The 115,343-nt window shown below is 45.5% G+C and carries 105 protein-coding genes, 1 tRNA gene and 1 pseudogene (2 of these 107 running past the window's edge); 38 read left to right on the top strand and 69 right to left on the bottom strand.

Annotated elements, in window-relative coordinates:
* The 5 genes from mutL to KCV26_06625 all read right to left on the bottom strand — a co-directional run.
* Positions 1-670, bottom strand: the 5' end (the start) of a protein-coding gene (gene mutL / locus KCV26_06645) for a DNA mismatch repair endonuclease MutL (GenBank protein ID WZX38045.1). 1,142 nt of this gene lie to the left of the window's left edge; the window shows 670 of its 1,812 coding nt (coding positions 1-670); the start codon lies at positions 668-670; the stop codon falls past the left edge of the window.
* Positions 671-686: 16 nt separating this feature from the next.
* Positions 687-1,025, bottom strand: coding sequence for a hypothetical protein (locus KCV26_06640; protein ID WZX38044.1), 339 nt, complete (start codon positions 1,023-1,025; stop codon positions 687-689).
* 59 nt (positions 1,026-1,084) lie between these two features.
* Positions 1,085-2,707 (bottom strand): hypothetical protein, encoded by a 1,623-nt coding sequence (locus KCV26_06635; GenBank protein WZX38043.1) that lies wholly within the window; start codon positions 2,705-2,707, stop codon positions 1,085-1,087.
* Between the two features lie 60 nt (positions 2,708-2,767).
* The gene (locus KCV26_06630) at positions 2,768-4,138 is read right to left on the bottom strand and encodes a peptidylprolyl isomerase (protein WZX38042.1); all 1,371 of its coding nucleotides are present in this window, start codon (positions 4,136-4,138) and stop codon (positions 2,768-2,770) included.
* Between the two features lie 184 nt (positions 4,139-4,322).
* Positions 4,323-5,336, bottom strand: coding sequence for an amidohydrolase family protein (locus KCV26_06625; GenBank protein WZX38041.1), 1,014 nt, complete (start codon positions 5,334-5,336; stop codon positions 4,323-4,325).
* A 192-nt stretch (positions 5,337-5,528) separates the two neighbouring features.
* Between KCV26_06625 and KCV26_06620 the strand changes: the two genes are divergently transcribed.
* A complete protein-coding gene (locus tag KCV26_06620) occupies positions 5,529-5,867 on the top strand; it encodes a QacE family quaternary ammonium compound efflux SMR transporter (protein ID WZX38340.1) in 339 nt (112 codons plus the stop codon).
* 53 nt (positions 5,868-5,920) lie between these two features.
* Here the strand turns inward: KCV26_06620 and KCV26_06615 are convergent, their stop codons facing one another.
* The 6 genes from KCV26_06615 to guaB form a co-directional block, all read right to left on the bottom strand.
* Complete coding sequence (locus KCV26_06615; protein ID WZX38040.1) at positions 5,921-8,638, bottom strand: pyruvate, phosphate dikinase; 2,718 nt, start codon at positions 8,636-8,638, stop codon at positions 5,921-5,923.
* Positions 8,639-8,742: 104 nt separating this feature from the next.
* Positions 8,743-9,582, bottom strand: coding sequence for a DUF4296 domain-containing protein (locus tag KCV26_06610; GenBank protein ID WZX38039.1), 840 nt, complete (start codon positions 9,580-9,582; stop codon positions 8,743-8,745).
* Positions 9,572-10,258, bottom strand: a complete 687-nt coding sequence (locus KCV26_06605) for a lipoprotein signal peptidase (protein WZX38038.1) — start codon at positions 10,256-10,258, stop codon at positions 9,572-9,574. The genes KCV26_06610 and KCV26_06605 overlap by 11 nt, the downstream gene beginning before the upstream one ends.
* 96 nt (positions 10,259-10,354) lie before the next feature.
* Complete coding sequence (locus tag KCV26_06600) at positions 10,355-10,735, bottom strand: TraR/DksA C4-type zinc finger protein (GenBank protein WZX38037.1); 381 nt, start codon at positions 10,733-10,735, stop codon at positions 10,355-10,357.
* 173 nt (positions 10,736-10,908) lie between these two features.
* Positions 10,909-14,322 carry an isoleucine--tRNA ligase gene (locus tag KCV26_06595; GenBank protein WZX38036.1) on the bottom strand — a complete coding sequence of 1,138 codons (3,414 nt, stop codon included), beginning with the start codon at positions 14,320-14,322 and terminating at the stop codon, positions 10,909-10,911.
* Positions 14,323-14,480: 158 nt separating this feature from the next.
* On the bottom strand, positions 14,481-15,959 hold the full coding sequence (guaB, locus tag KCV26_06590; protein WZX38035.1) for an IMP dehydrogenase: 1,479 nt from the start codon (positions 15,957-15,959) through the stop codon (positions 14,481-14,483).
* A 224-nt stretch (positions 15,960-16,183) separates the two neighbouring features.
* Between guaB and KCV26_06585 the strand changes: the two genes are divergently transcribed.
* Complete coding sequence (locus KCV26_06585; protein WZX38034.1) at positions 16,184-16,816, top strand: peroxiredoxin; 633 nt, start codon at positions 16,184-16,186, stop codon at positions 16,814-16,816.
* 271 nt (positions 16,817-17,087) lie between these two features.
* The gene (locus KCV26_06580; GenBank protein ID WZX38033.1) at positions 17,088-18,281 is read left to right on the top strand and encodes a pyridoxal phosphate-dependent aminotransferase; all 1,194 of its coding nucleotides are present in this window, start codon (positions 17,088-17,090) and stop codon (positions 18,279-18,281) included.
* 81 nt (positions 18,282-18,362) lie between these two features.
* On the opposite strand, the gene KCV26_06575 is transcribed toward KCV26_06580, so the two are convergent.
* Positions 18,363-19,214, bottom strand: coding sequence for an endonuclease/exonuclease/phosphatase family protein (locus KCV26_06575; GenBank protein WZX38032.1), 852 nt, complete (start codon positions 19,212-19,214; stop codon positions 18,363-18,365).
* A gap of 427 nt (positions 19,215-19,641) precedes the next feature.
* Here KCV26_06575 and KCV26_06570 point away from each other — a divergent pair, with 427 nt between their 5' ends.
* The 5 genes from KCV26_06570 to priA all read left to right on the top strand — a co-directional run bounded on the left by KCV26_06570 (position 19,642) and on the right by priA (position 26,187).
* Entirely contained in the window at positions 19,642-20,328 is a 687-nt protein-coding gene (locus tag KCV26_06570) for a succinate dehydrogenase cytochrome b subunit (protein WZX38031.1), read from the top strand.
* A gap of 90 nt (positions 20,329-20,418) precedes the next feature.
* On the top strand, positions 20,419-22,359 hold the full coding sequence (locus KCV26_06565) for a fumarate reductase/succinate dehydrogenase flavoprotein subunit (GenBank protein WZX38339.1): 1,941 nt from the start codon (positions 20,419-20,421) through the stop codon (positions 22,357-22,359).
* A 20-nt stretch (positions 22,360-22,379) separates the two neighbouring features.
* Positions 22,380-23,135 carry a succinate dehydrogenase/fumarate reductase iron-sulfur subunit gene (locus KCV26_06560; protein WZX38030.1) on the top strand — a complete coding sequence of 252 codons (756 nt, stop codon included), beginning with the start codon at positions 22,380-22,382 and terminating at the stop codon, positions 23,133-23,135.
* A gap of 183 nt (positions 23,136-23,318) precedes the next feature.
* Entirely contained in the window at positions 23,319-23,942 is a 624-nt protein-coding gene (locus KCV26_06555; GenBank protein WZX38029.1) for a PorT family protein, read from the top strand.
* A gap of 7 nt (positions 23,943-23,949) precedes the next feature.
* A complete protein-coding gene (priA, locus tag KCV26_06550; GenBank protein WZX38028.1) occupies positions 23,950-26,187 on the top strand; it encodes a primosomal protein N' in 2,238 nt (745 codons plus the stop codon).
* A 62-nt stretch (positions 26,188-26,249) separates the two neighbouring features.
* Here priA and KCV26_06545 read toward each other — a convergent pair whose 3' ends face one another.
* Together KCV26_06545 and KCV26_06540 are read right to left on the bottom strand one after the other, a co-directional pair.
* Complete coding sequence (locus KCV26_06545; protein ID WZX38027.1) at positions 26,250-27,818, bottom strand: Rne/Rng family ribonuclease; 1,569 nt, start codon at positions 27,816-27,818, stop codon at positions 26,250-26,252.
* Positions 27,819-28,115: 297 nt separating this feature from the next.
* The gene (locus tag KCV26_06540; protein WZX38026.1) at positions 28,116-28,403 is read right to left on the bottom strand and encodes an integration host factor subunit beta; all 288 of its coding nucleotides are present in this window, start codon (positions 28,401-28,403) and stop codon (positions 28,116-28,118) included.
* Positions 28,404-28,577: 174 nt separating this feature from the next.
* On the opposite strand from KCV26_06540, the gene mutY reads away from it, so the two are divergent.
* From mutY to KCV26_06520, 4 genes are all read left to right on the top strand, one after another.
* The gene (mutY, locus tag KCV26_06535; GenBank protein WZX38025.1) at positions 28,578-29,654 is read left to right on the top strand and encodes an A/G-specific adenine glycosylase; all 1,077 of its coding nucleotides are present in this window, start codon (positions 28,578-28,580) and stop codon (positions 29,652-29,654) included.
* Between the two features lie 72 nt (positions 29,655-29,726).
* Positions 29,727-30,167, top strand: coding sequence for a single-stranded DNA-binding protein (ssb, locus tag KCV26_06530; GenBank protein WZX38024.1), 441 nt, complete (start codon positions 29,727-29,729; stop codon positions 30,165-30,167).
* An 85-nt stretch (positions 30,168-30,252) separates the two neighbouring features.
* On the top strand, positions 30,253-31,581 hold the full coding sequence (gene gldE, locus KCV26_06525; protein WZX38023.1) for a gliding motility-associated protein GldE: 1,329 nt from the start codon (positions 30,253-30,255) through the stop codon (positions 31,579-31,581).
* A 4-nt stretch (positions 31,582-31,585) separates the two neighbouring features.
* Positions 31,586-32,218, top strand: a complete 633-nt coding sequence (locus tag KCV26_06520; GenBank protein WZX38022.1) for a 4'-phosphopantetheinyl transferase superfamily protein — start codon at positions 31,586-31,588, stop codon at positions 32,216-32,218.
* Here KCV26_06520 and KCV26_06515 read toward each other — a convergent pair.
* The 3 genes from KCV26_06515 to KCV26_06505 form a co-directional block, all read right to left on the bottom strand.
* Positions 32,195-34,117: a RecQ family ATP-dependent DNA helicase gene (locus tag KCV26_06515; GenBank protein WZX38021.1), complete on the bottom strand. Its 1,923-nt coding sequence runs from the start codon at positions 34,115-34,117 to the stop codon at positions 32,195-32,197. The two genes, KCV26_06520 and KCV26_06515, sit on opposite strands and share 24 nt — an antisense overlap.
* Positions 34,118-34,144: 27 nt before the next feature.
* Positions 34,145-35,860 (bottom strand): single-stranded-DNA-specific exonuclease RecJ, encoded by a 1,716-nt coding sequence (gene recJ, locus KCV26_06510; protein ID WZX38020.1) that lies wholly within the window; start codon positions 35,858-35,860, stop codon positions 34,145-34,147.
* 198 nt (positions 35,861-36,058) lie between these two features.
* Positions 36,059-37,597, bottom strand: a complete 1,539-nt coding sequence (locus KCV26_06505) for a peptide MFS transporter (protein WZX38019.1) — start codon at positions 37,595-37,597, stop codon at positions 36,059-36,061.
* 102 nt (positions 37,598-37,699) lie between these two features.
* Here KCV26_06505 and mnmA point away from each other — a divergent pair, with 102 nt between their 5' ends.
* The 5 genes and pseudogenes from mnmA (at position 37,700) to KCV26_06480 (ending at position 41,572) form a co-directional block, all read left to right on the top strand.
* On the top strand, positions 37,700-38,764 hold the full coding sequence (gene mnmA / locus KCV26_06500; GenBank protein WZX38018.1) for a tRNA 2-thiouridine(34) synthase MnmA: 1,065 nt from the start codon (positions 37,700-37,702) through the stop codon (positions 38,762-38,764).
* Positions 38,764-39,399 carry a trimeric intracellular cation channel family protein gene (locus KCV26_06495; protein WZX38017.1) on the top strand — a complete coding sequence of 212 codons (636 nt, stop codon included), beginning with the start codon at positions 38,764-38,766 and terminating at the stop codon, positions 39,397-39,399. The genes mnmA and KCV26_06495 overlap by 1 nt, the downstream gene beginning before the upstream one ends.
* 12 nt (positions 39,400-39,411) lie before the next feature.
* Complete coding sequence (locus KCV26_06490; protein ID WZX38016.1) at positions 39,412-39,912, top strand: outer membrane beta-barrel protein; 501 nt, start codon at positions 39,412-39,414, stop codon at positions 39,910-39,912.
* 37 nt (positions 39,913-39,949) lie between these two features.
* Positions 39,950-41,182 carry a GTPase HflX gene (gene hflX, locus KCV26_06485; GenBank protein ID WZX38015.1) on the top strand — a complete coding sequence of 411 codons (1,233 nt, stop codon included), beginning with the start codon at positions 39,950-39,952 and terminating at the stop codon, positions 41,180-41,182.
* A gap of 75 nt (positions 41,183-41,257) precedes the next feature.
* Positions 41,258-41,572, top strand: a pseudogene (locus KCV26_06480) (tyrosine phenol-lyase).
* Here KCV26_06480 and creD read toward each other — a convergent pair.
* The 7 genes from creD to KCV26_06445 all read right to left on the bottom strand — a co-directional run bounded on the left by creD (position 41,564) and on the right by KCV26_06445 (position 52,413).
* A complete protein-coding gene (gene creD, locus KCV26_06475) occupies positions 41,564-42,946 on the bottom strand; it encodes a cell envelope integrity protein CreD (protein WZX38014.1) in 1,383 nt (460 codons plus the stop codon). The pseudogene KCV26_06480 and the gene creD sit on opposite strands and share 9 nt — an antisense overlap.
* A gap of 28 nt (positions 42,947-42,974) precedes the next feature.
* The gene (locus tag KCV26_06470; GenBank protein WZX38013.1) at positions 42,975-43,277 is read right to left on the bottom strand and encodes a transcriptional regulator; all 303 of its coding nucleotides are present in this window, start codon (positions 43,275-43,277) and stop codon (positions 42,975-42,977) included.
* A complete protein-coding gene (locus tag KCV26_06465) occupies positions 43,274-43,906 on the bottom strand; it encodes a hypothetical protein (GenBank protein WZX38012.1) in 633 nt (210 codons plus the stop codon). Before KCV26_06465 ends, KCV26_06470 begins: the two co-directional genes overlap by 4 nt.
* Before the next feature lie 77 nt (positions 43,907-43,983).
* Positions 43,984-47,259, bottom strand: a complete 3,276-nt coding sequence (locus tag KCV26_06460; protein WZX38011.1) for a hypothetical protein — start codon at positions 47,257-47,259, stop codon at positions 43,984-43,986.
* An 89-nt stretch (positions 47,260-47,348) separates the two neighbouring features.
* Positions 47,349-48,983 carry a RagB/SusD family nutrient uptake outer membrane protein gene (locus KCV26_06455; GenBank protein WZX38010.1) on the bottom strand — a complete coding sequence of 545 codons (1,635 nt, stop codon included), beginning with the start codon at positions 48,981-48,983 and terminating at the stop codon, positions 47,349-47,351.
* Positions 48,984-48,995: 12 nt separating this feature from the next.
* On the bottom strand, positions 48,996-52,040 hold the full coding sequence (locus KCV26_06450; protein WZX38009.1) for a TonB-dependent receptor: 3,045 nt from the start codon (positions 52,038-52,040) through the stop codon (positions 48,996-48,998).
* Between the two features lie 142 nt (positions 52,041-52,182).
* Positions 52,183-52,413, bottom strand: coding sequence for a hypothetical protein (locus tag KCV26_06445; protein WZX38008.1), 231 nt, complete (start codon positions 52,411-52,413; stop codon positions 52,183-52,185).
* A 414-nt stretch (positions 52,414-52,827) separates the two neighbouring features.
* Here KCV26_06445 and KCV26_06440 point away from each other — a divergent pair, with 414 nt between their 5' ends.
* Positions 52,828-53,256, top strand: a complete 429-nt coding sequence (locus tag KCV26_06440; protein WZX38007.1) for a helix-turn-helix transcriptional regulator — start codon at positions 52,828-52,830, stop codon at positions 53,254-53,256.
* A gap of 71 nt (positions 53,257-53,327) precedes the next feature.
* Here the strand turns inward: KCV26_06440 and KCV26_06435 are convergent, their stop codons facing one another.
* The gene (locus KCV26_06435; GenBank protein WZX38006.1) at positions 53,328-54,710 is read right to left on the bottom strand and encodes an aspartate kinase; all 1,383 of its coding nucleotides are present in this window, start codon (positions 54,708-54,710) and stop codon (positions 53,328-53,330) included.
* Between the two features lie 116 nt (positions 54,711-54,826).
* Here KCV26_06435 and KCV26_06430 point away from each other — a divergent pair, with 116 nt between their 5' ends.
* Positions 54,827-55,054 (top strand): DUF433 domain-containing protein, encoded by a 228-nt coding sequence (locus KCV26_06430; protein ID WZX38005.1) that lies wholly within the window; start codon positions 54,827-54,829, stop codon positions 55,052-55,054.
* Positions 55,055-55,259: 205 nt separating this feature from the next.
* Here the strand turns inward: KCV26_06430 and maf are convergent, their stop codons facing one another.
* Positions 55,260-55,853 (bottom strand): septum formation protein Maf, encoded by a 594-nt coding sequence (gene maf, locus KCV26_06425; GenBank protein ID WZX38004.1) that lies wholly within the window; start codon positions 55,851-55,853, stop codon positions 55,260-55,262.
* 69 nt (positions 55,854-55,922) lie between these two features.
* On the opposite strand from maf, the gene KCV26_06420 reads away from it, so the two are divergent.
* Positions 55,923-56,639: a 2-phosphosulfolactate phosphatase gene (locus tag KCV26_06420; GenBank protein ID WZX38003.1), complete on the top strand. Its 717-nt coding sequence runs from the start codon at positions 55,923-55,925 to the stop codon at positions 56,637-56,639.
* A 3-nt stretch (positions 56,640-56,642) separates the two neighbouring features.
* On the opposite strand, the gene KCV26_06415 is transcribed toward KCV26_06420, so the two are convergent.
* From KCV26_06415 to KCV26_06400, 4 genes are all read right to left on the bottom strand, one after another.
* Positions 56,643-57,047, bottom strand: a complete 405-nt coding sequence (locus KCV26_06415) for an RNA-binding S4 domain-containing protein (protein ID WZX38002.1) — start codon at positions 57,045-57,047, stop codon at positions 56,643-56,645.
* Between the two features lie 20 nt (positions 57,048-57,067).
* Positions 57,068-57,631 (bottom strand): aminoacyl-tRNA hydrolase, encoded by a 564-nt coding sequence (gene pth / locus KCV26_06410; protein ID WZX38001.1) that lies wholly within the window; start codon positions 57,629-57,631, stop codon positions 57,068-57,070.
* A gap of 20 nt (positions 57,632-57,651) precedes the next feature.
* Positions 57,652-58,230 (bottom strand): 50S ribosomal protein L25/general stress protein Ctc, encoded by a 579-nt coding sequence (locus KCV26_06405; GenBank protein WZX38000.1) that lies wholly within the window; start codon positions 58,228-58,230, stop codon positions 57,652-57,654.
* Between the two features lie 124 nt (positions 58,231-58,354).
* Complete coding sequence (locus tag KCV26_06400) at positions 58,355-60,259, bottom strand: family 20 glycosylhydrolase (protein ID WZX37999.1); 1,905 nt, start codon at positions 60,257-60,259, stop codon at positions 58,355-58,357.
* Positions 60,260-60,420: 161 nt separating this feature from the next.
* Here KCV26_06400 and trpS point away from each other — a divergent pair, with 161 nt between their 5' ends.
* From trpS to KCV26_06385, 3 genes are all read left to right on the top strand, one after another.
* Positions 60,421-61,410 (top strand): tryptophan--tRNA ligase, encoded by a 990-nt coding sequence (trpS, locus tag KCV26_06395; protein WZX37998.1) that lies wholly within the window; start codon positions 60,421-60,423, stop codon positions 61,408-61,410.
* Between the two features lie 107 nt (positions 61,411-61,517).
* Positions 61,518-62,417: a DUF2156 domain-containing protein gene (locus KCV26_06390; GenBank protein WZX37997.1), complete on the top strand. Its 900-nt coding sequence runs from the start codon at positions 61,518-61,520 to the stop codon at positions 62,415-62,417.
* Positions 62,418-62,422: 5 nt separating this feature from the next.
* The gene (locus tag KCV26_06385) at positions 62,423-63,292 is read left to right on the top strand and encodes a GNAT family N-acetyltransferase (protein WZX37996.1); all 870 of its coding nucleotides are present in this window, start codon (positions 62,423-62,425) and stop codon (positions 63,290-63,292) included.
* 278 nt (positions 63,293-63,570) lie between these two features.
* On the opposite strand, the gene rpsO is transcribed toward KCV26_06385, so the two are convergent.
* Positions 63,571-63,840, bottom strand: a complete 270-nt coding sequence (gene rpsO / locus KCV26_06380) for a 30S ribosomal protein S15 (protein WZX37995.1) — start codon at positions 63,838-63,840, stop codon at positions 63,571-63,573.
* An 87-nt stretch (positions 63,841-63,927) separates the two neighbouring features.
* The gene (locus tag KCV26_06375) at positions 63,928-65,193 is read right to left on the bottom strand and encodes a carboxypeptidase-like regulatory domain-containing protein (GenBank protein ID WZX37994.1); all 1,266 of its coding nucleotides are present in this window, start codon (positions 65,191-65,193) and stop codon (positions 63,928-63,930) included.
* A 245-nt stretch (positions 65,194-65,438) separates the two neighbouring features.
* Here KCV26_06375 and nadB point away from each other — a divergent pair, with 245 nt between their 5' ends.
* Genes nadB through KCV26_06350 form a run of 5 tightly spaced genes read left to right on the top strand, consistent with a single transcriptional unit; the run spans position 65,439 to position 70,040 of the window.
* Entirely contained in the window at positions 65,439-67,019 is a 1,581-nt protein-coding gene (nadB, locus tag KCV26_06370) for an L-aspartate oxidase (GenBank protein WZX37993.1), read from the top strand.
* 21 nt (positions 67,020-67,040) lie between these two features.
* Positions 67,041-67,874: a dihydropteroate synthase gene (gene folP, locus KCV26_06365; protein ID WZX37992.1), complete on the top strand. Its 834-nt coding sequence runs from the start codon at positions 67,041-67,043 to the stop codon at positions 67,872-67,874.
* A gap of 6 nt (positions 67,875-67,880) precedes the next feature.
* Positions 67,881-68,642 carry a diadenylate cyclase CdaA gene (cdaA, locus tag KCV26_06360; GenBank protein WZX37991.1) on the top strand — a complete coding sequence of 254 codons (762 nt, stop codon included), beginning with the start codon at positions 67,881-67,883 and terminating at the stop codon, positions 68,640-68,642.
* A 5-nt stretch (positions 68,643-68,647) separates the two neighbouring features.
* Positions 68,648-69,754 (top strand): DNA replication/repair protein RecF, encoded by a 1,107-nt coding sequence (locus tag KCV26_06355; protein WZX37990.1) that lies wholly within the window; start codon positions 68,648-68,650, stop codon positions 69,752-69,754.
* A complete protein-coding gene (locus tag KCV26_06350) occupies positions 69,747-70,040 on the top strand; it encodes a DUF721 domain-containing protein (GenBank protein WZX37989.1) in 294 nt (97 codons plus the stop codon). Before KCV26_06355 ends, KCV26_06350 begins: the two co-directional genes overlap by 8 nt.
* Here the strand turns inward: KCV26_06350 and KCV26_06345 are convergent.
* The 22 genes from KCV26_06345 to KCV26_06240 all read right to left on the bottom strand — a co-directional run bounded on the left by KCV26_06345 (position 70,037) and on the right by KCV26_06240 (position 90,229).
* Positions 70,037-70,693, bottom strand: a complete 657-nt coding sequence (locus KCV26_06345; protein ID WZX37988.1) for a hypothetical protein — start codon at positions 70,691-70,693, stop codon at positions 70,037-70,039. The two genes, KCV26_06350 and KCV26_06345, sit on opposite strands and share 4 nt — an antisense overlap.
* Before the next feature lie 13 nt (positions 70,694-70,706).
* Positions 70,707-71,438: a YggS family pyridoxal phosphate-dependent enzyme gene (locus KCV26_06340; protein ID WZX37987.1), complete on the bottom strand. Its 732-nt coding sequence runs from the start codon at positions 71,436-71,438 to the stop codon at positions 70,707-70,709.
* Positions 71,439-71,511: 73 nt separating this feature from the next.
* Positions 71,512-72,072, bottom strand: coding sequence for a Fe-S-containing hydro-lyase (locus KCV26_06335; protein WZX38338.1), 561 nt, complete (start codon positions 72,070-72,072; stop codon positions 71,512-71,514).
* A 20-nt stretch (positions 72,073-72,092) separates the two neighbouring features.
* The gene (locus KCV26_06330) at positions 72,093-72,938 is read right to left on the bottom strand and encodes a fumarate hydratase (protein ID WZX37986.1); all 846 of its coding nucleotides are present in this window, start codon (positions 72,936-72,938) and stop codon (positions 72,093-72,095) included.
* A 1-nt stretch (position 72,939) separates the two neighbouring features.
* Positions 72,940-73,899: an alanine-tRNA synthetase second additional domain-containing protein gene (locus KCV26_06325; protein WZX37985.1), complete on the bottom strand. Its 960-nt coding sequence runs from the start codon at positions 73,897-73,899 to the stop codon at positions 72,940-72,942.
* Complete coding sequence (locus KCV26_06320) at positions 73,896-74,213, bottom strand: DUF4387 domain-containing protein (GenBank protein WZX37984.1); 318 nt, start codon at positions 74,211-74,213, stop codon at positions 73,896-73,898. Before KCV26_06320 ends, KCV26_06325 begins: the two co-directional genes overlap by 4 nt.
* A 101-nt stretch (positions 74,214-74,314) precedes the next feature.
* Positions 74,315-75,673, bottom strand: a complete 1,359-nt coding sequence (locus KCV26_06315) for an acyclic terpene utilization AtuA family protein (GenBank protein WZX37983.1) — start codon at positions 75,671-75,673, stop codon at positions 74,315-74,317.
* A gap of 30 nt (positions 75,674-75,703) precedes the next feature.
* A complete protein-coding gene (locus tag KCV26_06310) occupies positions 75,704-76,921 on the bottom strand; it encodes a methylaspartate ammonia-lyase (GenBank protein WZX37982.1) in 1,218 nt (405 codons plus the stop codon).
* Between the two features lie 27 nt (positions 76,922-76,948).
* Positions 76,949-78,400 (bottom strand): methylaspartate mutase subunit E, encoded by a 1,452-nt coding sequence (locus KCV26_06305; protein ID WZX37981.1) that lies wholly within the window; start codon positions 78,398-78,400, stop codon positions 76,949-76,951.
* Positions 78,384-79,787 carry a glutamate mutase L gene (locus KCV26_06300; GenBank protein WZX37980.1) on the bottom strand — a complete coding sequence of 468 codons (1,404 nt, stop codon included), beginning with the start codon at positions 79,785-79,787 and terminating at the stop codon, positions 78,384-78,386. The genes KCV26_06305 and KCV26_06300 overlap by 17 nt, the downstream gene beginning before the upstream one ends.
* Positions 79,788-79,852: 65 nt before the next feature.
* Positions 79,853-80,263: a methylaspartate mutase subunit S gene (locus KCV26_06295; protein ID WZX37979.1), complete on the bottom strand. Its 411-nt coding sequence runs from the start codon at positions 80,261-80,263 to the stop codon at positions 79,853-79,855.
* Between the two features lie 158 nt (positions 80,264-80,421).
* Complete coding sequence (gene secG, locus KCV26_06290) at positions 80,422-80,775, bottom strand: preprotein translocase subunit SecG (protein WZX37978.1); 354 nt, start codon at positions 80,773-80,775, stop codon at positions 80,422-80,424.
* Positions 80,776-80,777: 2 nt separating this feature from the next.
* Complete coding sequence (locus KCV26_06285) at positions 80,778-81,515, bottom strand: hypothetical protein (GenBank protein ID WZX37977.1); 738 nt, start codon at positions 81,513-81,515, stop codon at positions 80,778-80,780.
* Position 81,516: 1 nt separating this feature from the next.
* A complete protein-coding gene (locus tag KCV26_06280) occupies positions 81,517-82,020 on the bottom strand; it encodes an LptE family protein (protein WZX37976.1) in 504 nt (167 codons plus the stop codon).
* Positions 82,017-83,282 (bottom strand): sigma-54-dependent Fis family transcriptional regulator, encoded by a 1,266-nt coding sequence (locus KCV26_06275; protein ID WZX38337.1) that lies wholly within the window; start codon positions 83,280-83,282, stop codon positions 82,017-82,019. The genes KCV26_06280 and KCV26_06275 overlap by 4 nt, the downstream gene beginning before the upstream one ends.
* A 16-nt stretch (positions 83,283-83,298) precedes the next feature.
* On the bottom strand, positions 83,299-84,132 hold the full coding sequence (locus KCV26_06270) for a 1-acyl-sn-glycerol-3-phosphate acyltransferase (GenBank protein ID WZX37975.1): 834 nt from the start codon (positions 84,130-84,132) through the stop codon (positions 83,299-83,301).
* 92 nt (positions 84,133-84,224) lie between these two features.
* Positions 84,225-85,607 carry a phosphoglucosamine mutase gene (gene glmM / locus KCV26_06265; GenBank protein ID WZX37974.1) on the bottom strand — a complete coding sequence of 461 codons (1,383 nt, stop codon included), beginning with the start codon at positions 85,605-85,607 and terminating at the stop codon, positions 84,225-84,227.
* Between the two features lie 6 nt (positions 85,608-85,613).
* A complete protein-coding gene (locus tag KCV26_06260) occupies positions 85,614-86,192 on the bottom strand; it encodes a DUF4827 family protein (protein WZX37973.1) in 579 nt (192 codons plus the stop codon).
* Positions 86,193-86,306: 114 nt separating this feature from the next.
* The gene (locus tag KCV26_06255; protein ID WZX37972.1) at positions 86,307-87,359 is read right to left on the bottom strand and encodes a DHH family phosphoesterase; all 1,053 of its coding nucleotides are present in this window, start codon (positions 87,357-87,359) and stop codon (positions 86,307-86,309) included.
* A gap of 24 nt (positions 87,360-87,383) precedes the next feature.
* Complete coding sequence (locus KCV26_06250; GenBank protein WZX37971.1) at positions 87,384-89,345, bottom strand: ComEC family competence protein; 1,962 nt, start codon at positions 89,343-89,345, stop codon at positions 87,384-87,386.
* Between the two features lie 36 nt (positions 89,346-89,381).
* On the bottom strand, positions 89,382-90,032 hold the full coding sequence (locus tag KCV26_06245; protein WZX37970.1) for a ribulose-phosphate 3-epimerase: 651 nt from the start codon (positions 90,030-90,032) through the stop codon (positions 89,382-89,384).
* Positions 90,033-90,070: 38 nt separating this feature from the next.
* On the bottom strand, positions 90,071-90,229 hold the full coding sequence (locus KCV26_06240) for a hypothetical protein (GenBank protein ID WZX37969.1): 159 nt from the start codon (positions 90,227-90,229) through the stop codon (positions 90,071-90,073).
* A 131-nt stretch (positions 90,230-90,360) separates the two neighbouring features.
* Here KCV26_06240 and KCV26_06235 point away from each other — a divergent pair, with 131 nt between their 5' ends.
* The 7 genes from KCV26_06235 to KCV26_06205 all read left to right on the top strand — a co-directional run bounded on the left by KCV26_06235 (position 90,361) and on the right by KCV26_06205 (position 98,172).
* A complete protein-coding gene (locus tag KCV26_06235) occupies positions 90,361-91,476 on the top strand; it encodes an AhpC/TSA family protein (protein ID WZX37968.1) in 1,116 nt (371 codons plus the stop codon).
* A gap of 138 nt (positions 91,477-91,614) precedes the next feature.
* On the top strand, positions 91,615-92,709 hold the full coding sequence (locus KCV26_06230; GenBank protein WZX37967.1) for an N-acetylmuramoyl-L-alanine amidase: 1,095 nt from the start codon (positions 91,615-91,617) through the stop codon (positions 92,707-92,709).
* 9 nt (positions 92,710-92,718) lie between these two features.
* Positions 92,719-93,621: an MCE family protein gene (locus tag KCV26_06225; GenBank protein ID WZX37966.1), complete on the top strand. Its 903-nt coding sequence runs from the start codon at positions 92,719-92,721 to the stop codon at positions 93,619-93,621.
* A gap of 383 nt (positions 93,622-94,004) precedes the next feature.
* On the top strand, positions 94,005-95,405 hold the full coding sequence (gene dnaA / locus KCV26_06220; protein WZX37965.1) for a chromosomal replication initiator protein DnaA: 1,401 nt from the start codon (positions 94,005-94,007) through the stop codon (positions 95,403-95,405).
* Between the two features lie 29 nt (positions 95,406-95,434).
* Positions 95,435-96,298: an endonuclease gene (locus KCV26_06215; GenBank protein ID WZX37964.1), complete on the top strand. Its 864-nt coding sequence runs from the start codon at positions 95,435-95,437 to the stop codon at positions 96,296-96,298.
* 9 nt (positions 96,299-96,307) lie between these two features.
* On the top strand, positions 96,308-97,561 hold the full coding sequence (locus tag KCV26_06210; protein WZX37963.1) for a metallophosphoesterase: 1,254 nt from the start codon (positions 96,308-96,310) through the stop codon (positions 97,559-97,561).
* Positions 97,558-98,172 (top strand): ribonuclease HII, encoded by a 615-nt coding sequence (locus KCV26_06205; GenBank protein WZX37962.1) that lies wholly within the window; start codon positions 97,558-97,560, stop codon positions 98,170-98,172. Before KCV26_06210 ends, KCV26_06205 begins: the two co-directional genes overlap by 4 nt.
* A gap of 12 nt (positions 98,173-98,184) precedes the next feature.
* Here the strand turns inward: KCV26_06205 and KCV26_06200 are convergent, their stop codons facing one another.
* Both KCV26_06200 and KCV26_06195 read right to left on the bottom strand, forming a co-directional pair.
* Positions 98,185-98,841, bottom strand: a complete 657-nt coding sequence (locus KCV26_06200; protein WZX37961.1) for a carbonic anhydrase — start codon at positions 98,839-98,841, stop codon at positions 98,185-98,187.
* Positions 98,842-98,923: 82 nt separating this feature from the next.
* Positions 98,924-101,053 (bottom strand): RNA-binding transcriptional accessory protein, encoded by a 2,130-nt coding sequence (locus KCV26_06195; protein ID WZX37960.1) that lies wholly within the window; start codon positions 101,051-101,053, stop codon positions 98,924-98,926.
* Positions 101,054-101,137: 84 nt separating this feature from the next.
* Here KCV26_06195 and radA point away from each other — a divergent pair, with 84 nt between their 5' ends.
* Both radA and KCV26_06185 read left to right on the top strand, forming a co-directional pair.
* Positions 101,138-102,508 (top strand): DNA repair protein RadA, encoded by a 1,371-nt coding sequence (gene radA, locus KCV26_06190; protein WZX37959.1) that lies wholly within the window; start codon positions 101,138-101,140, stop codon positions 102,506-102,508.
* A gap of 66 nt (positions 102,509-102,574) precedes the next feature.
* Positions 102,575-102,645, top strand: a tRNA-Cys gene (locus KCV26_06185).
* Positions 102,646-102,705: 60 nt separating this feature from the next.
* Here KCV26_06185 and KCV26_06180 read toward each other — a convergent pair.
* The 11 genes from KCV26_06180 to KCV26_06130 form a co-directional block, all read right to left on the bottom strand.
* Positions 102,706-103,860, bottom strand: a complete 1,155-nt coding sequence (locus KCV26_06180) for a universal stress protein (GenBank protein WZX37958.1) — start codon at positions 103,858-103,860, stop codon at positions 102,706-102,708.
* Between the two features lie 95 nt (positions 103,861-103,955).
* A complete protein-coding gene (locus KCV26_06175; protein ID WZX37957.1) occupies positions 103,956-104,252 on the bottom strand; it encodes a DNA-binding protein in 297 nt (98 codons plus the stop codon).
* Between the two features lie 133 nt (positions 104,253-104,385).
* On the bottom strand, positions 104,386-105,087 hold the full coding sequence (locus KCV26_06170) for a phosphatase PAP2 family protein (GenBank protein WZX37956.1): 702 nt from the start codon (positions 105,085-105,087) through the stop codon (positions 104,386-104,388).
* A complete protein-coding gene (locus KCV26_06165) occupies positions 105,084-105,848 on the bottom strand; it encodes a tetratricopeptide repeat protein (protein WZX37955.1) in 765 nt (254 codons plus the stop codon). Before KCV26_06165 ends, KCV26_06170 begins: the two co-directional genes overlap by 4 nt.
* Before the next feature lies 1 nt (position 105,849).
* Positions 105,850-107,697, bottom strand: a complete 1,848-nt coding sequence (locus tag KCV26_06160) for a protein BatD (protein WZX37954.1) — start codon at positions 107,695-107,697, stop codon at positions 105,850-105,852.
* 43 nt (positions 107,698-107,740) lie between these two features.
* A complete protein-coding gene (locus tag KCV26_06155) occupies positions 107,741-108,445 on the bottom strand; it encodes a tetratricopeptide repeat protein (GenBank protein WZX37953.1) in 705 nt (234 codons plus the stop codon).
* A complete protein-coding gene (locus KCV26_06150; protein WZX37952.1) occupies positions 108,442-109,464 on the bottom strand; it encodes a VWA domain-containing protein in 1,023 nt (340 codons plus the stop codon). Before KCV26_06150 ends, KCV26_06155 begins: the two co-directional genes overlap by 4 nt.
* Before the next feature lie 30 nt (positions 109,465-109,494).
* The gene (locus KCV26_06145; GenBank protein ID WZX37951.1) at positions 109,495-110,478 is read right to left on the bottom strand and encodes a VWA domain-containing protein; all 984 of its coding nucleotides are present in this window, start codon (positions 110,476-110,478) and stop codon (positions 109,495-109,497) included.
* Positions 110,479-110,522: 44 nt separating this feature from the next.
* Positions 110,523-111,560, bottom strand: a complete 1,038-nt coding sequence (locus tag KCV26_06140; protein ID WZX37950.1) for a hypothetical protein — start codon at positions 111,558-111,560, stop codon at positions 110,523-110,525.
* Between the two features lie 33 nt (positions 111,561-111,593).
* On the bottom strand, positions 111,594-112,463 hold the full coding sequence (locus tag KCV26_06135) for a DUF58 domain-containing protein (protein WZX37949.1): 870 nt from the start codon (positions 112,461-112,463) through the stop codon (positions 111,594-111,596).
* 82 nt (positions 112,464-112,545) lie between these two features.
* The gene (locus KCV26_06130; GenBank protein ID WZX37948.1) at positions 112,546-113,541 is read right to left on the bottom strand and encodes a MoxR family ATPase; all 996 of its coding nucleotides are present in this window, start codon (positions 113,539-113,541) and stop codon (positions 112,546-112,548) included.
* A gap of 487 nt (positions 113,542-114,028) precedes the next feature.
* Here KCV26_06130 and KCV26_06125 point away from each other — a divergent pair, with 487 nt between their 5' ends.
* Entirely contained in the window at positions 114,029-114,352 is a 324-nt protein-coding gene (locus KCV26_06125) for a hypothetical protein (protein WZX37947.1), read from the top strand.
* 114 nt (positions 114,353-114,466) lie between these two features.
* Here KCV26_06125 and lipB read toward each other — a convergent pair whose 3' ends face one another.
* Both lipB and lipA read right to left on the bottom strand, forming a co-directional pair.
* A complete protein-coding gene (lipB, locus tag KCV26_06120; protein ID WZX37946.1) occupies positions 114,467-115,183 on the bottom strand; it encodes a lipoyl(octanoyl) transferase LipB in 717 nt (238 codons plus the stop codon).
* Between the two features lie 19 nt (positions 115,184-115,202).
* Positions 115,203-115,343 carry the end of a lipoyl synthase gene (gene lipA, locus KCV26_06115; GenBank protein WZX38336.1) on the bottom strand. 705 nt of this gene lie beyond the right edge of the window, so the window shows 141 of its 846 coding nt (coding positions 706-846); the start codon falls outside the window, past its right edge; its stop codon occupies positions 115,203-115,205.

Raw genomic sequence — 115,343 nt, 5'->3', positions numbered from 1 at the left:
TTTCTATAAGCTGCTGATTGATGCCCTTTCCCTGCATCTGCACGATGCGTTGGCGCAGGTTTGCCGGAGGGAGGTGCATCGTCTGCACATCGTTCTCGATAACCGTAAACTCAATGTCCGGGTTCACAAGGGCAATACGTTCAATTTCCGTGAAGATATTCCGTCGTTCGGTCTCGTTCGATTTCAGGAACTTGCGACGGGCCGGCACATTAAAGAATATGTTTTTTACAGAGATTGTAGTTCCCACAGCGCAAAAGATGGTTTCCTGGCTTTCTACCTTCGATCCGGCAATCTTCAACCATGTCCCCATTTCATCCTCCGCACGCCGGGTTTTAAGTTCTACGTGCGCGATAGCCGCTACGGATGCGAGTGCTTCACCACGAAAACCCCGGGTGTACAAGGCAAAGAGATCTTCGGAGGTTTTAATCTTTGATGTGGCGTGACGTTCAAATGCCATCCGTGCATCGGTCATACTCATACCTTTGCCATCATCAATGACCTGAACGAGTGTTCTCCCGGCATCTTTAATAATGATGTGGATATGTTTGGCGTTGGCATCGAGCGAGTTTTCCATCAGTTCTTTCACTACAGATGCAGGCCGTTGAATAACCTCACCGGCTGCGATCTGATTGGCTATGGAGTCCGGTAACAGATGAATTATATCCGTCATGTTTTTGTTGTAGCGTTTAGCGCAGGAACACAAAATAGAAGATTACAAGCAACGCAATAATCAGCAAGACGACAGTAAGGTTGCTGGTAAAAAAAGGCTTGCTTCCCTCTTTTTCTTTTTCTTTTCTGCGTTTCAAATACTTAGTCTGGGAGAGGAACGCTTCACCAAAGTCAGTGTTGACAGCCTCCCGCGGTGTTTCGACTGTTTTACCCTCTTCTCGGGCTACCTCTTCCCGGATCCTCCGGATTCTTTTTTCCATCTGTTCTTTTCGTTCCTCCTTGTCCGGATCGTAAAGTATGGGTGTGTAATTAAATTTTCGAGGTTTTTTATTGTTGTAAAAAAAGAACATTCCCATAGCTGTCAATTTTATCGTTACACAAAATTAAAAAAAGAATACTAAAAAACAAAAGTCATCTATTCAACAGCATCGTCCCGTGAGAATCTTCTCGGGGCCTGCACTTCGCTATCGGGGCCCTGACGTTCGTTGCGCCGGAAGATATCCATTTTGTGGAGCGGCCTCAGGTAGTCGAGCCACATAAACCCTTTTAATTTCGATTCCTCCTGTTTCAGTTGGCTCAACGGGGTAGTTACAGCCTTAGTGGATGACCATAGTTTTAGTTTCTGCAACTCATCGTCCAGGAAGTCCATGGACAGGTAGGCGCTTTCGGTTTTGTTCAATCCTATAACGGTGTGCGCACTATCTTCTTCCACCAGGTAATAAAGCGATTCGGCATTCCCCTCCACCAAAACGTGCCTGAGTTCCCCTTCTGCAAAAAAGGCTTTCAAATCCCTTCCGCTTATCTGGTTATATTGTCCCGTCATTTCTCTGTCCTGGATGGCAAGGGCATAATCCCTCACGTGTGCTTTATCAATAGTACTGTCGTTCAGATAAATATCGATACGGTTGCCGAGAATCTGATTGCTTTTATTCCAAATGACCGGATTGCCGAGGAGGTACAACGCGGAATCTTTTTGAACGTAGTTCATGGAATCACAAACCCCCTGAATATCTTCCCTATAAAACCGGACGTTGTAATACGCCTTGATCTCCTTGTAAATGGAGTCGGTAAACATTTTCAGCGTGTCTCCATGAAGAAAAAGGCTGTCGCTCTGTGAATAATCAACAGCATAAGCCGAGTCGGTTGCCATTCCATACTCGGTTTTCTCGTTATACGTTCCGTAGTTTCCACGCAAGATGGCTTTCTGCTCAAAATCCTCGAGGTACATATTACCGAAGACCTCCCCCAGACCGGTTTGCCGGTTATAGAAAATGGTGTCTCCCACAAGCATCTTTGTGCTGTCACTGCTGTAAATTTCTGATCGGTCAAACAACCGTGCGTCGTCAGTCCCGGTGTTGTACCACCCGTGTGATGTTTTGATAAACCCGCTGTCTGAGACAATGGTTGAAGGACCCAGGATATCAGCGACCTTGCTCTCCGTGTTGTATTTCAGTGTATCGGCGAATATAGTATAGTCCTCATTGACCAGTTTTACGCTGTCGCTGAACAGGGCGTCCTTGCTTACCGGATCATACTGTCCCCAAAAGGAGGTAAGCTCATTCTTTTCGTCCACCAGCATTCCCCCGTCAAAGTAATACCCCAGGTTTGCCTCACGGTCGTAGTTCAGGCTATCTGTAAAGAGCGTAACCTGACGGTCTTCCATACGGATATTGTCCCGAAGGCGTGCCAGGCGGGTATTCCCGTCGTAATGCAGGTAATCACCGTACACGAAAATGGTATCGCCCTGTTCCATCCGGACATTGCTGAAAGCTTCGAACGTGTTCGTTTTTTCGAACAGGTAGGCGCTGTCGCAATACATAAAAGCACCTTCGTGATACAAGACCACGTTATCCTTCAAGATTTGAGCTTCGGAACTTTCCCGTTTATAAAGCAAATCGGCTTGCTTCAGTTCGACAATCTTCACGTTTGGGTTGGTTGGTGGCGGTTGTTGCGGACGGGCGGGTAACATAAGCACAAAAAGCACACCCGCGAAGAGTATGCTTTTGATGGTAATATTGGGGCACGTTTGCTTTTTCATCCGAAAAACGTTGTTCGATTGTTGCGTTGAATATTTCACCGCCACGACGAATTAAGCCTATTACTTCAGCCAGCCTTTATACTTAAAATCACACCCTTTCCAGTTGGGATCAATTCTAACGTAGATGGTTTCTATTTTCTTCTGCAACCAGTCGTCCATCAGTTCCTGGCGACGGTCATTTTCAGCCATTTGCTTAATGATTTGGTAGTCGTTGTTGATGTTGGCTTTGTGCCCGTCGTTCCGGTTGGTGACTTTCACCACGGCTGCTACTTGCTTGCCCTTATCGGTAACCATAACAAAGGGTTTAGACATTTCCCCTACTTTCATTTCCCCTACCACCTTGGCAATGTCCTGATTAAGCTCACTCAACTGGAAACGGGGAGTTCCCGTGTTTTGTGAATTGGACCGGTTGTTGACCATAATTCCCTTGTTGTTCCGAGTATCTTTATCCGCCGAAAAGAAAGTAGCAGCTTCGTCAAACGTGATTTTTTTATTGACAATTCCGTTTCGGATGGAGTCGAGCCGGACAAGAGCAGTGTCCAATTGTTCCTGTGGAATTTTCGGCTTCAGCAAAATGTGGCGGAATTTACCCATATCCCCTCTTCGTTCGATAAGTTGTATGATGTGATATCCATATTCCGTTTCAACTATATTCGAAACTTTTGTCGGATCGTTGAGAGCAAATGCTACATTCGAAAACTCGGGAACAAGTTGCGCCCTTGTCTGGAAATCCATTTCCCCTCCCTTGAGTGCCGTCCCCGGGTCTTCGGAGTGCAACAAGGCCAGTGTGGAAAAAGAGCTTTTTCCCGAGTTGATCTGCTCGGTATATTCACGCAGCCTGTTCTTCACTGCGTCTATCTCTTTCAAAGGCACTTCGGGTTCAACGGTGATTATCTGTACTTCCATGGTGGTAGGGATAAACGGCAAGCTGTCCTGCGGAATCGTGTTGTAAAACTTCCGGATTTCAGAAGGGGTCAGCGATACATTCTCAAAGTGTTTTTGCTGCACACCCTGTATCAGCTGTTGCTCGCGTAACTGGGTCCGAAGGTCTTCGCGGATTTTCCTCAGGCTCTTACCAAAATACTCTTGGAGCTTTTCTGCCGATCCCGTTGATGAAATGTACTCGTTCATGTAATATTCCAGCATACGGTTCACGTTGGCCTCATTCACCTCGATACTGTCGAGCTTTGCCTGGTCGAGAAACAACTTGTTTATAGCCATCTGCTCAGGGATGAAACAATATGGATCGCCCTCGATACGCTGGTTCTGCATCTGAATGTCCTTCCGGTATTCCTCCACCTCGGATTTAAGTATGGCTTCATCGCCCACCACCCAAACGATCTCATCGACAATGTTATTTTGAGAAGCAGCACTATTCGCCATCAACGTAAAAACGACAAGCGATAATAGTATTTTTGCAGAAAATTTCATTTTTTACAGGTTTTTTGAAAAGTTGAATGTAAAAGTAATTATAATAAAATTATCGGGCAACAAATCAATTATTAAAAGATACAAAATCATCTGTCGACGGCTGTCTCAGGAAATCTGCAAGGCAAAGTAACACCCTCCGTGCGGGATTACTTACTCACGGGCCGGCCGACAGCTGTTATCCGGCTTATTTCTCAAAAGCACTGAAATACCGGTTCACATTTTCATAATATACCTTATCGATTACGGTTTTGGGCAAGTGAAGCCCTCGGATATCGCCACTAATGTTCTCTATAACCTGTATGGAATCCGTTGCCAGGTAAGCCCAATCTGATTCCCATCTCCGGAGCATTTCCGACGAAACAGTATCGAAACGGTCACCGCCTTCGCTAATCGTTATATCAATGCCGTATAAAATCCGATCCTGGTACCGGATAAAAAAATCGCGTACTTTTTCATAGTCGGCAACCGATTGACGCTGAACGTGCCCCATTCGTGCCGATAAATCGATGCTCATCGACGGATAGCGATCAAGCCTTTCGGCAACTTCATCCAGGTTCCACTCCAAGCTGGCGATATGAGACGCCACAAAAGTGAGGCCCGGAAACTTCTTCAGTACATTATCGCGGGCGTTGATCTGATCTTCATATGAGGGAGCTTCGGGGTGTAACAACATATGATACTCAGGGTGATTCTTGAAATAACGGTAATCGCCGGAATCGGTCATCTGTTCTAGCGGGAGCCAGCAGTTGCGCGGTTCGCCGAGGTGAGCCATCAAAGGAATCTTCTTGTCTGTCAGGTATTGAAATATGGGGTCAAAGATCGGATCATCCGCCATGACATACCTGCCGTTGCTGTCTTTCAGGCTCATCCCGATGTTCTTCCATATTTTAACTCCGGAAGCGTCCTGCTCAATGGCACGGTCAATCTGTCCGATCACGCTCCGGACAAAACCGGAAGTACCAAAACTATCTACGGTGAATGTCCCCAGAAAAGCAAAGTTTCCAGGATAATTTTGCCGGTGTACGGCTGCAATACTTAGCTGTTTTTCGACAGGTGTTCCGGCATCAACGTTTGGAGAAAGTATGCTGAAGTTTTGCAGTGTGGCAAATTCCAGGTACCGTCCATCGTCCGTATTGATGTGGAGATGTGCATCTACCTTTTTCACGGATTTAAAATCACTACTTTTGTAATACTCCATTTTTTTTTGACAGGAAACGGACAAAGCCAAACAAGAAAAAACGAACAACAATACTTTCATTTAAATGGGGAGTGTTTGTCTAACGGGTTGAATAGTTGTCCAAAATTAGTATTTATTGCTAAATAGAGCAAGGCTTTATCCAGAAAAAACATAAAAGGTGTATATTTGCACCCTTTACATTTTACAACTATGATGAATTGGATTTTTCTTATTGTTGGCGGATTGTTTGAGGCCGTTTTTGCTTTCAGTCTTGAAAGGATGTCGGCAAGTACAGGCAAAACGGCCGTTATGTGGTTTTTGTCCTTTCTGATTAGCGTCTCCATCAGTATGTTTCTACTTTTCAAAGCCATTAGCGGTGAAAATGCCGTTGCCGTTGGAACAGGTTACGCCGTGTGGGGTGGAATAGGTGCAGTGTTTACGGTATTGGCAGGAATTCTTTTCCTGGGAGAATCCACGGCCTTCTGGCGGATTTTTTTTCTTTGCACACTGGTTTTGTCGGTTATCGGACTGAATTTGGTGGGCAAGCATTAAAAAGTAAAGACGCGACTTATCGCGTCTTTACAAAATTTATCTTACCGGAGATTTTACTCAATCGCGGCCTGGGCTGCTGCCAAACGTGCGATAGGCACCCGGAACGGAGAACAGGAGACATAGTTGAGCCCTACACGGTGACAGAACTTCACCGATGAAGGTTCACCCCCGTGCTCACCACAAATACCGCATTTAAGTGAGGGTTTCACTGCACGGCCATTCTGTACGGCCATGCTTACCAGTTGTCCTACCCCGTTTTGATCGAGAACAGCAAACGGGTCTTGTTTCAGGATCCCTTTATCAATATATAACGGCAGGAATTTAGCCACATCATCACGGCTATAGCCGAAAGTCATCTGTGTCAGGTCGTTCGTGCCAAACGAGAAGAAGTCGGCTTCCTTGGCGATCTTGTGAGCGGTGAGTGCAGCACGGGGGATCTCGATCATTGTCCCAATCTTGTATTCGATGGAATCACTGTTTTCGCTGAATACCTGTTGGATAGTTTTTTCAATAATCTCTTTCTGTGCCTGGAACTCATACACGATACCTGTCAGCGGAACCATGATTTCCGGAATGGCCTTGATGCCTTCCCTTTTCAGTTCAAGCGCAGCTTCAATGATAGCCCGGGTTTGCATTTCCGTGATTTCGGGATACAAGTTTCCAAGGCGGCAACCGCGCAGCCCAAGCATAGGATTCGATTCCATCAGGCTTTCCACACGTTCGTGTATATCGCTGTAAGAAATATCCATTACCCTCGCCATTTCCATTTGCCCTTTTTCATCGTGGGGAACAAATTCGTGCAAAGGAGGATCCAACAAACGGACAGTCACGGGATATCCGTCCATAGCTTCAAAAATTCCTTTGAAATCTTTTTTCTGCAGGGGGAGCAGTTTTTCCAGCGCTTTACGACGGCCCTCTTCATTTTTGGCCAGAATCATTTCACGCATGGGAATAATCTTGTCTTCTTCGAAGAACATGTGTTCGGTGCGGCACAAACCGATTCCGGTAGCCCCGAAATTACGTGCTACTTTCGCATCCCGAGGTGTGTCGGCATTGGTCCTTACGTTCATACGGGTATACTTGTCTGCAATCTTCATCAGTTCGAGAAAATCGGGACCCAACTCAGCATCCTGCGTCTGTATTTTTCCTTCGTAAACATTTCCAGTAGTACCGTTTAACGAAATCCAATCCCCTTCATTAAACACTTTCCCGTTAATGGTCATTTTCCTTTCCTTGTAGTTGATAACCACACCGTTTGCTGCCGACACGCAACATTTCCCCATACCGCGTGCCACAACGGCAGCGTGAGAAGTCATTCCTCCGCGGGCGGTTAAAATCCCCTGTGCTGTGGCCATACCGCGCAAGTCTTCGGGCGACGTTTCGATGCGGCAGAGGATCACTTTTTTTCCTTCTTTAGCCCATTCTTCAGCTTCGTCGGCATGGAAGACAACTTGTCCTGCGGCAGCCCCTGGCGATGCGGGGAGCCCGTTGGTTACCGGTTTGGCCGCTGCCAATGCTTTTTTATCGAAAACAGGGTGTAGCAACTCGTCTAATTTTTCGGGATCGCAGCGTTTCAGTGCCGTTTTTTCATCGATATAACCCTGATGAAGCATATCGATGGCTATTTTGATCATGGCAGCCCCGGTACGTTTACCGCTGCGGGTCTGCAACAACCACAGCTTACCGTCTTGTATGGTAAACTCGAGGTCCTGCATGTCTTTGAAGTAGTCTTCAAGTTTCTGCTGCGTTTCAATCAGTTCTTTGGCACATTCGGGCAATGCCTCTTCGAGTGAAGGGTACTTAGCGGCACGTTCTTCTTCCGATACCCCTTGCAGTTTTGCCCAACGGCGTGAACCTTCGAGTGTTATTTCCTGCGGTGTGCGCACACCTGCCACCACATCTTCTCCTTGTGCGTCTATCAGGTACTCACCGTTAAAAATATCTTCACCGGTTGCAGCATCGCGGGTGAAAGCCACTCCTGTTCCGGATGTCTTACCCATATTTCCGTAAACCATGGCCTGCACATTAACAGCGGTTCCCCACTCTTCCGGGAAATTATTCATTTTCCGATAAAGGATGGCGCGTTCGTTCATCCAACTGTCAAAAACAGCGCAGACGGCTCCCCAAAGCTGCTCCCATGCACTTTCGGGAAAATCATTTCCTGTACGTTTTTTCACGGCAGATTTGAAACGTTTTACCAAATCTTTCAGGTCATCGACAGTCAGTTCGTTGTCGAGCTCCACTCCTTTGGCTTGTTTCATCTCTTCCATTATTTCTTCGAACGGATCGATATCCTCTTTGCTTTGTGGCTTCATTCCCAACACCACGTCGCCATACATCTGCACAAAACGACGATAAGAATCCCACGCAAAACGTTCGTTCCCCGATTTTTTGGCTATTCCTTCCACGGCATCGTCATTTAATCCAAGATTCAGGACCGTGTCCATCATGCCAGGCATTGAAACCCGGGCGCCGGAGCGCACAGAAACCAAACAAGGATTTTCCCTGTCACCGAACTTAGCTCCCATCAGCTTTTCGATGTTTTTAATTGCTTTTTCAACCTCGGGCTTCAACACATCTACCACATAATCTTTGCCAAGCTGGTTGTATTCGGTACACACTTCGGTGGTAATGGTAAATCCCGGGGGGACGGGCACACCGATCAGGTTCATTTCGGCAAGATTAGCGCCTTTCCCTCCAAGCAGATTCTTCATATCTGCACGACCCTCGGCCTGTCCGTTGCCAAAGGTGTAAACTCTCTTCTTCTTCATCTTTCGAAAAATTTATTTGTTAATCATTAAATGTTGGATTCTGTGCTGTAATTTTCTGCAAATGTAGTAAAAAATTTAATATTAGATCGTGTAGGAATTCGGGATTACTGCGTCCCCGTTTCCTCATCCATGAGTATTCTCTCCTGAGGTGCCGACACGTTGCGTTGGGCGGGTTGGACAGAATCGTTTGGATGTCCCAAAAAGATATTATTCAGCCGAATATTTCTAAACATACCGATGGTGTCTTGCAACCTTACAAACCCAGTTATTCCCCTAATTGTATCACCGGGGATATACTTTTGTCCGTGCAACAAGTAGCTCCTGTTCTCAACAATGAACTCGGAGTGATAAATAACCGTATCGTTGTATTCGAGCATCAATACTGCCCGCAAATCTGGTTTCGAACGAGCGGGGATACCGATAACGTCGAAACCGAAATCGAAACCGCTGCTATTTATCTTTTGAGCAATGTCAGTTGTGTCCATCCGGAAACGGAAACCGTTTTTCGGATTTGTTTCATCAAAAGAGTAGTTTTCAGGAATGTAGGAAGGCGAATAAGAACGGGCGGTAAGTGATTGCTCTTGTTGGAGCTGACGATTCATGACCTGTTCGCTCGCTCTCTGGCGGCGTTGCAGGCGCGCCTTAACGGAATCGTTCATTTTCAGGTAGATATCTATTCTGTCTGAATACCAGGAAAGGGAGGTATCCCACTGCGCCTGCGTTGTTTGGTGTTTCCTGAAAACATCGCGGATAAGCGCCTCCTTTTTTTCCGGTGTGTCGAAGCCCTGATAATCATTTTCAATCATTGCTTCGGCAACGTAAATATCGTACATCAGTTTTTCCATATCTTTCCTGTTCAGCACTTCTTTCGGCCTGTTGCAAAAAGAGAACAAAATGCTCAGAATTACCGAAGTCAGGAGATATGCAGCAACTTTACGATTCACAAACAGCTTTTTTTTCCAATTGTTCCTGCCTTTCACGATCAAACTTCTCTTTATCTTTTTTCGAGAGAAGTGAATAGGAAAGTGTTTTTCGATAAAAAACCAACAACAATACAACGCCTACGGATATGGCTGAGTCGGCAACGTTAAAGATAAAGCGAAAAAACAAGAAGTCTTTGCCGCCCATCACCGGAAACCAATCGGGATATGTCCCCTCAATAAGTGGGAAATAAAACATATCCACCACTTTCCCGTGGAGCAGGGAAGCATATCCTTCACCAAAAGGCACTACAGAGGCAACATGTCCCGGGTAACTTGCCTGGAAGAATACTCCGTAGAAAACGCTGTCGATAATGTTTCCCGATGCGCCGGCCAACACCAGTGCGATGCAGGCAATAAAGCCAATCTTGTAATTTTCTCGAACAATCCGGAGTAAATAAACAAAAATTGCTCCTACGGCTATTATTCTGAAAAGGGAAAGAAACAATTTGCCTATGGCTTCTATACCGAATGCCATACCGTTGTTTTCCACGAAATATATTTTAAACCAATCGGTTATATGAATCATATCGTAGAGAGCCATGTGGGTTTTCACCCAGATTTTACTAACTTGGTCGACGAGTAAAACCAAGAAGATGACTGAAACGGCAATAAGTCCTTTTTTTGTGGAGCTGTTCATTCGGGTAGCCATTTGTACGTAATTACACCGGGGAGAGAAATACTTCTTTCCTGTCCAGCGATCATTCGTGTTGTCATTGAAATCATTAGCTAACGGTTATTTTCTTTTTCCTTGTTTAGCTTCGATGCTTAATGTTGCGTGGGGCACTGCACGAAGACGTTCTTTAGGGATTAGTTTACCGGTCTCACGACACACACCGTAGGTTTTGTTTTCTATACGTATTAATGCTGCCTGTAAGTTTTGAATGAACTTCATCTGACGTTGAGCCAACCGTCCGGCCTCCTCTTTCGATAACGTTGAAGCGCCCTCTTCCAACACCTTGTAAGTAGGTGACGTATCCACCGTATCGTTACCATCCGCATTGGTGACCGCTGCCCGGTAGTTTTCGTACTCCTGCCTGGCTACCTCAAGTTTTTCATTAATGATGGCCCGGAATTCTTCCAATTCCTCATCAGAGTATCTCGTCTTTTCACTCATAACAGTAAATATTTTATAATTTATTTCAATTGTTTTTCCTAACGTTTAGTATCGATCAATTAATAATCGGCAACGGTGTTGTTTTATGTCAAAATAATCTTACCTGTAGTTGTTTTCGCAAAGATAACAAAAATTAGTTACCGATATATCAATCATAAACGCAAATAGTCCGACTATTGTTTACGTATATCAATAGTTAATTTCTCATCATCAATCTCTATTTCATCTTCAAAAACCAGTGTTTCTATTTCTATAGAGTCGGCAAGCACCTGAGTCTTGATATATTCGCTGAATTCCCTTACGGCACTGTCGAACAACGGATTTGACGAAAACCGGACAGCGATGCGGTCGGTAATATCAAAATCTTTCGACTTGCGTAAATTCTGAATACGGTTTACCAACTCGCGGGCAATCCCTTCTTTGCGCAGTTCATCAGTTACGGTGATATCCAACGCAACGGTCAACTGTCCCTCGTTGGCCACCAGCCAGCCTGGGATATCTTCCGAAATAACTTCCACGTCAGCCAGATCGATTACGACTTCTTGTCCTTCTATCCGAAATGCAAAACAACCGTTTTTCTCCAACTTATTTATCTCATCCCGCTGCATTTCCTGGATACGTGCAGCAAGTTGCTTCATTATTTTCCCGTATTTAGGCCCAAGTTTCTTGAAATCGGGTTTCACCCGCTTCACTAGCATATCGTTTGCCGAATCTACGAACTCCAGTTCTTTCACGTTCACTTCACTAAGAATAAGAGCCTGAACCGCTTCAATGTTTCTGCGCTGCTTTTCATCTGCGACGGGGATCATGATTTTCGTCAACGGCTGGCGGACTTTTAAATTCACTTTTCGCCGCAACGCCAACACAATAGATGATGCTGTTTGTGCCAGGTACATTTGCTCTTCGAGGGCAACATCGACAGCCGATTCATCGACGGCGGGGAAATCAGCCAGATGCACAGACTCAAAACGTTCGCTACCGGTTACTTTCACCAAATCCAGGTAAAGCCTGTCGGCATAGAACGGAGCGATGGGAGCCATCAGCTTCGCTACCGTAACCAAGCATTGATAAAGGGTTTGATAGGCTGACATTTTATCCTCGGTCATCTCGCCTCCCCAAAAACGTTTGCGGTTTAAACGGACAAACCAATTGCTGAGGTTGTCGTTTACAAAGTCGTTTATTGCTCTTCCTGCTTTGGTAGGCTCGTAGCTGGCATAGTCCCCGTCCACCTCTTTAACCAGGGAGTTCAGGAGCGACAGGATCCACCGGTCAATCTCGGGGCGTTTCGCCAGTGCAATCGGGGGATATTGATTGTGAAAATCGTCCACGTTCGCATAAAGGGCAAAGAAGGAATAGGTATTGTACAATGTTCCGAAAAATTTGCGGCGGGCCTCTTCCACGCCGTCAATATCGAATTTCAGGTTATCCCAGGGTGCGGCATTGGTAACCATGTACCAGCGGAGCGGGTCGGAACCGAACTTCTCTATAGCTTCAAACGGGTCAACCGCATTTCCCAATCGTTTCGACATCTTATTGCCGTTCTTGTCGAGGACCAACCCGTTTGAGATCACATTCTTAAAAGCCACACTGCCTTTAACCATCGTACTGATAGCGTGCAGCGTAAAAAACCATCCCCGGGTCTGATCAACTCCCTCTGCTATAAAATCGGCAGGATAAACTTTTGCAAATTTCTCTTCCGCTATGTGTGGATAGAAGAACTGGGCAAAAGGCATGGCGCCGCTATCGAACCAGACATCAATCAGATCGAGTTCTCGGTGCATCGGCTTTCCGGTTTCGGAGACCAGCACAATATTGTCCACATAGGGACGGTGAAGGTCGATTTTCCCGTATTCCAGATCCCTGTACTCCTTCAGGTCAAAATCCTTCCAGGGCAGTTCGCTCATCACACCGGCATCGAGTGCTTTTTGCATTTCGTTGCACAGCTCTTTTACCGAACCGATACATTTCTCCTCCCGGCCGTCTTCTGTACGCCAGATCGGAAGTGGTGTTCCCCAGTAACGGCTGCGGCTCAGGTTCCAGTCCTGCAGGTTTTCGAGCCACTTTCCAAAACGGCCCGTTCCGGTGGACTGGGGCTTCCAGTTGATGGTGTCGTTGAGTTCCATCATCTTTTCACGACAAGCTGTCGAGCGGATAAACCAGCTGTCGAGCGGATAATACAACACGGGCTTATCTGTTCTCCAGCAGTGTGGGTAGCTGTGAACAAATTTTTCGATGCGGAAAGCACGGTTCCGAAGTTTGAGAGAAACGGACAGGTCGATATCCAGTGTTACTTCATCAGCAGACAACGCTTGATCGTATTCATTCTTCACGTATCTTCCGGCAAACTCCTTGTACAAATCAACATTCACGTTGTTTTGTACAAAACCACCGTCCAGGTCTTCCAGGCGGAAGAATTTCCCGGTCAGGTCAACCATTGGCCGGGTGTTTCCGTCTTTGTCAACAACGGTTAGTCCGGGGACATCGTTTTCTTTACCCACCTTCGCGTCATCGGCTCCAAAAGTAGGCGCAATGTGTACAATCCCCGTACCGTCTTCAGTTGTTACAAAATCGCCACAAACGACTTTAAACGCTTTTTCCGTCACCTTTATCCAGGGGAAAAGTTGTTCATATTCCAGGCCGGCCAATTCCGTGCCTTTCCATGTTTTTTCCAACACCCGGAACGGTATATTTTTATCCCCTTCCTGATAATCCTCCAGTTTTAGTTGAGCGTTCTTCGCCGGGAAATAAGAATCGAGAAGGTTTTTCGCCAACACCACAGTCACCGGGCAACCCGTATATTGATTGAACGTCTGAACAGCAACATATTCGATGCTCGGACCCACCGCCAGCAACATATTCGACGGCAGTGTCCAGGGTGTGGTTGTCCAGGCCAGAAAAAAGACTTCGCCAAACTGTTTCCACTCGGGTAGCGGATGGATTACTTTAAACTGTGCTGTACAGGTGGTATCTTTAACGTCGCGGTAACAACCGGGCTGATTCAGCTCGTGCGTACTCAGCCCGGTTCCCGCTGCCGGCGAATACGGTTGAATGGTATAGCCTTTGTAGAGATATCCTTTTTTGTAAATTTCTTTAAGCAGATACCATAACGTCTCTATGTAACGATTATCATAGGTAATGTACGGATCGTTCATATCCACCCAATAACCCATTTTCCGCGTGAGGTCTTCCCATTCTTTGGTATATTTCATCACCTCTGTACGGCAAGCATTGTTGTACTCTTCTACCGAAATGGTTTTACCGATATCCTCCTTGGTAATACCAAGCGTTTTTTCCACACCCAGTTCCACGGGAAGTCCGTGAGTATCCCAGCCGGCTTTCCGGTTTACCAAAAAACCTTTCATGGTTTTGTAACGGCAGAAAATATCTTTAATGGAACGTGCAATTACGTGGTGAATACCCGGCATCCCGTTTGCTGAAGGCGGGCCTTCATAAAACACAAACTCCGGATGGCCTTCACGTATCTCCAGACTTTTGCGAAATACGTTCTGCTCATCCCATTGCCGCAACATTTCCTTATTGATCTCCGATAAATTTAACTGACTGTATTCGGTGAATTTCTTGCTCATTGTCAACGTTTTTATACCACTTAAAAAAATTGTCTGCAAAGGTAGTGATTTTTTACAGAAATTAGAAAGCTGAAAATTAGAAAATAGCAAACAACCCCACACAGCTTGTCGTGCAGGGTTGAGAGTCGTAAACCTGGAAATTAAATTCCTAAATCGTATTATTCCTTATCCCGGCTGTAATTAGGTGCTTCACGCGTGATCATCACACCGTGCGGATGGCTTTCAGCATATCCGGCAGAAGTGATGCGGGTGAATTTGGCTTCGTGCAGTTTCTCGATGGTTGAAGCTCCGCAGTAACCCATTCCGGCACGAAGTCCGCCGACCATCTGATAAATAACCTCTTGCAGCGTTCCCTTGAAAGGCACCCGGGCTTCAATCCCCTCGGGAACCAATTTTTTTATGTCGTCTTCCACGTCCTGGAAGTAGCGGTCCTTCGAACCTTTCTGCATTGCAGAAAGCGAGCCCATCCCCCGGTAGGTTTTGAATTTCCTTCCGTTGAAGATGATTGTTTCTCCGGGTGACTCCTCTGTCCCCGCCAACAACGAACCCATCATTACGGATGAACCGCCGGCTGCCAGCGCTTTCACGATATCCCCCGAATAACGTAATCCGCCATCAGCGATGAGCGGCACCCCTGATCCCTTCAACGCCTGTGCCACATCGTAAATAGCCGAAAGTTGCGGAACGCCCACACCAGCTATTACCCGCGTAGTACAGATCGATCCGGGGCCGATACCTACCTTCACTCCGTCGGCCCCCGCCTTTACCAGAAATTTTGCTGCATCGGCCGTGGCAACATTTCCTACCACAACGTCTATTTCAGGAAAAGTTTTTTTGATAAGTTTTAGCATATCACCAACACCTTTCGAATGTCCGTGAGCGGTGTCTATAACAATGGCATCAACACCGGCATCGATAAGAGCGGCAGCCCTTTCCACAGAGTCGAAAGTCACTCCGATCCCCGCAGCAACCCGCAACCTACCTTGCTCATCCTTCGATGCATAAGGCTTGTCTTTGGCTTTGGTAATATCTTTGTAAGTGATAAGTCCCACCAACCGGTAATTGGAATCGACCACAGGAAGTTTTTCAATTTTGTGCTGCTGAAGAATTTCGGCAGCAGCTTCCAGGTCGGTTGTCTGACGGGTCGTGATCAAGTTTTCCCGGGTCATCACTTCACGAATAAGCTTATCCATGTTGCGTTCAAAACGCAAGTCACGGTTGGTCACTATCCCAACCAGCGTATTGTCCTCAATAACGACCGGGATTCCACCGATCTTATATTCAGCCATCATTTCAAGTGCATCGGCAACTGTTTTCTCAGGATGGATACTGATGGGATTCAGAATCATGCCGTTTTCCGCACGTTTTACCGCACGCACCTGTTTTGCCTGATCGTCAACGGTCATGTTTTTATGTATGACCCCCATACCCCCTTCACGGGCAATAGCTATGGCCATAGTCGTTTCCGTAACGGTATCCATAGCTGCCGACACCATCGGGATGTTAAGCGGGATATTTCTGGAAAAATGGGTGGAGAGATCTACGTTTCGGGGAAGAACTTCGGAATAACCGGGGACCAACAACAAATCGTCGAAAGTCAACCCTTCCATTGTAATTTTATCTGCAATAAATGACATAATCTGTATGTTTAAATTTTATTGCATGCAAAAGTAACTCTTTTTATTGAATGCAACGATTTTAAAACGTTAATTTTATTTCATACCGTTGTTTTTTTAAAACGGCTAAACCACTGTTATAGAAATATTCAATAGCTGATAAGCGAACAAAAAAACAGGGTTGACGGTTAATTTTTATATCTTTGGCCGGTCATTCATAATTAACAAAAATATAATTTACAAATATGTCAGTATTAGTAGGAAAAAGAGCGCCTGTTTTTTGGGCACCCGCAGTTCTTGACGGGAACATCATTGAGGATAATTTCTCATTGGACAATTATTTAGGAAAAAAATATGTGGTTTTTTTCTTTTATCCCGCAGATTTTACATTTGTCTGCCCAACTGAATTGCACGCCTTTCAAGAAAAAATAGCAGCGTTTGAAAATCGCGACACAGTAGTTGTGGCTTGTTCTACCGACTCTGCAGTTTCACACTGGAAATGGCTGCAAACGCCAAAATCAGATGGGGGGATTCAGGGTGTCACCTATCCCATTGTAGCTGATCATGCGTTGACAATCTCCATGGCTTACGATGTACTTGCAGGAGAATACGATACCGATTCATCGGATAATCCGATTTTCGTAGGTGCCCCTGAAGCATACCGGGGATTGTTCCTGATCGACAAAGCCGGCATAGTCCGTCATCAGGTTGTGAACGATATGCCTTTAGGAAGAAGCGTTGACGAGGTACTAAGGGTGATCGACGCACTCCAGTTTACCGAGGAGCACGGTGAAGTGTGCCCCGCTGATTGGCACAAGGGGGACAAAGGCCTTATCGCAACTCAGGACGGGATTGCTTCGTATCTTTCCGAAAAGTAACTCCACACGGAGTCCGGAACTTTTTGAACAAGACATTGCCTTGTCCGATCGTTTTAAAACAGCATTGTTCCCGTTTTTAAGGGCTCTGCTGTTTTCTGCATTTGGAAAATATGCTGCAATAGGCTAAAAAAATGTGTGTTTTTGAGACTTTATTGTGTTGTTTTTGAGAAAATAGATAATAATATCCGGTTTTTTAATTACTTTTGCAATCGATTTACCTCAGACGTCCGGTAGCGGACTTCTGGCTTCAACCATCAAACTTCTCACATATATGAATCCTCTATCAGCAAGACTGCAATCACTCTCTCCATCCGAAACATTCGCGATGGCACAAAAAAGCAACGAGCTAAAAGCTCAGGGAATTGACGTAATTAATATGAGTGTCGGCGAACCCGATTTTTCCACACCCGACCACATAAAAGAAGCCGCCAAGAAGGCGATAGACAATAATTTTTCCTTCTATTCACCTGTTCCAGGATTTCCCGAGCTAAGGAAAGCCATTTGCGCGAAACTGAAAAACGAGAACAACCTGGATGTTGATCCGACACAAATAGTGGTTTCGAGTGGAGCCAAACAATCGCTCTGCAATGTCATCTTATCCATTGTAGATAAAGGGGAAGAGGTAATCATTCCCGCCCCCTACTGGGTGAGCTATCCGGAGATGGTAAAAATTGCCGAAGGGAAGCCGGTCTTCGTGTATGCCGGTATCGAACAGGATTTCAAAATCACCGCAGAACAACTGGAGAAGTCCATTACCCCCAAAACAAGGGCATTGATTTTATGCTCTCCGTCTAACCCGACAGGAAGTGTCTACACGCGCGATGAATTGAAATCACTGGCCGCTGTTTTGGCAAAACACCCCGGTATCTATGTTATTTCCGACGAGATCTACGAACACATCAACTACGTAGGAAGGCACGAGAGCATCGCTCAGTTCGAAGAAGTCCGTGAGCGGGTAATCGTAGTCAACGGAGTTTCCAAAGGATACGCCATGACAGGCTGGCGCATCGGATGGATTGCTGCGCCAAAATGGATTGCTTCCGCCTGTGGGTTACTGCAGGGACAATACACATCGGGAGCATCGTCGATCTCACAAAAAGCAGCCGAGGCTGCCTACACCGGGAATCAGGATTGTGTTGAAGAAATGCGTGTTGCATTTGAAAGGAGAAAAAACCTGATCACAAAGCTCCTGAAAGAAATTCCGGCATTGAAAGTCAATGACCCCAAGGGCGCGTTCTACGTTTTTGTTGAATGCAGCAGTTACCTGGGGAAACAATTTGACGAAAAGAGAATTGACACAGCAACTGATTTGGCCATGTATCTTCTGGAACAGGGACACGTTGCCTGCGTGGGCGGCGATGCTTTCGGCGCACCGGGCCACATCCGCTTCTCTTATGCCACATCGGATGAGAATATAGAAAAAGCCGTTTCCAGGGTAAAGGGTGCACTGGAAAAACTGAGATAAAGCGTTTCGCAGTTTCTACACGAGAGTGCGTTATCGCAATTTATTAGCTAAAAACAGGCGGCAGCAATGCCGCCTGTTTCTTTAGAACGTGACGTTGACCATCACCGGAAAATGATCGGACGGAAAACGGGCGTATGGCAATTCATTCAGTACGCCGTATTTATTCACTTTCACCCCTTCCGTAACCCATATATAATCAATTCGTCCCTTCATGGGAGAATTCAAGTTCAATGCATTAAACGTTCCTTCCGTCCCGTAAGGCGGCTGCACCGAAATCAAGTAGGAATCTTTCAGCCTTCCGTCATTCCTCAGGATTTGTATGGGTTCATCATCGGGCGTAGCGTTAAAATCCCCGGTGCAGAAAACGGTATTGTCTCCGGCAATCTCTTCTATTTTCTTTAAGAGCAACAACGACGAATTTCTTCGAGCTTCACGCCCCTCATGATCGTAATGTGAGTTGAAAACAAAAAACACTTTCCCTGTTTCTTTGTCTTTAAACTTTGCCCATGAACAGATCCTGTTGCAACAGGTAGCGTCCCAGCCTTTACCCGGCACGTCAGGGTTTTCAGCAAACCAGAAATCTCCGTTCTCCAACAGATCGAACCTCTCTTTTTTATAAACAATGGCTGAGTGTTCACCGGCATCCTTTCCATCGTCGCGCCCTGAACCGGTGTAAGCATAATTTCCAAGCTCAAGAACATCCGTCAGCTGATGCTTAAACGCCTCCTGTGTACCCACAATATCAAAATCGTGAAAACGAACCAGCCCCTTCACCATCTCCTTGCGATACTTCCAAGCATTCGGATGATCTTTTTTGGTGTCCATCAGGACGTTAAACGTAGCAATATTCATCGTGAGGCTTTTTTTGGTTGTTGAACATCCTATTAAAATTATGCTGAAAAACAGCAGAAAAAAGAACGGTAATCGTTTCATCTGAATATGTTTTAATTATTATGATCGAATTTTAGAAACCGTTTTGAATTTTTTCATGTCCTGTTTTATGCCTACTTTGGGATGGATTTGGATTTTCAGTTCGCACATAATAGCGGGCTATTTTGAAAAAATGAAAATTCAAAACGGTTTTTTAATCCCTCAAAATTACATTTAATTACTATATTTACGAAAAGTATCGTAAAATAAATACCGAATATTCAAGGCCCGAAGACCGCTAAAAAGAATGCTTCTAAATAAGAGAGCCGGGAAAATTATTCCTTAATTTATTCTTTTTTGATGTTATAAAATGCTATTTTTGTGCTCTCAATTGAATTTCCACATTCCTATTAAAGCAAATTTTTCATTTCTTGATCACGGTAACTGAAAATCAATATAATTACTAAATAAAATTTTAAACAAAAACTTTATGAGCTGGCTAATTAAATCTTCTATTGGACGGAAGCTGATTATGAGTATTTCCGGTTTGTTTCTCGTCCTGTTTTTGATGTTTCACAGTTTGATGAATTTCGTAGTTATCCTTTCGGCCGATGCATACAACACCATTGCATCATTGCTGGGAGCTAACTGGTACGCACTTATTGCAACTGGAATTCTGGCGTTGGGTTTTATTATCCACATTATCTATGCGTCCATCTTAACGCTTCAGAACCAGAAAGCGAGAGGATCAAACAAATACGCTGTTTCACAACCGCAAAAAAATGTCTCGTGGGCATCGAAAAACATGTTCGTTCTGGGTACAATCATCCTGGGATTTTTGGTGCTTCACTTAATCCATTTCTGGTCTAAAATGCAATTGGTAGAGTTGATGCACGGGCACAACTATGCTGCTGCAGGCTACCACGATCCGACGGATGGTGCTTATTTTATCCGTGAACTGTTCACTCAACCTCTTTACAGTATTGTATATATCGTATGGCTTGTTGCGCTATGGTACCACCTCACTCACGGCTTCTGGAGTGCCATGCAAACCCTGGGGTGGAACAACCAGATCTGGCTGCCCCGTCTGAAGAAAATATCCTATGTGGTTGCAACCGTTATTTGCCTGTTGTTCATTTCAGTTCCGGTTTATTATCTGCTTGGCTTTGGCGCCTAATTTTACGTATAAAAATTTAAAAACATTATGATAAACAAAGAAGACGAAACTGCAAAAGTAGAAAACAAAACTACTCTGACAGACAACAAAATAAAGTTGGATTCTAAAATTCCAAAAGGTCCTTTGGCCGAAAAATGGTCATCTTACAAGGCGAACCAAAAACTGGTAAACCCTGCCAACAAGCGCCGACTCGATATAATTGTCGTAGGGACGGGACTTGCCGGAGCATCGGCAGCAGCATCACTGGGCGAGTTGGGATTCAATGTGTTGAATTTCTGCATCCAGGATTCACCTCGCCGCGCCCACTCCATTGCTGCACAGGGAGGGATCAATGCTGCAAAAAACTATCAAAACGATGGTGACTCAGTATACCGCTTGTTCTACGACACGATTAAAGGAGGTGACTACCGCGCACGCGAAGCCAATGTTTACCGCCTAGCCGAAGTTTCCAACAACATCATCGACCAGTGCGTGGCCCAGGGTGTTCCTTTTGCCCGCGAATACGGGGGTTTGCTCGACAACCGCTCCTTCGGGGGTGCGCAGGTATCCCGGACTTTTTATGCCCGCGGACAAACCGGCCAGCAATTGCTCCTGGGTGCTTACAGTGCGTTGAGCCGTGCCGTAAATAAGAAACAAGTAAAACTATATACGCGTTACGAGATGGTTGACCTTGTGATCATCGACGGGCGTGCCCGCGGTATCATAGCCCGTAATCTCGTGACCGGAAAGTTGGAAAGATTTGCTGCTCACGCGGTTGTGATCGCTACCGGCGGATACGGAAATACCTTCTTCCTCTCCACCAATGCCATGACCTCCAACGGATCAGCTGCCTGGCAGTGCTACAAAAAAGGGGCTTATTTTGCCAATCCCTGCATGGCGCAGATTCACCCGACGTGTATTCCTGTTCACGGTGAATTCCAATCGAAACTGACGCTTATGTCGGAGTCGTTGCGCAATGACGGCAGGATATGGGTTCCCAGAAAGCTTGAGGATGCTCAGGCTATCCGTGAAGGAAAACTAAGGCCGACAGAAATAAAGGAAGAAGATCGCGATTACTACCTGGAACGCCGCTACCCCGCTTTCGGGAACCTTGTCCCCCGCGACGTGGCATCACGCGCAGCCAAGGAACGCTGCGACGCAGGCTACGGAGTCGGAACAACCGGGTTGGCCGTTTATCTTGATTTCGCCGATGCCATCAAACGTCTGGGAAAAGATGTGGTGGAAGCCCGTTACGGGAACCTTTTCCAGATGTATGAAAAGATCGTCGACGACAACCCATATGAAACCCCGATGATGATCTATCCCGCCATCCACTATACCATGGGTGGAATTTGGGTTGATTACGAACTGATGACCTCCATACCCGGACTCTTTGCCATTGGCGAAGCCAACTTCTCCGATCACGGCGCGAACCGCCTGGGCGCCTCCGCATTGATGCAGGGATTAGCCGACGGATATTTTGTTCTGCCCTACACCATACAAAGTTATCTGTCCGACCAGATCAGGGTACCCAGGTTCAGCACCGACAGCCCCGAGTTTGAAAAAGCAGAAAAAGATATTGATGCACGTATGGAAAGGCTCATGAGCATAAAAGGCAACCATTCCGTGGACCACTTCCATAAGAAACTCGGACACATCATGTGGGATTTAGTCGGAATGGGACGTGAAGCAGATGGCTTAAAGAAAGCTATCGAAGAGTTGAAGGTATTGAAAAAGGAGTTCTGGGCAGATGTACGGATACCGGGCGAAAAGAGCTCGTTGAATATTGAGTTGGAAAAAGCACTTCGTCTTGCCGATTTTATCGAAATAGGCGAACTTATGGCTCACGATGCGTTAGACAGAGAAGAATCCTGCGGAGGACATTTCCGTTTGGAACATCAGACAGAAGAAGGGGAAGCCTTACGTCACGACGACCGGTTCTCCTATGTTTCCTGTTGGGAATATCAGGGCGAAGAAAAAGCTCCCGTTATGTACAAAGAACCTCTCGACTATGAATTTATCGTGAGACAACAACGCAATTATAAGTCGTAATTTAAAAATCGTATCATCCTATGGACAAAAATATAAATATCAACGTAAAAGTCTGGCGTCAAAAAGGCCCGAAAGCCAAAGGAAATTTTGAGACCTACGCATTGAAAGAGATCTCGCAGGGCAGTTCATTCCTCGAAATGATGGACATTCTGAACGAACAACTCATCAACGAAGGGAAGGATCCGGTTGTTTTTGATCACGATTGCCGCGAAGGGATTTGCGGAATGTGCAGTTTGTATATCAACGGCCATCCGCACGGACCCGATGAAGACATTACCACCTGCCAGCTCCACATGCGCAAATTCAACGATGGAGACACCATTACAGTTGAGCCTTGGCGTTCAGCGGGATTTCCCGTAATCCGGGACCTGATGGTCGACAGAACAGCTTTCGATAAAATTATCCAGGCTGGTGGCTATGTTTCGGTAAACACCGGTGGCGTTCCCGACGGAAATGCAATTCCAATTCCCAAACATGCCGCAGATGAAGCCATGGATGCTGCCGCCTGTATCGGATGTGGAGCCTGTGTGGCAACCTGCAAAAACGGATCAGCCATGCTTTTCGTTTCGGCAAAAGTGAGCCAGTTGGCTTTGCTCCCGCAAGGACAAGTAGAGCGTGTTAAACGCGCCAAGGCGATGGTAGCAAAAATGGACGAACTCGGCTTCGGTAACTGTACCAATACGGGTGCTTGTGAACAGGAATGTCCCAAGAATATATCCATCAGCCATATCGCCCGCTTGAACCGCGAGTTTCTGAAAGCAAAAATAAAGGACTAATCTGCTCTAAATCGATTTACAAAGCGTTTTGTTCTTGTGCGGAACAGAACGCTTTTCTTTTGTGAGCTAATCCGTAAATAGGATTAATTAACATTCTGGATTTAACTTTTTTCCGTTTTAACTGTCTTACTATATAGATTTGCATTTGCAAACGGTTTGATTATTTACTAAAACACATTAGTTATGAAAACAAAGAAATTATGGATGATCCTCCTGGCCTTTCTATTGATGGGAGGTACGGTAAGTGCTCAATTACGGTTTGGCATAAGAGGAGAAGTAGGTATCAACAAACCTTCCTTTACCAAGGACGTATATTCAGTAGAAAACATGAATGACTTCAAGGTGGGCCCTACATTGGAATTTATGCTCCCTGTTGTTGATTTTGGAATTGAAGGATCGGTTTTATACAGCAACGAGAAAATGAATATAAAAACCGTAAATGATCAGGGAATCAAAACTGTAGCTGAAGATATCTCCAATCATTCCATCGACGTTCCTGTAAACTTAAAATACAAAATCGGGCTTATCTCCCCGGTAAAAATTTTTCTGGCTGCCGGTCCTTACGCTAATTTCTGGCTAGCGGGGGATGATTTTAAATCTGAAGTCTTTATGGACAAGGTAGAGGCAAAAAAATTTCAAGCAGGCGTTAATCTGGGAGCCGGCCTGGAAGTGATCAACCACGTAGCTGTAGGCTTTAATTACAGGATGAAATTAACCGATGACTACTCTGTATATGAACCCGCCTTTGAAGATATTTTTAATCAGAAGGATGGATTTTGGTCCATTACCGCTACCCTGTTTTTCTAAATGAAACATGTTGTTTGCTGATGTAATCCTGCCACTTCCCTTAGCCGAATCTTTTACCTACGTTGTTCCTGCAGAGATGCAGGAAAAGATAGGTACCGGATTCAGGGTGGTTGTTCCTTTCGGGAAACGGAAGTATTACACAGCGGTGGTCCTAAGGCTACACCATAAGCCGCCAAAAGGAGTTGAAATAAAAGAAATCCATTCCCTCACCGATTCACATCCGGTTGTAAACGAACATCAGATTCGTTTGTGGGAATGGATCTCTTTTTATTATTTGTCACCGTTGGGGGATGTTTATAAGGCAGCCTTGCCATCGATGATGAAGCCACAGGATCTGGAGGAAAGGTATAGATCCAGAACGGAAACCTATATCCGGCTCAACACAGGCATCCATGATATTGACCGGCTTACCGGGCGGTCTAAAAAACAAGCTGAACTTTATCAAGCACTTAGGCAATTATTTTTGGAAGAAGGCAGGGAGGGCATTCCGAAAAAGGAAATTACTGCAAAAACCGGCTACAGCAATACTGTTTTAAAGGGGTTGACGGAGAAAAACATAGTGATCCAGTACCCGGAAGAGGTGAGCCGGATCGATACGCATTTTGTATCATCGCGTAAGGCGTTTAACTTAAATGACCATCAGCAAAAGGCACTGGAAGAGATAAACCGTTCATTTGAAGAAAAAAATGTTTGTCTTTTACACGGGGTTACATCGAGCGGGAAAACCGAAATTTACATCCACCTCATCGAAGAGCAGCTGAATCAAGGGAAACAAACGCTTTATCTGGTTCCCGAAATCGCCCTCACCACACAACTGACTTCACGGCTTCAGGCGGTTTTTGGAGATAAACTCGGAATCTATCACTCCAAAATAAACGATAATGAACGTACTGAGATCTGGCAAAAAATGCTATCGGATTCGCCTTATGAAATCGTTATCGGCGTAAGGTCGTCGCTATTCGTGCCTTTCCGCCAACTGGGGCTGGTAATCGTGGATGAGGAGCACGAAACCAGTTACAAGCAACAGGAACCAGCGCCCCGGTATCACGCGCGTGATACAGCCATAGTACTGGCTCAAACTTTTGGTGCAAAGACATTGCTAGGATCGGCTACACCGTCCATCGAAACGTATTACAACGCTAAAACCGGGAAATACGGACTTGTAACCCTCGAAAAACGATTTGAAAATATCGAACTTCCCCGCATCACACTGGAGAACACCCGGGAGCTCCGCCGAACAAAGAAAATGAAAACGCTACTTGCCCCTGGACTGATCGAAAAGATAAACACGGCCCTGGGATCGGGCGAGCAGGTGATTCTGTTTCGCAACCGGCGCGGGTTTGCTCCTATGCTGGAATGCAAGCTTTGCGGCTGGATCCCAAAATGCAACCACTGTGACGTATCACTTACCTACCACAAGAATCGCGGGGAGCTGAAATGTCATTACTGCAACAAGACGTATAAACCGGTCGGTGAATGTCCTGTTTGTCACGAAAAAAGCATAGAGCCTGTCGGCATGGGTACCGAGAAGCTGGAAGAAGAAGTGATACAACTTTTCCCCAGTGCCACTGTCGCACGGATGGACACCGATACCACACAAGGGAAATACGCTTACGAGAAGATAATCTCCGATTTTCAGAAAAATAAAGTGCAAATTTTAGTAGGTACTCAAATGCTCTCGAAAGGGTTGGATTTCGAGAATGTGAGCCTTGTAGGGATTGTCTCAGCAGACGGATTGCTCAATCGACCCGATTTCCGTTCGCACGAACGCGGCTTTCAGCTGATGTTACAGGCCGCCGGACGTGCCGGCAGAAAAAACCGGCAAGGTGAAGTTGTCATTCAGACCGCCGATCCGGGGCAACCGATTTACCGATACCTGGAGACAAACGATTACGAAGGTTTCTACCACTCCCAGCTAGAGGAACGAAAGTTATTCAACTATCCCCCTTACAAGCGGTTAATTTCCATTGTATTTAAACACAAAGACGAACACAAAGTGGAATCGGGGTCTGCATTTTTCGCCCGGTTATTACAACAATCGCTTGGTGAAATGGTGCTCGGTCCAAACAAACCGTTTATCAGCCGTATTCAACAATATCATCTCCGCCAGATTCTGCTCAAGCTCGACAACCATTTGTCCCCTGCCAAAACCCGACAATTCATTAAATCCGTTGAATCCCGCTTTCGCGAAAAACAGGATTTTAAATATTTGGTGTTGTATTTTGATGTGGATGTGATGGGTTAACGCAAAAAACCGAACTGCCTCCGCAATTCGGTTTTTACTTGACGTTTCGCTGACGCGTAACTTTATTTCATTTCAATTTCTTCTTTCAGGTCTATTTCGTTATTTTCTTTGTCGTAAAACACATATTGCAGGAATCCCAAACTCTGATTGGGTATTACTTTCAAAGCAACATTGTATTTCTTTTTCCATTTGTATTTCAACGAGAATAAACCTTGTTGAATATAAGCTGCAACATAAGGATGTATATGCAGACTGAATTTCTTCACTTTTAGCTTGTTTACTAAATAATCGATTTTACCCTCCAACGTGTCGGTAAATAAAATCGACGATTTAATCTTCCCTTTTCCAAAGCAAGTGGGGCACACCTCGCTTGTGGCTAATTCCATTTCGGGGCGCACGCGCTGACGCGTGATTTGCATCAACCCGAATTTGCTCAGCGGGAGAATTTTGTGTTTCGCTCTGTCCGATGCCAGAAACTCGTTCATCTTATTGAACAGCTTGTTGCGATGATCGCCCGAACTCATGTCGATAAAATCGACTACAATGATGCCACCCATATCACGCAGACGCAGCTGGCGGGCAATTTCCTCAGCGGCAGCAACATTCACCTCAAAAGCACTGTCTTCCTGACCGAGCGATTGTTTATTGCGGTTTCCGCTGTTCACGTCAATAACGTGTAATGCCTCGGTGTGCTCTATAATGAGATAAGCGCCGTTCTTAAACGTAACGGTTTTGCCAAAGAGCGATTTAATCTGTTTGGTGATGCCAAAGTTGTCCAATATTGGTGCTGCTCCGTTGTAATGTTTGACTACATTTTTCCGGTCGGGAGCAATTAAACCGACATACTCGGCAATCTGTTTTGCCACATCCTGATCATTGATGTGGATCTGTTCAAACGATGGGCTGAAAATATCGCGAAGCAATCCGACCGTCCGTCCCGTTTCTTCAAAAACCAGCGACGGTGCTTTTGCTTTTGGCAATTTCTCTGCAGTATCTTCCCAACGTTTAACCAATACTTTTAACTCTGCATCAAGTTCTGCGACTCTTTTCTCTTCGGCGTTAGTACGAATGATTACGCCAAAGTTCTTGGGCTTAATGCTTTGCACGAGTTGTCGAAGGCGTGCGCGTTCCTCACGCGATTTAATTTTTTGCGAAACCGAAACGCGATCGATAAACGGTATCAGCACCATGAATCTTCCGGCAAAAGAAATTTCGGCTGTCAACCTCGGGCCTTTGGTCGAAATAGGTTCTTTGGCGACCTGCACCAGGACCTCCTGTCCCACCTTTAATTTGTCCGATATGGAACCGTCTTTCTCGATTTCGGGCTGCAATTTCATTTTCTGCAACAACGGAATCTTTTTCTTGTCTTCAATCGTTTTCAGAAAACTCGAAACAGAGTTAAATTCTACCCCTAAATCCAAATAGTGAAGAAAAGCGTCCTTTTTGTGTCCTACATCTACAAATGCAGCATTTAGCGCAGGCATCAATTTTTTGACCCTGCCTAAATAGATGTTTCCCACCGCGTAAGATTCACTCTGGCTCTCTTGTTGTAACTCTACGAGTTTTTTGTTATCGAGAACCGCCAGCGTAATCTCCTTAGGCTGAACATCCACTACAAGTTCGCTTGCCACAATTTTTTTTGTTTTTAAATGTTTGATTAATCAGGCTTTCTGCTCCTCTGAGCAGAAAGCAGTGTTCTCACGAACACTTTTGAAATGTTTATACACAAAGAACAAACTCTTTTGATATAATCTTTTAAGTTTGTTCCCGTATATAAAGTGTGTCAAAAAACTTTCAAAAAGACTATTTCTTCTTTTTATGCCTGTTTTTTCTCAGTCTTTTTTTCCGTTTATGAACAGCCATTTTATGCCTTTTTCTTTTTTTTCCGCTTGGCATCTTCTTTAGTTTTTAAAATTTACGTAATCCTGTTATTTATTTGTGTTATCCTTTACTTGAGCAACAAACGTTTTTGCCGGTTTAAAAGCAGGTATATTGTGTGCAGGGATAATGATGGTCGTATTTTTAGAAATATTGCGAGCAGTTTTTTCGGCTCTTTTTTTCACGATAAAGCTACCGAAACCTCTCAGATAAACGTTCTCTTTATTTGCTAACGAATCCTTTACAACCTCCATAAAAGATTCTACTGTTGCCAAAACAGATGCCTTATCCACACCCGTATTCTTCGCAATTTCGTTTACAATGTCTGCCTTAGTCATTTTATTTTTTTTTAATGTTAGTGATAATATAGTTAATTCTTAAAATTTTGGACTGCAAATATATAGCTTTTTTTTCATCCCAAAAAATAAATACGATTTAATTTTATTTTTTTCACGCATTTTCTTGAATGCACGTGTTTTTAACGTAGTTTTGCACCATATTCTATAAGCACAATGCGTAAAAAAGAGAGCGACAAGCTGATCAGCAATATTTTACAAGAGTGGTACGAATGTCATCGACGAATTCTGCCCTGGAGAGATTCAAAAGACCCGTACGTCGTGTGGGTTTCAGAAGTTATTTTGCAACAAACCCGAGTAAGTCAGGGATATGACTACTTCCTGCGGTTTATGGAAAAATTCCCGGACATAAAATCGCTAGCCCGGGCGCAGGAAGATGACGTATTGAAAGCGTGGCAGGGATTGGGGTACTACTCACGGGCAAGAAACCTGCACGCAGCAGCCCGGCAGGTTATGGAAAAGTTTGACGGAGTTTTTCCCTCATCACACAACGACATCCTTTTGCTCAAGGGTGTTGGAGAATATACGGCCGCAGCTGTTGCATCCATCGTTTTTGGGCTACCCTACCCCGTTGTTGACGGAAATGTTTACCGGGTGTTATCGCGGCTGTTTGCCATTGAAGAACCTATAGATTCCACAAGCGGGAAGAAACTCTTTACCGAAACGGCTACATCCATTCTAGACCAACAAGATCCGGGTAATCACAATCAGGCCATTATGGAACTGGGCGCACTGATTTGCACCCCCAGGCTTCCCAAATGTCAGGACTGTCCTTTACAGAGTGTTTGCCTGGCTTTCGAAAGAAAAAACATGTCCGATTTTCCCGTCAAAAAAGGAAAAACAATCCCCAAAATACGCTATTTTAATTATTTTCATATCGAACAAAACGGATATACGTATATTCAGAAAAGGGAGCATCCAGATATCTGGAAAAATCTATACGAGTTCCCGCTTATCGAGACAGAGAAACAAAGCGATTTGTTTATGCTACAGGACCACCCTGGATTATCTACTCTTTTCCAAGCTGCTGACGAAATTTTTCTTCAACACAAACTCCGGCTCAGGCACGTGTTGTCGCATCAGATTATCCTTGCTGATTTTTATCGGGTTGAATTCAGCAAACAAGAAATGAGCGGTTTGGAGAAGAAATTTATCAAAATACCAGCTACATCCATATCCGAATATCCTGTATCGCGGCTTATCCATAAGTATCTCGAAACAATTTACCGGTAAAACTTGCTGAATCCAAAATAATCACTAATTTTGTTTTGAATTGATTTACTTAAACCAAATTTTTTTTAAGCTATGTCGGTAAATAAAGTTATTTTAGTAGGAAATGTAGGGAAAGACCCGGAGATCAAGTATTTTGACAATGACAACGTTAAAGCGAATTTCCCTTTGGCAACCAGCGAGAGAGGATACACGGCAGCAAACGGGACGCAGGTTCCCGAACGTACGGAATGGCACAATATTGTTTGTTGGAGAGGATTGGCACAGATTGTAGAAAAATTTGTGAAAAAAGGCACACAATTGTATATCGAGGGAAAGATCCGTTCACGTTCGTATGACGATCAAAACGGTGTAAAAAGATATATTACCGAAATCTATGCCGATAACGTAGAAATGCTTAACCGCAGAGCCGGAGCGGGAGAAGGTGCAGGTTTTCAGAACGATAAACACGACACTTCTTACAACGATCCGGTAGATTTGAACGATAATTCTGAAGCAGATGATTTGCCGTTTTAAAAAAACATCGTAATTTTGCAGAGAATGTTTTAATCCCTTTTTCCGGATTGGAACATTCTCTTTTGTTTCACTAAATTTTCCCCCATTGGATCCTGATCCTCTTTCGCTTATATATCCTGAAGTACAAGCAGCCGCGCTGTCGGCAGCTGATTATTTGTTGATTGTACTTACCCTGACACTAACATTCATCAATTCGATTATTTCCGGTGCTGAAATTGCATTCTTCTCCCTCAATCAGGAAGAGACCGAAGGAATTAATACCGATGCAGATCCGGCATCCGTACGTGTTTCTCACTTGCTCCAGAACCCGGAAAGACTACTGAGCGCTATTGTTATTTCATACAATGCCCTAAACATAACGATCGTCACGTTGCTTTTCTACCTGCTGAACCTTATCCCCTACTTTTCGGGCAGCAACAATAAAATTATTCTCGAGTTCCTGTTTATCATCGCTTTCATACTCCTTTTTGTGGAAATTATTCCAAAAACATATGCTTCTCAACGATCGCTGGCTTTCGCCCGTAGCCATTCCCGGTTTATTCAAATCCTGAATAAATTGATGAATCCTTTTTCTTCGTTCCTGGTAAGAACAAGCCATATCTTTAGCAAAAGCGTTATTCGGAAAAGATACGAAATATCAATGGACGATCTATCCAAGGCACTTGAAATTACATCGGGTGAAATCACGCAGGAGCAGGAAAAAGATATGCTCGAGGGCATTATCCGTTTCAAGGACAAAACGGTGGAGGATATCCTGGTATCACGAAGCGATATGGTGGCTATCGATATCAACACCTCATTTAGGGATGTCATCCATTTTATTGTAGAAGCCGGGTTTTCGCGAATTCCCGTTTTCGAAGAGAACCCTGATAATATCAGGGGCATTTTATATGTTAAGGATCTGTTGCCACATCTTATTAAGACAGAAAATTTCCGCTGGCAATCCCTAATCCGTCCAGCCTATTTTGTGCCCGGCACAAAACGGATTGACGATCTGCTGGAAGAGTTTCGTGCCAACAAAAACCACATGGCGATTGTGGTGGACGAGTATGGAGGCACCACCGGGATTGTCACCATGGAAGACATTCTGGAAGAGATCGTTGGAGACATCAGTGATGAGTACGACGAAGAAGCAAAACCTTTCTATACCATTGCCCAGGACGGATCTTATATTTTTGAAGGGAAGACCTCCCTTGAAGATTTCATCGAAGTTACCGGTGTTCCGGAAAAAGATTTCGAAAAACTGCTGGAAGATGCCGACACCATTGCAGGATTGATGTTGGAGCTAAAAGGGGATTTCCCTAAACGTAAGGAGCTGGTGGAATACAAGAAATACGGATTTCAGGCTGAAGAGATGAGTAAACGCCGGATAATGAAAGTCCGGTTTATTCCTCCGAAAGGAGACAGCGACTAAAACAATGTTGCTTCGCAAGGAACATATCGACGGGGACGGTCTTATCGGCATAGGAAAAATAACCGACAATCACCAGGCTTTACTTCTTTCGTTGCCTCAATCGCAGCAGAGAGCTGCGGAGGAGTATGTTTCAAAAATGCGTTCGGAAAGGAGAGTTATTGAATGGCTTACCACCCGGGTTTTATTGTTTGAGCTTTTGGGTGAAGAAAAAATGATCGACAACCGTCCTGACGGGAGGCCATTCTTAATCGATGGATCCTACAAGATAAGCATTTCCCACACGAAAGACTATGCGGCTGTTTTGCTGCATAAGCAACATTCCGTTGGGATTGATGTGGAAACCATTTCGGGACGGGTGAGCAAACTGGCGGATAAATTTATTTCAGAAAACGAGTATATCGATCACTCGCAACAGGTAATCCATCAACTCCTGCACTGGTCGGCGAAAGAAACCATGTTTAAGATGATGGAGGAGAGTGAAATAGACTTCAAGGAACACCTTCATATTCACCCTTTTAATCCCGAGAGAAAGGGCGTTTTTCAAGCCAACGAATCCAAAACACCCCAGCAAAAAACGTTTCAAATTCACTACGAGGTACTGCCGGATGCGGTATTAACCTGGGCGGTGGACAGATAAAGCGATTTCATCGTCATTCAAAGACAATCTACCCCTATCCACTAAAAAACGGATTACCTTTATCACTTTCTCGGCAGGAAAACCCGGAATTGACTGCAGCAAGTTGTCTAACCGCTGCGGAGAAGTTGCTTCTAAAGACTCGGCAAGCAGTGTTTCAATCTTGTTGAACTCATAATTGGTCAATCCGGTTTCCGTTTTTCGCAAACAGACATCGCAGCTGCCACAATCTTTCGGATTTTTTTCGTCAAAATAAATCAGCAACATCCTGCTGCGGCAAATCCGTTCGTTTTCAGCATAATCAGCCATTGAAGCAATCCTTTTTTCGAACCGCTTCTTACGTTCTTCGTAAACTGATTTGGGAATGGCAACAAACTGCGTATCCTCACGCGAAGAGGTATAAACAATAAAAGGTGTTTTCTTGTGCGGCACGTAATAAATGTAGCGGAGTCTGGCCAGGTGAATAAGTGCCTGATAAACTTCTTCACGCGTTCTTCCCAACCGGATGGCCAGCATAGCTTCGTCGATATATACATCATCCGAAAAAACACCGGTATAGTTTCTGAGAATGGTATGAACCAGTTCATCATTGTCTTTCGATAAGTTCAACGAATAAAGCTCATCCCGGAAAGCCAAAAACCTCAAGCGGGAACGTGAATCCACCTCTTCGGTATACTCAATGTACCCGGCCAGCTCAAGAATTTTTAACGCGTGATGCGTCTGGAGGTGGGAGAATTTAAAAACGTGGCAAAATTCATGTAAGTTAAAATCATAAACGTTACTGCCCCCCGAACCGACGGCAACCTGGAAGTAATTGCCCAGCGCTTCGTAAACCCTTATGATGAATTCCTTCCGGGGGAAGGAGTCGGAAACCCGTTTCTTAAGCTTGACACTATCCGCTTTCGTATATAAAACAATGGCGTATGAACGTTCACCGTCGCGTCCGGCTCGTCCGGCCTCCTGATAATACTCTTCCAGTGAATTGGGCAAGTCCATGTGGATAACCAACCTCACATCGGGCTTATCGATACCCATTCCAAAGGCATTGGTTGAAACAATAACGCGGCATTCACCCGTTTTCCAGGCATTTTGCTTATACACTTTTTCTTCATGCGATAAGCCCGCATGAAAAAAATCGGCCGAAATTTTTGTCTTTTGTAAAGCCACCGCAATCTCTTTTGTTTCCCGCCGGCTGCGCACATAAACAATGCCAGAACCCTTTACCGATTTTAAGATATGTATAAGTTCGGCCATTTTGTTTTCGGCCGTGCGAACCACATACGAAAGGTTATCCCGCTCAAAGCCTGTCCGGAATACATTCTTTTTCCCGAAATGCAACTTTTCCTGGATATCGTCGGCTACTTCGCATGTAGCCGTTGCCGTAAGCGCCAGTACGGGCACATTCACCAGGCGATCGCGGACATCTGCAATATTCAGGTACGAAGGGCGAAAATCATACCCCCATTGCGAGATACAATGGGACTCATCCACCACAAGCAGGCAAATGTTCATGGCACGGAGTTTTGTCAGAAAAATATCGGAAGAGAGCCTTTCGGGGGAGACATACAAGAATTTATAATCGCCGAAGATGCAATTCTCAAGAGCGGTAATAATCTCATCGCGAGACATTCCCGAATAAACGGCCGTGGCTTTAATGCCTTTCTCACGTAGGTTGTCTACCTGATCCTTCATTAACGCAATTAGCGGCGTTACAACCAAACACAATCCGTCCATGGCCAGCGCGGGAACCTGGAAGGTGAGTGACTTTCCACCTCCTGTAGGCATCAGCCCGAGCGTATCTTTTCGTTCCCAAACCGACTGAATAATCTCTTCCTGAAGCGGGCGAAACGAATCGTAACCCCAGTATTCTTTCAGGATACCGTGAAACAATGCCGACTCCATTATTCAATTGTTATTCAAACTCCAAACCTATCCCTTAATATCCCTTACCAATAACTGAGTATACGTACTTCCACCGTGACGGTTCTCTTCGATGGTGTAACAAACATCCACGGGCTGCTTTTCCTTGATTTTCTTGAAATGTTCATCGGAACTGAATGCGATGGCTTGTACGGGTTCGGAAACGGTTCTATCCACAAGCTCAAGCTTGATATGATGAAATCCCCGACCCACCAGCTTGCTGCCTCCGGCATCCAAAACTCCCCGGGTAACAAAGACAGGGTTCTCGTTTTCCGGCCCAAAAGGGTTGAACAACGCTAATTCCTGAACAAATCTGGGCGTAATGGCATTCAGGGAGATTTCCGCATCCACCGTTATTTGAGGTTGCATCATTTTACTTTCGATTTCTTCAAAGGAAATCTCGTCAAACCTGCGCTTGAACTCCGATAGGTTCTCTTCCTTGAGGGTCAGACCGGCGGCGTATGTGTGCCCTCCGAAATTTTCCAGGATATCTTTACAGGCCTCGATGGCTTTGTAAACGTCAAAATTGTTGACAGACCGCGCCGATCCGGATATCATTCCACCCGATTTGGTAAGAACGATTGCCGGACGATAATATTTCTCCGTCAACCTCGAAGCAACAATGCCAATGATGCCTTTGTGCCATGTTTCGTTGTACAAAACGATGCTCTTATGTTCAGCAATATTAAAACGGTTATCCACAAAATCAACGGCCTCGTCGGTAATCCGTTTGTCCAACTCGCGGCGATCTTCGTTGTATTTATCGATGTTGACTGCTTTCTCTCTGGCCTGCGACATATCACCGGCCAGCATCAGATCAACAGCCTCCTTGCCGTTCATCATCCTCCCCGAAGCATTGATCCTCGGACCGATTTTAAAGGCAATGTCATTAACTGTAATGGGCTTTTTACTTAATCCGCAAATCTCAATAATTCCCCGTAATCCAAAACTGGGATTGGCATTCAACCGTTTCAACCCAAAATGCATCATCACCCGGTTCTCTCCCGTAATGGGCACGATATCGGCAGCAATACTTATCGCCACCAAATCGAGCAACGGCTCGATATCTGAAAATGCCAAGCCGTTACGTATGGAAAAAGCGTGAATCAGCTTGAATCCGACTCCGCAGCCGGAAAGCTCGTTGTAAGGATAGATGGAGTCTGCCCGTTTGGCGTCTACGACTGCCACAGCATCTGGCAGTTCCTCATCGGGCATGTGGTGGTCACAAATAATAAAATCGATTCCGTGCTCTTTAGCGTAAGCTACTTTTTTTATTGCCTTTATGCCGCAATCGAGGGAGATAATAAGTTTAACGTCTGTCTCAACGGCATAATCGATTCCCTGAATCGAAATGCCATACCCTTCGTCGTACCTGTCCGGTATATAATAATCAATGTTATTGGTTATCTTCCGTAAAAACTTATAAACCAACGAAACGGCGGTAGTGCCGTCTACATCATAATCTCCGTATATAAGAATTCGTTCTTTGTTCCCGATTGCCTGTTCTATACGTCTTATTGCCTCCTCCATATCGGGCAGCAAGAATGGGTCGTGCAAATCGCTGAGGCTCGGATACAAAAATTTTTGGGCTTCTTCCACGCTTGAAATGCCTCGTTTCAGCAACAATTCTGTCAGTACGGGATCAATTTGTATTTCTTTCGTCAGTTCATTTTTTTTATTTTTTTGGTCGGTTGTCAGGGTAAGATAATTCCATTTGTAGGTCATTTATATAGTTTTTTTCTTTCTCTCGGAAACCGGACATTGTCCGGTGAAAGGCAACCATCCATTCACACTTGAAGCTTTGTTGCCGTGCGAAATTGTATCTATTTATAGTTATCGCAAAATATTAATTTGTAAAGTTAGAAAAAAACTTTTGAAATATCGATATAATTTGACCGGAATAAAAAAAACAGCTTTTTCTCCTTACCGGATTCCGTGCATCAGTTTTTGCAGTGTTTTGGATAAGACAAACAACACTACCGACGCCAAGACCGACATAACCACAAAAATCATGAAAAAATCGAACAACGTAGTAACCTCAAAACCAAGGAATATTTTAGTCTTTCCTACTTCGGGATAGAGAGAACTTAACGTTCCGGCGAATTTGTTGGCTGTAGCCATCGACAAATACCATACGCCCATCAGCAACGAGGCAAAGCGTACAGGGGACAATTTATTAACCATCGACAACCCGATGGGAGAGAGGGTTAGCTCGCCCATGGTATGGATAAAATACAAACCGGTAAGCCAGAGCATGCTCACTTTCGCATCCGGTGCCACATTTTTCACACCGATAGCAATGAGCAAGTACCCCAGCGAAAGTAAAAACAACCCGATAGCCTGCTTGGTCGGGGAAGCCGGTTCCCTGTTTTTTTGACCCAACTTAATCCAGAGCGCGGAAAAAAACGGAGCCAGCAGCACGACAAATACCGCGTTGAACGATTGAAACCAGCTCGCAGGCATTGTCCATCCGAAAACATGGCGGTTGGTTTGTTCTTCGGCGAAGTAGGTTAAAGAGATTCCCGCTTGTTCAAAAGCGGCCCAAAAGAAAATAACGAAAAATGCAATGATGTAAATTACCAGGATCCGTTGCCGTTCAATTTTTGTCAGTGTGGGATCAGAAATGACAAAGCCGGGAACAACGATACAAGCCGAATAGATAACGGCACCGATGATGTCTCCGTCGAACCCTTTCAGGAAAAGGAAAAACAAAAGGACACCGCCAACTGCCCACAGGGATAACTGCCAAACATTCAGTTTTTTACCCAGATCAACACCCAACTCTCCTGCACTTTCACGCCCGGCCTTTTGGGCAGGAACTATTCCGATGGCCTCACCGTTGGGGCCTACCAGGTAACGGCTGTTTCTGGCAACATAGAACACCAGGCTTAACACCATAGTTATTGCAGCTGCGAGGAAACCCCACCTGAAGTCGGCCGGATTCCCGGTGTCACCCAGGTATCCGCACAGCAGAGGAGCCATAAAAGCACCCATATTCACTCCCATATAGAAAATGGTGTAGGCTGAATCGAGCCTTTTGTCTCCGGGTTCATAGAGCCTGCCGACAATTGACGATAAGTTGGGCTTAAAAAAACCATTGCCGAAAATAAGGCCGCCCAATCCGCCGTACATCAGCCATTTGGCCAGTTCGGTGTTTTCGAAATGGAGAGCACTGAAAAACATCAGGAACTGCCCCATCACCATCAGAAGCGCCCCCCAGAATATGGAGCGGCGCATGCCCAGATACCTGTCAGCAACGTAGCCTCCAATAAGCGGGGTCAGGTAAACCAGCCCGGTATAGTTTCCGTAAATGGCGGACGCAAACTCTTTATCGAGCATCAGCGCATTGATAAGGTACAGGGTGAAAATAGCACGCATTCCGTAGTAACTGAAGCGTTCCGACATTCCGGTAATAAAAATAAAGTACAGCCCTTTGGGGTGAGAGGAGTGTGCAGCAGACATAACGTTCTTTTCTTTGAGACCTCAAAATTATAACTTTTAGCCGAAACGTAACGCCCAACTACTATCTATTTCGTAACTTTGCATCCGAAAAAGAACAAAATAATGGAAATTGCAGCATTGGTGTCGGGAGGCGTGGATAGTTCTGTTGTGGTTCATCAGTTGAAAGAGATGGGCTACGATCCCACCATTTTCTATATCAAGATCGGCATGGAGGATGAACAGGGCTATATCGATTGCCCCTCGGAAGAGGATATCGAGATCGTGACCTTTATCGCCAAAAAGTACGGCTGTCGCTTCGAAATTGTTTCGTTGCACGAAGAGTACTGGAACAGCGTGGTTCAATACACCATCGATTCGGTGAAGCGGGGATTGACTCCCAATCCGGATATGATGTGCAACAAACTGATCAAGTTCGGAACCTTCGAACAAAAATGGGGACATCATTTCGATAAGATTGCCACGGGACATTACGCTACAACCACCGAATCAGAAGGCCTGACGTGGCTTTCCACCGCTAAAGATCACGTAAAAGACCAGACCTATTTTTTAGGGCAGGTGAGTTACGTGCAAGTTGCAAAACTGATGTTTCCTATCGGGAACCTGTTAAAATCGGAAGTCAGGAAAATTGCTGCGGACAATAAACTCCCCTCGGCTCAACGAAAAGACAGCCAGGGGATCTGCTTCCTCGGCAAAGTCAATTACAACCACTTTATCGAACGCTACCTCGGCAAAAAGGAGGGCCTGATCGTAGAGTTGGAAACGGGAAACATTATCGGCAGGCATCAGGGATTCTGGTTTCACACCATCGGCCAGCGAAAAGGCCTCGGCTTAAGCGGCGGACCCTGGTTTGTAATAAAAAAAGACGTGAACCGCAACATCGTTTACGTATCAAAAGGATACAACACCAGGCATCAGTATGGCAATGTGGTTAATCTTCAGGGATTTTCGTTTATAACCAAAGATATCTGGGGCGACTTCGACGGTGAAAAAGAAGTTACGTTTAAAATCCGTCATACTCCGGAATTTACCCGGGGGCGCATTTCTAAAACCGGCGATCTGTACAGCATTTCCTCCGGCTTGCCTATCCAGGGTATCGCCGCAGGCCAGTTCGGAGTGGTGTATGACACGGAAAGTCACTTGTGCCTGGGAAGCGGGATGATAATTTAATGGAATTGATAGAAAACATCCAGTTTGTAAACATTATCGAATTTCTTGGGACCTTCGCCTTTGCCATCAGCGGGGTGCGGATGGCATCGACCAAGAATTTCGATCTGTTCGGCGCATTCACCATCGGGTTTGTCACAGCTATCGGAGGCGGAACGCTCCGCGATTTATTCATTGGCGTAACCCCTTTCTGGATGCTGAACCCGGTCTATCTTTGGGCAACGCTGCTGGCCCTTCTGTTTGTCCTGTTGTTCAAAAACAAGGTGGTCAGGCTTCAATACACTTTCTTTCTTTTCGACAGTATTGGCTTGGGGCTGTTTGTGGTAGTGGGGGCCGAGAAAACGCTGGCAATGGGTTTTGCTCCGTGGGTGGCAGTTATTATGGGCACGATTACCGGTTCTTTCGGCGGGATGCTTCGCGACATCCTGATCACCCAGATCCCGCTTATCTTCAGAAAAGAGATTTATGCCCTGGCATGTGTTGCGGGGGCCATTTTCTTCACAATGGGATACGCACTCGATCTGAACATAGTGGTCAACGAGGTGGCAACGGCATCCATTGTAATACTCACCCGGATATTGGCTGTAAAATTCCAATGGCATCTGCCGATCTTAAAAGGAGAAAAAAACAAATTATAAATGGGGTACGACATGAAAAGACTCATCGGTTTATCCATCCTGCTTTTGGCCCTGTTCCCGTCGAAATCATTCGCACAGTACGAAGGGACTGTGGGGCTGGGAGTCCACGCAGGCTATAGCAACAAGGCAAAAAATGTTGGAGCAGGCATACACCTGCATTATTATCACACCAATCAACTGCGGTTTGCTCCTTCTTTCAGCTGTTATTTACCGTCAAAAGGGAACAGTATGTGGGAAGCCGATGCCGACGCGCACTACATAGTTCCCTTGTCGTGGTTGTTTTCTTTTTATCCGGTGGCAGGATTGAATTATTCAAACCGGAAGTTCGACGCATCAAAAACAAACGACACGGGGTTGCAGGACTGGACGAAACACCGTATTGGCGCTAACCTGGGACTGGGCATTCAGTATGACTTCGGATACAAGACGAGGATCAGTGTCGAATACAAATACCGGTTTATCAAAGACTTTTCGCAATCGTCTTTCACGGCCGGAATCGGGTTTTGGATATAACTGGCTAGCCTAATAGCCTAAAAAATCTGCGAGAAAAATGAAAGATTTTATAACAAGTGAGATAAAAAACGAAAACGCTGTTCTAGTAGGGCTTATCACGCCCGAACAAAGCGAGGAGAAAGTAAACGAGTACCTGGACGAGCTGGCTTTCCTGGCCGAAACAGCCGGGCTTGTTCCCGGCAAACGTTACGTTCAGCGATTGGATATGCCTAACGCGGTCACTTTCGTTGGTACGGGGAAACTGCAGGAAATATCGGAGTATGTGTTGGATGAAGACAACCAAGTGGGCGTGGTTATTTTCGACGATGAACTATCGGCAAAACAGATCCGGAACATTGAAAAAGAACTGAAAATCAGGATACTCGACCGGACAAGCCTTATCCTCGATATCTTTGCCATGCGTGCACAGACGTCGCATGCGAAAGCACAGGTAGAACTGGCACAATACCAATACTTGCTTCCCCGTTTAACAAGAATGTGGACCCATCTGGAGCGTCAGCGAGGAGGAGGAGGTGTCATTATGCGCGGTCCCGGAGAAACTCAGCTGGAAACTGACCGGCGAATTATTCTCGATCGCATTGCACGCCTTAAAAACGAACTCAAAGACATAGATAAACAGAAGACCGTCCAGCGAAAAAACAGGGGAAAACTCGTGCGCGCAGCTCTTGTTGGCTATACCAATGTAGGCAAATCCACGCTGATGAACCTGCTGAGCAAATCGGAAGTATTTGCCGAAAACAAACTGTTTGCCACGCTCGACACTACTGTACGGAAAGTCACCATCGAAAACCTTCCTCTCCTGTTGACGGATACGGTAGGATTTATCCGTAAATTGCCCACAAACCTCATTGAGTCGTTTAAATCTACCCTCGATGAAGTGCGCGAAGCAGATATTCTCGTCCACGTCGTGGATATTTCACACCCTGCGTTTGAAGAACAGATCGACGTGGTAGAAAAAACACTTTATGAAATTGATAAAACCAAGAAGCCAACGATTTTGGTTTTCAACAAAATAGACGCTTTCTCGCACGTTGAAAAAGAGGAAGACGACCTAACGCCCAAAACCCGGCAAAACACATCGCTCGAAGAACTGAAACAGTCGTGGATGAGCAAACTCAACGAGAACGCCATTTTTATTTCAGCAAAAGAAAAAACTAACATCGAAGAGCTTAAGTCACTCATCTACGAAAGAGCCAGGGAAATTCACATACAACGATTCCCATACAACGATTTCTTGTACCAGACTTATGATGAAGAAACGGAGATTTAAACTGCAATATATCCATATCAAACGCCGGGACGGCTACCCTTACTTCAATGCATAATTGAACCTTATCCCTGCTATAATGTACCGAGGGAAGAATTTATCGCCCAGACACTGGGTATCGAGCTGTATATGGAAGCGGGAATCCGAGGCGTGGAAGTAGGAGCTTTACTAGCCGACCGCGATCCGACAACCCGCAAAAACCGTTACCCGGCCCTGGAACTTCTCCGGTTGGCCATACCCCGCCGGACGTATACCAACAACCATATGGATGTAGTAGCAGTAGCACTCAAAAACGTATACGACCGGCGGGACAAAATTACAAAAGGTTATTCCATTACGTACGAAGAACCCATCATGCGCCATTTTACAGTTGAGCTGGAGCGGTCAGAATGAAAACAGCGAAGAGGTTACTTTCTTCGAATAATACATGATCACGGCCAGGATGGCAAACAATCCCAGGCTGCCGACGAGCAGGGCATAGCTCTCCATTTGTATAAGAATGAATATAAAGAGGTAAAGGAAAGCAAGCAATGTGCCTACCAAAAAACCGTTCTTACGGCTTTTCAGGATGCTTCCCATGTGGAACATGATCAAAAGGGTGGTCATGACCGCCGCCGCAAGGTACGCGAGATTAAACCCAAGCAATTCGGACATGGAAAGCAACAGGGTATAAAACAGCACTAAAGCCAACCCGACAAGTATATATTGGAACGGGTTTACCGGCTTCTTTTGCAACAGCTCTATAAAGAAAACCACCACAAAGGTGAGCAAGACGATGAGGATGCCGTATTTGACACTGCGCATGTTTTGCTGGTATTGGTCGACCGCCTGAATAAACCGCACCCCGAATCGTGACGATGCCATTTGATTAATGGCATTGCTGTCGTCGGAACGTATAGCCTGTCCGAAACTACGGTTAAGATCAAGCACCCTCCATTCTGCCGAAAAGCCCGCCTTATCTATATCCCGAGTTTGGGGAAGGAATTCACCGTCGAAACTGGGTGTTGCCCAATCCGACCGTATGGCGGCAGTGGTAGTTTTCCCCGTAGGAACGATGTATAGCCCATGCGAACCGTTCAATTTTAACGAAACGGTAAAAGGGAACGTTTCCTGTAAGGCGGAATCGGGATTGAGGGAATCCATTTTCGCGTTCAATCCCACACGGAACAACTCGTATGTGATGTTGGCATTTTTACCCGCTTCTCCCCTGCCGGTTTCCAGGTTTTCAACAGGAATTCCGGGGTCGAAGGTTGTGGTCTGCCCATTGCTCTGTAACGAAACATTGTCTTTTATGCCTTTCAGGTCGGAAAGTCCGATAATAATCCGCACATCGTCCCATTTAACCTGTGAAAGTTGTACATTCTGCCGGGTGATTACCGACCCATCAAACTGTCCCGACAAAACAATATCGGAGCCATAAACCGATGCGTCGTAAATGCCTCTTTTCCTTTTTTCTACCCGTGTGGAGATTTTTACATCCAATGTTTCGGGCAACACCAGCAAGTTTCTATTTACCGTGATTTCCTTTTTGTCCTCAACCCTGATTTCCTCATAGGGAACCACAAGGCAGGGCCCGGTAACGGTCTGTTCCCCTCCCCATTTCGATGTAATCTCCTGCACTGCTCCCTGCCGGGTGTTCTGCCGCTCGCGGATCAGCGACTGGATCATGGCCAGCGGAATAAGCAACATCACTGTAAGTATTGCCACGGAAAAGGCCTTGATGGTTGTAGAATACCGCTCGATAAGGTTTCGTTTTTCTGTTTCCATATTTTTTTACTTGTTAGATAAAGCTTTTTTAATCGGTTGCCTGTTTAATAAATGCTTCCAATGCTTGCAGATGCTCCTTGAAGGCTTGTTCGCCTTCACAGGTCCTGGAATATGTTGTCCGGGGTTTCCGTTCGATAAATTCCTTTTTCACTTCAATGTACCCCAATCCTTCAAGCGTTTTGAGGTGGCTTGCCAGATTGCCATCGGTGAGGCCCAACATTTCCTTGAACGTATTGAAATCCACCTCATTATTCACCATCAGCATCGACATTATGCCCAGGCGTACCTTGCTTTCGAAAGCCTTGTTAATATCTTCGAGAAATTCCTTCACGATAACCTTTCTTTTCTTTCGATGCTTACGTAGAAATAAATTCCGTAAAGGATGTGCAAGACTCCGAAACCGGCCGACCAGAACAGCAGGCCTTTTCCGGGAAAGAATGCACACAGCAGGCCTAAAACTATCTCTGCGCAGCCCAACCCGAAAACACTTCCGTAGGTGTATTTGGCGGCATTGATCAACGAAACACCGTAGAACAGCAACATGACTGGTGCAACAATCCCGACGTATCCATTGAGAAGCAGGGCCAGGCAAAAAATACCTCCGGTAGTAAGCGGCAGGAAAAAGTTGAAAAATGTCCGGTAAGCCGGTTTGTTAAAAAAAGACTGCTGCCTCTTTTTTGCTTTCCGTACCGAGAAAAAAAGGATCGTCCCCAATGCCAGGACAAACACAAGCAGTGCCGTAATAATAAGTTGTGGCGCAACAGCAAGCCACGGCGGAGCGGAATAACCGTCCGGCACGGAGTTAACCGAAGTCAGTACACTCCGGGCAATCCATGACCCCGCCAACGCGTACAAACCGATAAGGATGGCGGAAGTGCCGCTGAAAGAGATAAACCTCGACGACTTCTCCATCATCGCCCTGATCTCTTTTACAGTTTCTATTGCTTCAATATTTTTCATAATAAAAAGTACTTTGAACTACAAAGTAAAGGATAAAAAATTAAAGCCGGCACAAAATACACCGACTTTAACTTATTTTAATTGTTTTTGTAGCGGCTGACCAACTCGATTGAAACCGGTCCCATAAGCCCATACTCCTTTAGCGGGGCTTTGGCTTCGGGCCCCGCAATGGTCCATGTTCTCCTGCTTTCTTCAGGCAACCCGGCATCGTACACCAACCGGTTGAACCAGGTACTGGTTACCTCCACCTGCAAATTATTCTCTCCTTCCTGCAGATACCGGGTAACATCCAGCACGTACGGTGAGGTCCAGCAAGTACCAACTTCCTGGCCGTTTATCCTTATTCTGGCGATAACCTCCACCCGGCCCAAATTCAAGAGGTACGCCGTTGTTCCAGACTTACGGTCTAACGTAAAGGTGGTCTCATAGGTAGCCGTCCCGGAGAAAGATTTCCCTTCTTCCGATACCGGGAAATCTTTCCAGGCAATCAGTTTTTGGGTAACCACCGGTGAGTTTTCCACTCCCCACCCTCCGGGAAAATAAACTTGCCAGGATGCCTGGCTTAAGTCCAACTTTTCCGTTGGTTGCGGCTGTCTAAGCGGCTTATTCGATTTTCTATTTTTAAAAACGAGAAAACAGGAGCTTCCGGCCGGAATATCCAGTTCAACCTCCGTGTAATTATCCTTTACGTTGGAATTTACCGCAACGATTTCCCCGGATAACGGATCCCAAAGTTCCGCATTTCCCCGGATACGAAAAGAAGCCAAGCCCCGGTACCCCTTTTCAGGAGAGGTTGAGAGGAAATAGATGCCGGACTCACCAGTTTGGCGGTGCAGCCAGCGCAGGTCGGGGGAATGGGCAAGAATGTCCGGCGGGATATTTTCCGCTGTCAGAACGGTAGCTATATCTGATGTATTGTAAACTTTCCCTTTCCCCAGGGTAAGCATGTTTTTCGAGCCGTCTCCCCACAGTTTTCCGACGGCTTTGTCGAACCTCAGTTTTGTTTCATCCCCACCGCTTAAGGTAGCTATACCCGACGGGGCATCTCCGGCAAGAATCACCCCCGCTTCCACGAACGAAGCGATCTTTTCTAACGTTTCCGGCAGCATCCTCCTGCAATCGTACAACCACAACACTCGGTACTGGATTCCTTCAGGAGTGACCAGCTTGCCATTCTTAACCGACAAGCGGTTCAACAAAATATCGGGATTGCAATAATCGTAGGAATATCCTTCGGGGAAAGGAAGTAACTGGGGCGGCTTATGATTTTGTTCGTCTCCCAGATACATCAATACGTCCGATACCGGGTTTCCCGTTTCCAGCATGTAATTACACCTCGCCAGGTAATCCGTGAACAGGGGCATGTGCTGCCACCAGGTCTGTAAGCGCAGGAACGGCGTACCGATCTTTGTTCCGAACGATGTGCCGGGAGGCAGGAAATCCGTACGCGGGTTATGAGTATAAGTATGGAAAACCAGATGGGTCACCCCTTTGGCAAAATGGTCATCGGCAATGTCTTTTAAGAAACGGGGATGTTCATCCCAAGTAAGGTTGAAAGAGGTGAACGCTTCTGCCGCCACCCTCTTTTTTCCGTAACCCCGCGCGGCAGAGACGGCCGGTCTGACCGGCTTGAATTCAATGCTCCCCACAAACGAATCCGAGCGTGGCTGCCAGAATTCACACATGGGAACATCGGCATGTTTGTAGTATTCCAGAATATCTCCGGGAAAAACATCACCCGATGCCGTCTCAAAAGAGACCGTCAATCCGTTTTCATCGGCCAGCTTTTTTATCTCCCCAAAAAAGTTTTCCACCAGCAGATCGTTGAGGGTCACGCGCCAGTCACGAAGAAACCGCGCTGTATTCTCCGGATTATCCACCACATACCCGAACAAGGCAGGCAACCTGGAGCGAAGGGCGTAACTCCATTGATTATCAAATATTTTATCGAGATCGGTCGTCCAGGTCTGCGTCTTGCATTCCCAACTATCCAGCAGGACGCCTTGCAGCAATCCGTCTTTCAGCGCTCCATCTCCTTTAATCAAACGCCCGACGTACCCATCAAAGTTCGCTCTTATACCGCTAGGGTGGAGTTTGGTTGCCTCCCAGCCCGTTGCTTCGGGAGGGGCCGGTCCGTTTTTCTGGCCCGTATTGACATGTCCTATACGAAGAACGGTCCAGTTCCCCGCAGGAACAGTCCAGTTAAGTTTTCCTGAAGAATCCATATGATTGGATATGTCCACAATCGTGGAGGGATCAACCCAGGAGCGGGGATCCTGTTGTGGATATTCCTCCCTGACAATCCTTCTCAACGTCCACGCGGCTTCTGACTCCCAGTTCTGCTGACGGGCAGCAGAATAAAAATGGATGTACGGCAAAGTCATTTCATGCAGGTTGGAAATCTCAATCCGGTAAGAATCGGAAGGTGTCTCTGCACAGGCAATCGATAGGGGTTGGTCGTCCTGCCAGTTTGCAGCCGGCATGTCAATAAATGCCACCCGGCGCCTTTCACCGGGCAAGTTGGCGTAAACGGCTACCTTTACTCCCGGTGAATAAACCCGGGCATGCGAATAGGAATTTATGGGAGGAAATTCAACCGTTCGCAAGGTAGTTATTTCCGGAAACGTGATATCCACGACAGTAGGTTCATCCACCGAAGGAGGGATCGTGAGGGTCTTCCGGTCTACCAGGCAATCGCGCCAAGACAAGCCGAAGCGATTGCTTGTGATTCTGGAAGGGATCAACCGTGCGCCAGTATCACCTTCGGGTGTTGGGAACGCGATCACAAACAAATCCCGGTAATCGCGCCACTCTTCCTCTATGTTCCCGGGCTTTGCCAGGGTTATCTCCGACGCGACACCTCCGGCCAGGTCTGTCCGCGAATATACCAGGTGCCGCATGGAATTCTCCGGTTCAATCCACGGCCCACCGGCATACGACCAGCCGGGACAATTTTGCATGGTAAACCGCAGATTCAACCTTTTGCACTCTTCAGCCGTCCATTGTACAAGTTCGTCCCAATCTTCACTTAAGGTCTGAATCTGAGGCGAAACACCGGGCCATTCTCCTCCGAACTGGCCATGGAACAACTGAATGCCAGAGATCCCCGCTTTAGCTATAGCTTCCAGGTCGGCGGTTATTCCCGGTTTGGAAACGTTTCCACCGATAAAATGATACCACGTTTCGGGGTAATACTCCCTGTCTGGCGTTTTAAACGCCTCTTCACTTAACAGACCATTCTCCGATTCTTTTTTTTCCTGTGGATTCAAACAAGAAAAGAAAAAGAATAGGGACATGCTGTAAAGAAAGAAAAAGAAAAATCGTTCTTTTCGGCGCGACAGATATGCTTTCATTATTCGTTGATTTAATAGTTTCTGCAAAAATATCACATAATCATTACATAAAGATACTTCTTATTCTAAAATGACAAGAAAAACCTTATTCAATAACCTGAGTTTTGAATTAACGTCCCTCCACTTTTGTCAATTTCTGTGCGAGGTATAGGCAACCGGTGGTGTTGTTCATAATATGCTACCGGCGCAACCACTTTTACAGTATAACTCTTCTCTCCGTTCGCGGCTTTCTTAATCTGCATCCCCAGGATTTGTTTTATGGATACCTCTTCAAGGATTTTCCATCTTCTGACATCGAAGAACCGATGTCCTTCAAAAGCCAGTTCAATTCTTCTCTCATGACGTATCTTATCTCTTAAATCGGGCCCTGAAGAGTCAACAGGAGGCATACCTGCCCTTGCCCGAATCCGGTTGATATATTTTCTTGCGGCATCTTCATCTCCCAATTCAAATTTAGCTTCGGCATAATTCAAAAGAATTTCCCCATAGCGAAAATATATCCAAGGATTGGTGCTTAGATCATCGGTTCTTAAATTTACCGATTTAGAAGGATTGATAAATTTATAAAGGTAATATCCTGTCATGGTAGCATTCCACGGCACCACGCTACTTAGGGGAGAATCGATTCCACCGTCAAAAGTTTCGATCTCATGATTCTGAAAAATGCATCCGTCATAAAGTATGGAAGCATAAAATCTCGGATCTCTGTTCAGGTAAGGATTGTTTGGGTCGTATCCTGAAGCGGGATTCACGATGATGTTGTTCGAAGCATCAAGGCTGTACGGGAATTCACCGTTCACCATTTCATAATCCATCACAAGATTTTCAGTAGGATGATTATGACCGCCCCCGTATAGACTATTCGTACCGGACACTCCATTTATATTGTGATTGAGAGACTTGGTGAAATATCTTGCAAATATTATTTCATCATTATCCTCTAAAAACAGATTCTTATAATCGGGGTATAGTGTGTACTTTTTATCTAAGAGAACTTGTGCCGCTTGTGCCGCTTTTTCCCATTTAGCACGGTCATTGGATGGATTATTTAGTGGGCTTGCAGCATACAGAAGAACACGGGATTTCAGCGCTAAAGCAGCATCGGGTGTCACCCTCCCCTTTTTAATCTCACTATTGCCCAACAACAAAGCGGCTTCGTCCAATTCTTTTACGATAAAATCCACCACTTTATCGTAACTATCCCTCGCCACTGTCGTGTAATCATCGTCAAGCGCGAATACGTGTGTGACCAACGGCACATCCCCGTATCTCCACAATAATTCCGAATATAAATATGCCCGTATAAATTTCATTTCACCTTTCAGTCGATCCCTGATTTCCTCCTCAAAATCGGAAGACTCAATCTCTTCAAAAAATTCATTGATATCCCTTATCCTTGCATAAGCATACCCCCATTTATTGACATAAGGTGTAGTTGTTGTCCCCAATGTTGAAATATTGTCCGAAGTCAATTCTCCTCGCTGAACAGTCCATGCTCCTCCGTTATTGTGTACATCGTGCAATTCATCCGTTAGAGAACCCCATAAAGCCTCACTAAATCCGTGCTGAAGGCTGTTATACATACCGTTCACGTAAGACTCCACCAGCGCCTCGTTGGCCCATATCCCCGTTATCCTGTCTTTAGGCTCGATGTCGAGGATATCATGGCAACCTGTAAAAACCACCAAGGTAATCAGTATACTCAGATATTTTATTTTTTTCATTGTGTCGTAAAGTTAAAATGTAAAATTAATACCTATGTTGTAGACCCTCTGCTGGGGATAATACCATGGAGAAGGCACTTCCGGGTCATACCCGATCTCTTTCATATGATCATAAATCAGTAAGAGATTGTTCCCACTCAGGTAGACCCTGCAGTTTTGTAGTCCAAACCTCTTTATCCAGTTAGCAGGCAGATTATAACCGAGCTCCACATTTTTCAGCCTCAGGAATCCGGCATCCATAAGCCAATGAGTGGAAGGTTGCGTGTTCTCTCCCCTGCTCTCGGAACTCCTTGGCATCGTGGCATCCCTGTTTTCGGGCGTCCAGTGGTTCTTCACACGCCATTGGTAGTAATTCCCTGCTCCTTTACTCAGAGAAGTGGTCCAGTTCGTGGTGTTTAAAAAATTAGCATTTTCCTGACCCTGCAAAAGTACCGATAGATTGAAATTCCTATAAATGATCCCGGCATTTAATCCGAATATTATTTCAGGATCAGCAGTCTCATTGATTCGTATCCTATCGTATGAATTTATCTCCCCGTCTTTATTCACATCCTCATATTTGATATCACCCGGTTGGGCTCCCAATAGATGCGGATAGCTTTCAATCTCTGCCTGGTCTTTGAATATACCGATGGATCTATACAGCAATCTTGATCCTAAAGGCCTCCCTGTCGCCAATTGGTACTCTTCCGCCATCGGCGCTTCATCCGTGAAGATAACCTTATTCCTTGCGAAAGAGAAGTTACCGGAAATAAAATATTGGACACCTTTATATTGGGAATTGTAACTGATTTCAAGATCTATCCCCCTGTTACGGACAATCCCGATATTCTCGTCCGGCAATTGTAGGCCGGTATATTCCGGAATTACAGCTGATCGTTTAGTCAGTATATTGGATCTCTCCGAATTGAAAATATTGATTTCACCGCGCAATGCGTTCCAAAGATAAAAATCTATTCCGAAGTTGAATGTATTCGCAATCTCCCAGGTGATATTGGGATTAGGAACATTTAATGCATTAAGGCCGTTTACATCCACATCGCCGATCACGTAATTACTGCCAAATCCGTAGGCCGCCAAGTATTGGTACGCCGGAATATTATCATTTCCCATTTTTCCGTAGGATGCTTTCAATTTTAAGTAGGAGATAAAATCGACTTTATCCATGAATGCCTCTTCCGAAACATTCCACCCGGCTGAAACACCTGGAAAGAAACCGAACCTTTTGTCGCGCGGGAAGTTCTGGGAGCCGTCATACCTGAATGTAAACTGCAATAAATATTTCCGGGCATAATTGTAACTTAATCTCCCGAAATAGTTGATACGTGCCGATTCTCCTGCTGATCCGTTGTTATTCATATAGTTTCTGTCGCTGGTTCCGGCAAATAATTCGTGTATTTTGGTAGATACGAAGCGGCTCCGGGAACCGAGCAGGTAGTCGTAACTGCCGGTCATCTGTTCATACCCTACCAGACCAGCAAAACTATGTTGATTCCATTGCTTTTCGTAGTTCAGCATGGCATTCCATAAAAACATACTGTTGTTTCCGGTATCCACGCTTAAACTCGGGTCATCCGCTCCGAATCCGGTTCTTCCCCGGGTATATTCACCCGTATCTTCATCCCGGTAATAGACAAAACTCGGTTCATACCAGACTTTGTTGAAGTTGTTACTGAAATCATAATTGAAACTTCCGTTAAGGAATAATCCTTCAACCCAGGGAGCATTGATTCGGTAAGTGAGCGTGGATTGAAGCATTTTACTCTTTGACTTCCTGTATCCCTCGTTAGCACTTACTCTATTGATCAGGTTGTCGTTATCTCGACCGGGAGCCGGATAATCCGTGCCCGGCCATAAGGGAAACCAGGTAGGATGGTACAAGAAAATATGTGGATATATATCGTTGTAGTTGTAAGGCCTGATGCCATCCAACACTGTTCCTCTCAGATTTAGCCCGATCGAGGCAAGTTCTGAAATATTGGCATCGATTTTCGATTGCAGGTTATACTGCTCATGTTCGGTGATACCGTATTTATAATGTCCGTCCTGAAATGTTCTTCCCAGCGAGATCCTATATGTCATCTTCTCATTACCTCCATCCACTGAAAGATCCATACGGTTTTGCGGGGTGAATTTCTTCGTGATATAAGAGTACCAGTCTGTACTTGGATAGTACGGATCTGTACCGTTTCTATACAGTTCCAATTCACTGTCACTAAAAATAGCCGGCCTCCCGTGCAGCACTTCTATTTCGTTCTGGATGGATGCGAAAGTATAAGCGTCAGTCATTTGAGGAACCCTTGTGTCTTGTTGAAAACCGGCATTGTACGTAAAGTTGAAAGCAGGTTTGCCTGCCCGTCCGCGTCTAGTCTCCACAAGTATCACCCCGTTGGCGGCACGTGCCCCGTAGATGGCAGCCGTAGCATCTTTCAGTACGGTTATATTTTCAATATCGTTGGGGTTGAGCCTTTCCAACCCATCCCTCGGAACCCCGTCTATGATGATCAGAGGAGCATTGTTCCCCAGCGTATTTTTTCCACGAATAAAGATAGTCGGATTATCCAATCCTGGTTCTCCGCTTCGCGTGTTTACGGTAACCCCTGCCATTGTCCCGGCCAAGGAATTCAGGACGTTGGAAACCGGTATTTCCCGGATCTGATCCCCTTTTACGGAGGCAACCGAACCGGTCAGTTCTTTCGTCTTTTGCGTGCCGTAACCAATCACCACCACTTCTTCCAAAGCCTCCACATCCTCTTGCAATACAATATCAAGCGTTGCCCTGCCCTCAAGAGGTATCGTTTGTGAAACCATTCCCACATAAGATATCTCCAATACCGCATCCGCAGGCACATTCGATAAAATAAAATTTCCACCCGAGTCGGTCACGGTACCGGTGGAAGTTCCCCGTATCATTACAGATACTCCAATCAATGACTCTCCCTTGGTATCGTTGACTACTCCTTTCACTGTCACTGTTTGCGCAGATAAACACACAGAGAATGTCCATATCAAGAGAAGCATAATCCCTTTTGTTAAACTTAAAATTACCTGTTTCATTCCTGGTCTTTGCTTTAGATTAATTGATAAATTATTCGATATTATGTATCCCATAAAATCTTTATGTGTCATAGTATATGTTAATGTTTACAAGCCGGCTATTAATTCGATCCGTTACAAACGGCAAATACCTTGTCGGCGTCTATTGAAAAATCAAACGGATATTTCCGGCCAATGCCGGCTGAGAGAGAAGAGAGTTTGCAGATAACTGAAACCCGGTGCGGTAATGGGCAATCGTACAGGCAAAGAATGTATATGCGGGATAAAAAAAGAGGCGTGGACGATTGTCGCTATTCCTTACTACAGGCTCCGCAAGGGCCTTAACACGAGAATAAGACAATGTCCACGCCCTTATTGCTAAGGGCGCTTCCATTCTTTGGCCTCGTGTTTGAATTTTGCGGATTCGTAGTAAAGACCAAAAAAGCGCTTATATTAGTTTGTGCCGTTTTTTTACAACACAAAGATAATAATTCGTTTTAATCTGTTATGTTTTCATAGGCTTACTTTTTAACAATTCGATGATTCTTTATTTATATGTACGAGAGAATTTGATTCACTATCAACTTCAACCTTTTTTTTAACAATTAATCAACTCATCATAAGATGTTTGTTGTCGTCAACAACAATTTACCGTTTTTTTAAAACTATTCAGTAACAAAGGAATAAAGATTCTTTGTGAATAACGGAACAAAACAGGAGTATAATTATGCAATTCTCCGATATAATTATACGTATCTCACCAAAAGTCGCTATTTTTGTTTTGCAACTCCGAAAACAAACAACAAAAATGGAAACAAAAGAACGGACTTTAAAAAACACACATCACGGACACGCTATCAAGCGTATCCGGCATACCTTAGGGATCAAACAGGAAGTCCTGGCGGATATGATGGGAACCACCCAGGCGCGAATCTCTAACTACGAACAGAAGAAAGAACTGGAAGATGAGATGATTAATAGATTTGCCAAAGCACTGAATGTTGTCCCCGAACTGATCAGGGAACTGGAAGAAGACCCGGTAACGGTGATTATTGAGAATAACACCTTTGAGAAAGGAAGCGGCGCCGCATACTACAATGTAATCAACAACAACCCCGACCCTGTTGACCGTTTTATCGAATTGTCCAATGAGAAAACCGCCCTCTACGAACGGATGCTTGAACTGGAAAAAGAAAAAAACGCTCTTCTGGAACAGTTGTTAAAGGAGCGACCCTAAGATTCCCATTTCACTCTTTCCGACCACCCGGAAAGGCGGTGGGCTTCCCATCGCGAATGCCTCACAGCAAACTATCTTTTACACAACGCTTCGTTCAGGGCGATCACTCCCTCTTCGTATTGCTCGCGGGAAATGACAAACTGCATATTCACCTGCATCAGTGATTGGGCAAAACTCTCAACGTTTATACCCTTTTCGTGCAACGCCTTTGCCGCCCGATAAAGGAATCCAGGCATAGCAATGTTCGTTCCCATGGCACAGACAATGGCAGCCGGCAACACCGTTACCTGGTAAAATACCTCCTTGAGTACCCGGATAAGTTCGTGAGCCCTCTCTTCATCCCAGACCACCATAGTGATAGAATTGGCGTTGGTAGATTTCAGGATGTAGCTCACATTGTATTTTTGGAAATACTGCATGATTCGCGCATCGTAACCCACTTCGCCTACCATCATCGGATCGTGGATCTCCAAAGCAATCACTTTGCGTGACCCCGAAACGATTTCAACACGCGCCTCGGGCGAAATATAATCCCGTGAAATCAATGTTCCCGGATGTTCCGGTTCGAAAGTGTTTTTAATGCGTATGTTGATTCCAGCCAACTCCAGGGGCTTCGCAGCTTTCGGGTGAATAGCCTCCATGCCGATGTCTGCCAGCTGGTCGGCAATAATATAATTGGTTTGTCCAACAGGAACACTGTTTTCTACCCCAACAATTTTAGGATCGGCGCTGGAAAGGTGGTATTCTTTGTGTATAACCGCTTCATCTGCTTTCACTTCAACGGCGATCTTACTGAAGGTTACTTCTGAATATCCGCGGTCAAATGCGCGCATAATACCTTCTGTTCCTTTCGTATATCCTGTTGCCACACAGACGATATTGCTAAAATCGACTCCTGCAAATTCGCGATGGATACGCTGGTCAATGGTCAGCGGCTCATTGTCGTTGAAACCGCAAAGGTCGATAAACCGGGCATTTATACCGTTATTGTTCAATATGTTGACCGAATTCCATCCCGAATGGGCTTCTCCAAGGGAAGCCAGGATTTCCCTGGCCGCCAGGTGGATGTCAGTCATGTTTACGTATCCCGACGCAAGTACTTTTCCCAAGCTGTAGAGCAGGGTTTTTGCCTGGTCCACTCGAAACCGGATAAAATCACGCGCTTCTTTCAAGTCCAGGCCAATGTCGGCAAATCCATCGTTGATCAGTAAGAGCCGTTGACAGAACGAGTCCAGTGCACTACTGTAATCTTCCCCGTTCAAAAACTTGTTGTAAATCCCGGGCTCACCCGTCTTTTTATGTTCCAGCAACCAATTGGTCACGTTGTTGTATGCCGAAACTACAAATATACGGTTGTAATACTCATCACCTTTGCGATGGCCTTTTATGATGTTTTGAAGCACATCCTGAAACTGAGACATGGATGTTCCGCCGATTTTTTCTACTGTAAGCATCGTTTTGTTTGCGATTTTAAATCCGTCAGGGACGGAGAAGTTTTATGACGTGCAAATGTAGGGATTTTTTTTGCAGATTAGAAAAAATGACGTAATTTGCGTAAAAATTTTCAGTTATGATTAATTATAAAGAAATTATCACCATAGAACCTGGTAAACGCGGGGGAAAGCCCGTCATAAGGGGAATGCGGATAACCGTAGGGGATATTCTCGGATGGCTTGCTTCCGGAATGACAATCCCAGAAATCTTGTCCGATTTTGATGAATTGACAGAGACAGATATCTATGCGGCATTAAGTTTCGCGGCAAACAGAGAGAATAAGACCTATCTAATAGCGGTATGAAACTATTTAATAAATTGCTCGACAACGGTTAAGCATGAAGGGCTATGGGTTTCCGCCAAAAATAATTTGGATTCGTACGGGAAATCTAAAAACTATGGAAATTGCGGATATTCTGAGAAACTACTCAAAAGATATTGATAATTTTATCGATGATAATAATTTTGGATGTTTTGAAATCCTTAAATTAAAGTAACAAATCCTTTAGTCATTTCCTGGCAAACCCGAAACTCGATTTCAATTCTTCATACACACGGTGAATCGGTAACCCCATAACGTTAAAATAAGAGCCTTCAATATGTTTTACCGCCACGTAGCCGATCCATTCCTGCACTCCGTAAGCGCCGGCTTTGTCCAACGGGCTGTATCTTTCCACGTAGTATTCAATCTCCTCTTCCGATAATTCGGTAAAAGTAACCCGGGTAGTGTCGGAAAAAGCCACTTGTTTTTTCGTGGATGTAAGACAAACCCCCGTGATGACCCGGTGTGTCTGGCCCGAAAGTTCTCGGAGCATCCGCTTTGCTTCGGCATTATCCATCGGTTTCCCGTAGACTTTATTGTTCAGCAGGACAACGGTATCGGCCGTAATCAGGAGTTCATTGTCTTTAAGCTGTGGCAGGTAAGCGGTTGTTTTTTTAAGGGCAAGGTATTCCGCCACCTTCTCCGGGGGAGTATCGTTGGTGTATGTTTCTTCGATATCGGGCAACGTTCTTATTTCGTACTCAATGTCGATACCGGTAAGCAGTTCTTTTCGCCGGGGAGAGTTGGAGGCGAGGATAAGGTGATAATTTGCAATGGCCATTCCCTAAATTTTCAACAAAGTTACAAAACAAAGTTTGTTTTTTGTAAATTTGCACGAAACTCATTGTCTATGATTGTTGATATTTGCCTCTCTCCCGCCCTTTACCCCTATTATCAGAAGGAGAACGATGTGGTTGTGGTAGTCGATATATTCCGGGCCACCACCACGATGTGTGCTGCTTTCAATAACGGAGCTGCCTCCATAATTCCCGTTGCCGACATCGAACGGGCAAAGAGGTACAAATCAGAGGGATTCCTGGTAGGGGCTGAAAGAAAAACCCGTCGCGTGGAGTTTGCCGATTTTGGAAACTCCCCGTTTGAATATACGCCGGATAAAGTGTCGGGACGGGATATTGTTTTCACCACAACCAATGGCACGAGGGCTATAGAGGCTGCAAAAGATTGCGGACGGCTTTTTATCGGCGCGTTTTCCAACATAGACAACCTGGCCGACACCTGCTTGTCGTCGGGTGAAAGAATTGTGGTCTTATGTGCCGGCTGGAACAACTGCGTAAGTATGGAAGACACGTTGTTTGGCGGAGCCTTTGTGAAAAAATTGTCGGAAAGGGCGGAAATTGTTTTTGGATCAGACGCTGTGCGGATAGCAATGGAGTTATGGGAAAAAGCCAGAAACTCCCCGATGGATTATCTGAAAAACGCCGACCATTACCACCGCCTCATCGCCAACGGCGCAGAGGGCGATGCGGCCTATTGCCTCCAGCGGAATACGGTCTCGGTGGTGCCGTATTACAACAGGGAAAGTAAAAAGCTTACAGTGTTGCAATAGCTTTTATTCATCCCAGTCAAACTCATCAAAATCGAATTTATCGGTAAACTGGTCCAGATCGCGGCGTTCTTTTTTGGTGGGGCGCCCGGTTCCGCGCTGCCTGTCCACGAATCCGCTTATCTTGTTCAATTCCAGTATTTCGTATTGCTCAGGAGGGGTAACATTTTCCATAAATTGCGGGACAAGTTTTGCCCCCATCCGTTTATCGGATAAACCCAGCACTTTAAACGAAAAAGTAACCGGCGGCTTACGTACCTGAACGACATCTCCGACACGAATCATCCTCGACGGTTTCACCGATACGTTATCGATCAACACACGCCCTTTCTTGCATGCATCCAACGCAACCGTTCGGGTTTTAAAAATCCGCACAGCCCACATCCATTTATCGATCCGAACTTCGTTCATCCTTTTTGATACAACCTCACTTACTTATTATTATACTGATTCATCGTAATATTTACGCCGGCCAGGCAAAAACTGCGTATAATTTCCGCAGCCTTCTCCAATCGTTCGGGAAGAAACTGCTTCTCTTCACCGGAAAACTCGTCCAACACATAATCCACCTGTGCTCCGCGGGGAAAATCATTTCCGATCCCAAACCTCAACCGGGCGTATTGCTGAGTACCCAGGACCTGCTCAATGTGTTTCAACCCGTTATGCCCGGCATCACTGCCTTTCGACTTCAACCGCAGTGTACCGAACGGCAGAGCCAGGTCATCTACCACTACGAGGAGATTCCTGTCTTCAATTTTCTCTTTTTGCAGCCAATACCGGACGGCATTCCCGCTTAGGTTCATAAACGTGGAAGGTTTTAGCAGCAGAAGCGATTTATTCTTCAACCGGGTCTCGGCGACAAAGCCGTATCGCTTGTCCTGAAAAACAATATTGGACGCTTTTGCAAAAGCGTCCAATACCCTAAATCCTATGTTGTGGCGGGTGTTCTCGTAATCAGGCCCGATATTCCCCAATCCCACAATTAAATACTTCATTTAACGTTTTCTCTTTACCGTTACTGTGCTTTAGCTGCGGCACCTCTAGCGGCACGTGTCAGCTGAACGCGGCAAACAACGGCATTTTTCGGGGTCAGCAGTTCTAGTCCTTCAAAGTTCAACTCGCCCACCTGAATGGATTTTCCCAATTCGAGATCTTCTACGTTGACAACCAATTCCTGGGGCAGCTTTTCAGCCAATGCTTTCACTTTCAGTTTACGCAAGTCGAGCGACAGTTTACCTCCCGACTTAACACCGGCAGCCAACCCTTCCAAGCGAACCGGGAGTTCAATTACAAGCGGAACATTGGGGAATACGTGCAAGAAATCGATGTGAAGAATATTGTCTTTTACGGGATGGAACTGTATCTCTTTCAAAATAGCCATTACGGATTTTCCATCCAAAACAAGGTTGATCAAATAAACTTCGGGCGTGTAGATGAGGTTGCGGACATCGCTTTTTTTCACCACAAAATTGAGGTTTTTTTCGTTACTTCCGCCATAAACAACACAGGGAATAAGCCCTTCGCTACGATAGCTTCTCGCTGCTTTTTTTCCGAAATCTTCTCTGACTTCGCCTTTTAATTCGTACGTTTTCATTTTTTAATTTTTGTTTGTGTTACTCAAAATAAAGTTTGTTTTTTGCTTCTTTATTTCCCATCACACGAGGGAGCTTCCAAAAAGCGGCGCAAAAATAGTGATAATCTTTTTATTATCCAAACTTTCACCGGACTCTTTTCTTCAAATCTTCTACCGGAATGCTTAACAACCGCCCAATAGGCGTATCGCCGCGGTACGTGATTATACGCATCATAACAGCATCTTTGGGGATAAGCTGCGGTTTGGCATATCTGGGATAGAAGTTATCCGGTGTTGAACTGTCGAAACTGGTGTAAATATCCAATCCGCTTATTTCTGTAGTTAGCTCCACGAAATACTGCTCGCTGTCACGCGTAACACGCACAATCGGATCGTATATGGCTGGTGAATATTTCGTTTTTGCGTAGTCGAAACGCATGAAATGATTTTCTGTTTTCAACACAAACTGGTCCCAGTCTTTTCTCTCTTTGGGAGACCAAAGCGATTCAGAAACAGCAAATCCACGCGGCCAGGTCATGTATTCTGCCTGACGGATGTTGTAAACCTGTTCTGTCCACAGATTGGCCTGGCCTCCTAAAATATAGTTAGCATCAGCTCCTTCGGGAATCGGGTCGAATTTATAAGTCTGGTTCAACCGCAACGAAGCATATACGCGGGGTTCTGTGCTGATATCGCCCTGCATATAATCGATATACACGTAATTGGTTGGGCTCATCACCACATAATGCCCCGATTTGGACGCTTCAATTCCGTAATTAACGCCGCGCCAGCTCATCAACGCAGTGGTTGGCGTAATACCGCCTTCCAGAATTTCGTCCCATCCCATCATCTTTTTGCCTTTTGATAAAATAATCCGCTCCAGCCGTTTACCAAAATAGGATTGCACTCCGGCCATATCCTTAATGCCTTCGCGCTGCATAAGCTGTTTCACCTCGGGGCTTTTTTCCCAAAACGTGTACGGTGCTTCATCACCACCCGTATGAATATATTCAAAGGGGAAAAGCGAAGCCACTTCAGTCATCAGTTTATCCAGAAAATCATACACCTTTTCGTTGGATGGGCAAAGCGTATTTTCGTACATGGCTGCCGGCCGGCCACCCGTATTCCAATCCAGGAAAGGGGCCCCCGTACGCACGGCGTGTGCGCCGCTTTCAGGGAAGCAAGACAGCTCAGGATAAGCTGCGAGAATAGCCGAACTGTGCCCGGGGACATCAATTTCAGGCATCACCTGAATGTTTCTTTCTTTGGCGTATTGAACAATTTCTTTAATCTCGTCCTGGGTATAAAACCCGCCGTAATTTTTCGGGGCATCGGGATCGGGTTGAGAAAAGCCGCCAAACCACCCGATCTGCTCCTGACGCCACGCCCCAACTTCCGTAAGTTTGGGCAGGCTTTTTATCTCGATCCGCCACCCTTCGTCGTCAGTGAGGTGCCAATGGAACAGGTTGTATTTATATTTCACCATATTATCCAGGTATTGTTTAACCTCGTCAACGGTGAAAAAATGTCGGGAAACATCCAGCATCAACCCGCGCCAGCCTACCCGGGGATAATCGGTAATCTCCACCTGAGGGACCTGCCAGGAAACATTCCTTTCGGGTTTATCACTTTCAACTTGAGGCGGCAAAAGCTGCAAGAACGTTTGGACACCGTACAGCAACCCGGCCGGTTTATTGGCGCTAATGTTCACGTTACCCGAAGTAACCGATAAAGTATACCCTTCGTTGCCAATTTTGGTGTCTGTCTTCGCATTGACCGTTAAAACGATGTCCGCGCTGGCCACATTGTTGCGCACGGTCACTTTTTTACCCAGAGCCGTGGAAAGTTTTTTCGTCAGGTGTTCGCTTATGAAGCTCATCTCATCTCCTGCAGGAGCGGAAATCACGATATTGTCGGGTAGCACATAATGTCCTCCTTTTTTCACCACAGAAACAGGTTCGGGAATAATGGAAATTCCCCGTTCAACCTGCTGGCCAAAAGTCAGCAATCCAAAAACGGATAAGGTAAATAATAGAATAAATTTCTTCATCGTAAAACTATTGAATTTGTTGTTTGATTGATTTGTGATTTGCAAATTTACGAAAAAAAGGATGAGTTTCGTGATTCTGTTCCATCAAACAACAGAACACATGAAATCCTAAATCGTAAATATTTATTATCTTTGCACTTCAAATAACAGTCAATTTCAATATGGATACAGTACTCAGTGGAATCCGGTCGACGGGAAACTTGCATTTAGGAAATTACTTCGGTGCGTTGCGCAACTTCATCCGGATGCAGGACGAGAACCGGTGTTTCTTTTTTATTGCCGATATTCACTCACTCACCACACACCCCGACCCGAAAGATTTACACGGGAACGTTAAAAATGTATTGGTGGATTACCTGGCCGCGGGCATTGATCCCGGTAAATCGGTCATCTATATACAAAGTGACGTGCCGGAAACGATCGAGTTGTATCTCTATCTGAACATGCACGCATACATGGGTGAACTTGCCAAAACCACATCATTCAAGGAGAAAGCAAGAAAACAACCCGAGAACGTAAATGCGGGATTACTTACCTACCCCACGCTGATGGCTGCCGATATCCTTATTCACAACGCCGACAAGGTGCCCGTGGGAAAAGATCAGGAACAGCATCTGGAGATGACCCGTAAATTTGCCCGCCGGTTCAACAATTTCTACGGTGTGGAATTTTTTAAAGAGCCTGTCGCATACAACTTTGGAGAGGAACTGGTGAAAATTCCCGGGCTGGACGGAAGCGGGAAGATGGGAAAATCGGAAGGAAACGCCATTTACCTGGCAGATTCGCCCAAAGAGATCGAAAAGAAAGTAAAACGTGCCCTCACTGATTCCGGACCCACTCAGCCGAATTCCGTGAAACCAGACTACATAGAGAACCTGTTTACCATTATGCGTGTGGTTTCGACCCCCGAAGTTGTAGAACATTACGAAAACAAATGGAACGCATGTGACATTCGTTACGGCGACCTGAAAAAACAACTGGCCGAAGACATTATTAAAGTGACTTCACCCATTCGCGAACGAATCCTGGAAATTGAAAAAGACGACGCCTATTTGCGAAAGGTCACCCGGGAAGGGGCAGAAAAGGCACGCGAAAGCGCATCAAAAACCATTGCCGCAGTCCGGGAGATTGTAGGGTTCAAAAAATTTTAAACCAACAGGCCCCTGATTTTTGACGGAATGACAGTGTCATTCCTTTTTTTGTTAAACTTTTCGCATAAAAGATTGTTCACACTCAATAACTACAATGCAACGATTTTATGCTACCGTTTAAATCCATAGAATTAAAAGACAAAGACATTATCAATTCGCACCTCTGCAAACAAAATTACAGGGCATCGGATCTCTGTTTCACCAATCTGTACAGCTGGGGGAAAAAGTTCGACACCCAATACGCAACGGAGGGCGAATGGCTTTTTATCCGGTTCAGGGACAACAACAACCGGAACTCCTACCTGAAACCGGTGGGAGGCGACAATATAAAGAGAGCCATTGAAACGATCATAGACGACCACCAGCAGTTTGATACGACTTTTCAGATCAGGGGGTTGACTCAGGAGATGATCAATGAAATTGAAACGGCAATGCCCGGTGCTTTCGATTACAAGTTCAACCGCAGCGTATCGGACTATATCTACACAACAGAAAAAATGATCAACCTTACCGGGAAAAAGTTACAAAGCAAAAGGAATCATATCAACAGGTTTAAGCGCGAAAACGAGTGGAAATACAAATCGTTGACCGGGAATCCGGCACTGGTAAAGGAATGTAAAGAAATGCTCGACCAGTGGATGCAGATAAACCTGGAAGAGAAGGACCCTTCGCTGGTTTACGACGATTTTGCTACTACGCTGATGCTTGAGAATTTTGAATACCTGGAGCTGAAGGGCGGGTTAATATGTGTGAACAACGAAATCGCCGCATTCACAATCGGTGAGCCCCTTACAAAAGACACCTTTATTGTTCACGTAGAAAAGGCATTCACCACTATACACGGCGCCTACAACATCATCAACCAGCAATTTATCGAGAATGAAGCAGCGGATTTTACTTATGTGAACCGGGAAGAAGACATGGGTATTGAAAACCTGCGTAATGCCAAGCTGTCTTATCAGCCCGATATTCTACTCGAGAAATACAACGCACGCCTTAAGAATTAATCACCATGATACACTACGCCGACAATACGACCAGACAGCAGGTTTACGACATGTGGAAAACCGTGTTCGGCGATTCCGACGAATACATGGAGATTTATTTCCGGGAGAAATACAGGAACGAAAATACACTGATCTATTTCGAGAGCGGGAAGGCAGTCTCTTCCCTGCAGATGCTCCCGTTTGATTTTTCATTTCACGGTTCAGAAATTCCAGTAGCTTATTTTTCCGGGCTATGCACGCTACCAGAAGCCAGGAAAAAAGGATTTATGGGGGCTCTTATCAAAAAATCTTTCGGTGAAATGGATGAAAAAGGAATCCCGCTTGCCATTCTGGTTCCGCAGGACAAAACAGTAATGAAGTTCTACAGGCAATTTGGATTTACCCAAACATTTGATGCAGGTGCCCCTCTTCCCGACTTACAAAAAATTATGGTTGAATCGGAAAACCTCCATAATGCTTACGAGATATTCGATTCTTTTTTTCGTCAACGCGACATGACAGTGCAAAAAACGCCGGATGATTTTCGTGCAATTGTGGAAGAAGCCGCATTGTTTGATTTTCCAGTCAAAAAAGGCCTGATGGCCATGTCGCGCATCACAGATGCAGAAAAGCTGTTGATAATTTTCGCAAAAAAATATCCCCAAATAAAAGTTTCTGTAAAAGTTTCAGACCCCATTATCGGGAAAAATAATGCTGTTTTTGTGATAAAAAACGGGAGTGTCTCCAAAAGCAGCAAAAAAGAAACAACGCATTTCTATGTAGAGATAGATGCGCTGACCCAGCTACTTCTTGGTTATAAAACTTCAGAATTTTCAAATGATTACCGCCTTGTTTTTCCTGAAAAACAGCCATTGATTGGCTTTATGATGGAATAAAAAAAAGGTCACCTCGATCGAGATGACCTCTTTTGTCTTCGGTTTATCCTGTTATTGTCAATAAGGTAAAAAAGATTGTTTTAGGTTATCGATACAAAGATAAGCCTCTTTTTTCATACCTGCAAAATATATTTACATGTTTTATAACATATTTTTTAATTTGCCATCCATTTTTTCTGCTGGAATTCTGTATGATTTCTGACCGCACGGATGTAAAACAAAAAAGAGAGTAATGCTGAATAGCGTCGACTCCCTTTTTTTCGTTTTTCCGGAAAATTTTACTTTCTCAGGCCTAATTCTTTAACGATAGCCCTGTACCTATTGATATCTTTTTCTACCAGGTAATCCAGTAAACGACGACGTTTACCCACTAAAATTTTCAATGAACGTTCCGTGTTATAATCTTTTTTGTTTGACTTCAAATGCTCAGTCAAATGCGAAATACGGTATGAAAACAATGCTATCTGCGCTTCAGGCGAGCCAGTATCAGTGTTAGACTTTCCGTGCTTGGCAAAGATTTCTTTCTTTTTTTCAGAATCTAAATACATAAAACTTGTTTGTAAAAATTTATTTAAAAAGTTTTTGGGAGGCAAAGATACAGCTAAATTTTCAGATTACAAATATTTTACAACTATTTATTCTCCACGGCGCATCAATCTCCCACTCAATCTTTTTATGGCATTATTTATCTCTATGTCGGGTTCAATCACGTTGTATTCGCCCCAGAACTCAGGATCCTGGAAGTGTTCCACCTTTTCCGCAATCACATCGGTAGAACGGATTCGTTCATCCCTCGGAAATTTATTGACACTTTCCTGATACCTGTCCGTAATGGCCATCTCGGAACCGATCGTGTAGTTTGTTGCAAAAAGCCCGAAGAACCGGTTAGTCCACCTTACCCGGAACCGGACTTCAGTGCTGCTGTAATTGAAAAACCATTTACCGTTATTTTCGATAAAATCGGCAATATAGCGGGCTTCTTCCACATCCACTTTCATCTTTGAAGGTTTACGCCGGATAAAAATATTGGAAGCATCTTTCCGGCCCTCCACATTCATGTTAAATTCTATTCTGACAATAGCCAGGGATTCAACATCCAGGTAAACCTTTCCCCGGAACAGAATATCTTTTATACCGTTCTTCGGCAGGAAATTAATCTCATAGTGCGGCTTGTTGTTGATGCTTATCATTCTTTCAATGGTGAAAATATATTCATCCCCTTTTTCACCAAAAACGATCTCGGGATTCTTCGCCACATCCAACATAAGTGCTGTACTGATTCCGCCCTGAAACTTCAACAAAACAGTATCGCGCGGCGAAATATCGGTTGCTTTCCGGCCTATGTAGATTTTTGCCTGGTCACTCTCGTACGAACGATACGAAGATTTATACACATCCAATACGGTTTCGACCAAAGAAATATAGTTTGCATTTTTCTTTATCGATTCCCGGTAAAACGCCACCATCATATTGGGATCGGTAGAATAGTTTTGCGGTATACGGCTCAACGCTTCCCTTATCAACTCACTTCCATCACCAGAAACTACTTCAAGCGGCCCCAGTTCAATGAAAGAAGGTATTAACATAATGTGGTTGTTGGGCTTGTCGATGAGCGTAACCACCGGAACCTCCAGGTTCTCATACCCCAGATACCGTATAATCAGTCTGGAGTTTTTTGCCGATGCAGGAACCCTGAGCGTAAAGTATCCATCCTGGTTGGTGACACTCGATATATTCAGGCTTCCTACAGTTACACTCGCATTGGAAAGCGGATCGCGGGTGTCACTTGCCAATACCCTACCCCGCAGCGTATACGATTGTGCCTGCAACACGTCATCCCCAAAGAGCTGAAAACTAAAGAGCAGCAACAGCAATAAGTTAATAATCCTATAATTTTTCATTGGTTTGGAAAGTTTTAAATTGTTTATCCATCGGGTTACATACGCTACACAAAGTAAACGTTTTTTACTTAAACAATCAAACTAAACCACAGAGTTTTAATGATTATTTTATAAGGTCACAATACATTGTCATTCGCAAGATTTAACTGATGCCGTAACGGAAGTTCAATTATTTAAATGATGATATAAAACAAATTCTAAACTTTAATACCTAAATTTGTGGTGAAAAAAATCTGAAAAAGAGCATGACGCATAAATACGATTTTCTAATTATCGGATCGGGCATTGCGGGGATGAGTTACGCCCTGAAAGTGGCCAAACACGGCAAAGTGGCTATAATAGCTAAAACAACGCTAGAAGATGCCAACACTTACTATGCACAGGGCGGCATTGCTTCGGTAACAAATCCCTGGGACAATTTTGAAAAACACATTACAGACACGCTCGATGCGGGGGCAGGGTTGTGTGATGTCAGCGTAGTGGAACGCGTTGTACAAGAGGCCCCGGCACAAATCAATGAACTGATCAGCTGGGGTGTAAATTTTGACAAAGACGAAAAAGGAAATTTTGACCTGCACCGGGAGGGCGGACATTCCGAATTTCGGATCCTACACTACAAGGACAGCACAGGTGCAGAAATACAAACAAGTCTGATAGAAACCATCCGGAATCACCCCAATATTGATGTCTATGACAATCATTTCACCATCGAAATCCTTACCCAGCACCACCTGGGCCAGGTTGTCACCCGGCATACCCCGGGAATAGAATGTTACGGTGCCTACATTCTGGATTTACAGACCCGGGAAGTGCTGACGTTTCTTTCGCGCATAACCATGATGGCGACCGGCGGTATCGGTTGTATCTATCAAACAACAACCAATCCACTTGTCGCAACCGGCGATGGCATAGCCATGGTAGCACGCGCCAAAGGCGAAATAAAGGGGATGGAGTTCGTACAGTTTCATCCCACGGCGTTGTATCATCCCGGCGTGCGTCCGTCGTTTCTCATTACCGAAGCCATGCGGGGATACGGCGGGGTATTAAAGACAAAAGACGGTAAAGAGTTTATGCAGAAGTACGACGAACGGCTTTCTCTTGCGCCGCGCGATATTGTTGCCCGTGCCATCGATACGGAGATGAAAAACCGGGGTGACGATCATGTTTTTCTGGATGTAACGCACAAGGACGCTGAAGAGACCAAAAAACATTTTCCCACCATTTACGAGAAATGCCTTACCTACGGTATCGATATTACTAAAGAGATGATTCCGGTAGCCCCGGCTGCCCATTATTTGTGCGGTGGAATTTTCGTAAGTATTGACGGAGAAACAAGCATAAACCGCCTTTACGCCAACGGCGAATGTGCCTGTACAGGCTTGCACGGAGCCAACCGGCTGGCATCTAACTCACTCATCGAAGCAGTGGTTTTTGCCGATTCGGCTGCCAAGCACTCTGTACCCCTATTCAAAAAGTTTTCCTTTCAGGAAGATATTCCCGATTGGAATGCCGAAGGGACCACCTCCACCGAAGAGATGGTGCTGATCACACAGAGTTACAAGGAGGTGGGGCAGATCATGTCGTCCTACGTGGGGATTGTCCGTTCCGATATTCGCCTGCAGCGGGCAATGGACAGGCTGAACATTCTTTTTCGGGAAACCGAGAACCTTTTTCAGCGGTCGGTTGTCTCGCGCGAGATTTGTGAACTCCGCAATATCATCAAGGTAGGCTATATGGTCATTAAGCAAGCCATGGCACGCAAAGAAAGCCGCGGCCTGCACTATACCATTGACTATCCGGACAAGGATCCGGACTCAACGTTATAGCCGTAATACACAACACAAGGTATGATAAAATCCATTAACATAAACGGCGAATTGCTCGATTTCTCCACTCCGCTGGTGATGGGAATTTTAAATGTTACTCCCGATTCCTTTTATTCGGGCAGTCGTAAACAATCTGAAGAAGAGATTGTCAGCCGCGTCCGCCAAATTCTGGAGGAAGGTGGGAAAATTGTCGATATTGGCGGTCAATCCACAACACCGACTTCCACTTTAATACCGGCAAAGGAAGAGCTGAAACGCTTAGAGCCGACACTTCGGCTCGTTCGAAAAGAATTTCCCAATACTATCCTTTCCATCGATACGTTTTATTCCGAAGTAGCCGGGCCTGCCGTGGAAAAATACGGGGTAAACATCATCAACGATATTTCGGGCGGGCAGATCGATGATAACATGTTCGAAACAGTTGCCCGGCTCAATGTTCCTTATATCCTGATGCATATGCGTGGTACACCGCAAACCATGCAACAACACACCCATTACGACAATTTTATTCAGGATATCCTGTACTATTTTTCCGAGAAAATATCGAAATTGAACCTGTTGGGCGTAAACGACATCATCATTGACCCGGGGTTTGGATTCAGTAAAACGACTGATCAAAACTACCAATTGATGGCTTATTTAAAATATTTCAATATCTTTGATGTACCAATTCTGGTTGGCATCTCTCGGAAATCGATGATTTACAAGCTGCTGGAGTGTACCCCACAGGAAAGCCTGAACGGTACATCGGCTTTAAATACATTTGCCTTGTTGTCGGGAGCAAACATCTTACGCGTTCACGACGTGAAAGAAGCCGTGGAATGTGTAAAGATTGTGGAAAAAATAAGCAAATAACGTTGTATGCTCGAACACTTTGGAATAAAAGATTTTATTGACATTTTACTGGTAGCAGCCCTGTTGTACTACCTGTTTAAAATGGTGAAAATATCGGGGATGCGCCCGCTTTTCATCGGTATCGTTGTCTTTATGATTATCTGGGTACTTGTATCACAGGTATTCGATATGGTGCTTCTAGGCTCTATTCTTGACCAGTTCGTGAATATCGGCTTGATATTGCTGGTCATTCTTTTTCAGGATGAAATACGTAGGTTCCTTATGTCTCTGGGATCGAAGAAAGGGTGGAAGTTTGTATCGAAACTCTTTATCCCGGTCGACAAGCAGCAAAAAGATACATCGCACATTACTTCGATCGTACTGGCCTGCATGAACATGTCGAAAGCCAGGATTGGCGCGCTCATCGTCGTTCAGGGCGACCTACAACTCAGCTTATACGAGCAGACGGGCGAAATCATCAACGCTGATATCTCCTCCCGGCTGATTGAAAATATTTTCTTCAAGAACAGTCCCTTGCACGATGGAGCCATGATCGTTGTGGGGAAAAAAATAAAAGCTGCAGGCTGTATTCTTCCCATATCGCAGAACCCGAACATACCCAAACACATGGGGTTACGGCATCGTGCCGGATTAGGGATCACGCAGGAAACCGATGCCAAAGTGATTGTCGTTTCGGAAGAAACCGGAAAAATAACATTTGCCGAGGAAGGGCGGTTGAAAATCAACGTTAATCCCGAAGAGCTGCAACAACTGATCCTGGCGGAATAATCACAATGACATTAAAGCATTTATCCATTATAAATTACAAAAACCTGGCTCAGGTTGAGCTGGAGTTATCGCCCAAAATAAACTGTTTTGTGGGAAATAACGGCATGGGTAAAACCAATTTGCTGGATGCCGTTTACTACCTGTCGTTCTGCCGGAGTTACACCAACCCAGTCGATAGTCAGATCATCAAACACGACGCCGATGTTTGCATGCTTCAGGGAAGGTACGAGCTGGAGGGACAGGATGGTGAGGAAGAAATCTATTGCGGATTGCGCCGGCGGCAGAAAAAACAGTTCAAGAGAAACAAAAAGGAGTACGAAAAACTCTCCGACCACATTGGATTTATTCCACTGGTGATGATTTCTCCTGCCGATATCGAGATAATCCAGGGGGGTAGCGAAGAACGACGGAAATTTATGGACATGGCTATTTCTCAGTTCGACAAAGCGTATATGCACGCCTTGATCCGGTACAACAATGCCTTGCAACAACGCAACGCAACATTGAAAATGGACGACAACGAAATCGATTTCACCTTGCTGGAGCTTTGGGAAGACCAGATGGCGGGAGAAGGGGAGCTCATTTTTGAAAAACGACAAGCGTTTGTAAAAGAGTTTATTCCCGTTTTTGACGAGTTTTACAAACGAATAAGTTTATCCAACGAAAAGGCGACTTTCGACTACGTTTCGCAACTTCGCGAAAACAATTTCAGGGAAGCGCTGCGACAAACCCGCCGTCGCGACATCGCGGTGGGACACACCACCACCGGTATTCACCGCGATGAACTGGAGATGTTGCTCGACGGATTTCCCATAAAGAAAGTGGGTTCGCAAGGGCAAAACAAAACCTACTTCGTATCGATGAAGCTGGCACAATTTCATTACCTGCTTAAAACCGGGAAACGGACACCCATTTTGCTGCTGGACGATATCTTCGACAGGCTGGATGCCTACCGGGTGGAAGAAATTGTCAAACTGGTTTCGAGCAATGAATTTGGCCAGATTTTTATCTCCGATACCAACCGGGGATCGTTCGATAAAATACTGGAACGGATCAACAACAGCCACCACATCTATTCGGTGAAAGACGGGGAAATAACAGTTTATGCTTAAAAAAAACGCCCAACCTATAGCAACCATCCTTTCGGAATTCTTCGATGAGAACCCGGAATTGAAGACATCGGTGGCTGAACACCGTGCCGTCTCGGCATGGAGGGAATTGCTGGGCGAAGGGGTTTCCCACTACACCAAAAACGTCTATTTCCGGCGGAACGTCCTACACGTCCAGCTTTCCTCATCGGTGTTGCGTGCCGAATTGATTATGAACAAACGAAACCTGATTGACAAGTTGAACGAGCACGCCGGAATGGAGATTGTGAAGGATATTGTTTTTCGTTAAAAAAAGGTTGAAAATCCCAGGAACCAGCCCCTCGGATAGGGAGAGTTGGTGTGTTGTGCCAGATCGTAGTTCAGCGTAATGTGGGAATGCCCTAACCTCAGGCCTCCTCCTACCAGCAATGAAGGCACAAAACCGCTGCTTTTAGTCACTTCACCCGTCATTTCGTCGGTCAGGTTCGCCCACAAACGATTTATTTCAGGCTGGACAAACAGAGCCAGAAACCTAGCCGGATAAAAATATCCGAACAGATTAGCGCCGAGCAGATTATTCTTGTATAGGTACTCTTCGTTGAATTGAAATGCCCGCACTTTATTGTAGTAGTACTTTATCCCTACCCCTGCCATGAACCGGCTGCTCAGCTGATACCCAACCTGTGGCCCGAAATTAAAAGCCGAATAATTCCGGCTGAAAGACAGTCCGATATTGGCCCCGTAACGGAGTTTGCTTTTATCGAACCGGAACCCCGGAGCCGATTCCCGATCCAAAAGTACCGGCTGTCGGGCTATGGAGCTTTGGGCGGTTTGTTGCTGACGCTGTGTCTTGTAAATATTCCGCTCGTCATCCGGTGAAACGCGGATTGTGTCGTAAGTAATCACCTGAGCCGGCATCATTACCGGAAGAATGATCAACAAAAAGAGGCATATCTTTCTCATAGAGTTTTTGGTTTTAATTCCGTTTATTTTCATTCCAATAATAGCTATCGGAATAAGTTCTGTGGCCGAAAATGGCGGTGCCCACCCTCACGATGGTCGCTCCCTCCTCAATGGCGGTTTCCAAGTCTCCGCTCATTCCCATGGACAGTTCATTCATTTTCACGTTCGGGATATTCTGAAGAATGGTTTCCTGCTGTAACTGCTTCAATAGCCTGAAGCATTTTCTTACCTTTTCGGTTTCGGCGCTGAACAAACCAATGGTCATTAATCCCTTGATGTGAATATTTTCGAATAGAGAAACTTGTTTAATAAACTCAACGGTGTCTTCAGGATTGATTCCGAATTTACTTTCTTCGGCAGAAGTGTTTACCTGAATAAGGACATCTATTTCCTTTTTCTCAAAAGTTAACCGTTGGTGCAATTTTTCTGCCAAATCCAACCGGTCTAACGACTGAATGCAGGTAACATTGTGGTTGAGAATGTCCTTGATTTTGTTGGTTTGCAGGTGTCCGATAAAGTGTTTTTGATGCGGAAAACCGGCTAATTCATTGAATTTCGATTTTATCTCCTGCACTTTGTTTTCACCGATTAATGTTTGTCCGGCTTCAAAGGCTATTTTTATCTTATCCGGAATTACAGTCTTTGTTGCCAACAGCAACTTCACTTCTTTTGGATCTCTGGCGCAACTCAGGCAAGCGTTTTCAATCCGTTTAACTACAGCGGTTATATTGTTATTGATGTCCATATATAAGTTTCGGATTTACTGTTCGGATCTCTCCGAAGAACAAATATACGCAACTTATTTTATTCCCGGTATTTTAAATTGATTGCTCGTACATCTCCCGGGCCAGTTTATACACATCGTTTCCCCGACAGTCTATCGCAACAACCACGGGAAGTTCTTTCACAGTTAAGCGGCGAACAGCCTCCGTGCCCAACTCTTCAAAAGCGATAACCTCTGCACTTTCCACGCATTTTGCCATAAGGGCGGCGGCACCACCGATTGCAGCAAAATAAACGCCCGTGTATTGTTTCATGGCATCTACCACTTGGGCACTGCGTGTTCCTTTACCGATCATCACCTTGAGGCCGCGGGCAATGAGGGAGGGCGAATAAGCGTCCATCCGCCCACCGGTAGTGGGGCCTACCGATCCTATGGGCTTGCCCGGTTTGGCAGGAGCCGGGCCGGCATAGTAAACGGCCTGCCCTTCAATATCAAAAGGCATCGGCTCGCCCCGGCGGATCATCTCGCACAATCGTCTGTGCGCCTCATCGCGGGCTGTATAAACAGTTCCCGAAATGTAGACCATATCGCCCGTTTTCAACGAACGGATGGTTTCGTCGGAAAAGGGGGCACAAAGAATTTTTTTATCCATAATACGTTTTTGTTGGCTTCTGTTCACAAACTTCCCTCCGCATGCCGGGTGGCGTGGCAGCCGATATTTACCGAAACCGGAAGCCCGGCGATATGGGTAGCATAGGTCAGTATATTTACCCCGAGTGCGGTTGTGGTTCCTCCGAAACCGGCAGGGCCTATTCCCATCTTATTGATTTCTGAAAGCAATTCTGCTTCCAAAGCGGCAAGTGCGGAATCGGGGTTTTGTGTATCCAGCGGCCGCAGCAACGCTTTCTTGCTTAAATAAGCCGCCCGTTCCATCGTCCCGCCAATGCCCACACCCACGATAATGGGCGGGCAGGGATTCCCTCCGGCAGCCGAAACAGTCTCCAGTACAAATCGCTTCACGCCTTCAACGCCTTCGCTGGGTGTGAGCATTTTTAATGCACTTTTGTTTTCGCTGCCAAACCCTTTGGGAGAAACAGTTATATGAAAAACATTACCGGGGACGATTTCGTAATGAATAACGGCCGGTGTATTGTCCCGGGTGTTTTCTCGGTGGAGCGGGTCTTTCACGACCGATTTGCGCAGGTATCCTTTTTCGTATCCCTGCCGTACACCCTGGTTAATGGCATCTTCGATGAATCCACCCGTAACCTGCACGTTTTGCCCCATGCGTACAAAAACGACGGTCATTCCCGTGTCCTGGCACATCGGGCTGCTCTCTTCCCGGGCAACACGGGCATTTTCAATAAGCGTGCCCAGAATTTCTTTCCCGAGCGGTGATGTTTCGGTTTGCAAGCAGCTTTTAAGCTTGTTGTTTATATCTCCAGCAAGAACACAGCAAGCTTCAATGCAAAGTTGCTCTACCAGACGGGTGATAGCGGATGCGGATATGTTTCTTGTCATGCTATTGTTCGTTATTGTCGCCACTACATTTCCGGGTAAGGAAATACTGCGTATTGCGGTTGTCGAGGTTCTCGGTGTACTTGTCAATCAATCCAACCAGGCAGTGGGTATTGGTCTTTGCATCAAAGATGAAATGCCTGGCCAGCGAAAAATCGGTAATCTCCGATGTATTTCTCACATGGAATCGGGAACCGTCGCACGGGATAACCTTGTCTCCCAAACGAATGTGCCCTTCGTCAAAATAGGACACCTCGAGGTGCCTGGCCAGGCGTTCTTTTACTCTCTGCTCCAGTTCGTCGAGGTTGATTTCGGGCTTCTCCTTGAATTTCAGGACAAAGCCATTGCGAACGTCGGATGAGAAATAACGATTTTCAGTAATTCCGTAGTCCTCTTCCAATGTCTGCATGGTTACGTCTTCGGCTGTATGGGCCATCTTGCGGAATTTGAGCGAAGTATGCACAATTTGGTAAATACTTTCGGGAAGCGGCCCAAAAACACTAGGGCGCGATACAATAATCTCCTCCCCAATCCCCAGGATAATATCGGCATTTCTACCCAGTGCGGGATAGAGAAGATTAAAATGTTCCACGATAACCCTGCGCCGGTGAGCCAACAGGTCTTGTACCCACGCCACGATTTCAAACATCTGGGTAAAAGCGGTTTGGAAACGCATATCGATATGAAAGGTAGTGGAATCATGCCAATCGTCGGAAAGCGAGCGCACCTGCATTATTTTCCGGGAATGGATAACGTCATCGTCGTTCGCTAGTTCCAAGCCGGGAAACATTCCCTTGATCAGCGATGATTTTCCAGAGCCGGCATCACCCACGATGCCTATCAGCCGATCGTTGTAGGAAAGGTGCCGTTGAGCAATCTGTTCGCCCAGAAACATCAACCGTTCTTTTCCGCGCGGCGCAAAATATTGCGACGACACCATGTATTCCTGAATCAGTGCCCTCATAATTCGAATGTCATCCTCATCAACGGCGCATGCTGTTGCGCTCCGTACACATCGGTCTCACCCAATGCCCCGGAGGGGATGGGGCGCACAACCGTAATTTTCACCGCCTTGGCCGGATCGAAGTGTACCAGGCTGATGATTTGCGATTCGGGAATGTGGTAAAGAAGAGCAAACATTTGCGCGGTAAACACTTTTGCCGATTTAACTTGCTGATACATGTCCATCTCCTTGAAAATAATGTCGAACGTGAGTTCGTAAGGCCCTGAATTTTTGCTCCGGATAACGGAAGCTACGTCGGTTAGGTTGTATTTCATTTCGTTTGAAGTTTAATTGAGATCGAATGAGGTTGACTGAGATTGACTGAGATTGATAGTTGGCTGACCGTTTTAAATCTTAATCAATCTTTTTCAATCTATTAGAAGTGAATATATTCTATCGGGAAAAGTTTTTTGGGATCCTCCACTTTCATCAAATGGTACACATTGAACTCGTACACCTCACCCATCTTGCAATCGGACGGAGAAAACGGAAATGCCAGGTTTCCGGCAGTGGCTATCCGGCCTTCGTAACCAAAGTGCAGCATAGTACTGCGTGCGAACCCGCAAATGGTATCGGCTTGCTCTTGTGTGGGTGCGACAGCTTCGATGATGATCAGGAGCTCGTCGCCGGTACGTTGTGGCGCATCGGGGAACATGCCCATCACACCGTTTCGCCCGTAAATCTTGAAATCGAGGAAGAAGTCGGTAATTCCGTACGTTTCAAAATTGTTTTGCACACGTTCTTTTACGCTTTGGGTAATGCTGTCTATTTTCGTAATCATGATCGGGTCCTTCACTCCGGCGCACGAAATGGTTCTGTATCCCACACGCTTAACCCCTTCCAGTTTCACGAAATACTCCTCGGTCGGTACAAAACGGCTTCCGCTTACGCGTACTTTATTGTCGTCTATCTGCTCGAATTTTGATTCGTGCAAATTGATGGCTCCCCCCGGCCCGGGTAGAACATAGGGATTGGTTTTTTCGTACAGCGTGTGTGCAGCTACCGAGAGCGTGGTGCATTTACGCAGGGGCGAGAGCGGTTCGAGAACAAAATTGTCTTCGTGCAAATAGCCGAACATACAGTCACTTCCGCTACCGGGCAGGGCGGCAATGGCAGCGCACTCCAAGATTTTACCCAGATGAATGGCCAATCCTTTGTTGAAACCGTTTTTAATGGCGAGCGCCGAAAAAACCGACGGGTCGTAGCTCCGTCCGGCAAGTATAACATTGGCTCCGTTCTCCAAGGCTTCAATGAACGGCTCTTCGCCCATCTGGGCTACGATATGCACCGATTCGTCCACATCGGCTTCGGTTATTTCGGGAGCCGGATAAAGCGGCGAAATGTTCCCTTTGCGCAGGTTCTCTTTTACCAATTCCTTATCGAACTCCGATTGTATAATGGCGAGTTTAAACGACAGCCTTTTCTCTCGGGCGATCTCCTTCACGATATCCACCGCAAACTCCACGTGAGGACGCGCACCCGAACCGCCGGCCGTACCTACGATAACCGGAATTCCGGCTTCCAGTGCGACAGGTATCATAATCTCAAGGTCGCGTTTCACCGAATTCCGGTCGGTAAACGATTTCCCTGCACCCAGGTAATAGGGACCCGGATCGGTTGACCCGGCATCTACCGCAATAACGTGCGGTTTGCGTTTCATTCCTTCCTCAAACGATTCCATCGGAAATCCGTATCCGAGGATGGCTGTGGGCGAAAGTATTCTCAGTTCTTTCATTTTTTCAGCTTTTAGTAATTTTTGGGTGAATTAATGGTTAAGTGCCAGTATCCGGCTCATTTCGTTGTAAACGATCATATACCCTTCATCCACGCCCATACCGGGTTTGGCAAGGTATTGAACGGGGGAAGTAGCCATGGCAATGTGTGCTCCAATTTCGGCGGAACGGTTGGTCTCGTTGCAGGTTCCGCCCAGGTAGGCGCCCATATGGTGTTGCTTGCAGTACAGCACAGCCTCTATGCTGTTGTTGATTCCTCCCAGATCGGGTGTTTTGATTTGCGCCATGTGTCCAGCCTTGTTTTCGGAGAAGTCGATGACATCCTGGAGCGTATTACACCACTCGTCGGCAACAATCTCTGCCGTAATTTCCATTTTTTCCATCGTTTGGCGGATAATGCGGAGCGCGTCGATCTGAGCCGCTTTCTCTCCCATATCCACCGGGCCTTCGACGCGCAGGTGAAACGGTTTTGCTATTTCTGCCAGCTCGCCCACATAACGGGCAATGGCTTCGAAATTGTTATCGAAGACAATACCCAATGTTCCGTAAACGTCTATGTGTATAACCGGATTATAGCTGTCGAAAGGCTTCAGCTTCAGGATTCGCTCCCGGAGCCACTGGATATACGCTTTGATTTTTTCTCCCTTCAGTCCCACTTTGGTCTCTACATGGTTGAAAAGCGCATGAGGCAAGACGTCGGCAGCTTTCATAATCATTTTATCGGCATTGAGGTAACGGTCGTCTCCCGACTGTGAAAAAACAGGAATAAGGGTTTTCGATATTTCCGTTCCGTATTCATCGGCAATCACCTGCGCCATTAGTTTCCCCTTGCTTTTTGCCACGGCGTCCAGGCAGGCCTGTGTAACCCCATAGCGGATAGCTGTATGGTAATTGGCTTTATCCACGCGATCTGCCATTTCACGGAAAGTAGTGATTTCTTTGCCTACATAAAGCGGTGCAATTTCTTTTTCGATAATGGGAATGAAGTTTTCGGCCAGAAAAAGCGGATCACGGCCACCGGCTCCCGAATACTGGACGGCAGCGCAGTCGCCGTGGGCGAAAGCTCCGTTTTCGAGGATAAAAATAACCGAGACGGACTCTCCGGCCTGACGCACCGCGGTGAACCCTTGCGTTACGGGCGCGCCTTCATAAAATGCCCCGTCGTTTTTTGCTCCTTGCTTGATGGCTTTCTGGTCATCGAAGAAGAAGCCTGTTTTCCCGGGAGCGCAGATAAGTTTTGTAATTTTCATATTCTGTTAGATTGATAGACATTCATTTTATTTCGGCCTTCCAACGAGAAACCCCTTGCCGATGGCATATACGTCGTCGATAACCATCTGGAAGCTGACGGCCCGTTTTTCGTACCGTGCGCGTTCTTCGAGTTTCTGACGGTGAAAATCGATCAGATCCTGCGTAAACGGCATATTACCGGTTTCGAGAAAACGAACCGCTCCCACGTTATCGCGGGCGGGCATCACTTTTCCGGCATTGTACCGGCTTGGAGCAAACGGGACATCCAGCACTCCGGCTTCGAATGCGGCCACCGTACCCACAGCAAAGTCGCCTTTCCCCAGTTCCTCCACTTTTTCCAGGATGCAACGCATCTCCTTCATGATGATCTCGCTTTCGGCTACAACTGCGGGAATAGAGCGGAAGTCCTGGTCTTTCAGCATCGATACCAACTGTTTGGAGGCACGCAATCCGGCGGCATTAGCTTCCTTGGTGGGCACGCCCATGGCTTCGTGCGGCGTCTTCACGATCACTTTGGTCGCTTTTGCCAGCACAGCAGCGGCAGCACCCCACGAGATTACCCCGAAAGCCTTGGCCTCATCCTGTGGAAATCCGCCCATCCATTGATGGAAAACGGTGGTGACGCGCACATCGTTGAACCCGAATTTATCGAGGTACTCGCGTGTGAGGATATTCAGCGAACGGATAGCGGCGACGTCCTGAATAAGGTTCCCGCACTGTCCGTATCCTACCGTAATGTCTTTCACCCCCTGGGTGGCGGCAAGTAACGACTCGATGATGGCCACCGAGTTGGAGATACAAGGAGATATCAATGTTCCCGTAAGGGGCCCGAACGGCTCGCGGTTGATAGACACACCGGCTTCCTCGTAAAGCCCGACCAGCCTGTCGGTATATTGCCAGTGTGCAATGGTTTTTTCAAGCGAATGATTCTTTGAATAGGGTATGTTGTAGGAAATTCCGCCGCCTTCGTATGAGGTGAACCCGCCGGCAATACTGATTTCCGTGAGCAACCGGGCATCGGGAGTGCCGTGGCGGACCTGAACCGGATTTTGGAGTGATGAGGTTACCTTGCGACATATATCAACTCCGTAGTTCACGATAGGGAAGCCGTTCAACATGGAACGCCCGGTTTCTTTGCTTTTTTCAATTCCCGTTTCAGCTTCGTTGTAACGGTTTAAGCGTGTGTAGCTATCCACGGTGGTGGGCAGCAGGTCGGCTTCGCCTTCAGACTCAAGAAACCGGAGCAGTTCAATATGTTCCTCATAAAGCGCCACTCCTGCACGCGGCTGGATAAGGGTTACGTTTTGTTCGGCAGCTTGGGCCAGCTTTAAGCCAAAACGTTTCTCCCGGGGGATAGACCGTTGATAGGCCACGGCTTCGTCGAAATCGACACCTTTTCCGGTGTGCCAGTGTCCGAGAACTTCTTTACGTTCGGCAAAAAAAGCATCAGTTGAAAGTTTTTTATTGGAAATTTCCATAATGAGTCAGATTTATTGTTTCTTTTTTCATCAATTCTAACGCCAGATCGGGATAAGCTGAGCCAAGCAATCCCATAGACGCAAAAATATATTTTTTATCGATTAAATAACCGGGCTGTTCGGGTTTGGCAAACACGTGATCGTCCGGTTGCCGCTTAGCGCCTTCCAGAATGGCGTGAGGCCGACGGGCATTGATAACAACCCCTCCGATACCGATAACAAACGGTACTGCGGCAAGGTCTTTTCCTGTAAGGGTATACACCTGTCCGAAAGGAGTGTACACTGGCTGATAGGTACCAGCGTGCCTTTCCACGGCTATTTTCACGGCATTACGCGCTATCAGCTCCTCGATCTTTTGTTCCCGGGACTCAGCTTCCGCCAACAAACCGGGATGCTGCGTGCAGGTGCTTACCCAGCCAATCACCTCCGACCTGTCGATGCTTAACTCCTTCGAAAAAGCATCCAAGTCCAGTTCGTCCACCAACGACGGAAGGCTGTAGCGCATCCCCAGATCGCCCTCAACGGTACGTTTGCTAATGGGTTCCGGAAGTCCTTTCACGGTAACGTTTTCGAGGGTGGGCCTGCCATCGGAGATGGAGTAAACGTCCGTGGTCGCCCCTCCTATATCCACAGCTAGCAAATCCCCTAATCCTGGCATGTTTTTAGTCCCTTTGCTCAGCAGTTCACAAGCATTTAACACCGCTAACGGCGTGGGGATTATATCGGTTTTGCACATTTCCTGAATGCGGCTAAGCCCTTTGGCTTCAATGATGCGGCTGATAAACAATTCTTTTATTTTTCTCCGCGCAGGTTCAATGTTTAACCGGTTGAACTCAGGCATAACATTTTCGGTTATCACAAACGGTTTACCCGATGCCCTGAAAATCTCTTCCAGCTCAAACGATGCGCATTTGTTACCGGCTACAACCACGGTGAACGGACACCCGACCTGACACAACCGGCGCGCATTGGCAAGAATAACTTCCTTATTTCCGCCATCGGTTCCGCCGCAGAGCAACACCAGGTCGGGACGGATATCAAAAATTTCTGCCTGTTCCGCCTGCGATATTTCAAAAGCATATGTTTTGACCACTTTGGCTCCCGCACTGGCTGCGGCAAGTTTTGCCGCCTTAGCGGTAAGTTCGGGAACCAGCCCCAGCGAAACCATTTTCAACCCTCCGGCAGCACTGCTGCAACAAAGCAGTTCGTCGTAGCGGAACGCTCCGGCCTGTCGCTTCAATTTATTATAAGCAGCCGTAAAACCCTCCTCCACATTGGTATCGATGGTGGTAAAGGCTGAGGAGGTTGCAACAATCTCCTTCTTGGCGGTATCAATTGCTGTCAGTTTGGTATAGGTGCTGCCGATATCTGCAGTGAGAATGTTCATGGTGATGCTGCGCGTTATTCAATAGTAATTGGGTAGCTGCGAGGAAATAGTTACGAAACGTCGAATCAGATATTGAGAATTTCTTTTAAATCGGCAATACTCTTTTCCACGGCCGTACCCGGTGGATAAACCCGGGTAAATCCCATAGCCAGGAAACGCTTTTCTACCTCTTCGAAGTTTTGTTTTCCTACCACCAGGTTTCCACCTGCCAAAAGCGGAATCTCTTTGAGCCCGGCTTCGTCGCATTTTTCGCGCAAGCCCTGGCAATCAATTTCGCCATGTCCGTAAAGCGAAGATACCAGAATAGCATCGGCGTTAGTTTCCAGTGCGGCTTCGATGTATTCTTCCTGTGCAACCATAACACCCAGGTTAACCACTTTGAATCCAGCCTGTTCCAGAGCAAAAGCGAGAATCTTATTGCCTACGGCATGTACATCAGCGCCAATCACTCCGGTTACAATAGTTTTTTCATTCATACAGTATTTTTCATTAATAGTACAATGCAAAATTAATGCTTTAAAACATATCCACAAAGTTTAAATGAAAATAACTTTTTTACTTTTAGAAGGTCCGCATACGAAAAAAGAGAAACCGTGAAGCTTCTCTCTTTCCTGTATTGTTCGAATCGAAACGATTATTCTGTGGGTGGGGTAGCCTGTTGCTGGTCAGGTTGTATGGGCATCACCGGAGTAACGTCGGGCGCTGTGGTCGGATTGAGCGGCGCCGGCTGTTGAACTTCAACCTGAGATTGGGGAACCGTTGATCTTGAAGTGGTAAACTTTGCCGTTAGTATACTTAAAACAAGGATAGTAGCAGCCAAGGTCCAAGTTGCTTTTTCCAGAAAGTCGGTAGTTTTGCGTACACCCATTATTTGGTTCGATGATGAAAAGCCTGCTGCCAGTCCACCGCCTTTGGAGTTTTGCACCAACACGATGAGGATCATCAGGATGGCAGCAATTAAAATAAGGATGGTAATAAAAATATACATGTTTATTCTTTTTTATTTTTCTCGTTGAGTATCAAAAGTTCCAAAAATCGAATTTGGTCGGCAAAGTAAACACTTTTTTTTGGAAAATTCAAACTTAATTGCCGAATAATTGTCAATGCCTGTTCATATTTTTTCTGTTTAATGTAAATTTTCGCAAGCGTTTCCGTTAAAAATCCATCGTTGCACGGCTCTGCATCTACCTCTTGAGTTTTGGCCGGTTCTCTTTCCAACGAAGTGATTGTAATCTCATTAGCTGCAGCTTTTTCCAAAAAACTATCAATAATGTCCTGATGCTTAAATTCGTTTTGTCTGGCTTCTGCAATTTCTCCGTCCGGTTCTTTCTCCAGGTTCTGCAGATAAGTGAAATAATCCGTGGAAACGATGCTTGCTTCAATTTCCGGGATTTCCGGGGGTTCTTCGGAAAAAGTATCCAGGTAAGAGTTCAACAAAGCCTGAGTCCTGTCGACAGGGTTCAATGCCGTTTCTTTCGGAAAAAAACGGGCATATTTATCGTTGTTGACAAGATAAAAGAACCGGCTTCTATCGGCACAGAAAACGGCAGTTTTTGCCAGGTTCTTTTCAAATTCTTCCCGGCAGGTTAAATACCGGTTCTTGGCCAACAGCAAATGGGCAGTTTGAAAATAGGGATACTCTTCAACCAAGTTCTCCAACTCGCTCAGGCTTCTTTCATCCAACTTCCCGTTATCCGTGATAAAACTAAAAAAATTCGATTTATCCATCTCACCAGTTTGCCATAGTCGTGTTGAAAATCTGATCTACAATTTCATCCGTAAGTTCTTTAATCAGTTGGTCCTGTACGTCTGTAAGGTTAACATTACTGGAGAAGGTACGGTTGGCAGAAATAGTTTCCTCCTTATCCTGTCCCGGGATTTTATTGTTGCGAAAACGCATACGAACATTCATCGTTAAGCGGGTTTCAGCAGCAAACGCATCTTCCTGCACGGCAAGGGGCGTCAGTTCGTAACCCACAATTTCACCTTCTATCTCCATATCACCGTTCTGATTCACAAACTGCAACCGGGTATTCCGGGTAAACATATCTTTCAATGCTTCGTTGAAGCGCGACTCCAACGGCGGATAAACCAACGGTGCCTGATTGACGAAAGTGCCCAGTTGTAGGGTTTTGGTCAGGGTATAATCGATGGAGGCCCCACTGAACTTGTAAGAAATGGAACAGGAGGTCAACAGGATAAACAGCACTACTGTATTTCTTATTCTTCTCATAACTTCTCTAAATTGTACTCCTTAATCTTTCTGTACAATGTGCGTTCCGAAATGCCCAACTCGCTGGCGGCCAATTTACGCTTCCCGTTATGTTTCTCCAGGGCCAACGCGATCATCTCCTTTTCAGCATCCTCGAGTGATAAATTTGCAATTTCAACTTCGGTCGCCTCCTGAAAATCGGACCGATCATGTACCTCTGTCAGGTGGTTTTTTTTAGGCATCAGTTCTTCATATTTCAACGGTAGTGTCACCGAGGCCTTGTCTTGAGGGGCTGTAGACGAATGGAAAATGGGATTCTCATCCTGGGGAACCGATGCTGCCGCATCTTCCAGAATAGTTTTCACCACATTTTTCAAATCGTTGATGTCTTTTTTCATATCGAAAAGGACCTGGTATAAAATCTCCCGTTCCGACGAAAAGATTTTCTGATCCGAATCTCTTGATTGTGAAGCCAACACAGGCAATGCAGCATCAGCTTTGGGCAGGTATTTCTGCAAAATCTCGGAGGTAATCACGCGTTCATGTTCAATCACCGATATTTGCTCTGTTACATTCTTCAGCTGCCGGACGTTACCTGGCCAACGAAAATTTGTAAGTATTTCCCGGGCATCCTCGGTCAGTGTGATGGATGGCATCATATATTTCTCAGCGCAATCCCCGGCAAATTTCCGGAACAACAACGCGATATCTTCTTTTCTGTCACGAAGTGGAGAGATGCGGATTGGAACCGAATTTAATCGGTAAAACAAATCTTCCCTGAATTTTCCTCTTTCAATAGCCTGCGCAATATTCAGGTTGGTAGCTGCAACTACCCGGACATCACTCTTTTCCACCTGTGAAGAACCTACTTTTATAAACTCTCCGGTTTCCAGCACCCGTAATAAACGAGCCTGCGTGGACAACGGCAACTCCCCTACTTCATCGAGGAAAAGTGTCCCCCCGTTGGCTACTTCAAAATATCCTTTGCGGGTTGCCGTTGCACCTGTAAACGATCCTTTCTCGTGTCCAAAAAGTTCGGAATCGATCGTCCCTTCGGGGATAGACCCGCAGTTAATGGCAAAATAGGGTCCGTGCTTACGACGACTGTACTGATGAATAATCTGCGGGAAGTTTTCCTTCCCAACACCACTCTCACCCGTAATAAGCACCGACAGGTCGGTAGGTGCAACCTGTAAAGCTATATCGATGGCCCTATCCAATTCGGAAGAAACACCAATAATGCCGAAACGTTGTTTAACTTGTTGTATATTTTGTTTGGCCATGTTCTTACTCACAAATTTACCTCTTTTTTGCTAATGCATAGGTTTTATCGCGTAAAAAATCACCTAACTCATCGGCATCGCTGATCGATCTGATCACGTCGGGCATAACCGGTTCACCAAATGTCAATGTCATTTCTTTCCCTTTCTTGTTATACAGTTCATGACATAGAACCAGGCTCTGCAATTGCCAGTTGAGAAACCGGGTAGCGTAGAACAGATACCTGTTCCTACAATCGATGTATAGCGGAATCACAGGAACTTTGGCCTTTTGTATGAGCTTTATGACCGACGGCTGCCAGTGACGGTCGTGAATCATAAATCTACCGTTGCGGAACTTTAGCCTGGAGACCGATCCTGCAGGGAAAAACCCCATAGAGTTTCCTTTCCAGATATGGTCGATACACTCTTTTATCCCCGAAAGCGAAATATGCTTCATCTTGTCTGTATGTTTATATGGACTCACTTTTATGAAGTTTTCCTCCATCGTATCCACCAGCCCCAAAATAAAGTTAACCATTACCTTAAAGTTTTTCACTCTCGATGCAACGGTTTCAATAAGCGCAATCCCGTCGACATGCCCGTTGGGATGATTGGCCACCACAATAAATGGCTTATCCTTAAAGGGTTCCAGAACCTGATCGTTAACAACGGTACGCTTAAGTCCCAACTTGTCTAGCAAATCGGTGCAGAAAGCCACGCCCGTCAGGTGTTTGGATTTATCGTAGACCTCGCAGGCGTTGTTGAGCCCCGATAATTTCATTCCCCATTTAATGTTCCTATCTCCATTTTTCCCCCGGAAGACCGGGTGAAACTTTCTTATGTCATCATCACTGATCAAGCGTTCTTTCATGCTATACAATCGTCTGTTTTTCAACAAAAAATTACCGCAACTAAAACAGAAGGTGTCTTAATATACGGTAATTGTTGAAATTAACCTTTCTTTTATTTGAGTTCTTTGATAATATCAATAATCTGTTTCCCAACCTCTTCCGCTTCTTCCTGAGTTTTTGCTTCCGAATAAATCCGAATAATAGGTTCTGTGTTCGATTTACGTAAATGCACCCATTTATCGGGAAAATCAATTTTAACACCATCGATATCCGTCACCTGTTCCCCGTTGAAACGCTCTTTCACTTTTTGCAGGATGGCATCGGTGTCGATATCGGGAGTAAGTTCAATTTTTTGTTTCGACATAAAATAACCGGGGTACTCCGCCCTGAGCTCGCTCACCTTTTTTCCTGATTTCGCCAGTTGCGTCAAAAACAAAGCGATGCCTACTAATGCATCACGCCCGTAATGCGAGGCCGGATAAATAACTCCGCCGTTACCTTCGCCACCAATTACAGCCCCTACTTCTTTCATCTTTGCCACCACATTCACTTCGCCTACTGCAGCAGCAAAATAATCACCGCCCCGTCGTTGGGTAATGTCCCGCAAAGCCCGGGTAGAACTAAGGTTAGAAACTGTATTTCCGGGGGTATGTTGCAATATATAATCTGAAACAGCTACTAACGTATACTCTTCGCCGAACGGCTCTCCGTTTTCGGCGTAAATGACCAACCGGTCTACATCCGGATCAACGGCAAAACCCACATCAGCCCGGGAGCTTTTCATCAGCGACGAAAGCTCCGTCAGGTTTTGCGGCAACGGTTCCGGGTTATGCGAAAAGTTACCGTGAATGGCACAATGCAATTTAAAAACCTCCTTCACTCCCAAGGCATACAACAACTCCGGGACGGCGTTTCCGCCAACAGAGTTGACCGCATCCACAGCCACCCTGAAGCGGGCAGCCTTTATGGCATCTAAATCCACCAGGTCCAATTGAAGAATACTCTGAATATGAGCGTGCAGGTATTGTTTGTGACTAACTTTTCCCAATTCATCCACAGAAGCATATTCGAAGCTTTCTGCCTCAGCCATCTCCAGTATTTCTTTGCCTTGGTCGGCATTCAGAAATTCGCCCCGGCTGTTCAGCAATTTAAGCGCATTCCATTGTTTAGGATTGTGACTAGCAGTAATTATAATTCCTCCTGATGCCGATTCTTTCACAACGGCTATTTCTGTGGTGGGCGTTGTTGCCATACCCACATCCACCACATCACAACCCATACCCATCAAGGTTCCGGTAATAAGGCTATGTACCATATTACCCGACATCCGCGCATCTCTGCCAACCACTATTTTCGGCTTCGCATCTCCGGTAATTTTTTTGATAAACAGGGCATAGGCCGATGCAAATTTCACGATATCAACCGGAGTAAGGTTATCACCCACCCGTCCTCCAATTGTGCCTCTGATACCGGATATGGATTTAATAAGTGTCATAATACGTTATAATTGCGATTCAAATCGGTATTGAACGTTATCGTAATAGGTTGTTGAATAGGACTGCTGGTCACTTTGTGAACCCATATTGAAAGGGATAATCATTTTTACTCTTCCGGCGTGCCCCACATAAGTAAGCGGGACAGCCCATCCAGGTGTTGTTCCGGAATACAGGGATCGGTTCATTACCGTTACAGGCCCCCTGTATGTGAGCGATTCAGGAAACGGGCTACGTATCGGATCGAGATTAGAGTATTCGGTGGTGTCGTTCGAAGAGGTGAAGTATCGCAATCCGATAAACCTGACATAAACCTCCTCACCTTCTTTTACTTTGCTGGCAGTATCTCCCGGCTCGATGATATTGAAATAAACTCCTGTAGCCGGATCACGGTAAAACTCGTTGGTTTTGAAGACCAAACTTGTGGGAAATTCATCCAGTACAACCAGTTTATTTTCCAGGATAAATTTTTCGATGGCACGGGTTTCATCCTTCAGGATCTCCGCATACGTTTTTCTTTTGTTGCAAGAAGTACTGACTAGTGCAAGCCCCAGTAAACAGAATATTATGTAATGTGTTTTTTTCATTTTTTGAATTACGAAAAATTAGAAATTGGCTACAAATGTAAGCAATCCCCTTTAAAAAAAATGTTATTTCACACAAAATAAACTATAACAATCCGAAAAAACGAGAGATACATCTTATTTCGGCGTATTTCTCAACTTTTCAGCATACAATCCTATACCGTCTTCAAACCGGGAAATAGCCTCTTTCAACGTGCCATAGAACTCTCCACCAGAGGCATTTAAATGCCCTCCGCCGTGAAAAAATTGAGCCGCAAATTCGTTGGTGGGAAACGTGCTTTGAGAGCGGAACGAGAGCTTCACCATCTCCTCGTCTTCGCGAATAAATGCGGAAAAAATAATATCCTTAATGCTGAGCGGATAGTTCACGAATCCTTCGGTATCTCCTTTGTTGTAGCTGAATTGTTTCTGGTCTTCAAGCGATAGCCATATGAGTGCCGTGTGAAGTTCGGGATAAACTTTCATTCGCTGCGACAGGGTGAAGCCCAACAACCGGAACCGGTCTTCCGTAAGGTTGTTATAAACCAGTGAATAAATCCGGTCCTTATCAATCCCTTTCCTAAGCAATAAACTGATTATCAGATAAATTTCCGGATTATTGGAGTTAAACGTAAAACCACCGGTATCGGTCATCATCCCACAATAAATACACTCTGCAACCGTTTTGTCGATTTCTTCGTACCGGTCTGCCTGGTACAGCAAACGGAAAATCAGCTCACTAGTCGATGAAATTCCAGGATAAGAGATAACCACATCGTAATTATCCCCGGGAAAAAGATGATGATCAACAAGCACTTTACGGGCACTGGATTTTTCCAAAAGAGATGCCATATTCCCTACTCGTTTGGGTATGTTGTAATCGAGACTGAAAATCAGATCAGCGTGATCGAAAATAACCTGTGCTGCTTTCGGATTATATTCGTAAACAAGAATTTCACCGGATCCGGTCATCCATTTCAAAAAATAAGGAAACGAATTGGGAACCATCAGCTTGACATCTTTCTTTTTCAACTTCAGAAAATGATACAGCCCTAGGGAGGCCCCCAATGCATCGCCATCGGGAGAGAGGTGTGTGGTAATCAATATCTGGCTGCTGTTTTCGATCAGCTCTTGCACCTGTTGTACGGATGACTTGTCAATAATCTCCGATAAGGGTTCGAAATAGTTCATTTTTTATAGAAAAGTTCAAAATTACTACAAATTTATGAGATACGCCCCATCTTCTCCCACATCGTGACAGGAAATCCCCAGCTTTTCACAATCACTCATTAACCGGATTCTGTCGTACAAAGGAATTGAACTGTCCAGCACGATTTGTCCTGTACGGAAAATGTTCGTCAGCTGCATTATCGAGAGGGCTGGGTCATGCGACAGGACTATAACGTCAATTTCAAACGGCCGGGATGTTTCCGCATGCGAATAAATACTTTCGGACAAACGCAGTATCGACTTTGATGGATGCGGAATAAAACCGTTTTCTTTTATGTCGAAGTCAACCCGCTTTTCATCCACATAAAGACCGATATCGCTAAAGCCGGGTTTATTAAATACGGCTAATTGAACAGGCTTCCGGGATAGTTCAGCGTACGTGAATGTCAAGATAAAGAACAGGGAGCAAGTTAAACCAGCAATCAGGCTAGCAACTCTCTTATGTGTGAAAAATTTAAAAACAGTAACAACGATAAAGAGCAACATCATCATCTGTAGTGTAGAAATAGGCTTATCTGACAATTGTGCGTATGGAAGGGTTTCGATAAAGCAGACGACCTTCAATACAACGAAGATTAACCCTTTCAAAATCCATCCAAAAACCGGATAAAGCCAGTCGACAATTACAAACTGGAAGGGTTTCAATCCTGTAAGGAGAATCACCGGAATACAAGCATAGATAATCACACCTATTAACGGCACTATCAACATATTGGCGATAAAGAAAAAGGTTGGGAAAGTACCGAAATAATGCAAAGCAATGGGGAAAATACCTGCTTGAGCGGATATGGAAACAGAAAATAAACCCCAGCTTTTTTTTATTATCTTGTTCTTAGGCTGATACAGGCTATCCAGTACCGGACTAAAGGATAAGATAGCCAGAACAGCTATGAAGCTCATTTGAAACCCAACGTTGAAAAGGCTCATCGGATTGAAAGCAAGAATAAAAAAAGCGGCTGCAGCCAACGCGTTTAGCGTAAAACCTCTTCTTCCCCCCATCCATCCCACAGAAGCAATCGTGAGCATCAAAGTTGCCCGGAGAACCGATGGGGGAAGCCCTGTAAGAAAAGCGTAAAGCCACAAAGCGGCAATAGTCATAATTTGTTTTATCACGAACCTCCCGCCCGTTTTTCCTAAAAAAGAAAAAAGGAATGCGAAGATACCGTAAATAACCCCCACATGCAACCCACTAACGGCCAAGACATGAGCTGTTCCTGACGCACGAAAAGCCTCCTGTAGTTCGTTTGTCAAATCGTGCTTGTAACCTAGTGTAAGAGCGGAAATAAATGAATAAGCGTCGTTATCCAACTCAAACATACGGTAAAACTCCAATGCCTTTTTTCGAACTTTCTGCGCCGAAACATACAACGAGGCATGCTCTTTTCCGGTGGGATGCCAATTAGATGAAGACAAATAGGTGGTGCCTGAAAAACCGTTGTTTCGCATAAATCGGACGTAGTCGAAGTCATCGGGATTTCCGAAGTTCTTAAAAGTCCGGATCTGGGCAACGAAAACTATTTCATCCCCGGGGGTAATGTTCCTCACTCTATCCTCCTTTTGCAGGTAAGCCACGATTTTATGGCTTACCGGATAGCTGATTTTCACATTACAGGCAAATGACCGCGGTTTTTCCCGCGGAACATCAACAACTGTACCTATACAGACCGTCGGTTTGTCTGCAAAACGCCATTGGGATTCCTTAATTTTTTGCCGGAATAAAAAGGAAAACAAGCCGAAAACAAAAATAAACAACCCTGCTCCAAAAAGCCAGCGACAGGTGAACTGTTTTCTTTCCGAAACAAAAAAAGAGACAGCCATTGCTCCTGCACCTGCCGTGCAAATTATCCAGGAATAAGTCAGTTCAATCAAAAAAGCCGATACAGATATAGAGGCTACTGCCGGAAGCAATAACCGGAGAAAGGGTATTTTAGCTACAAGATCGCTCATAACTGTTACGTTTATGAGGGAGTGTCTTCCAGAGAATTATAACGACTTCAGTTGATGAATAGTATGTATGGGATCTTGAGAAGAGAAAACAAAATTTCCGGCAACCAGTACATCTGCTCCAGCCTCTACAAGTCTTTTTCCGGTTTCAAGATTCACTCCTCCGTCAACCTCGATAAGTGCCCGGGCATTTTTCCGAAGAATCAGTTCTTTCAACACCTTAACTTTCTCCAGCGAATGTTCGATGAATTTTTGACCGCCAAAACCAGGATTAACCGACATGAGTAAAACCATATCTAAATCTCGGATAATGTCTTCGAGCAACAAAACCGGAGTGTGCGGATTAAGAGTAACCCCGGCTTTCATTCCGCGCTTCTTGATCTCGCTAACCACACGATGCAAATGTGTACATGCCTCGTAATGGACATTCATGTATTCCGTACCCGCAGCGGCAATTTCGTCTACGAATTTCTCGGGTTGAACAATCATCAAGTGCACATCCAGAGACTTGCTCGTCCTTTCTTTCAACAGGTCCAGAACCGGGAACCCAAAAGAAATATTGGGAACAAAAACACCATCCATGATATCAAGGTGTATCCAATCGGCTTCACTCCGATTCAGCATTTCGATATCTTTTTCAAGATTTAGGAAATTCGCCGAGAGCAATGACGGCGCAACCAGATGATTCATATCGTTATCCATTTTGAGTGTCAAAGATAATAAAAAAATCAATTGATGATGAACAAACCTAAATGGGTAGGCAGTTTTTTCTCTATACGCAGCGATCTTGCATATTGAAGAACAATACATATGCTTAAACGGTCCGGAACTTTTGCATCGGATTCGTGGGACAAGGAGAATCGTCGGATAAAATCAGGATTAGCCATTTCTGTCTCTTTTATTTTAAAACGGCTTTATCATTCATTTATTATCAGGGCAACAAAAAAACAGCAAAGAATGGGCTAACTCTCTTTTTTTATGTATATTTGCACCGTTTAAAGAATAAAAGAAAAATCGTATGAAAAAATTTTCACTCCTATTAATCACAGCTTTCGTTTTGATCTCTTGTCAAAACAACAAAACTTATAAAATTGACGGAACCGTTACTGATCCTGCCTATGAAGGCAAAAACGTATATATTCAGGAAATGACAACCAACGAGATGGTGTCGGTTGACACTGCCGTTGTAACAAACGGCTCGTTCAAATTCGAAGGATCTGCCGACTCAACCGTATTACGCTTTATCGCTCTGGACGAAACGGTTAACCCTCAGAAACCATCAAGGGTGCTTGCCATTTTAGAGCCGGGAACCATCCGCGTGCAGTTCGATTCCACCGTTACGGTTTCAGGTTCACAGCTAAACGACGCCTACAATACGTTCAGGACAGAACAGGAAAATATAACGAAAGAAATTCGCGCACTCTCTCAACAATACCAGGAAGCTGCATCGACGGGTGCAATGACAGACTCACTGGATGCCGCACTTACCGCGCAATACGAAAAGTTATCCGGCGATATATCTAGCAAAACAGCTGATTTCATCAAAGCCAACATAGCCAATCCGCTGGGTAAATTCCTCTTTATGACTTCCGCAGAGATGTTTGAACCGGAAACCCAGCGCGAAATCCTTGCGTTAACGGATGAAGCTTATAAATCGCAAGAAAGTATTCAACGCATCGTTAAACGTCTTGAAAATGCCGAAAGAGTAGCTATCGGCCAAAAATTTCTCGATTTTACAATGAAAGATCCGGAAGGAAACGACATTTCATTATCGGATTACGCAGGAAAAGGAAAGGTTGTCCTGATCGACTTCTGGGCAGCCTGGTGCGGCCCTTGCCGCGACGAAATGCCCAATGTGGTTGCAGCTTACAACAATTACAAAAACAAAGGTTTTGAAGTTGTGGGAGTTTCTCTTGACCGGGAAAGAGAAAGGTGGCTGAGCGGCATAAAAGAGTTGAACATGACCTGGCCCCAGATGTCTGAACTTAAGTTCTGGGATACCCCGGTGGTAGAGCTGTACGCTTTCCGCGGTATTCCGCACACCGTCCTTTTGGACAAGGAGGGGATCATTATTGCCAAAGACCTGCGTGGAGCAGAACTTCACAATAAACTGAATGAATTGTTGGGAGAATAAAATCCCGTTATTTCACCTGTTTAAAAGGGCTGCACCGTTGGTGTGGCTTTTTTTTGTTAAAAATAGTGTAATCACGGCTTACTGCGCTTTAGTACAAAATAATTATCTATTTTTGTATGAAATAAAACTGACAGAAAGATGCTGTTACGACTGAAAAAACTTATTATTTACGGTTTAGGAGTTTTATTTCTGATTCCGGCAGAAAGTGCTTTCGCTCAAAAAAACGGATTCACGGTTGTTATTGACCCCGGCCACGGAGGCCGCGATCCAGGTGCGATCGGATCAAGCTCAAAAGAAAAGGACATCGTTCTTGTTGTCGGGAAAAAGCTAGGCGAACTCATCAAGAATAACCATCCGGACGTAAAAGTTTTATATACAAGAGATACCGATAGGTTCGTAGAGTTAAACAAAAGGGCCGAGATAGCCAACAAAGCTAAGGCCGACCTGTATATTTCGCTACACTGTAATGCGCTTGACAGGAGAAAAAGGTCTCCGCAAGGCGTGGAGACATTTGTGTTGGGGCTGCACCGGAGCAAGGACAACCTGGATGTTGCCAAAGCGGAAAACTCGGTAATTCTCTATGAAGATGATTATTCCACCAAGTACCAGGGATTTGACCCTAACGAGCCAGAGTCATACATCATGTTTGAGTTTATGACCGACCAGTACCTTCAGCAAAGCGTTTACTTTGCATCGTTGGTACAAAACAGGCTGGTAAACAACTCGAAAAGGACTAACCGGGATGTCAGGCAGGCCGGTTTTCTGGTGCTCCGGGAAGTGGCTATGCCGAGTATCCTTGTGGAGCTGGGGTACATTTCAAATCCTTCCGACGAAAAGTATATGAAAACCGAAAGCGGACAAAGATCATTGGCAAACTCCGTTTATTTGGCTTTTAAGGAATACAAACACGAATACGACAAAAAAAGTCATGTATTTACCAATCCGGAACAACGAAAGACAATTGCAGCCAACCCTCCCTCTACCGGGATGGATGTAACCGGAACAAGCGAATACAGGATACAGTTCCTTACAGCTCCCCGAAAACTGGCCGATAATTCTTCGCAACTGAAAGGGTTGAATCCGGTAGATTTTTATTTAGACGGCAAAACATATAAATACACGTACGGCCGGTCATCCGATCTTAATGAAGCAAACAAAACACTCAAAACCGTTCAAAGAAAATTCAAAGACGCTTTCATTGTTGAATTCAGGGACGGCAAAAGAGTAAAATAAGAATAATTTATGCAAGCTCAAGGCAAGTTCAGCAGAAATTTCATCATCGGAGTTTCCTTTCTTATAGCCCTGGTTCTCCTTTATTTTGGAGTGAACTTTCTGAAGGGAACAAATATTTTGAAAAAGCAAAACACCTACGTTGTCATGTTCGATGATGTTACCGGACTTTACCCCTCATCACCGGTTTATGTAAACGGATACCAGATCGGACTGGTCAACGCCATCAAAATGCACAGTACAGACCCGATCCAGTTCGCTGTGGACATCAACCTCGAAGGCGATTATCGGATTCCGCAGGGGAGTTATTTCGAATTTGGATCGGATCTACTGGGAGCCTCTACGGTAAGCCTGGTTGCAAATAAAGAGGCTTCAAAGCTTCTTTCTCCCGGAGACACGCTGCACGGCCGGCAGAAACAAGGGATGATGAACAGCGTTGCCAACGTTGCCCCCAAGGCTGACTCCATTCTGACACACATAGACTCTGTAGTCCTGACACTGAACAAACTGATGTCTAATCCAATGTGGGAACAATCGATAGCAGGTATCGGATCTACAGTTGCCCAACTGGATGAATCCAGCAAAAGCGTGAACGCTGTAATGGCATCGATCCGAAAAGATTTACCAACAGTAACCCAAAACCTCACAGCCGTTTCCAACGATTTAAAAGAGGTTACGGCAGAACTTAATTCGCTGGAACTCCAAAAGACGTTCAACGCTATCGACAATACGGTAGAAAACCTGAAGATACTGTCATCAAAACTGACTAGCACCGACAATTCATTGGGGAAATTAACTAACGACACCCAGTTACACGATAGTTTGACAAACACCATACAAACTGCAACAAAACTGCTGGAAGATATTCGTGAAAATCCCGAACGATATTTGAGCATAAGGGTGCGCCTGTTCTAAGTTTCCTAAATATGGAATAAATTTGCCGATCAAACTTTATATAGAATGATTCTAAATATCAGCCCTGTTTTTCGTCGTATGATAAACCCTTTGGGTAATTGAGTTTAAGACATAAAACACATGCTTATTTTGTACAAACGGGTAAAGACTATACACTTATCACAGAGTTCTATATATCAATTGATTACGACAATGAATTCAGGCCCAACCCGCTTATAAACAGCAGCATACGCCTATCCAATTGATAATTAAGCGAGTGTTTTTATTTCAGGAAAAACAAAGGGAACAGGATTTTTTTTTCTCGATTTTTTTTTGAAAATTTGTATTCCCCAAATTAATTAAACACAACCAATAGAAGAGAGGAAAATCGTTAATTTATTCGAATGAACACTGACTACAAAATTTTATGGAAGAACTGTCTTGATGTGATTCGTGATATTATCCCCGAAGCTGCATTCAACACGTGGTTTAGTCCAATTGTCCCGTTGAAATATGAAGACAATGTTCTCACCATTCAAGTACCCAGTCAGTTTTTTTACGAATATCTTGAGGACAAATACATTGATCTTATCCAGCAGACCCTCTACCGCAAAATAGGAGAAGGAACTATTCTCAACTACCGCATCCTGGTGGAGGCGGAAAGCAATACTATGGTGGAGATGCGCGGGGAGCCCAAATTCACTGTTTCAGACAAGAAAAATCAAAATCCGGTTTCTGTAAAGGTACCTAGTCCTTTTGACAGGGTTGAACCGGCTGAGTTCGATTCCCAGATAAATTCCAAATACACGTTTAACAACTTCTTCGAAGGCGAAAGCAACCGCCTGGCGCGCACCGCAGCCGAAGCCGTGGGTTTAAATCCGGCAAAAACCGCTTTTAATCCGCTTTTCGTGTACGGAAAATCGGGAGTTGGAAAAACGCACCTTTGTCACGCTGTTGGATCGAAAGTGCTTGAACTATATCCGGACAAGAAAGTTCTTTATATTACGGCACACCTGTTTAAGGTACAATACACCGATGCCCGGCGTTTCAACACGATAAACGATTTCATCAACTTTTACCAAAGCATTGATGTCCTCATTATTGATGATATTCAGGAATTATCCGGATTGGAAAAAACCCAAAACACTTTTTTTCACATCTTCAACCATTTGCATCAGAACAACAAGCAACTGGTCATGACATCGGATTGTTCGCCCACCGAAATGCAGGGAATGGAAGAACGTTTATTAACTCGTTTCCGTTGGGGGCTTTCCACCAAACTGGAGCGTCCGGACAAAGAACTTCGCAAAAAAATACTGAAGCATAAGATCTTAACCGACGGACTGACTATCTCCGATCAGGTAATCGAATTTATTGCTGAAAACGTGACGGAAAATGTGCGCGACCTGGAAGGCATCATTGTTTCGCTAATGGCTCACTCCATCATCAACAACCGTGAAATTGACATTACTCTGGCACGCCGCGTTATGGAGCAAAATATCCGTTTCGAGAAGAAAAAGATTACCGTGCAAAAGATCCAGGAAACGGTCAGTGATTTCTACAATGTAAAGAGAGATTTGATTCAATCAGCCTCCCGAAAAAGAGAAATTGTACAGGCGCGTCAGGTAACCATGTTTTTCATCAAGAAACACACCGAACTGTCGCTTTCTCAGATCGGAATTCAGGTGGGAAACCGAAATCACGCTACTGTCCTACACGCTTGCAACACCATCAGGGACCTGTCTGAAGTAGACAAAGGTTTTCGCGCCGACATTGAGGAAATAGAGCGTCTGCTGCAATCTTAACATTACGGGTATCTCACCCACAGCATACAATGAGACTTTTTCGTTTTCTTCTGTATCTGTCTCTGTTTGCCCTCTGTCTGGCATGCAAACAAAAGCCGTCGGACTCCGGTACAAACCTGTCTACAAACACTTACCGGGAATATTACAGCACGGCTACGGGGAAAAAAGGGGCGGAACTAAAAACAGCACTTTTCGGTATAATCGGCAATCCAGATATCGTTTCGTACGCTGAAATCTGGTCGGCTTTTGAAAAAACCGACGTTAAGGCCGACGGTTCTGTCTGGGATATGTATTCCGATAATCCCGGCGGGGAAATAATTTACTCCTTCTCGTTTCATCATAAGAAATGTGGCACTTACCGCAGCGAAGGTGATTGCTATAACCGCGAACACACCATTCCTCAAAGCTGGTTTAAGGGAGCATCACCCATGTATTCCGACCTTTTCCACATTTACCCAACCGACGGATACGTGAACAACCGGCGGGGAAATTTGCCGCTGGGTGAAGTTGGTATTTTTTCTTGGAAGTCGGCAAACGGTTCGAGAATCGGACAAAATACATCCGGTAATTTCACTCAAACCGTTTTTGAGCCAATAGATGAGTACAAGGGCGATTTTGCCCGAACCTATTTCTATATGGTTACGGCTTATGAGAGCAACGTTGCCAGCTGGGAATCGCCACAGGTTGGAGGAAACACCTATCCGGCCATTAAAAACTGGGCACTTGAAATGTTTCTGCGGTGGCATCGCGAAGATCCGGTCAGCACCAAGGAACGGGATCGCAACCAAGCCGTCTTTGGCATCCAGAAAAACCGAAATCCGTTTATCGACCATCCCGAACTGGCAGAGCATGTGTGGGGAAATAAGAAGAATCAACCTTTTAATCTGAAGTAGAATATTGCCATGAAGAAATACACCTTTTTTTTGCTGCTCTTATTCTTTTTCCCATCGACAAATGTCGTTTCGAAACCGGTGAGAATCGCCATCCTCAGCGACATACATTACTTGAGCCCAGAGATAGCTCAACCGGGAGCAGCTCTGGAAAAGTATGAAACAGCCACGGGCAGAAACCTTTCCGATTTACACGCCGTTCTCGACAAAACTCTCGCGGAGATAGAAGCTGCGGGAACAGATATATTACTCATCACAGGAGACATAACTAACCATGGCGAGAAACAAAGCCATATCGACTTTACCAAAAAGCTCTATCCTTTACAACAGCGTGGAATGCGAATCCAGGTCATCCCCGGGAACCACGACATCAACATCCCCGACTCGAGGGCATATATCGGTGAGGTCCCTGCTCCAGCTCAAAGCATTTCGGCCAAAGAGTTTCCTGAAATTTATGGGCCCTTCGGCTATAACGGCGCGCTAAAACTCGACACTGCCTCATTAAGTTATCTGGCGGAAATTAACGAAAACACGTGGTTGCTTTGTTTCGATACCAATCGATATGCAGAACATAAAACCACGTCAGTTTCGGGTGGGCGGATTCTCCCCTCAACGATGAATTGGGCACTTGATATCCTTCGCCAGGCAAAAGCAAAAAACGTTACTGTCCTGGGTATGATGCATCACGGCATTGTAGAACACATGCCTTATCAGGCCACGTTTTTTCCGGGCCATATACTGGAAAACTGGGAGTCTGCCGCAGGAATCCTTGCCGCTGCCGGCTTGAAAATCGTATTTACCGGACACTTCCACTCCAACGATATTACACAGTTCACGGGTTCTGCAGAAAACATCTTGTACGATGTAGAAACCGGAAGCCTGTCACAGTATCCGTTCCCTTATCGACTGATAACACTCGACTCCACGTCTCTCTCCATCGATACCCGCTTTATCGAATCTGTTCCCGGGACAGCCGGTTTGCAGGATAAATACCGCAAAACAACGGAATCGATCATTCGTCGAGGCGTCCGGGCACGACTTCAACAAACGGGAATACCTTTCGCGGATGATGCCCGGGAAGCGTTGGTCGAACTGCTCACTGGCTTAAATGTATTGCACCTGAAGGGCGATGAAGTTCTTGATGAGGGCATGCTCCGCTCAATCCAACAATTTGCTGAAGTAATGGATGATGAGAATTTCGACATAAATTCTTTTCAGCTCGATTTCCCCCCGGCAGACAACAAACTGAAAATTAATCTTAAATGAAGCAACACAAACCGTTGGAGAGCTGCCTTCACCCCGGTTGCATCGAAGCCGGTTGCGACGAAGCGGGACGCGGATGCCTTGCCGGCCCTGTCTTCGCAGCTGCAGTTGTCCTCAAGCCCGGATTCCGGTGTGAAGAGCTCAACGATTCCAAGCAATTATCGGAAAGGGAACGGAACCGTCTCCGACCTATCATTGAGCAGAGTGCGATGTGCTACGCCGTTGAAATGTGCACCCCGGATGAAATTGACGAGTTAAATATCCTCTGGGCATCGGTTAAAGCCATGCACAAAGCCCTAAGCAGGCTGACCGTGACGCCTGAACATATCCTGATAGACGGGAACCGGTTTCATCCGTTCCAACAGATTCCACACACATGTGTGATAAAGGGTGACGGAAAGTACTTGTCGATTGCGGCAGCATCGGTGCTGGCAAAAACATACCGGGATGAGTATATGCAAAACCTACACAATCAATTTCCCGTTTACGGATGGATGCACAACAAAGGATACCCTACACGTGCGCATCGCGAAGCGATTAAACAGCACGGGATAACGATCCACCACCGGCAGACTTTTCACTTGATTGAAAAACAACTGAAATTCGAGTGGTAAACAAAAGATTCATTACTCAACCCGGATAAATCTCCGTCGTTTCTTGTCGTAATTGTAAATCTCCCCCTTGTCTATGTGGTAGTACCAGCCCATGACGATTAAACGCCCCTCCCTTACCCGTTTTCGGATATAAGGATATTTCATCAGGTGATTGACCTGCTCCACCACATTCATTTTTTCGGTAAATGAACTGCGCTCTTCAAGGCTGATCTTGTTTTTGGCGATTTTTTCCTCCACGATCTTTTTCACCGGCGATGCCAGTTCGAGCCATTTTTTTGTATGTGGAAGGTTTTTGAGCTCTTTATCCTGATATAAGGCCGCACAGCCCCCGCAGTTGGAGTGTCCACACACCACAATATTACTGACATTCATCTGATTAACCGCATATTCTATAACCGCAGAGGTGGCCAGGAAGGTATCGGAATATTTTTTGTAGTAAGGGACTAGATTGGCAATGTTCCTTACAACAAACAATTCGCCGGGAAAGGTCTGGGTTACCAGATGCGGAACAACCCGCGAATCGGAACATCCGATAAACAGCGTATGTGGATTTTGTTGCTGACCCAGTTCTTCAAAAAATCGCTGGTGCGGAATAAATTCATTCGCTTTAAAACCGCGGATCCCTTCAAACAAACGGTTATAATCGATGGGGGTGGACTTTTCCGACATACGTTTCCATTTTTTGGGTGAATTAAAACAGTAAACGCTTAAAAGGCCGTTTCGGTTCTGGGGAACAGATAAAAGTTACGCTTCATGCATCCTTCATGCTCAACTGGATCCGCTTCCGTTCCAAATCTACCGACAACACTTTTACTTTCACGTGCTGGTGCAACGAAACAACATCGGTGGGGTTTGATACGAAGCGGCCGGCCAGTTCCGAGATATGGACCAAGCCGTTCTCCTTGATGCCGAAATCCACGAAACAACCGAAGTTAGTGATATTGGTAATGATTCCATTTACCACCATTCCTTCTTTCACATCTGCGATGGTACGGATAGAGGGGTCAAACTCCAACACCTGCACTTTCGTGCGTGGATCGCGGCCGGGCTTTTCCAGCTCCTGGAGGATATCGGTCAGCGTTTCGGTACCGATGGTATCTGTTTTGTAGCGGTTGATATCGATAGTACCGACAAGCGCTTTATTACTGATCACCTCCTTGACGGAACATTTAAGGTCCTTGGCCATCCTTTCAACCACCGGATAACTTTCCGGATGGACGGCAGAGTTATCGAGCGGGTTTTCAGCGTCGGGAATCCGAAGGAAACCGGCACATTGCTCGAAAGCTTTTTCACCCAGACGGGGTACTTTCCTTAATCCTGCGCGTGCGCGGAAAGGACCGTTCTCGGCCCGGTAATTCACGATATTCTGTGCCAGGGACTCACCTAGACCCGAAACATACATCAGCAAATGTTTGCTCGCCGTGTTAAGGTTTACCCCCACAAGGTTCACGCAACTTTCCACGGTTTGATCCAGGGAACGTTTCAGTTTTGCCTGGTCCACATCGTGCTGATACTGCCCCACCCCTATGGATTTCGGATCAATTTTCACCAGTTCCGCGAGCGGATCACTTAACCTCCTGCCGATAGAGATTGCCCCGCGCACTGTAACATCATACTCCGGGAACTCTTCACGTGCCGTCTTTGAGGCCGAATATACGGAGGCACCGTTCTCACTCACTACAAAAACCTTCACCTCCCGGTCGTACCTCAGGTTCGCAATGAAGCGCTCGGTCTCCCGGCTTGCCGTACCGTTGCCGATGGCAATCGCATCGATACGGTAAGTGGAAACCAGCTTGGAAACCTTACCCGCCGACTTCGAAAATTCATTTTGCGGCGGATGCGGATAAATGGTTTCGTTGTGCAGTAAATTGCCTTGCTCGTCCAGACAAACAAGCTTGCATCCCGTCCGGTATCCCGGGTCGACTGCCAGTATCCGCTTCTGCCCCAGTGGAGGTGAAAGCAGAAGCTGACGCAGATTCTCGGCAAAAACAGCTATAGCGGCCTCGTCGGCTTTTTCCTTGGAGAGGTTGGCAAACTCAGTCTCAATGGAAGGTTTGAGCAAGCGTTTATAGGCATCCTCCACCGCTTTTTCAACGTAATCCGCAGCCTCACTATCGTTCTTGGCGTATCGGGGCACCAGCTTATCCAAGCATTTTTCATCGTCGGGAGAGATGGATACCCGAAGAAACCCTTCCGATTCTCCCCGGCGGATGGCAAGAAGACGATGCGAGGGACACCGGGAAAGAAGAGTAGAAAAGTCAAAATAATCCCTGTACTTTTCGCCTTCCTGTTCTTTGCCTTTCACCACTTTGGCGGTTATGACCGCTTCACGGGCAAAAATGTTTCGTATGAGCTGACGGGCTTTTTCATCTTCGTTTACCCATTCGGCAATAATGTCGCACGCCCCTTTTAACGCCGAAACGGCATCATCCAGTTCTTCTCCAGCAAACTGCCCGGCTTTCGCTTCAACCGGCCCATACTGTTGCAGCATCAGCCATTTCGCCAAAGGCTCCAATCCCCTTTTCCTGGCCATCTCCGCGCGCGTCTGCCGTTTGGGTTTGTAAGGCAGGTAAATATCCTCCAACGCAACGGCATCCCAGCAATTTTCGATCCTCTCTTGCAGTTCCGGTGTCAGTCTTTCCTGTTCTTCGATGGACGACAGAACGGTTTTCTTCCGTTTTTCGAGCTCAATGAATTTATCATTCAGTGATTTAATTTCTGAAACCTGTACTTCATCCAACGATCCGGTTGCTTCTTTCCGGTATCGGCTGATAAAAGGGATGGTAGCACCGCCTTCCAACAGTTTAATGGTATTTTCCACATTATTGAGGCGGATGTTTAAAGCGTTGGAAATAAGTGAAGGGATGACGGGACTGTTCATTTCGAATTTGTTTTTTAGGATACAAAAATACAAAAATGTTCAGAAGGGTAAAAATATCGCTATCTTTGTAAACAAACTCAACGCATGGCCAAACTAAAATCAACCTACTTTTGTACCAACTGCGGCAACGAATCGCCCAAATGGATGGGGAAATGCCCTGCCTGTGGCGAATGGGGATCGCTGGTGGAGGAGCTGGTGCGAAAAGATGCTCCTTCAAGAGTTACCGATACACGTTCGTTCGAAAGCGTGAAGAGCCAACCTTTACCGCTTCGCGAGATAAGGGCGGAACAAGAGCCTAGAATCGACATGAACGACGAGGAATTAAACCGTGTACTGGGTGGCGGACTGGTACCTGCATCCCTGGTACTGATTGGGGGAGAGCCGGGAATCGGTAAATCCACGCTCGTACTGCAAACCATGCTGAAGTTGGGAGAGATCAGAACCCTCTACGTTTCCGGTGAGGAGAGCGCGAGGCAATTGAAACTGAGGGCCGACCGCATCGGTATTGAAAACGACAATTGCCTGATTGTTTGCGAGACCAATCTCGACGAAATATTCAAACATATTAAAAACATCTCCCCGCAACTCGTAATTGTCGACTCCATCCAAACCGTTTACAGCGACGCCATGGAGTCATCGCCCGGAAGTATTTCTCAGGTGCGCGAATGTGCCGCATCCATCCTCAAGTATGCCAAACAATCGGGAACACCCGTCGTTCTTATCGGGCACATCACCAAAGAGGGTAACATTGCCGGCCCCAAGGTACTGGAACATATTGTGGATACTGTGTTGCAGTTTGAAGGCGACCAACACTACATGTACCGCATATTACGAAGTATCAAGAACCGGTTCGGCAGCACATCAGAACTGGGTATCTACGAGATGAACCAATCGGGGCTTCGCGAAGTGAATAACCCGTCCGAACTTTTACTTACCCAGAACCACGAAGGACTAAGCGGCGTGGCCATCTCAGCGGTAATCGAGGGCATCCGACCTTTTCTTATCGAGACACAGGCCCTGGTGAGCACGGCAGCTTACGGCGGGAATCCGCAGCGCTCGGCAACGGGATTCGACATCCGGCGGATGAACATGCTGCTGGCGGTTCTGGAGAAACGGGCCGGGTTTAAACTGGCACAAAAGGATGTTTTCCTGAATATTGCCGGAGGGTTGCGTGTGAACGACCCGGGGATGGATCTGGCGGTAATCACCTCGGTCCTTTCGTCGAGTCTGGATATGGCTGTCGACAGAGATACCTGCCTCACCGGAGAAGTTGGACTATCGGGGGAAATCCGCCCGGTAAACCGCATCGAACAGCGGATTACCGAAGCCGAGAAACTGGGCTTCTCACGCATTATCGTTCCGGCCAACAACCTGAAAGGTTTCAAGTCGAAAGTAAAAATTGAAATTGTGCAGGTGAAGAAAGTGAGCGACGCATTTCGGTCATTATTTTCATAAATTGTAGGGAAGAGTTTTGTTCACAAAAATAAATACATTATCTTTGCATTCGCTTTATGCAAAATCGGTACCTTGACCGAGTGGCTAGGTAGCGGTCTGCAAAACCGTCTACGGCGGTTCGACTCCGCCAGGTACCTCTAAAAAGAGGCCGTCTCAAAAAGGAAATTACTTCTGCGGGACGGCCTCTCTTCGCTTTTTTATAATCCTTTGATCACCAATAACGGTGTGTCGGAATGGAAAAGCATCCTTCGTGCGATTCCCGGGTTAAAGATACGGGCAAACAGTCCTCTTCTCGAGCTCGACATGGCGATCATGTCTATCTTGTGTTCCTTCACAAACTCCTCGAGTACGACTTCGAGTTGCCTGTCACGGTCAATCACCTCATAATCAATATCCAGATCGGGATATTGTTCCTCCAGGTACTTTTGGGTTCCCGACAACTTGATTTCGTCCCACATATCCTCTTTCCTGGCCATATGTGCTAAATACACTTTCACAGGATAAGGCTTTATGAAAGCCATCATGATATCGAAAGCCTTAAATTCACGCTCCCTGAAGTTGGTCAGGAAAAGGATGTTCTTCATTTGAGAAATATCCTGATCCTTGGAGTTCTCGGGAATGGCAAAGATCGGTGTCTTACAGCCGTCAATCACTTCTGCGGTAACACTGCCGATCAGGTCAAGGTCCTTTGCGTTGCTTCCCCGGGTACCCATCACGATAGCCCGCGGACGTTGTTTTTTGGAATAGGAGATGATCTCTTCTTCGGGAAGGCCTTCCATCAGCAGGTATGAAAACTTGACATCGGGAAATTCGTTGTTGGCAATCCTCTCACTGATATTTTTGACCAACGTGTTCATTTCCGACTCCATCTTGTTTCTAATGTCTTTATAAAGATCCTTATCGGATGTCTGGACTGAGAAAGAATCTCCAAAAGGTATGGCCATCGGATAATAAGGGGTGAAGAAAGAATGGACCAATTTTACGTCGCAGCCGATGTCGAAAGCAAGATTAAATCCGAATTCACAGGTTTTCAACGTATAGTTCGAAAAATCTACCGGTATCAACACTTCGTTTTTAACCTTCACTTTTTCGAGGTCATCCTCCGACTCAACGTTGGAGGTAAAATCAACCTGCTCAATGATGGTAAGCGCCCTGGGCAGATCACTTTCGTTTATCCTCACCCGCACGTTCCCGGGAACCGTAGGTTGAATGATACTCACACCGTGAATAACGGCAGGAATTCCTTCCGACTCGAGGATCGATTTGAGGATGACCGCTTTCTCGTAGGAGTGAATCGCAACGGTCACCAGTTTTTGTTCGGGACTGCCTGGTTTTCTATCGTCTTTTTCCATGTTCTTATCGTTAAAATGGTTTATAGCTATCAAAAGAAAAAACCCAATATTTGCCTGTAATCTATCAAATATTGGGCTTCATCTCTCAGGATGGATCAGATATTATCCTCTTCCTCAACAGGTTCTTCCTGATAAACAGGATAATCTTCAAGTCCCAATATGGACAACGCTTTATCGAATATAGTAGAGTCATCTAAAACAACTATACCTCCGTCGGGGCCGGGCTCGATATGAACACCGATACTTTTGCCTTCTTTGTAATTGTATCCACCAAAATAGTTTCTTACCGTTTCGGGTTTTAGGCCCAATTCTTCAGCTATCCGGTGGATACTACCGTCAGGGAGTTTGTCCTTCAATGCTCTTAATTCGTTAAAAGTGAGAGTTCTTGCCATGGTTGCTTAATTTTTATGATTGATAAATCTCGTTAGTGAATTATGCCCTAAACTTACACAATATTTCAGATAACGCCAATTATTTTCGTCAAAAAAATGACGAAAATGTTACTTTGTATCCTCTAAACAAACTTCAATGTGGTAAAGTTGCTAAAAAAGGGCTAAAAAATAGTATTAAAAGTATATAGACTGCAAATACCACGCCTGCTATCCTGCCTCTTTCAGCCGGGTAAACCGATAATCGGCCTTCCGGAGCCGGAACATGAAAGTAGCGGATCCTTATCCATGCATAAAGTTCATAAAGCATCCAGGCGAGCAACGATCCGGTGATAGCTCCGGCTACAATATCTGAAACAAAATGTACGCCCAGGTAGATTCGCGAATAGCTGTTCAGGATCGCCCATGCAAAAACAGGTAGGGTAACCCATCGGTTTCTGAAAACAAGCGAAAAGAAGACAGCCAGCCCAAAGCTGTTAGTGGCATGTCCGGATATAAATCCAAATCTTCCGCCCCGATAGTTATTAACGGTATCGACCAACTCCTTGAAATCAGGATGATGCGTTGGGCGGAATCGTTCAAAAAGGGGTTTGAACAACCCCGAAGAAACCTGGTCGCACAAGGCAAACAGCAAAATAAGAAAAACAGTCGCCAGGATACCTTCCCGGCGCGGCGATTTGTAGAAAAACACGACCACGAGAAACAACAGCAACGGCACCCAAACGTATCTGCCGGTGAAAGTCCAGAAGAGATTATCCAGAAAGATCGAATCGCTACCGTTCAAAGCAAAAAAAAGGTCCCGTTCAACCGGCAAAAAGTTTTCAACCGCTTCTTTCATATTACCTCCACATTCTCTTTCGATGTCCAGCCCACACTACCGTTGGCAATTTCTATTTCAATCCAGTTCCCATCGGTCTTATTAAGCTTCACCTTAGTCCCTTCGTGCAGACGGAAAAGTTCCTGGCTGTTGGCATCGGGCGAAGCCATGATAGATGCAGACGCAGCCATCACGATACCAGTGTTGCGGTGAATGCGGTTGTTTTTCTGACTGAACGCAAACACGTTGGACAAAAGAAGCAGGGCAAAAATAATAATACCGGTGTAAAAAGCCGTTTTTTTAATCCACACTTTTCTTACAAAAAGAAACGTCGCGATGCAGGAGAGAAAAGCGATAAAGAGGGCTATGGCTATGGTTGCCCACGTATTGGAGTTGAACAGGTTTTTAAAGCTGTAGATCCAATTTGTCAGGAAAAAGCTTTCTGAAGTATCGATCTTGTCTTCGATACGCGTACGGGCAAACCGGAGGTTGTGGCGAATGTCACTATCGCCCGGATTAAGGAGCAAAGCACGTTCGTAGTTAAGGATTGCTTTTGCTGCTTCTCCATTCCTGAAATAGGCGTTCCCCAAGTTGTAGTAAATTTCTGCCGACTCTTTCCCCTCCGATAATTGCTGGGCCACCACCTGTTCGTACAGTTGGATACTTCTTTTGTAATCTTCACTCCTATACGCTTCGGAAGCCATTTCCACAGAACTCTGTGCAGAAGATACGGTCGCAAAAAGAAGCAGAACCAGGATCAATGTATTTTTGATTGTTTGCATATCACTTTCTTTTTAGTTTGCTTTCCATTTTACCGATAGCATCAACCGTTTCGTTGTACAACTTATCCATAGCCGCATCACTCTCTGCCGGTGCGTAACGCGCAAACTCGCAAGTATTAAGTATCTGCATAAACTTACCGGTTAACTCATTGTCCATTCCGTAGTCGGACAGCTCTTTTTCTATATTATCCTTGGTTAAGTTTGCCACGGGCATAGACAACTTATCGCTGAAATATCCCCAAAGGGCACGCAGTACTTCGTCGTAAAATTTTTCTTTGTTATGCTCCTTCAGGAATTTTTCCGCAACCTTCAACCTTCGGATAGCCATCTTGTTCGCTTTTCTGGTTCTCATCCGCGCCACATCGGCATTTTCCCTGGCCATTTTCCGGTTAAAGAGATAAAAAACAATCAGTGCAACTAGGGGGATCAGGTACCATAACCAATATCCAGTGGATCCGGCAAAGAAACTGTTCTTGTATTGATATTGCGGTTCCCCGGTTTTCAAGAAACGAATATCCTGCTCCACGCGGACGTTCTGCTGGTTCACGTAGCTGCTTGCCGACGCTTTTCCGGGGTCACCTTTGGCAACTTGTAAATTATATCCGGATGATTTCAGGGTTTTATAGGAATGGGTATTCAGGTCGAAATAGGAAAACTCAATGGGCGGAATATCGTAATTCCCTTCGTAGCGGGGGATAGCAAGATATTCTATTTTCCGGGAGCCGGTCAATCCGTTGGTGGTGACCTGAAAATTATTGGTCACGGTCGGATCGTAAATCTCAAAATTAGTGGGAAATTTAACTTCAGGGTTCTGAATAAGTTTCATGTTTCCTGTTCCCGATATTTCGACCGAAACGGTAATCGGTTCGTTTGCCCGAGTTTGTTGCGTGTTGATGGAGGAAGTGAAGCTAAACGTTCCCACAGCGTTGGAAAAGTTCACCGGTTTTCCTTCAGGCAACTGCTTTACATTTACCGTTAACGGATTAGTGACCAATGATTTTCTCACATCCGCCATCACTTCCTGGGTTCCAAAGAAGGTGGAAACTTTTTTACCGGAAGGAACGGAGAACACCATCTCCAACCGTCCCGACGGAATGGTAATTTTACCGGATCGTTGAGGGAACAAAAGTGTTTTCTTTAAATCAGCCGTATAATAGTTTCGTCCGTTATACCGCTCCATCTGGAGTTGCTGGTTTGACGCTATCGCCACCTCCTCAGCCATAAACCCCTCAAACTCGGGGAACTCTATCTTGCCCAAATCGGTAATATTCAGCGTAGTATAAAGCCGAAAAGTGACAGTAAACCCCTCTTGCTCGTATACGTTGTCTTTCGATACAATAGCACGGATAAAGGCATCGTTGGCACTTACGGTTGCGGCAGGCGCTGCAGATGATGAGCCTGAACCTGCACTACCTGGATTTCCACCCTGACGATTCTCGGCTGTCTTATCGGGAGGAAGTACCTTTACGGTCAGTGAATTAGACCGGTAACTGCTCCCGTTCACGGTAATGGAGGCTGGCTCGATCGTAAAAGTACCTTCTTCAGGAGCCACAAGGATATACGTATACGTTACCGAACTTTCGGAAGTCGTTTTCCCGTTAACCGTACTCTGGCTGAAACTCCGCGATGTAGATGGCCCGAAAAGGACATCAAACCCTTTCAAATCTGGCAAACGAAGGTCTTTCCCTTCCTGGTTGAGCGTGTAACTCAAACGAAACTGCTCCCCCTTCACCACTCCGTTGGGGGCCGATGCCCGAAAAGTCACCTGCGCCTGAAGGGTTGTTATTCCGGTCAAGAGTAAGACCAGAGAAAGGAATGTAACTCTATATTTTTCTAAAAAATATTTCATTAAAATTGTAAATCTAAAATCGTCATTTGTAATTTTATCCGTTTTACCAGTCCCTGTTTCTTCGCCTGTTTTCGTCAGCCTTTTGTTTTCGTTCCTCCGCCTTTATTTTATTTACTTTTTCCTGCGTTTCTTTTTCGTCCTGCTCAATAGCCTGCAATAGCTGACGGGCATTGTCGCGCGACATTTGTTCGGGTTCTTGCTGCTCTTCCGGCTTTTTCGGTTGATCCTGGTTGTTTTGCGGCTCCTGTTGCTGTTGGTCCTGATTTTGCTGTTGCTGCTGCTCCTGTTGTTGGTCTTGCTGTTGATCCTGTATCATTTTTTGAACTACCGCCAGGTTATACCGTGTTTCCTCGTCTTCGGGATTCATCCGAAGAGCCATCTTGTAAGCCTCCATCGATTTTTCCAGTTCTTTCTTTTGCAGCAATGAATTTCCGATATTGTGCCAGGCAGCCGACATTTTTTTCGGATTTTCCTTTTCCAACGCCAGGTATTGTTGATAGCTCTCCATGGATTTGTCCCATTCTTTTTGGCGGTACAGCGTATTGCCTGCATTGTAATTGGCTTCGGGCGACGACGGGTTCTCTGCCAGGGCATCGTTGTAAAACGTAAACGCCTCCGAGAATTTTTGCTGCTGGTACGCTTTATTACCCTTGCGTACATTCTTTCGCACCTCTTTCTGAGCCGATAGCGGCAGAGTCAAAGCCATCATTATCAACAACAAACTGTATTTCAATATGTTTAACCTCATCTGAATAAGCGAATATTTTTAAACAGCGGATTTTTCTTGTCGTATATCAGGAATTCGACAATCAAGATAATCAATAATATCCAGGCAAAGAACGGAAATTTCTCGTCATATTCCGAATAAGAAAGGCTGGTTGTTTTTTTGGTCTCCAGTTCATTCAATTCCGTCTCCAGAGCCCGTACGGCGGTATTGGAATTATCGGCCTGCACATACAGTCCTTTTCCGTTTTGAGCAATCTCCTGAGCCATTTGTTCGTTCAGCCGCGAGACAACCACCTGTCCTCCGCTGTCTGTCCTGTAATTGTTGCTGTATTCCGATTCAGGCACAGGCGTTCCTTCCACCGACCCTATCCCAATAACATTTATCATAATCCCGGCATCGGAGGCTTGCCTGGCAACTTCGTTGGCGTTTCCTTCGTGGTCTTCACCGTCGGTGATAAGAATCATGGCTTTATCCACGTCCCGGTCGCCCGAAAAAGAACTTACTCCTAACGTTATAGCCTCGGCAATAGCCGTCCCCTGAACGGGCACCAGACTTGGATCAATGGTATTTAGAAACAGCTTTGCCGACTGCGTATCGGAAGTCAGTGGCATCTGGACATATGCCTCTCCTGCAAAGACAATAAGGGCTACCTTATCGTTTTTGCGAACATCGATGATCCTCGACAAGATCTGTTTTGCCCGTGACAACCTGTCGGGAGAAACATCGCGCGCCAGCATGGAATTGGAAACGTCTATGGCAATTACCAGCTCAATCCCCTCCTTTTCAACGTTTTCCACCTTAGTTCCAAATTGTGGACGGGCAATCATAATAATTCCCGTGCAAAGCGCTGCAAAAATCAGCCAGAACTTCAAGTAGGAGCGCTTGAGAGACAATTCGGGCATCATTTTTTTTACAGTAGAAAGCACGCCAAGTTTCTTCACATCGTTTCGCTTTCTAATGTTCAGGTAAATGTAAAGCGCCACCAAAAAAGGCATGGCGATAAACAAGTACAGGTATTCCGGATTTTCGAATCTAAACATTTCTTTTTTTATTCTCTTAACGCATCACTTTTACGGTATATTCCTCAACCAGGTCCTTCTGAGGATCAATTCCATTAGAATCAGTCCCAGGGCAAGCAGTGCAAAAGGCAAGAACAATTCCTGCTTTCGGGTAACATTCTGCACGCTGATGAGGTATTTTTCCAGTTCGTCAATCTCGTTGTATATGTTACTTAGACTTTCGTTGTCCTCCGCCCGGAAATATTTTCCTCCGGTCAGGGATGCAATTTCTGTCAGCGTTTTTTCATCGATATCCACCGGCATATTCTGTAACCGCATTCCAAAAGGCGTTTGTACCGGTGTTGGTGCCATTCCTTTTGTTCCAGCGCCGATGGTATATACGCGGATGCCGTAAGATTTTGCCAGGTCGGCCGCTGTGAGCGGAGCTATCTGCCCACGATTGTTTGAGCCGTCAGTCAGCAAGATCACCACTTTCGATTTGGATCCACTGTCTTTCAACCGGTTCACCGCATTTGCAAGCCCCAGCCCGATAGCCGTTCCGTCTTCGATAAGCCCGAAATCGATACCGTTCAACAGGTTCAGCAGGACCTTGTGATCGGTGGTCATGGGACATTGCGTAAAGCTTTCCCCGGCAAAAATCACCAATCCGATGTTATCATTCTTCCGGTCGGTGATAAATTCGGCAGCCACTTTTTTAGCGGCTTCCAGCCGGTTGGGTAGCAAATCCTGCGCCAGCATCGACCCCGACACGTCAAGAGCCAGCACTATATCAATTCCCTGCGTTTCAGACTCTTCCCAGCTATCCACCGCCTGCGGGCGTGCCACGACCACTATTATCAGCGCAACTGCCATCATCCTTAGCGCGAACGGCAGGTGGCGCAGGTACGTTTTAACTCCCCTGTTCTTACTGTTGAAGGCATGGGTGGAAGCCAGTTTGAAGGACGCCTGTGTTTTAGACATGCGCACGATGTACCACGCGATCAGCGGAGCCAGTATCAGCAGCAAATAAAGATATGTAGGGTTGGCAAATTGCATATTCTTGTAAGGCCTTTATGTTTCAGACTTTTCGTCTTTTTTGTCTATTTTTCTTTATCAATCTCTTCCTTTAGCTTTTCCTGCTCTTTTTTATCGGGAAGCGGATCGGGTTCGCGCGTTTGGTTGACAAAGAAATAGGCATTCATCAAACTTAAGTCGTTCTCATCCATATAGGGTTTATGCTTCGCGAACTTCACCATATCTGCTACCGAAAGAATCTGAACCAGGTTGTTGTAAACGGAATCTTCTTCCGACCTTTTTCTTATTTCCACGAGAATTTCGCCTGAAGTCATCTCCATGGCATTTATCCTGTAGCGTTCAAACATATACACCCGCAGGATATCGGTGATCCTCGTATAAAATTCTTTTTCCCGGCCCTGTTGCCAGATTTTCCCGGCTTTGAGTTTATCCAGCTCCTGAAGGGCACGGACATGCGGCGGCAACACTTGCGGCGGGATAAAGAAATAGCCTTTATTCTTTTTCCGGAGTACAAGGACAATGACCAGGCCAATCAGCAGCAGAAGCAAAATGAGACCCAGCACTATCCAGAGTATCCAGAGATAATCCGTCCATACGAATGCCGGCTTTTGAACCGGCTTTATGTCGTTAAGCTGAAGTTGCTTGAAATCGATGGAATCGGTTTGTCCCGTATTCATTTTTTCCAGGTATGCTATTGTGGAATCCTTCAGCACAGGCGATGTCACCTTCAGTCCGAAAGAGTTGGAATAGATGGTGTCGGTCCCGTCGAAAACGGGCATATGGGGGACGTAATACAACGTGGAGTCGAACGACGTCACCACGTATTTGAAATTCATGGTGGCCACATTGTTCTCAATAACGGTATCGGGCGGGAGCATGGTTAACACTTCCAGTCCGGGAATGATTTCTTTCTGATAAACAGGAAACTGGATAGTCTTGTCCTTCGGGGCGATAACCTTCAAGTTGATAAGCGCCTGCTCACCGATCTGAATTTCGGCGGGCTGAACACTTGCCTGCACCGAAGCGCGTTGCGCAAAAGAACGGTGCGTAATGCTTATCAGCAAAAATAACGGCAGTAATATATGCAGAACCTTTTTTCCCACTTCTTGATTTCTTCTAAATTCCAACTTCTTCCCCTATCTCCTTCTTTGAAACAACAGCAATAATGCTTTCGCATAGTCGTCTTCCGTTGAAACGGAGACGTTATCCACGCTGCTCTGCTTGAATGTGAGCATCATCTCAGCCTGACGGTCCAGCCACCATTTCGCATAATGGTCCCTTACGTTTCCGGATGACGTATCTATCCACATTTCGCCCCCGGATTCGGGATCTTTCACCTTCATCAACCCCAGTGACGGCAACCGTGTGCTGAGTTTATCGTATACCTGGATAGCGACTATGTCGTGTTTGCGGTTGGCAATACGCAGCGCAGGCTTGTAGTCGCCCGTGTCAATAAAATCGGAGATTAAAAATGTGGTACAACGTTTCTTTATGGCATTGGTCATGTAACGCAACGCCAGGTTGATGTCGGTTCCAGCACTTTCTGGCTCAAAGCCCAGAATCTCACGGATAATAAAAAGGATGTGTTTTCTTCCTTTCTTGGGCGGGATAAATTTTTCCACCTTGTCGGTAAAAAAGATTACACCAATCTTATCGTTGTTCTGGATGGCTGAAAACGCCAACGTTGCTGCGATCTCGGCTACCGTATCACGCTTGATCTTCTCCGACGATCCAAAACCCAGGCTTTCCGACACATCAATAAGCAGCATCACGGTAAGCTCACGTTCTTCTTCGAAAATTTTCACGTACGGACGGTTGTACCGGGCAGTAACGTTCCAGTCAATGTCACGCATATCGTCACCGTATTGATACTCGCGAACTTCGGAAAATGCCATACCGCGTCCTTTAAAGGCTGAGTGGTATTGCCCCGCAAAAATATTCCGCGACAACCCCCGTGCTTTTATTTCAATATGCCGTACTTTCTTTAGTAATTCGCTGGTTTCCATTTACTCTCATTTTTTTGAGACGCAAGCGCCGCCTGTCAACATCGTCCTCTCTCCCATTCTTCAGGCCTCCCGGCCGTTATTATTAGGGTACCTCTACCTTGTTCAAGATTTCGCTGACAATTTCTTCCGATGTCAGGTTGTTAGCCTCTGCCTCGTAAGTGAGTCCGATGCGGTGTCGGAGGACATCGTGGCAAACGGCACGGATATCTTCGGGGATCACATAACCGCGGCGCTTGATGAAGGCAAATGTGCGGGCAGCCAGCGCCAGGTTGATGGACGCACGCGGCGATGCACCGAATCCGATCATCTCTTTCATGCCCTTTAAGCCGAACTGGTCGGGGAAACGGGTAGCGAACACAATATCGATTATGTAACGTTCGATCTTTTCATCGATATAGACATCGCGCACCACTTTACGTGCTTCCAAAATCTCTTCGGTAGAAACTACCGGCTTGTCGATGGCTACCGGCTCAAAAATATTCTGACGGATGATGCGTTTCTCTTCTTCCTGGGTTGGATAACCGATAACCACCTTCAGCATGAAACGGTCGACTTGAGCTTCGGGCAACGGATAGGTCCCTTCTTGCTCAATCGGGTTTTGCGTAGCCATCACCAGAAAAGGATTGGGCAACTTATAGGTTTTTTCACCGATAGTGACCTGACGTTCCTGCATGGCTTCAAGCAGCGCACTCTGCACCTTGGCAGGCGCACGGTTTATTTCGTCTGCCAACACAAAATTCGCAAAAACCGGACCGTGTTTGACCTGAAACTCTTCGTTGCGGGGACTGTATATCATGGTTCCAACAACGTCGGCGGGCAACAGGTCGGGCGTAAACTGGACACGGTTGTACTTTGCCTCGATCAGTTGGGCCAGGGATTTTATGGCCAATGTCTTTGCCAGCCCGGGTACCCCTTCAAGCAGGATATGTCCGTCGGACAACAGTCCGATTAAAAGCGACTCTACCAAATGCTTCTGTCCCACAATCACTTTATCCATTCCGGTAAACAGGGTTTGGGTAAAGGCGCTTTTCTGCTCAATTCTCTCGTTTAACTCCTTGATATCAACTACTTGACTCATATTGTAATCTATTTAAATTTACGGTACTGAAGGAAATGTCTGAAAATATAGTGTAGCTGTCAGCCAAAAGCAGAACAAGTAAGGTCCTATTTTCAGAACATCCGTTAACCCCAAACAAGCCTTTCGGCTTTCGAAACACAAAAATAGGAAATGTTAAATCGTTACGGTTGATTTCGCAGTTAAAAATGTTTAAGGTTATGCTTTGAAATTGAGGGTTCTCTCTTTTTCGTCCCTTGTTTATCTTTTTCAAACGGGTTATCTGTTTGCCAAATAGGAGCGTACTCCCAACTTTATAGGCTAAAACTCCTTTTCCATAATCACATTTCAACGTTAATCATGGTTAAATACAGCATTTCCATGCAGCGTTTTTCAGTTTTCCGCATCTATTTTTAAAACGACCGAAATAAATTCGAATTTTTGGCAGCCTAAAATTTTGGCCGTTTTTGAACAATCATTAAATTAATTTCAAATTTTAAATGTTTTAAGTATGAAAAGACTAAGTTCTATAATGAGCATACTTCTTGTATCGCTCTTTTTTGTGGCTTGTGACAAAAAAGATCAGCCCGATCCAAAACTGACATTAACTCCTTCAACGGTTGAAGTGAAAGTTACTGAGGATGCAACCGTCAAGGTAAGCGGCGGCACCGCTCCATTTACAGTTGTAGAAGCTGACAAAACCATTGCCACTGCCACGGTAACTAACAGTGATGTGAAAGTTACGGGAGTGAAGGAAGGTCAAACCACGATTGCGGTTACGGACAAGAACAAAGTAAAAGGCACCATTACCGTAAAAGTAGTGAAAAAAAGCTGATGCTATAATTAAACAGATCTACATATGTTTTCGGCATGATGTTTTCGAACATCATGCCGTTTTTTTACCCGATACTCGCCACCAGGCGGGCATATCCCGCAGAGTGACTAGCCATCAAAAAGACGGCGTAGGACTACATAGTTCCTCAACCACCTTCATTCCAAACACATCCGAGAATGCTGCTTTCATTCTGTACGAAACTTCCTCAAAATCCACTTCCCTACCCAGTTCCTTCTGCATGGAAGTTACTCCTCTGTCGGTAAACCCGCAAGGATTGATGTAGTTGAAGTACGTCAGATCGGTGTTTACATTGAGCGCCAGGCCGTGCATGGTTACAAACCGGCTGGTGCGCACACCAATGGCACAGATCTTACGGGCTTTGGCAGGACGTTGCGCATCGATCCAGACCCCCATGGCTTTCTCGTCCTTCTCCGCAGCAATTCCGTACGGCCGAAGAGTTTGAATGACCACCTCCTCCAGTTTATGAACATATGCCTTTACCCCGACATGAAACTCTTCCATATCTATGATGGGGTACGCTACCAGTTGTCCCGGACCGTGGTAAGTAATGTCTCCACCCCGGTCGATGGGGTAATAATCGATATTTTTGCTTCTACACACCTGTTCGGCAATAAGAAGATTCTGCCTGTTGCCACTCTTTCCCAGGGTATACACCGGCTCGTGTTCGCAAAAAAGCAGGTATTGCGGTTTGGGCAGGGTGTGATGAACCTTTGCATCCACCACCGATTGAAACAGTTCTTCCTGCAAATCCCAGGCCTTTTTGTAACGAATGCGGCCAAGATTTTGAAAGCTTACTTTTTTGTTGTCCATACGTAGAAAAGTCCAACGTTTATACGTGCCTTTCTGCCCGGTAGGAAGAACGCACCAACGGGCCACTTTCCACAAACTCGAATCCTTTTTCCAGTCCTATCCTCTTGTATTCCTTGAACTGGTCGGGGGATATAAACTCACTCACCGGAAGATGCTTGCG

This window comes from Petrimonas sulfuriphila, from assembly GCA_038561985.1.
Taxonomy (GTDB): domain Bacteria; phylum Bacteroidota; class Bacteroidia; order Bacteroidales; family Dysgonomonadaceae; genus Petrimonas; species Petrimonas sulfuriphila.
The sequence above is the reverse complement of the archived record's forward strand: the minus strand, read 5'-3'. Positions and strand labels throughout refer to the sequence as shown.

Coding starts and splice junctions, on each gene's coding strand:
- KCV26_06640 (WZX38044.1), bottom strand. CDS start 1,025: ATGGGAATGTTCTTTTTTTACAACAATAAAAAACCTCGAAAATTTAAT.
- KCV26_06635 (WZX38043.1), bottom strand. CDS start 2,707: ATGAAAAAGCAAACGTGCCCCAATATTACCATCAAAAGCATACTCTTC.
- KCV26_06630 (WZX38042.1), bottom strand. CDS start 4,138: ATGAAATTTTCTGCAAAAATACTATTATCGCTTGTCGTTTTTACGTTG.
- KCV26_06625 (WZX38041.1), bottom strand. CDS start 5,336: ATGGAGTATTACAAAAGTAGTGATTTTAAATCCGTGAAAAAGGTAGAT.
- KCV26_06620 (WZX38340.1), top strand. CDS start 5,529: ATGAATTGGATTTTTCTTATTGTTGGCGGATTGTTTGAGGCCGTTTTT.
- KCV26_06615 (WZX38040.1), bottom strand. CDS start 8,638: ATGAAGAAGAAGAGAGTTTACACCTTTGGCAACGGACAGGCCGAGGGT.
- KCV26_06605 (WZX38038.1), bottom strand. CDS start 10,258: ATGAACAGCTCCACAAAAAAAGGACTTATTGCCGTTTCAGTCATCTTC.
- KCV26_06600 (WZX38037.1), bottom strand. CDS start 10,735: ATGAGTGAAAAGACGAGATACTCTGATGAGGAATTGGAAGAATTCCGG.
- KCV26_06595 (WZX38036.1), bottom strand. CDS start 14,322: ATGAGCAAGAAATTCACCGAATACAGTCAGTTAAATTTATCGGAGATC.
- guaB (WZX38035.1), bottom strand. CDS start 15,959: ATGTCATTTATTGCAGATAAAATTACAATGGAAGGGTTGACTTTCGAC.
- KCV26_06585 (WZX38034.1), top strand. CDS start 16,184: ATGTCAGTATTAGTAGGAAAAAGAGCGCCTGTTTTTTGGGCACCCGCA.
- KCV26_06580 (WZX38033.1), top strand. CDS start 17,088: ATGAATCCTCTATCAGCAAGACTGCAATCACTCTCTCCATCCGAAACA.
- KCV26_06575 (WZX38032.1), bottom strand. CDS start 19,214: ATGAAACGATTACCGTTCTTTTTTCTGCTGTTTTTCAGCATAATTTTA.
- KCV26_06570 (WZX38031.1), top strand. CDS start 19,642: ATGAGCTGGCTAATTAAATCTTCTATTGGACGGAAGCTGATTATGAGT.
- KCV26_06560 (WZX38030.1), top strand. CDS start 22,380: ATGGACAAAAATATAAATATCAACGTAAAAGTCTGGCGTCAAAAAGGC.
- KCV26_06555 (WZX38029.1), top strand. CDS start 23,319: ATGAAAACAAAGAAATTATGGATGATCCTCCTGGCCTTTCTATTGATG.
- priA (WZX38028.1), top strand. CDS start 23,950: ATGTTGTTTGCTGATGTAATCCTGCCACTTCCCTTAGCCGAATCTTTT.
- KCV26_06540 (WZX38026.1), bottom strand. CDS start 28,403: ATGACTAAGGCAGACATTGTAAACGAAATTGCGAAGAATACGGGTGTG.
- mutY (WZX38025.1), top strand. CDS start 28,578: ATGCGTAAAAAAGAGAGCGACAAGCTGATCAGCAATATTTTACAAGAG.
- ssb (WZX38024.1), top strand. CDS start 29,727: ATGTCGGTAAATAAAGTTATTTTAGTAGGAAATGTAGGGAAAGACCCG.
- KCV26_06520 (WZX38022.1), top strand. CDS start 31,586: ATGTTGCTTCGCAAGGAACATATCGACGGGGACGGTCTTATCGGCATA.
- KCV26_06515 (WZX38021.1), bottom strand. CDS start 34,117: ATGGAGTCGGCATTGTTTCACGGTATCCTGAAAGAATACTGGGGTTAC.
- recJ (WZX38020.1), bottom strand. CDS start 35,860: ATGACCTACAAATGGAATTATCTTACCCTGACAACCGACCAAAAAAAT.
- KCV26_06505 (WZX38019.1), bottom strand. CDS start 37,597: ATGTCTGCTGCACACTCCTCTCACCCCAAAGGGCTGTACTTTATTTTT.
- mnmA (WZX38018.1), top strand. CDS start 37,700: ATGGAAATTGCAGCATTGGTGTCGGGAGGCGTGGATAGTTCTGTTGTG.
- KCV26_06495 (WZX38017.1), top strand. CDS start 38,764: ATGGAATTGATAGAAAACATCCAGTTTGTAAACATTATCGAATTTCTT.
- KCV26_06490 (WZX38016.1), top strand. CDS start 39,412: ATGAAAAGACTCATCGGTTTATCCATCCTGCTTTTGGCCCTGTTCCCG.
- hflX (WZX38015.1), top strand. CDS start 39,950: ATGAAAGATTTTATAACAAGTGAGATAAAAAACGAAAACGCTGTTCTA.
- creD (WZX38014.1), bottom strand. CDS start 42,946: ATGGAAACAGAAAAACGAAACCTTATCGAGCGGTATTCTACAACCATC.
- KCV26_06465 (WZX38012.1), bottom strand. CDS start 43,906: ATGAAAAATATTGAAGCAATAGAAACTGTAAAAGAGATCAGGGCGATG.
- KCV26_06460 (WZX38011.1), bottom strand. CDS start 47,259: ATGAAAGCATATCTGTCGCGCCGAAAAGAACGATTTTTCTTTTTCTTT.
- KCV26_06455 (WZX38010.1), bottom strand. CDS start 48,983: ATGAAAAAAATAAAATATCTGAGTATACTGATTACCTTGGTGGTTTTT.
- KCV26_06450 (WZX38009.1), bottom strand. CDS start 52,040: ATGAAACAGGTAATTTTAAGTTTAACAAAAGGGATTATGCTTCTCTTG.
- KCV26_06445 (WZX38008.1), bottom strand. CDS start 52,413: ATGGAAGCGCCCTTAGCAATAAGGGCGTGGACATTGTCTTATTCTCGT.
- KCV26_06440 (WZX38007.1), top strand. CDS start 52,828: ATGGAAACAAAAGAACGGACTTTAAAAAACACACATCACGGACACGCT.
- KCV26_06435 (WZX38006.1), bottom strand. CDS start 54,710: ATGCTTACAGTAGAAAAAATCGGCGGAACATCCATGTCTCAGTTTCAG.
- KCV26_06430 (WZX38005.1), top strand. CDS start 54,827: ATGATTAATTATAAAGAAATTATCACCATAGAACCTGGTAAACGCGGG.
- maf (WZX38004.1), bottom strand. CDS start 55,853: ATGGCCATTGCAAATTATCACCTTATCCTCGCCTCCAACTCTCCCCGG.
- KCV26_06420 (WZX38003.1), top strand. CDS start 55,923: ATGATTGTTGATATTTGCCTCTCTCCCGCCCTTTACCCCTATTATCAG.
- KCV26_06415 (WZX38002.1), bottom strand. CDS start 57,047: ATGAACGAAGTTCGGATCGATAAATGGATGTGGGCTGTGCGGATTTTT.
- pth (WZX38001.1), bottom strand. CDS start 57,631: ATGAAGTATTTAATTGTGGGATTGGGGAATATCGGGCCTGATTACGAG.
- KCV26_06405 (WZX38000.1), bottom strand. CDS start 58,230: ATGAAAACGTACGAATTAAAAGGCGAAGTCAGAGAAGATTTCGGAAAA.
- KCV26_06400 (WZX37999.1), bottom strand. CDS start 60,259: ATGAAGAAATTTATTCTATTATTTACCTTATCCGTTTTTGGATTGCTG.
- trpS (WZX37998.1), top strand. CDS start 60,421: ATGGATACAGTACTCAGTGGAATCCGGTCGACGGGAAACTTGCATTTA.
- KCV26_06390 (WZX37997.1), top strand. CDS start 61,518: ATGCTACCGTTTAAATCCATAGAATTAAAAGACAAAGACATTATCAAT.
- KCV26_06385 (WZX37996.1), top strand. CDS start 62,423: ATGATACACTACGCCGACAATACGACCAGACAGCAGGTTTACGACATG.
- rpsO (WZX37995.1), bottom strand. CDS start 63,840: ATGTATTTAGATTCTGAAAAAAAGAAAGAAATCTTTGCCAAGCACGGA.
- KCV26_06375 (WZX37994.1), bottom strand. CDS start 65,193: ATGAAAAATTATAGGATTATTAACTTATTGCTGTTGCTGCTCTTTAGT.
- nadB (WZX37993.1), top strand. CDS start 65,439: ATGACGCATAAATACGATTTTCTAATTATCGGATCGGGCATTGCGGGG.
- folP (WZX37992.1), top strand. CDS start 67,041: ATGATAAAATCCATTAACATAAACGGCGAATTGCTCGATTTCTCCACT.
- cdaA (WZX37991.1), top strand. CDS start 67,881: ATGCTCGAACACTTTGGAATAAAAGATTTTATTGACATTTTACTGGTA.
- KCV26_06355 (WZX37990.1), top strand. CDS start 68,648: ATGACATTAAAGCATTTATCCATTATAAATTACAAAAACCTGGCTCAG.
- KCV26_06350 (WZX37989.1), top strand. CDS start 69,747: ATGCTTAAAAAAAACGCCCAACCTATAGCAACCATCCTTTCGGAATTC.
- KCV26_06345 (WZX37988.1), bottom strand. CDS start 70,693: ATGAGAAAGATATGCCTCTTTTTGTTGATCATTCTTCCGGTAATGATG.
- KCV26_06340 (WZX37987.1), bottom strand. CDS start 71,438: ATGGACATCAATAACAATATAACCGCTGTAGTTAAACGGATTGAAAAC.
- KCV26_06330 (WZX37986.1), bottom strand. CDS start 72,938: ATGACAAGAAACATATCCGCATCCGCTATCACCCGTCTGGTAGAGCAA.
- KCV26_06325 (WZX37985.1), bottom strand. CDS start 73,899: ATGAGGGCACTGATTCAGGAATACATGGTGTCGTCGCAATATTTTGCG.
- KCV26_06320 (WZX37984.1), bottom strand. CDS start 74,213: ATGAAATACAACCTAACCGACGTAGCTTCCGTTATCCGGAGCAAAAAT.
- KCV26_06315 (WZX37983.1), bottom strand. CDS start 75,673: ATGAAAGAACTGAGAATACTTTCGCCCACAGCCATCCTCGGATACGGA.
- KCV26_06310 (WZX37982.1), bottom strand. CDS start 76,921: ATGAAAATTACAAAACTTATCTGCGCTCCCGGGAAAACAGGCTTCTTC.
- KCV26_06305 (WZX37981.1), bottom strand. CDS start 78,400: ATGGAAATTTCCAATAAAAAACTTTCAACTGATGCTTTTTTTGCCGAA.
- KCV26_06300 (WZX37980.1), bottom strand. CDS start 79,787: ATGAACATTCTCACTGCAGATATCGGCAGCACCTATACCAAACTGACA.
- KCV26_06295 (WZX37979.1), bottom strand. CDS start 80,263: ATGAATGAAAAAACTATTGTAACCGGAGTGATTGGCGCTGATGTACAT.
- secG (WZX37978.1), bottom strand. CDS start 80,775: ATGTATATTTTTATTACCATCCTTATTTTAATTGCTGCCATCCTGATG.
- KCV26_06285 (WZX37977.1), bottom strand. CDS start 81,515: ATGGATAAATCGAATTTTTTTAGTTTTATCACGGATAACGGGAAGTTG.
- KCV26_06280 (WZX37976.1), bottom strand. CDS start 82,020: ATGAGAAGAATAAGAAATACAGTAGTGCTGTTTATCCTGTTGACCTCC.
- KCV26_06275 (WZX38337.1), bottom strand. CDS start 83,282: ATGGCCAAACAAAATATACAACAAGTTAAACAACGTTTCGGCATTATT.
- KCV26_06270 (WZX37975.1), bottom strand. CDS start 84,132: ATGAAAGAACGCTTGATCAGTGATGATGACATAAGAAAGTTTCACCCG.
- glmM (WZX37974.1), bottom strand. CDS start 85,607: ATGACACTTATTAAATCCATATCCGGTATCAGAGGCACAATTGGAGGA.
- KCV26_06260 (WZX37973.1), bottom strand. CDS start 86,192: ATGAAAAAAACACATTACATAATATTCTGTTTACTGGGGCTTGCACTA.
- KCV26_06255 (WZX37972.1), bottom strand. CDS start 87,359: ATGAACTATTTCGAACCCTTATCGGAGATTATTGACAAGTCATCCGTA.
- KCV26_06250 (WZX37971.1), bottom strand. CDS start 89,345: ATGAGCGATCTTGTAGCTAAAATACCCTTTCTCCGGTTATTGCTTCCG.
- KCV26_06245 (WZX37970.1), bottom strand. CDS start 90,032: ATGAATCATCTGGTTGCGCCGTCATTGCTCTCGGCGAATTTCCTAAAT.
- KCV26_06240 (WZX37969.1), bottom strand. CDS start 90,229: ATGGCTAATCCTGATTTTATCCGACGATTCTCCTTGTCCCACGAATCC.
- KCV26_06235 (WZX37968.1), top strand. CDS start 90,361: ATGAAAAAATTTTCACTCCTATTAATCACAGCTTTCGTTTTGATCTCT.
- KCV26_06230 (WZX37967.1), top strand. CDS start 91,615: ATGCTGTTACGACTGAAAAAACTTATTATTTACGGTTTAGGAGTTTTA.
- KCV26_06225 (WZX37966.1), top strand. CDS start 92,719: ATGCAAGCTCAAGGCAAGTTCAGCAGAAATTTCATCATCGGAGTTTCC.
- dnaA (WZX37965.1), top strand. CDS start 94,005: ATGAACACTGACTACAAAATTTTATGGAAGAACTGTCTTGATGTGATT.
- KCV26_06215 (WZX37964.1), top strand. CDS start 95,435: ATGAGACTTTTTCGTTTTCTTCTGTATCTGTCTCTGTTTGCCCTCTGT.
- KCV26_06210 (WZX37963.1), top strand. CDS start 96,308: ATGAAGAAATACACCTTTTTTTTGCTGCTCTTATTCTTTTTCCCATCG.
- KCV26_06205 (WZX37962.1), top strand. CDS start 97,558: ATGAAGCAACACAAACCGTTGGAGAGCTGCCTTCACCCCGGTTGCATC.
- KCV26_06200 (WZX37961.1), bottom strand. CDS start 98,841: ATGTCGGAAAAGTCCACCCCCATCGATTATAACCGTTTGTTTGAAGGG.
- KCV26_06195 (WZX37960.1), bottom strand. CDS start 101,053: ATGAACAGTCCCGTCATCCCTTCACTTATTTCCAACGCTTTAAACATC.
- radA (WZX37959.1), top strand. CDS start 101,138: ATGGCCAAACTAAAATCAACCTACTTTTGTACCAACTGCGGCAACGAA.
- KCV26_06180 (WZX37958.1), bottom strand. CDS start 103,860: ATGGAAAAAGACGATAGAAAACCAGGCAGTCCCGAACAAAAACTGGTG.
- KCV26_06175 (WZX37957.1), bottom strand. CDS start 104,252: ATGGCAAGAACTCTCACTTTTAACGAATTAAGAGCATTGAAGGACAAA.
- KCV26_06170 (WZX37956.1), bottom strand. CDS start 105,087: ATGAAAGAAGCGGTTGAAAACTTTTTGCCGGTTGAACGGGACCTTTTT.
- KCV26_06165 (WZX37955.1), bottom strand. CDS start 105,848: ATGCAAACAATCAAAAATACATTGATCCTGGTTCTGCTTCTTTTTGCG.
- KCV26_06160 (WZX37954.1), bottom strand. CDS start 107,697: ATGAAATATTTTTTAGAAAAATATAGAGTTACATTCCTTTCTCTGGTC.
- KCV26_06155 (WZX37953.1), bottom strand. CDS start 108,445: ATGAGGTTAAACATATTGAAATACAGTTTGTTGTTGATAATGATGGCT.
- KCV26_06150 (WZX37952.1), bottom strand. CDS start 109,464: ATGTTTAGATTCGAAAATCCGGAATACCTGTACTTGTTTATCGCCATG.
- KCV26_06145 (WZX37951.1), bottom strand. CDS start 110,478: ATGCAATTTGCCAACCCTACATATCTTTATTTGCTGCTGATACTGGCT.
- KCV26_06135 (WZX37949.1), bottom strand. CDS start 112,463: ATGGAAACCAGCGAATTACTAAAGAAAGTACGGCATATTGAAATAAAA.
- KCV26_06130 (WZX37948.1), bottom strand. CDS start 113,541: ATGAGTCAAGTAGTTGATATCAAGGAGTTAAACGAGAGAATTGAGCAG.
- KCV26_06125 (WZX37947.1), top strand. CDS start 114,029: ATGAAAAGACTAAGTTCTATAATGAGCATACTTCTTGTATCGCTCTTT.
- lipB (WZX37946.1), bottom strand. CDS start 115,183: ATGGACAACAAAAAAGTAAGCTTTCAAAATCTTGGCCGCATTCGTTAC.